Annotated in this window: 126 protein-coding genes and 2 riboswitches (2 of these 128 running past the window's edge); of the genes, 22 read left to right on the top strand and 104 right to left on the bottom strand. The window is 55.0% G+C overall.

Translation table 11 applies throughout. From position 1 onward, the window contains the following. The 13 genes from rpsA to ACTVIM_RS10745 all read right to left on the bottom strand — a co-directional run. Positions 1–823: the 5' portion of a 30S ribosomal protein S1 gene (gene rpsA / locus ACTVIM_RS10685; protein ID WP_033844081.1), read on the bottom strand. Its footprint begins 341 nt before the window's first position; the window shows 823 of its 1,164 coding nt (coding positions 1–823); its start codon is at positions 821–823; the stop codon falls past the left edge of the window. A 135-nt stretch (positions 824–958) separates the two neighbouring features. Next, positions 959–1,546 (bottom strand): lysophospholipid acyltransferase family protein, encoded by a 588-nt coding sequence (locus ACTVIM_RS10690; RefSeq protein WP_144975112.1) that lies wholly within the window; start codon positions 1,544–1,546, stop codon positions 959–961. Beyond that, positions 1,543–2,217, bottom strand: coding sequence for a (d)CMP kinase (cmk, locus tag ACTVIM_RS10695; protein WP_033021177.1), 675 nt, complete (start codon positions 2,215–2,217; stop codon positions 1,543–1,545). Before cmk ends, ACTVIM_RS10690 begins: the two co-directional genes overlap by 4 nt. Positions 2,218–2,308: 91 nt before the next feature. Then, entirely contained in the window at positions 2,309–2,488 is a 180-nt protein-coding gene (locus ACTVIM_RS10700; protein WP_033021250.1) for a YpfB family protein, read from the bottom strand. A gap of 51 nt (positions 2,489–2,539) precedes the next feature. Beyond that, on the bottom strand, positions 2,540–3,196 hold the full coding sequence (locus ACTVIM_RS10705; RefSeq protein WP_445612578.1) for a flagellar brake protein: 657 nt from the start codon (positions 3,194–3,196) through the stop codon (positions 2,540–2,542). A 301-nt stretch (positions 3,197–3,497) separates the two neighbouring features. After that, a complete protein-coding gene (gene ypeB, locus ACTVIM_RS10710) occupies positions 3,498–4,841 on the bottom strand; it encodes a germination protein YpeB (RefSeq protein WP_033021173.1) in 1,344 nt (447 codons plus the stop codon). A gap of 14 nt (positions 4,842–4,855) precedes the next feature. Next, on the bottom strand, positions 4,856–5,650 hold the full coding sequence (sleB, locus tag ACTVIM_RS10715; protein ID WP_033021172.1) for a spore cortex-lytic enzyme: 795 nt from the start codon (positions 5,648–5,650) through the stop codon (positions 4,856–4,858). Between the two features lie 83 nt (positions 5,651–5,733). After that, complete coding sequence (gene prsW / locus ACTVIM_RS10720) at positions 5,734–6,411, bottom strand: glutamic-type intramembrane protease PrsW (RefSeq protein ID WP_033021171.1); 678 nt, start codon at positions 6,409–6,411, stop codon at positions 5,734–5,736. 84 nt (positions 6,412–6,495) lie between these two features. Continuing rightward, positions 6,496–7,464 carry an asparaginase gene (locus tag ACTVIM_RS10725; RefSeq protein ID WP_033021170.1) on the bottom strand — a complete coding sequence of 323 codons (969 nt, stop codon included), beginning with the start codon at positions 7,462–7,464 and terminating at the stop codon, positions 6,496–6,498. Positions 7,465–7,541: 77 nt separating this feature from the next. Further along, complete coding sequence (locus ACTVIM_RS10730; RefSeq protein ID WP_033021169.1) at positions 7,542–8,522, bottom strand: YpdA family putative bacillithiol disulfide reductase; 981 nt, start codon at positions 8,520–8,522, stop codon at positions 7,542–7,544. Between the two features lie 87 nt (positions 8,523–8,609). Continuing rightward, the gene (locus ACTVIM_RS10735) at positions 8,610–9,881 is read right to left on the bottom strand and encodes a Glu/Leu/Phe/Val family dehydrogenase (protein ID WP_445612579.1); all 1,272 of its coding nucleotides are present in this window, start codon (positions 9,879–9,881) and stop codon (positions 8,610–8,612) included. Positions 9,882–10,203: 322 nt separating this feature from the next. Then, complete coding sequence (locus ACTVIM_RS10740; protein WP_033021166.1) at positions 10,204–10,794, bottom strand: genetic competence negative regulator; 591 nt, start codon at positions 10,792–10,794, stop codon at positions 10,204–10,206. 159 nt (positions 10,795–10,953) lie between these two features. Next, a complete protein-coding gene (locus ACTVIM_RS10745; RefSeq protein ID WP_445612580.1) occupies positions 10,954–11,346 on the bottom strand; it encodes a hypothetical protein in 393 nt (130 codons plus the stop codon). Between the two features lie 97 nt (positions 11,347–11,443). On the opposite strand from ACTVIM_RS10745, the gene ACTVIM_RS10750 reads away from it, so the two are divergent. The 3 genes from ACTVIM_RS10750 to ACTVIM_RS10760 are packed head-to-tail and all read left to right on the top strand — an operon-like array spanning position 11,444 to position 12,534. Beyond that, positions 11,444–11,674, top strand: coding sequence for a spore coat associated protein CotJA (locus ACTVIM_RS10750; protein ID WP_144975134.1), 231 nt, complete (start codon positions 11,444–11,446; stop codon positions 11,672–11,674). Then, the gene (locus ACTVIM_RS10755) at positions 11,671–11,931 is read left to right on the top strand and encodes a spore coat protein CotJB (protein ID WP_144975136.1); all 261 of its coding nucleotides are present in this window, start codon (positions 11,671–11,673) and stop codon (positions 11,929–11,931) included. The genes ACTVIM_RS10750 and ACTVIM_RS10755 overlap by 4 nt, the downstream gene beginning before the upstream one ends. A 33-nt stretch (positions 11,932–11,964) precedes the next feature. Next, the gene (locus tag ACTVIM_RS10760; protein WP_445612581.1) at positions 11,965–12,534 is read left to right on the top strand and encodes a manganese catalase family protein; all 570 of its coding nucleotides are present in this window, start codon (positions 11,965–11,967) and stop codon (positions 12,532–12,534) included. A 170-nt stretch (positions 12,535–12,704) separates the two neighbouring features. Here the strand turns inward: ACTVIM_RS10760 and ACTVIM_RS10765 are convergent, their stop codons facing one another. The 5 genes from ACTVIM_RS10765 to ACTVIM_RS10785 form a co-directional block, all read right to left on the bottom strand. Continuing rightward, on the bottom strand, positions 12,705–13,151 hold the full coding sequence (locus ACTVIM_RS10765) for a YpbF family protein (RefSeq protein WP_445612582.1): 447 nt from the start codon (positions 13,149–13,151) through the stop codon (positions 12,705–12,707). 83 nt (positions 13,152–13,234) lie between these two features. Next, positions 13,235–13,774 (bottom strand): LysM peptidoglycan-binding domain-containing protein, encoded by a 540-nt coding sequence (locus tag ACTVIM_RS10770; protein WP_445612583.1) that lies wholly within the window; start codon positions 13,772–13,774, stop codon positions 13,235–13,237. 4 nt (positions 13,775–13,778) lie between these two features. Beyond that, positions 13,779–14,363 (bottom strand): lysostaphin resistance A-like protein, encoded by a 585-nt coding sequence (locus ACTVIM_RS10775; RefSeq protein WP_445612584.1) that lies wholly within the window; start codon positions 14,361–14,363, stop codon positions 13,779–13,781. Beyond that, positions 14,347–15,855, bottom strand: coding sequence for a RecQ family ATP-dependent DNA helicase (locus ACTVIM_RS10780; protein WP_445612585.1), 1,509 nt, complete (start codon positions 15,853–15,855; stop codon positions 14,347–14,349). Before ACTVIM_RS10780 ends, ACTVIM_RS10775 begins: the two co-directional genes overlap by 17 nt. After that, positions 15,840–16,889, bottom strand: a complete 1,050-nt coding sequence (locus tag ACTVIM_RS10785; protein ID WP_445612586.1) for a helix-turn-helix domain-containing protein — start codon at positions 16,887–16,889, stop codon at positions 15,840–15,842. Before ACTVIM_RS10785 ends, ACTVIM_RS10780 begins: the two co-directional genes overlap by 16 nt. A 304-nt stretch (positions 16,890–17,193) precedes the next feature. Here ACTVIM_RS10785 and ACTVIM_RS10790 point away from each other — a divergent pair, with 304 nt between their 5' ends. From ACTVIM_RS10790 to serA, 3 genes are all read left to right on the top strand, one after another. Continuing rightward, the gene (locus ACTVIM_RS10790) at positions 17,194–17,442 is read left to right on the top strand and encodes a ferredoxin (RefSeq protein ID WP_011231729.1); all 249 of its coding nucleotides are present in this window, start codon (positions 17,194–17,196) and stop codon (positions 17,440–17,442) included. Positions 17,443–17,659: 217 nt separating this feature from the next. Then, on the top strand, positions 17,660–18,163 hold the full coding sequence (locus ACTVIM_RS10795) for an inorganic diphosphatase (RefSeq protein ID WP_033021150.1): 504 nt from the start codon (positions 17,660–17,662) through the stop codon (positions 18,161–18,163). Positions 18,164–18,366: 203 nt separating this feature from the next. Beyond that, the gene (gene serA / locus ACTVIM_RS10800; RefSeq protein ID WP_445612587.1) at positions 18,367–19,941 is read left to right on the top strand and encodes a phosphoglycerate dehydrogenase; all 1,575 of its coding nucleotides are present in this window, start codon (positions 18,367–18,369) and stop codon (positions 19,939–19,941) included. Between the two features lie 193 nt (positions 19,942–20,134). Here serA and ACTVIM_RS10805 read toward each other — a convergent pair whose 3' ends face one another. From ACTVIM_RS10805 to ACTVIM_RS10980, 36 genes are all read right to left on the bottom strand, one after another. Next, entirely contained in the window at positions 20,135–20,947 is an 813-nt protein-coding gene (locus ACTVIM_RS10805) for a histidinol-phosphatase (protein WP_033021144.1), read from the bottom strand. 398 nt (positions 20,948–21,345) lie between these two features. Beyond that, positions 21,346–22,458, bottom strand: a complete 1,113-nt coding sequence (locus ACTVIM_RS10810) for a GerMN domain-containing protein (RefSeq protein WP_445612589.1) — start codon at positions 22,456–22,458, stop codon at positions 21,346–21,348. Further along, entirely contained in the window at positions 22,436–22,981 is a 546-nt protein-coding gene (gene sigX / locus ACTVIM_RS10815; protein ID WP_144975153.1) for an RNA polymerase sigma factor SigX, read from the bottom strand. The genes ACTVIM_RS10810 and sigX overlap by 23 nt, the downstream gene beginning before the upstream one ends. Positions 22,982–23,174: 193 nt before the next feature. Continuing rightward, on the bottom strand, positions 23,175–23,891 hold the full coding sequence (locus ACTVIM_RS10820; protein WP_445612590.1) for an ATPase: 717 nt from the start codon (positions 23,889–23,891) through the stop codon (positions 23,175–23,177). After that, the gene (locus ACTVIM_RS10825) at positions 23,884–24,372 is read right to left on the bottom strand and encodes an ECF transporter S component (RefSeq protein ID WP_445612591.1); all 489 of its coding nucleotides are present in this window, start codon (positions 24,370–24,372) and stop codon (positions 23,884–23,886) included. Before ACTVIM_RS10825 ends, ACTVIM_RS10820 begins: the two co-directional genes overlap by 8 nt. Continuing rightward, complete coding sequence (locus tag ACTVIM_RS10830; protein WP_445612592.1) at positions 24,369–24,947, bottom strand: cob(I)yrinic acid a,c-diamide adenosyltransferase; 579 nt, start codon at positions 24,945–24,947, stop codon at positions 24,369–24,371. The genes ACTVIM_RS10825 and ACTVIM_RS10830 overlap by 4 nt, the downstream gene beginning before the upstream one ends. Positions 24,948–24,965: 18 nt before the next feature. Then, positions 24,966–25,382 carry a bifunctional adenosylcobinamide kinase/adenosylcobinamide-phosphate guanylyltransferase gene (locus ACTVIM_RS10835; protein WP_033021126.1) on the bottom strand — a complete coding sequence of 139 codons (417 nt, stop codon included), beginning with the start codon at positions 25,380–25,382 and terminating at the stop codon, positions 24,966–24,968. Beyond that, entirely contained in the window at positions 25,316–25,966 is a 651-nt protein-coding gene (locus tag ACTVIM_RS10840) for a histidine phosphatase family protein (RefSeq protein WP_445612593.1), read from the bottom strand. Before ACTVIM_RS10840 ends, ACTVIM_RS10835 begins: the two co-directional genes overlap by 67 nt. Continuing rightward, positions 25,924–26,712 carry an adenosylcobinamide-GDP ribazoletransferase gene (locus ACTVIM_RS10845; RefSeq protein WP_445612594.1) on the bottom strand — a complete coding sequence of 263 codons (789 nt, stop codon included), beginning with the start codon at positions 26,710–26,712 and terminating at the stop codon, positions 25,924–25,926. The genes ACTVIM_RS10840 and ACTVIM_RS10845 overlap by 43 nt, the downstream gene beginning before the upstream one ends. Then, a complete protein-coding gene (locus ACTVIM_RS10850; RefSeq protein WP_445612595.1) occupies positions 26,709–27,266 on the bottom strand; it encodes a bifunctional adenosylcobinamide kinase/adenosylcobinamide-phosphate guanylyltransferase in 558 nt (185 codons plus the stop codon). Before ACTVIM_RS10850 ends, ACTVIM_RS10845 begins: the two co-directional genes overlap by 4 nt. Continuing rightward, positions 27,263–28,333 carry a threonine-phosphate decarboxylase CobD gene (gene cobD, locus ACTVIM_RS10855; protein WP_445612596.1) on the bottom strand — a complete coding sequence of 357 codons (1,071 nt, stop codon included), beginning with the start codon at positions 28,331–28,333 and terminating at the stop codon, positions 27,263–27,265. The genes ACTVIM_RS10850 and cobD overlap by 4 nt, the downstream gene beginning before the upstream one ends. Beyond that, positions 28,290–29,261, bottom strand: coding sequence for an adenosylcobinamide-phosphate synthase CbiB (cbiB, locus tag ACTVIM_RS10860; protein ID WP_445612598.1), 972 nt, complete (start codon positions 29,259–29,261; stop codon positions 28,290–28,292). The genes cobD and cbiB overlap by 44 nt, the downstream gene beginning before the upstream one ends. Continuing rightward, entirely contained in the window at positions 29,258–30,733 is a 1,476-nt protein-coding gene (locus ACTVIM_RS10865) for an adenosylcobinamide amidohydrolase (RefSeq protein WP_445612600.1), read from the bottom strand. The genes cbiB and ACTVIM_RS10865 overlap by 4 nt, the downstream gene beginning before the upstream one ends. Beyond that, positions 30,730–31,785, bottom strand: a complete 1,056-nt coding sequence (locus ACTVIM_RS10870; RefSeq protein ID WP_445612601.1) for a FecCD family ABC transporter permease — start codon at positions 31,783–31,785, stop codon at positions 30,730–30,732. Before ACTVIM_RS10870 ends, ACTVIM_RS10865 begins: the two co-directional genes overlap by 4 nt. Then, on the bottom strand, positions 31,751–32,710 hold the full coding sequence (locus ACTVIM_RS10875) for an ABC transporter substrate-binding protein (protein WP_445612602.1): 960 nt from the start codon (positions 32,708–32,710) through the stop codon (positions 31,751–31,753). Before ACTVIM_RS10875 ends, ACTVIM_RS10870 begins: the two co-directional genes overlap by 35 nt. A gap of 142 nt (positions 32,711–32,852) precedes the next feature. Continuing rightward, a riboswitch (cobalamin riboswitch) is annotated at positions 32,853–33,051 on the bottom strand. Between the two features lie 305 nt (positions 33,052–33,356). Beyond that, positions 33,357–33,971, bottom strand: coding sequence for a PH domain-containing protein (locus ACTVIM_RS10880; RefSeq protein ID WP_033021246.1), 615 nt, complete (start codon positions 33,969–33,971; stop codon positions 33,357–33,359). 192 nt (positions 33,972–34,163) lie between these two features. Continuing rightward, on the bottom strand, positions 34,164–35,528 hold the full coding sequence (locus ACTVIM_RS10885; protein ID WP_445612603.1) for an APC family permease: 1,365 nt from the start codon (positions 35,526–35,528) through the stop codon (positions 34,164–34,166). Between the two features lie 12 nt (positions 35,529–35,540). Then, positions 35,541–36,446 (bottom strand): acetamidase/formamidase family protein, encoded by a 906-nt coding sequence (locus ACTVIM_RS10890; protein ID WP_445612604.1) that lies wholly within the window; start codon positions 36,444–36,446, stop codon positions 35,541–35,543. An 80-nt stretch (positions 36,447–36,526) separates the two neighbouring features. Then, entirely contained in the window at positions 36,527–37,813 is a 1,287-nt protein-coding gene (locus ACTVIM_RS10895; protein ID WP_445612605.1) for a hypothetical protein, read from the bottom strand. Beyond that, complete coding sequence (locus tag ACTVIM_RS10900) at positions 37,813–38,514, bottom strand: helix-turn-helix domain-containing protein (RefSeq protein WP_445612606.1); 702 nt, start codon at positions 38,512–38,514, stop codon at positions 37,813–37,815. The genes ACTVIM_RS10895 and ACTVIM_RS10900 overlap by 1 nt, the downstream gene beginning before the upstream one ends. Positions 38,515–38,517: 3 nt before the next feature. After that, positions 38,518–39,264 carry a sensor histidine kinase gene (locus tag ACTVIM_RS10905; protein ID WP_255516076.1) on the bottom strand — a complete coding sequence of 249 codons (747 nt, stop codon included), beginning with the start codon at positions 39,262–39,264 and terminating at the stop codon, positions 38,518–38,520. A gap of 272 nt (positions 39,265–39,536) precedes the next feature. Further along, entirely contained in the window at positions 39,537–40,454 is a 918-nt protein-coding gene (locus tag ACTVIM_RS10910; RefSeq protein WP_445612607.1) for a DUF7916 family protein, read from the bottom strand. Between the two features lie 52 nt (positions 40,455–40,506). Next, positions 40,507–41,874 (bottom strand): N-acetylglucosamine-specific PTS transporter subunit IIBC, encoded by a 1,368-nt coding sequence (nagE, locus tag ACTVIM_RS10915; protein WP_445612608.1) that lies wholly within the window; start codon positions 41,872–41,874, stop codon positions 40,507–40,509. After that, entirely contained in the window at positions 41,875–42,606 is a 732-nt protein-coding gene (locus tag ACTVIM_RS10920; protein ID WP_445612609.1) for a GntR family transcriptional regulator, read from the bottom strand. It abuts the gene before it with no gap. After that, entirely contained in the window at positions 42,603–43,364 is a 762-nt protein-coding gene (gene nagB / locus ACTVIM_RS10925) for a glucosamine-6-phosphate deaminase (RefSeq protein ID WP_445612610.1), read from the bottom strand. Before nagB ends, ACTVIM_RS10920 begins: the two co-directional genes overlap by 4 nt. Continuing rightward, the gene (nagA, locus tag ACTVIM_RS10930; RefSeq protein WP_445612611.1) at positions 43,336–44,556 is read right to left on the bottom strand and encodes an N-acetylglucosamine-6-phosphate deacetylase; all 1,221 of its coding nucleotides are present in this window, start codon (positions 44,554–44,556) and stop codon (positions 43,336–43,338) included. Before nagA ends, nagB begins: the two co-directional genes overlap by 29 nt. Positions 44,557–44,795: 239 nt before the next feature. Continuing rightward, entirely contained in the window at positions 44,796–46,589 is a 1,794-nt protein-coding gene (locus ACTVIM_RS10935; RefSeq protein ID WP_445612612.1) for an ATP-binding protein, read from the bottom strand. Then, a complete protein-coding gene (locus ACTVIM_RS10940; RefSeq protein ID WP_033021090.1) occupies positions 46,589–47,314 on the bottom strand; it encodes a response regulator transcription factor in 726 nt (241 codons plus the stop codon). The genes ACTVIM_RS10935 and ACTVIM_RS10940 overlap by 1 nt, the downstream gene beginning before the upstream one ends. Before the next feature lie 94 nt (positions 47,315–47,408). Beyond that, entirely contained in the window at positions 47,409–48,596 is a 1,188-nt protein-coding gene (gene ccsB / locus ACTVIM_RS10945; RefSeq protein ID WP_445612613.1) for a c-type cytochrome biogenesis protein CcsB, read from the bottom strand. Then, positions 48,583–50,241 carry a cytochrome c biogenesis protein ResB gene (locus ACTVIM_RS10950; RefSeq protein ID WP_445612614.1) on the bottom strand — a complete coding sequence of 553 codons (1,659 nt, stop codon included), beginning with the start codon at positions 50,239–50,241 and terminating at the stop codon, positions 48,583–48,585. The genes ccsB and ACTVIM_RS10950 overlap by 14 nt, the downstream gene beginning before the upstream one ends. A gap of 13 nt (positions 50,242–50,254) precedes the next feature. Further along, the gene (gene resA / locus ACTVIM_RS10955) at positions 50,255–50,779 is read right to left on the bottom strand and encodes a thiol-disulfide oxidoreductase ResA (RefSeq protein WP_445612615.1); all 525 of its coding nucleotides are present in this window, start codon (positions 50,777–50,779) and stop codon (positions 50,255–50,257) included. 263 nt (positions 50,780–51,042) lie between these two features. Next, entirely contained in the window at positions 51,043–51,774 is a 732-nt protein-coding gene (locus tag ACTVIM_RS10960) for a pseudouridine synthase (RefSeq protein ID WP_144975199.1), read from the bottom strand. Positions 51,775–51,892: 118 nt separating this feature from the next. Beyond that, the gene (locus tag ACTVIM_RS10965) at positions 51,893–52,426 is read right to left on the bottom strand and encodes a spore maturation protein (RefSeq protein WP_033021081.1); all 534 of its coding nucleotides are present in this window, start codon (positions 52,424–52,426) and stop codon (positions 51,893–51,895) included. Beyond that, positions 52,426–53,022, bottom strand: a complete 597-nt coding sequence (locus ACTVIM_RS10970) for a nucleoside recognition domain-containing protein (protein WP_033021080.1) — start codon at positions 53,020–53,022, stop codon at positions 52,426–52,428. The genes ACTVIM_RS10965 and ACTVIM_RS10970 overlap by 1 nt, the downstream gene beginning before the upstream one ends. Next, on the bottom strand, positions 53,015–54,160 hold the full coding sequence (locus tag ACTVIM_RS10975) for a D-alanyl-D-alanine carboxypeptidase family protein (protein WP_445612616.1): 1,146 nt from the start codon (positions 54,158–54,160) through the stop codon (positions 53,015–53,017). Before ACTVIM_RS10975 ends, ACTVIM_RS10970 begins: the two co-directional genes overlap by 8 nt. A gap of 285 nt (positions 54,161–54,445) precedes the next feature. Continuing rightward, entirely contained in the window at positions 54,446–55,708 is a 1,263-nt protein-coding gene (locus tag ACTVIM_RS10980) for a superoxide dismutase (RefSeq protein ID WP_445612617.1), read from the bottom strand. 178 nt (positions 55,709–55,886) lie between these two features. On the opposite strand from ACTVIM_RS10980, the gene ACTVIM_RS10985 reads away from it, so the two are divergent. Beyond that, positions 55,887–56,696, top strand: a complete 810-nt coding sequence (locus ACTVIM_RS10985) for a DUF2935 domain-containing protein (protein ID WP_445612618.1) — start codon at positions 55,887–55,889, stop codon at positions 56,694–56,696. A gap of 130 nt (positions 56,697–56,826) precedes the next feature. Here the strand turns inward: ACTVIM_RS10985 and ACTVIM_RS10990 are convergent, their stop codons facing one another. From ACTVIM_RS10990 to ACTVIM_RS11000, 3 genes are all read right to left on the bottom strand, one after another. Next, on the bottom strand, positions 56,827–57,219 hold the full coding sequence (locus tag ACTVIM_RS10990; RefSeq protein ID WP_033844102.1) for a hypothetical protein: 393 nt from the start codon (positions 57,217–57,219) through the stop codon (positions 56,827–56,829). A 49-nt stretch (positions 57,220–57,268) separates the two neighbouring features. Beyond that, a complete protein-coding gene (gene scpB / locus ACTVIM_RS10995; RefSeq protein WP_033023497.1) occupies positions 57,269–57,895 on the bottom strand; it encodes an SMC-Scp complex subunit ScpB in 627 nt (208 codons plus the stop codon). 142 nt (positions 57,896–58,037) lie between these two features. Next, positions 58,038–58,793: a segregation/condensation protein A gene (locus ACTVIM_RS11000; protein ID WP_033023498.1), complete on the bottom strand. Its 756-nt coding sequence runs from the start codon at positions 58,791–58,793 to the stop codon at positions 58,038–58,040. 209 nt (positions 58,794–59,002) lie between these two features. Here ACTVIM_RS11000 and ACTVIM_RS11005 point away from each other — a divergent pair, with 209 nt between their 5' ends. Then, on the top strand, positions 59,003–59,515 hold the full coding sequence (locus tag ACTVIM_RS11005; RefSeq protein ID WP_445612619.1) for a DUF309 domain-containing protein: 513 nt from the start codon (positions 59,003–59,005) through the stop codon (positions 59,513–59,515). Between the two features lie 40 nt (positions 59,516–59,555). Here the strand turns inward: ACTVIM_RS11005 and ACTVIM_RS11010 are convergent, their stop codons facing one another. The 7 genes from ACTVIM_RS11010 to ACTVIM_RS11040 form a co-directional block, all read right to left on the bottom strand. Next, entirely contained in the window at positions 59,556–59,912 is a 357-nt protein-coding gene (locus ACTVIM_RS11010) for a GNAT family N-acetyltransferase (protein ID WP_033023503.1), read from the bottom strand. 111 nt (positions 59,913–60,023) lie between these two features. Beyond that, positions 60,024–60,488, bottom strand: coding sequence for a 6,7-dimethyl-8-ribityllumazine synthase (gene ribH, locus ACTVIM_RS11015; protein WP_033023504.1), 465 nt, complete (start codon positions 60,486–60,488; stop codon positions 60,024–60,026). 18 nt (positions 60,489–60,506) lie between these two features. Next, complete coding sequence (locus tag ACTVIM_RS11020) at positions 60,507–61,700, bottom strand: bifunctional 3,4-dihydroxy-2-butanone-4-phosphate synthase/GTP cyclohydrolase II (RefSeq protein WP_033023505.1); 1,194 nt, start codon at positions 61,698–61,700, stop codon at positions 60,507–60,509. A 27-nt stretch (positions 61,701–61,727) separates the two neighbouring features. Continuing rightward, a complete protein-coding gene (gene ribE, locus ACTVIM_RS11025) occupies positions 61,728–62,375 on the bottom strand; it encodes a riboflavin synthase (protein ID WP_445612620.1) in 648 nt (215 codons plus the stop codon). Further along, positions 62,375–63,475: a bifunctional diaminohydroxyphosphoribosylaminopyrimidine deaminase/5-amino-6-(5-phosphoribosylamino)uracil reductase RibD gene (gene ribD / locus ACTVIM_RS11030; protein WP_081917083.1), complete on the bottom strand. Its 1,101-nt coding sequence runs from the start codon at positions 63,473–63,475 to the stop codon at positions 62,375–62,377. Before ribD ends, ribE begins: the two co-directional genes overlap by 1 nt. 211 nt (positions 63,476–63,686) lie before the next feature. Next, positions 63,687–63,820, bottom strand: a riboswitch (FMN riboswitch). A 44-nt stretch (positions 63,821–63,864) separates the two neighbouring features. Further along, positions 63,865–63,993: a hypothetical protein gene (locus ACTVIM_RS11035; protein WP_255358730.1), complete on the bottom strand. Its 129-nt coding sequence runs from the start codon at positions 63,991–63,993 to the stop codon at positions 63,865–63,867. Next, positions 63,980–64,420 (bottom strand): peptidylprolyl isomerase, encoded by a 441-nt coding sequence (locus ACTVIM_RS11040; protein ID WP_445612621.1) that lies wholly within the window; start codon positions 64,418–64,420, stop codon positions 63,980–63,982. The genes ACTVIM_RS11035 and ACTVIM_RS11040 overlap by 14 nt, the downstream gene beginning before the upstream one ends. 137 nt (positions 64,421–64,557) lie before the next feature. Between ACTVIM_RS11040 and ACTVIM_RS11045 the strand changes: the two genes are divergently transcribed. Further along, positions 64,558–65,448 carry a DUF1002 domain-containing protein gene (locus ACTVIM_RS11045; protein WP_445612622.1) on the top strand — a complete coding sequence of 297 codons (891 nt, stop codon included), beginning with the start codon at positions 64,558–64,560 and terminating at the stop codon, positions 65,446–65,448. A 67-nt stretch (positions 65,449–65,515) separates the two neighbouring features. Here ACTVIM_RS11045 and lysA read toward each other — a convergent pair whose 3' ends face one another. The 21 genes from lysA to ACTVIM_RS11150 form a co-directional block, all read right to left on the bottom strand. Continuing rightward, positions 65,516–66,835 (bottom strand): diaminopimelate decarboxylase, encoded by a 1,320-nt coding sequence (gene lysA / locus ACTVIM_RS11050; protein ID WP_445614349.1) that lies wholly within the window; start codon positions 66,833–66,835, stop codon positions 65,516–65,518. Positions 66,836–67,137: 302 nt separating this feature from the next. Then, complete coding sequence (locus ACTVIM_RS11055) at positions 67,138–68,613, bottom strand: spore germination protein (RefSeq protein WP_445612623.1); 1,476 nt, start codon at positions 68,611–68,613, stop codon at positions 67,138–67,140. Further along, positions 68,564–69,172, bottom strand: coding sequence for a stage V sporulation protein AE (locus tag ACTVIM_RS11060; RefSeq protein WP_445612624.1), 609 nt, complete (start codon positions 69,170–69,172; stop codon positions 68,564–68,566). Before ACTVIM_RS11060 ends, ACTVIM_RS11055 begins: the two co-directional genes overlap by 50 nt. 5 nt (positions 69,173–69,177) lie before the next feature. Further along, complete coding sequence (locus ACTVIM_RS11065; RefSeq protein ID WP_445612625.1) at positions 69,178–69,528, bottom strand: SpoVA/SpoVAEb family sporulation membrane protein; 351 nt, start codon at positions 69,526–69,528, stop codon at positions 69,178–69,180. A gap of 1 nt (position 69,529) precedes the next feature. Next, positions 69,530–70,570, bottom strand: coding sequence for a stage V sporulation protein AD (spoVAD, locus tag ACTVIM_RS11070; protein WP_033023514.1), 1,041 nt, complete (start codon positions 70,568–70,570; stop codon positions 69,530–69,532). A 16-nt stretch (positions 70,571–70,586) separates the two neighbouring features. Then, positions 70,587–71,015: a SpoVA/SpoVAEb family sporulation membrane protein gene (locus ACTVIM_RS11075; protein WP_445612626.1), complete on the bottom strand. Its 429-nt coding sequence runs from the start codon at positions 71,013–71,015 to the stop codon at positions 70,587–70,589. Positions 71,016–71,032: 17 nt separating this feature from the next. Beyond that, positions 71,033–71,458, bottom strand: a complete 426-nt coding sequence (locus ACTVIM_RS11080) for a stage V sporulation protein AB (protein WP_445614350.1) — start codon at positions 71,456–71,458, stop codon at positions 71,033–71,035. Further along, the gene (locus ACTVIM_RS11085) at positions 71,451–72,074 is read right to left on the bottom strand and encodes a stage V sporulation protein AA (RefSeq protein WP_445612627.1); all 624 of its coding nucleotides are present in this window, start codon (positions 72,072–72,074) and stop codon (positions 71,451–71,453) included. The genes ACTVIM_RS11080 and ACTVIM_RS11085 overlap by 8 nt, the downstream gene beginning before the upstream one ends. A 139-nt stretch (positions 72,075–72,213) precedes the next feature. Next, positions 72,214–72,966, bottom strand: a complete 753-nt coding sequence (sigF, locus tag ACTVIM_RS11090; RefSeq protein ID WP_445612628.1) for an RNA polymerase sporulation sigma factor SigF — start codon at positions 72,964–72,966, stop codon at positions 72,214–72,216. 13 nt (positions 72,967–72,979) lie between these two features. After that, positions 72,980–73,420: an anti-sigma F factor gene (spoIIAB, locus tag ACTVIM_RS11095; protein ID WP_033023524.1), complete on the bottom strand. Its 441-nt coding sequence runs from the start codon at positions 73,418–73,420 to the stop codon at positions 72,980–72,982. Then, positions 73,421–73,771, bottom strand: a complete 351-nt coding sequence (spoIIAA, locus tag ACTVIM_RS11100) for an anti-sigma F factor antagonist (RefSeq protein WP_033023525.1) — start codon at positions 73,769–73,771, stop codon at positions 73,421–73,423. A gap of 125 nt (positions 73,772–73,896) precedes the next feature. Further along, positions 73,897–75,072, bottom strand: a complete 1,176-nt coding sequence (locus tag ACTVIM_RS11105) for a D-alanyl-D-alanine carboxypeptidase family protein (protein WP_445612629.1) — start codon at positions 75,070–75,072, stop codon at positions 73,897–73,899. Between the two features lie 122 nt (positions 75,073–75,194). Then, positions 75,195–76,496: a pyrimidine-nucleoside phosphorylase gene (locus ACTVIM_RS11110; RefSeq protein ID WP_144975241.1), complete on the bottom strand. Its 1,302-nt coding sequence runs from the start codon at positions 76,494–76,496 to the stop codon at positions 75,195–75,197. A gap of 15 nt (positions 76,497–76,511) precedes the next feature. Next, the gene (locus ACTVIM_RS11115; protein ID WP_445612630.1) at positions 76,512–77,333 is read right to left on the bottom strand and encodes a purine-nucleoside phosphorylase; all 822 of its coding nucleotides are present in this window, start codon (positions 77,331–77,333) and stop codon (positions 76,512–76,514) included. 45 nt (positions 77,334–77,378) lie between these two features. Then, entirely contained in the window at positions 77,379–78,572 is a 1,194-nt protein-coding gene (gene deoB, locus ACTVIM_RS11120) for a phosphopentomutase (RefSeq protein ID WP_445612631.1), read from the bottom strand. Positions 78,573–78,702: 130 nt separating this feature from the next. Further along, positions 78,703–79,599: a site-specific tyrosine recombinase XerD gene (gene xerD / locus ACTVIM_RS11125; RefSeq protein WP_445612632.1), complete on the bottom strand. Its 897-nt coding sequence runs from the start codon at positions 79,597–79,599 to the stop codon at positions 78,703–78,705. A 6-nt stretch (positions 79,600–79,605) separates the two neighbouring features. Beyond that, entirely contained in the window at positions 79,606–79,818 is a 213-nt protein-coding gene (locus tag ACTVIM_RS11130) for a YqzK family protein (RefSeq protein ID WP_144975247.1), read from the bottom strand. Between the two features lie 101 nt (positions 79,819–79,919). Beyond that, on the bottom strand, positions 79,920–80,378 hold the full coding sequence (gene fur, locus ACTVIM_RS11135) for a ferric iron uptake transcriptional regulator (protein WP_445612633.1): 459 nt from the start codon (positions 80,376–80,378) through the stop codon (positions 79,920–79,922). A gap of 97 nt (positions 80,379–80,475) precedes the next feature. Beyond that, positions 80,476–81,138 carry a stage II sporulation protein M gene (gene spoIIM, locus ACTVIM_RS11140; RefSeq protein WP_445612634.1) on the bottom strand — a complete coding sequence of 221 codons (663 nt, stop codon included), beginning with the start codon at positions 81,136–81,138 and terminating at the stop codon, positions 80,476–80,478. A 187-nt stretch (positions 81,139–81,325) separates the two neighbouring features. Further along, a complete protein-coding gene (locus ACTVIM_RS11145; protein ID WP_445612635.1) occupies positions 81,326–82,516 on the bottom strand; it encodes an endonuclease Q family protein in 1,191 nt (396 codons plus the stop codon). Next, positions 82,506–83,069, bottom strand: coding sequence for an NUDIX domain-containing protein (locus ACTVIM_RS11150; RefSeq protein WP_445612636.1), 564 nt, complete (start codon positions 83,067–83,069; stop codon positions 82,506–82,508). Before ACTVIM_RS11150 ends, ACTVIM_RS11145 begins: the two co-directional genes overlap by 11 nt. Before the next feature lie 116 nt (positions 83,070–83,185). Here ACTVIM_RS11150 and ACTVIM_RS11155 point away from each other — a divergent pair, with 116 nt between their 5' ends. Then, entirely contained in the window at positions 83,186–84,106 is a 921-nt protein-coding gene (locus ACTVIM_RS11155) for an aldo/keto reductase (protein WP_445612637.1), read from the top strand. Between the two features lie 66 nt (positions 84,107–84,172). Here the strand turns inward: ACTVIM_RS11155 and ACTVIM_RS11160 are convergent, their stop codons facing one another. From ACTVIM_RS11160 to ACTVIM_RS11185, 6 genes are all read right to left on the bottom strand, one after another. Continuing rightward, positions 84,173–84,406 (bottom strand): hypothetical protein, encoded by a 234-nt coding sequence (locus tag ACTVIM_RS11160; protein WP_445612638.1) that lies wholly within the window; start codon positions 84,404–84,406, stop codon positions 84,173–84,175. Positions 84,407–84,423: 17 nt separating this feature from the next. Further along, entirely contained in the window at positions 84,424–84,621 is a 198-nt protein-coding gene (locus ACTVIM_RS11165) for a YqkE family protein (RefSeq protein ID WP_061912603.1), read from the bottom strand. A 284-nt stretch (positions 84,622–84,905) separates the two neighbouring features. After that, positions 84,906–85,145, bottom strand: coding sequence for a YqkC family protein (locus tag ACTVIM_RS11170; protein WP_033023546.1), 240 nt, complete (start codon positions 85,143–85,145; stop codon positions 84,906–84,908). Next, entirely contained in the window at positions 85,135–85,479 is a 345-nt protein-coding gene (locus ACTVIM_RS11175; RefSeq protein ID WP_033023547.1) for an iron-sulfur cluster biosynthesis family protein, read from the bottom strand. The genes ACTVIM_RS11170 and ACTVIM_RS11175 overlap by 11 nt, the downstream gene beginning before the upstream one ends. Before the next feature lie 144 nt (positions 85,480–85,623). Next, complete coding sequence (locus ACTVIM_RS11180) at positions 85,624–86,412, bottom strand: SDR family NAD(P)-dependent oxidoreductase (protein WP_033023548.1); 789 nt, start codon at positions 86,410–86,412, stop codon at positions 85,624–85,626. Then, positions 86,403–87,374: an MBL fold metallo-hydrolase gene (locus ACTVIM_RS11185; protein ID WP_033023549.1), complete on the bottom strand. Its 972-nt coding sequence runs from the start codon at positions 87,372–87,374 to the stop codon at positions 86,403–86,405. Before ACTVIM_RS11185 ends, ACTVIM_RS11180 begins: the two co-directional genes overlap by 10 nt. A 510-nt stretch (positions 87,375–87,884) precedes the next feature. On the opposite strand from ACTVIM_RS11185, the gene proI reads away from it, so the two are divergent. Both proI and namA read left to right on the top strand, forming a co-directional pair. After that, the gene (proI, locus tag ACTVIM_RS11190) at positions 87,885–88,724 is read left to right on the top strand and encodes a pyrroline-5-carboxylate reductase ProI (RefSeq protein ID WP_445612639.1); all 840 of its coding nucleotides are present in this window, start codon (positions 87,885–87,887) and stop codon (positions 88,722–88,724) included. A 135-nt stretch (positions 88,725–88,859) separates the two neighbouring features. Beyond that, positions 88,860–89,882 (top strand): NADPH dehydrogenase NamA, encoded by a 1,023-nt coding sequence (gene namA, locus ACTVIM_RS11195; protein ID WP_445612640.1) that lies wholly within the window; start codon positions 88,860–88,862, stop codon positions 89,880–89,882. On the opposite strand, the gene rnz is transcribed toward namA, so the two are convergent. Further along, on the bottom strand, positions 89,879–90,802 hold the full coding sequence (gene rnz / locus ACTVIM_RS11200; RefSeq protein ID WP_445612641.1) for a ribonuclease Z: 924 nt from the start codon (positions 90,800–90,802) through the stop codon (positions 89,879–89,881). The two genes, namA and rnz, sit on opposite strands and share 4 nt — an antisense overlap. Before the next feature lie 413 nt (positions 90,803–91,215). Between rnz and zwf the strand changes: the two genes are divergently transcribed. The 4 genes from zwf to ACTVIM_RS11220 all read left to right on the top strand — a co-directional run bounded on the left by zwf (position 91,216) and on the right by ACTVIM_RS11220 (position 94,583). Then, positions 91,216–92,727, top strand: a complete 1,512-nt coding sequence (gene zwf / locus ACTVIM_RS11205) for a glucose-6-phosphate dehydrogenase (RefSeq protein WP_445612642.1) — start codon at positions 91,216–91,218, stop codon at positions 92,725–92,727. Between the two features lie 295 nt (positions 92,728–93,022). After that, a complete protein-coding gene (locus tag ACTVIM_RS11210) occupies positions 93,023–93,640 on the top strand; it encodes a cyclase family protein (protein ID WP_033023555.1) in 618 nt (205 codons plus the stop codon). A 214-nt stretch (positions 93,641–93,854) separates the two neighbouring features. Beyond that, on the top strand, positions 93,855–94,166 hold the full coding sequence (locus ACTVIM_RS11215) for an AbrB/MazE/SpoVT family DNA-binding domain-containing protein (protein WP_445612643.1): 312 nt from the start codon (positions 93,855–93,857) through the stop codon (positions 94,164–94,166). After that, entirely contained in the window at positions 94,167–94,583 is a 417-nt protein-coding gene (locus ACTVIM_RS11220; RefSeq protein ID WP_445612644.1) for a PIN domain-containing protein, read from the top strand. It abuts the gene before it with no gap. 326 nt (positions 94,584–94,909) lie between these two features. On the opposite strand, the gene ACTVIM_RS11225 is transcribed toward ACTVIM_RS11220, so the two are convergent. The 4 genes from ACTVIM_RS11225 to ACTVIM_RS11240 all read right to left on the bottom strand — a co-directional run bounded on the left by ACTVIM_RS11225 (position 94,910) and on the right by ACTVIM_RS11240 (position 99,143). Then, complete coding sequence (locus ACTVIM_RS11225) at positions 94,910–96,094, bottom strand: RNA-guided endonuclease InsQ/TnpB family protein (RefSeq protein ID WP_445612645.1); 1,185 nt, start codon at positions 96,092–96,094, stop codon at positions 94,910–94,912. A 129-nt stretch (positions 96,095–96,223) separates the two neighbouring features. Further along, a complete protein-coding gene (locus ACTVIM_RS11230; protein WP_445612646.1) occupies positions 96,224–97,597 on the bottom strand; it encodes a glycoside hydrolase family 1 protein in 1,374 nt (457 codons plus the stop codon). Between the two features lie 435 nt (positions 97,598–98,032). Next, positions 98,033–98,422 (bottom strand): hypothetical protein, encoded by a 390-nt coding sequence (locus ACTVIM_RS11235; RefSeq protein WP_033023559.1) that lies wholly within the window; start codon positions 98,420–98,422, stop codon positions 98,033–98,035. A 58-nt stretch (positions 98,423–98,480) separates the two neighbouring features. After that, complete coding sequence (locus ACTVIM_RS11240; protein ID WP_445612647.1) at positions 98,481–99,143, bottom strand: DUF6036 family nucleotidyltransferase; 663 nt, start codon at positions 99,141–99,143, stop codon at positions 98,481–98,483. Between the two features lie 93 nt (positions 99,144–99,236). Between ACTVIM_RS11240 and ACTVIM_RS11245 the strand changes: the two genes are divergently transcribed. From ACTVIM_RS11245 to ACTVIM_RS11265, 5 genes are all read left to right on the top strand, one after another. Next, positions 99,237–99,926 (top strand): response regulator transcription factor, encoded by a 690-nt coding sequence (locus ACTVIM_RS11245; RefSeq protein ID WP_445612648.1) that lies wholly within the window; start codon positions 99,237–99,239, stop codon positions 99,924–99,926. Then, the gene (locus ACTVIM_RS11250) at positions 99,923–100,927 is read left to right on the top strand and encodes a sensor histidine kinase (protein ID WP_445612649.1); all 1,005 of its coding nucleotides are present in this window, start codon (positions 99,923–99,925) and stop codon (positions 100,925–100,927) included. Before ACTVIM_RS11245 ends, ACTVIM_RS11250 begins: the two co-directional genes overlap by 4 nt. 93 nt (positions 100,928–101,020) lie before the next feature. After that, a complete protein-coding gene (locus tag ACTVIM_RS11255; protein WP_445612650.1) occupies positions 101,021–101,776 on the top strand; it encodes an ABC transporter ATP-binding protein in 756 nt (251 codons plus the stop codon). Further along, positions 101,773–103,698 (top strand): FtsX-like permease family protein, encoded by a 1,926-nt coding sequence (locus tag ACTVIM_RS11260; protein ID WP_445612651.1) that lies wholly within the window; start codon positions 101,773–101,775, stop codon positions 103,696–103,698. The genes ACTVIM_RS11255 and ACTVIM_RS11260 overlap by 4 nt, the downstream gene beginning before the upstream one ends. A gap of 108 nt (positions 103,699–103,806) precedes the next feature. After that, complete coding sequence (locus ACTVIM_RS11265; RefSeq protein WP_168157872.1) at positions 103,807–103,983, top strand: hypothetical protein; 177 nt, start codon at positions 103,807–103,809, stop codon at positions 103,981–103,983. Positions 103,984–104,120: 137 nt separating this feature from the next. On the opposite strand, the gene gndA is transcribed toward ACTVIM_RS11265, so the two are convergent. From gndA to mce, 6 genes are all read right to left on the bottom strand, one after another. Then, positions 104,121–105,530 carry an NADP-dependent phosphogluconate dehydrogenase gene (gene gndA, locus ACTVIM_RS11270; RefSeq protein ID WP_445612652.1) on the bottom strand — a complete coding sequence of 470 codons (1,410 nt, stop codon included), beginning with the start codon at positions 105,528–105,530 and terminating at the stop codon, positions 104,121–104,123. A gap of 391 nt (positions 105,531–105,921) precedes the next feature. Beyond that, positions 105,922–106,116: a hypothetical protein gene (locus tag ACTVIM_RS11275; RefSeq protein WP_033023570.1), complete on the bottom strand. Its 195-nt coding sequence runs from the start codon at positions 106,114–106,116 to the stop codon at positions 105,922–105,924. Positions 106,117–106,320: 204 nt separating this feature from the next. Further along, positions 106,321–106,794, bottom strand: a complete 474-nt coding sequence (locus tag ACTVIM_RS11280; protein ID WP_033023571.1) for a chemotaxis protein CheW — start codon at positions 106,792–106,794, stop codon at positions 106,321–106,323. A gap of 120 nt (positions 106,795–106,914) precedes the next feature. Then, positions 106,915–108,039: a tripeptidase T gene (locus ACTVIM_RS11285; protein ID WP_033023573.1), complete on the bottom strand. Its 1,125-nt coding sequence runs from the start codon at positions 108,037–108,039 to the stop codon at positions 106,915–106,917. Positions 108,040–108,269: 230 nt separating this feature from the next. Beyond that, positions 108,270–109,820, bottom strand: a complete 1,551-nt coding sequence (locus tag ACTVIM_RS11290) for an acyl-CoA carboxylase subunit beta (RefSeq protein WP_445612653.1) — start codon at positions 109,818–109,820, stop codon at positions 108,270–108,272. Then, positions 109,817–110,242: a methylmalonyl-CoA epimerase gene (gene mce, locus ACTVIM_RS11295; RefSeq protein WP_445612654.1), complete on the bottom strand. Its 426-nt coding sequence runs from the start codon at positions 110,240–110,242 to the stop codon at positions 109,817–109,819. Before mce ends, ACTVIM_RS11290 begins: the two co-directional genes overlap by 4 nt. Positions 110,243–110,392: 150 nt before the next feature. Between mce and prli42 the strand changes: the two genes are divergently transcribed. Next, positions 110,393–110,485, top strand: a complete 93-nt coding sequence (prli42, locus tag ACTVIM_RS11300) for a stressosome-associated protein Prli42 (RefSeq protein ID WP_153017164.1) — start codon at positions 110,393–110,395, stop codon at positions 110,483–110,485. A 171-nt stretch (positions 110,486–110,656) separates the two neighbouring features. Here the strand turns inward: prli42 and ACTVIM_RS11305 are convergent, their stop codons facing one another. Together ACTVIM_RS11305 and ACTVIM_RS11310 are read right to left on the bottom strand one after the other, a co-directional pair. Further along, positions 110,657–111,163, bottom strand: a complete 507-nt coding sequence (locus ACTVIM_RS11305) for a L,D-transpeptidase (protein WP_061912598.1) — start codon at positions 111,161–111,163, stop codon at positions 110,657–110,659. Between the two features lie 70 nt (positions 111,164–111,233). After that, positions 111,234–111,508: the 3' portion of an aromatic acid exporter family protein gene (locus tag ACTVIM_RS11310; protein ID WP_445614351.1), read on the bottom strand. Its footprint extends 706 nt past the window's final position; 275 of the gene's 981 nt are visible here — the last part of the coding sequence; its start codon lies beyond the right edge, outside the window; the stop codon is at positions 111,234–111,236.

Genomic DNA, 111,508 nt, shown 5'->3' on the forward strand with positions numbered 1-111,508 from the left:
CTTTGGCGCTCACGCCTTCCCACGGGCCAGGCAGCGCTTCTTTGATCGACAGCGACAGGCGTCCGTTTTCCGGATCGACAGCCAACACTTTGACTTTGACGGCATCGCCTTCTTTCACCACATCGGCCGGATGGGCGACACGCGTGTGGGAAAGCTGGGAAATATGTACGAGCCCATCAAACCCACCAACATCGACAAAGACGCCGAAATCGGCAATGCGGCGGACGACGCCATCGAGCACTTGCCCCGGCTCGAGACGGGAAAGCAACTCTTTTTGCTGCCGCTCTTGCTCTTCCTCTACGACCGCCCGGTGCGACAAAATGACGCGATTTTTCTCGCGGTCCAGCTCCACGACTTTGACGGCCAACGTTTTTCCCTTGTAGTCCGAAAAGTCTTCAACATAGTGGGGCTCAACGAGCGACGCCGGAATGAAGCCGCGCACTCCGACATCGGCGACAAGCCCGCCTTTGACGATGTCCTTGACGACCGTTTCAAACGTTTCGCCGCTTGCGAATTTGCCTTCCAGCTCCTCCCACGCCCGCTCGGCGTCGACCGCTTTTTTGGACAAAATGAGCAGCCCTTCTTCCCCCTCTTGACCTTCTTCGACCTTCTTGACTTTGGCCGTCACCTCATCGCCAACAGCGACGGCATCGCTCGGTTTCTCAATATGCAAGTTCGACAGCTCGCTGATCGGGATGATCCCGCTTTGTTTGCTGTTTTCCACCTCAACAAGCACTTGCTTATCCTCGAGCTTGACCACTTTGCCGCGGACGATGTCGCCCACCTCATACACGTTCACTTGCACATTCATCTCTTCCGTCATCGCAAAACCCTCCTTCATCGACTAGCAACTGTCAAAAGCGCGCCTCGCACCGTGGCCGCGGCCGGCTGTCGGCAAACGAAGGACGCTTTTCTAATTAGTATACCATATTTTCTCAATCAACATGTACTAGAATGCTTAACGATGTTGTTCAAGCAGCTGGCGAATATGATCCATAATGTAATCGGCCGCTTCCTCCGGGCTCGCCTTCCGCTCTCGCAGCGGCGTCATGTCGACCGGCGCCCCGTATACGACTTTGAGCGGCCGAAGCGGTCGGTACGGGCCGATGATGGCGCACGGAACGACGGCGGCATCGGTGCGCAGGGCGAAAAAACCGACTCCCGGCAACGGCTTTTGCAACCGACCGTCTTTGCTGCGCGTCCCTTCTGGAAAAATGCCGAGCACTTCTCCTTGTTTCAGCACCTCAAGCCCCATGCGCAGCGCCTGACGGTCATTCATGCCGCGTTTGACCGGAAACGCGCGCAAATGATGAACGAGCGTTTTGACAAGCGGCGTGCGGAACAGTTCCTCCTTCGCCATAAACCGAACCGGCCGCGGCGCCGTGATGCCGACCACTGGTGGATCGAGGTTGCTGATATGGTTGGCGCACAGAAGCACAGGCCCCTCGTTTGGAAATTGTTCCAACCCGATCGTTTGGATGCGGTAAAAAGGGGTGAGCACCCCGTTAACGACCACCTTGGCGAACGAATAAAAATCCACCCTCATCCAATCCTTTCGTTAACAATGTCCATGATTCGCTCCGCCACCTCTTCCACCGACAGCGACGTCGTATCGATTTCGACCGCATCGGGAGCCTTGCGAAGCGGCGCTGTTTCCCGCTCCGAATCGAGACGGTCACGGCGAGCGATTTCTTCTTTGAGCGTTTCCAGATCGGACGGAAAGCCGCGGGCGATGTTTTCCTCGTGCCGACGCCGCGCCCGCTCTTCCACCGAAGCTTTCAAGAAAATTTTCACTTCGGCATCTGGCAACACATGCGTTCCGATATCGCGCCCGTCCATGACGACACCTCCGCCCTTCGCCAACGCGCGCTGGCGGGCGACCATCTCTTCGCGCACAAGCGGGTGCTTGGCCACCCATGATACCGCCTTCGTCACCGCCTCGCCGCGGATGACATCGGTGACATCTTCACCGTTTACCAACACCTGCTGTCCATGGCGCGATGGCTTCAATTCAATATATGTATCGCGAAGCAGCGACAAGAGCGCCTGTTCATCATCGATATCGATGCCGCACGTCAACGCGCGGTACGTCAGCGCGCGGTACATGGCGCCTGTATCGATGTACACGTAGGAAAGGCGATGGGCAATGAGTTTGGCAACGGTACTTTTCCCCGCCGCCGCAGGTCCGTCGATCGCAATGCTAATTCGTCGTTTCATAATTCCTCCTGCTTGGTCCAAAGTGATGAGTGCATAAAGAAAATGCAGGAAACTCCTGCATGTGTCTACGTTCATTGTATCATATTTGCCGTCAACGGTCGACGGCCGTTTCGACCGATTTCATTTTTTCCTGTTTTGCGACCCCTTCATATTCGTACACCTTATTGATGTAAAGCTCGATCGGGGTGTAGAGGGCAAGCCATTGGGCGACAAGCAAACAGATTGCCTGGATAAGAACGAGCTTCCATAACAGCGTTTCCATTCGTTTCATCGCGTTCACCCGCCTCCCTTTTTCTAGCAGTATTCCACCTCCCTTGCCGCTTTATTCCTTTTTCCGTTCTTCGAGCTGCCGCTCAAAGCTGTAACGAATAAGGCGAAGACGGTCCTGCGGGTCAAGTTCAGTGAATTCGACCGACGTTTTCGCCGTATGTTGCCCGTTCGTCACTGTGCGCACGACGGCGGCTTTCGTCTGAACATAATGATACTCCCCCGAGCGCATGGGCAGCACAAGCCAAAGTTCAACCGGCATTCTAGGATGCAAAAGCGGTGCAACAGCCGGCGGAACAACGAGCGCCGCGCCGCCGGCGCTAAGATCCACGGTCATCGTCGCAAAAGGGGCGAACTCGCCGTTGAGCGGATGGACAGCGGCATCGACGTTCGTTTTCACCCGCACGTAACGGCGGCGTTGAACGCGCAGAAGCGCTTCCTCCCCCGGATAAGATAAAACAATCATCGGCAGCGGAACGCGCACTTTCCCTTTCACTTCTGTGTCAAACAAGTATAAGCCCCCATCCTGCCCGACCACGCTCGCCTTGAATTGCATGCCGTTTAACAAATACACCGTTTTTCCGTTTGTTTGATCGACCGGATAACCGATGTGAACCGCCCCGTCGCCGATGTCGAGCACCTTGCTCTGATATTGCCGCGCCGAGCCGTCCAGCGGTTCGAGGCGGATCGAATCCCCGATTTTGATCGTCATCGTTCTCTTTTCCCCTTTTCAGCCAGCTTCGCTGAGACATTCGCCTCTGTCTTTGAATGGTTGTTCAAGACAATTATACCATATCGTCCTTCAGACTTGTTACCCATTCCGGCATGAAAATCATCGCGCGCCGCACGGGATGGTGGTGGAAACGTTCCATGGACAGCGTTTGGCCCGCTGTCCAAGGGTGAGAATAACCCCATGGACAACGTTTGGCCCGCCGTCCGGGAATGAACCGAAGGGCGGTGCGTGTTCAAAAAAACAAGAAAAGACGCCCGTGCTTTCAGGCGCCTTTCCTCCTTTATCCGTAAGCGGGTTCAACGCTTTCTAATTTTTCCACTTTTTCCTCTAGTCCTGTTGAGGCGTTGATGAACAGCTGGTACGTATCGTCGCCCATCGTTCCTAAAAATTCATAGCAAAGCACCGGCTTTTGCAAATCGTTCATAATAACCGCTTGGCGCTGTTCCATCACCTTTAAATGCGGGTTCAACTTTTTCTTCGCCGCCTCGACGGTGAGTTTCGGCTTCGGCAGCGGACGCGGAATGGACGATGATAAATAGTCGCGCGCGGTAAAACCGACTACACGGCCATTATCGAGCGCCACTTTCATTTGCACCGCTTCCGGGTAGATGCGAACGCCGTTTTCGCTTTTGACGAACGTAAGCACCGCCACATTGTCGTATTGCGTGCTGTCATACAGCTCAAATCCGGTAAAGCGATGCCGTTTCAAAAACGCCAGTCCGCGGTTAGCCGCTTCATGCAAACCGATGTTTGGTTTGCCGATCGGACGGCTGTTCAGCACCCAAATCGGGTAGCCGCCGTTTTTGGTGATATCCATGTAAATATCGCCCTTTGTTTTCGGATCATGAATCGTTACGCTGTAAAAGCGGTCGTCCGCCCCTTTGCCGCTTTCCGTCACCTTGATGTCTTCCGTTCCCTTTAACCCGAGGAAATCGCGAGCGATCCGCCGCGCTTCCGCCTTCGAAATCGGGCCGCCCTTCGCGCGCACGAACCCTCTTTCTTCATTGGCAAGACCGATAAACGACGGGCCAAACTCCGAAGAACTGGAGAACGTATCCACGTTTTTCTCGACCGCTCGAAACCCATCGATGATGATGTTGTCCCCTTTTTGGTCGCTCGTCGCCAACGCCAGTTCGACATCCATCCAACGCAAATTGTTTTCAAGCACCAAATGTTGGACGTTGCGCAATTCTTGGCGAATCTTGCCAGCGTTTTGATACAACGCTTGCAGCGTATGGTATTCTTCCTTTGTCAACGGTTCTTTTTCCAAATCGCGCACCGCTGTCCGGTAGCTGAACTCGCCGATGCGCGACAAAAACTCCTGCGTTTTATTGAAGGGCAGAAGCGACAGCGGCAGCTGGCCGACATCGGAATGGGCTTCCGAGGCGATTTTCCACACCTCGGCGAGCGCCGGCGACAACGATGCGTGCGAATTCATCGCCAACGTTGCTCCTAGTTTGTCATGAAGCAAGTCGATTTGGTAAGCCAAATCGTGAAACGCGCGTTGATAGTTGTTTTCCGCGTGAATCAAAATCGCGTTTTTTTCTTGGTGCTCGCGATACCCCCAATAGCCGGTGCCGATGACAGCAAGCGCAAGCACCGCCAGCAAAACGGTTCGAATCATCCGTCTCCCTCCTTTTATTTGCAGAAAATATGGTTCCCGATCCGCTTAATTTGCGGCCGACTCCAAATCCACGCGTTCGTCGCCGTCGCCGGGTTAAAGTAGTAAATCGCTCCGCCGGTCGGATCCCAGCCGTTAATGGCGTCCAACACCGCCTTTTTCGCTGTTTCGTTCGGCGTCAGCCAAATTTGCCCATCGGCGACCGCCGTAAACGCCCCGGGCTGGAAAATCACCCCAGCTACCGTATCGGGAAACGATGGGTGTTCGAGGCGGTTTAAAATGACCGCGGCGATGGCCACTTGTCCGATGTACGGTTCGCCGCGCGCTTCTCCGTAAACGGCGTTTGCCATCAATTGGATATCGTTTTGCGAAAATCCTTTAGGGACGTTGGACGCCGTCGCTTTCACCGTCCGCCCCCCTCCGCCGCTCCGCTTTTTCACTTGCTGGCTGAGCGGAATGCCTCCGTAGTGGGTGAAGTCGTTTCCTTGACGGATTTGTTCTTTGACAAACGACTCGTCATATTTCGAAGCTCTCACCAGCTTTTGTTTTGTCTCTGCACCGGCCAATCCATCGACCGGCAGGCCGTACTCATACTGAAAATGGCGAAGCGCCCAATACGTGCGCCAGCCAAATACCCCATCAATTTTGCCGTTGTAAAAACCGAGATACTGGAGCCGTGCCTGCAACTCGATGACATCATCGCCAACCGCCCCGCGCTGGATCACTTGCGGCGAAAAGGCCGCGGCGTGACCCATCGGATACAGCGCCGCCCATACACCGAGCCAAAGCAACAGCAACGTTTTCCTTGCCATCTGCAAACCTCCCGTCAGCACTTGCCGTTTTTATCCCTATTTTCCTTCGTTTTGCTCGTTTTATACAAAAAAAAGCCAAGCGATCACGCTTGGCTGTTGACGGACGGCAGCGCTGCAGTTCGAACCGCCCCTTTCGCCTGTTTCACTTTGCGCAGCGCCACCCACCATAAAGCGAGCAGAAACGGCGCCATGTAGTAGCTCCATCGCTCTTTCGCGAGCAGCAGCCAATCATAGACGCCGTGGAGGAAAAACGGCAGCAAAAACGACAGCCATAAATAATAGCTGCGCTTTTGGCGGGCGAATTTCGCCTTGCCAAAGTAAAACCCCATGATGACGGAAAAGAGCGCATGGCTGGACACCGGCAGCAGCGCCCGGACGAACGCTGTCTCCACGCCGTTGGCCAACAAATACAGCAAATTCTCCAACGTCGCAAATCCGAGCGAGACGCTGGCGCTGTAGACGATGCCATCATACGGCTCGTCAAATTCATCATCATCATACACAAAAAAATAGACGACAAACCATTTCACAAATTCCTCCAACAACGCGGCGGAAAGAAACGCTTCGGCCATCGGCGACGAAACGATTCGCTCTTCGGCAAGCACGTACTGGATGAACATGATCGGAAAGACGAGCAAAGCGCCGAACAAAAACATGCGCAACACAAATGAGAGCGGCTCCGCCTCGTATTCATCGCGCAAGTAAAAATAGCTGAGCAGCGCCACTCCGGGAGCGACGCCGGCGGAAATCAGCGAAAACATATCGATCCCCGTTTCTCTGTATTTTTATCTCTATCGTATCATGAAAACCGAGGCAAAAAAAGAGAAATCGCGCCGGCCGTCCGCCTAAAAGGCGAACAAACCATCGAGCGGGGCATCGGAGGCGAGGGCGACGGCCAGCTTGATGCGCGCCTTTTTCGCGTCGTAATCGCTGCCGAGAATGACGCCTTTTTTATGCAAATCATAGGCGCTGCCGAGATAGTCGTACGTCGTGTACACCGCTCCTTCTTCGGCGCTCGTCGTCACCACGACTTTGATCCCCATTTCAATAGCTTTGACGATTTCATCGACCATTTTGGGCGCCACTTGGCCGCGGCCGACTCCTTCGAGCACCAAACCGGCGACCCCGCTCTCGCGCGCGGCCCGGATGAACTTCCCATCCGCTTCCAAATAACATTTCACAATGTCGACGGGCGGAAGCGGGCGGATGAGTTGGTAATGTTCGCGGCGAACCGGCTTTTGATACACATGCACTTCATCATTATCAATAATCCCCAAATAACCGAAACCAAACGCGTTAAATCCTTGAATGTTCGAAGCATGCTCTTTTTTTACGTATTTGGCGGCAAAAATGCGTTCATTGAACACGACGACCGTGCCCGTCCCGCGCAGCGGCTCGGCGCAGGCGGCGTAAACGGCGTGGCGGATGTTGATGTACACGTCGCTGCCCAAATCGGACGGAGCGCGCTGCGAACCGGTGACGACAATCGTCCGCGGGTCATCGATCGTCAAGTCAAGAAAGTACGCCGTTTCCTCAAGCGCATCCGTCCCATGGGTGACAACGATGCCGTCGACCGTCGGATCGGCGAAATGCGCTTCGATCCGCTGTTTGAGTTCGAGCCAATGGGAAAACGTCAAATGCATGCTCGGCAATTGAAATACGCTTTCGACGATGATTTCTATATCATTTGGCAAATGGCACATCGCCGCCAACTCCTCGCCGCTTAACGCTCCTGCCCGGAGACGGCCGGAGCGCTCGCTCCGCTTGCTGGCGATCGTGCCCCCCGTCGTCAACAAAACGACTTTTCGTTTCATCCTATCGTTCACCTGCGCTTTCTATTTCCACTAAAGCCCCCGCCTCCCCGCCGCGACAAGGCGGCAAGGTCGTCGCGTTAAGAAGACGCGCCCCGCTCACGACGGGCGAGGCAGGCAGCGATCGCCTCCCCATGAAACCGTCCGTTTTCAATAAAAATCTCATTGGCATTATTGCCCGCCGCGATCACGCCGGCGATAAACAGTCCGGGAACGTTCGTTTCCATCGTCTCGGGATCGTAATGCGGGCGGCCGCTTTCCGGATCGACGTGGACGCCGATGCTCGTTAAAAAGCGATGGTCGGGATGATAGCCGGTCATGGCGAACACAAAATCGTTTTTGATCGTTTTCGTTTCTCCGTCGACTTCATACACGACCGCGTCCTCGGTAATTTCTTTCACATGGGCGCGAAACTCCATGCGAATGACGCCTTTTTTGACGAGCGCATCAAATTCGGGCAAAATCCACGGCTTAATGCTTGGCGAATAGTCGCTGCCGCGATACAGCACGGTCACGCGCGCTCCCGCTTTCACCAGCTCCATCGCCGCATCGACGCTCGAGTTTTTCCCGCCGATGACGACGCAGTCGGTGTTGAAGTACGGATGCGCTTCTTTAAAGTAATGCATCACTTTCGGCAGCTCTTCCCCCGGCACGTTCATATAGTTCGGATGGTCGTAATACCCGGTGGCGATCACGACGTACGAGGCGCGATACTCGGCTTTCGACGTTTCCAGTGAAAACGTTCCGTCTTGTTGGCGACGAACTGCTTTCACTTCCTCAAATGTGTTGACGCGCACGCGCTTGCGAACAACGACTTCCCGATAATAAGCGAGCGCTTGATTCCGCGTCGGCTTCCGGTTTTCGGTGACAAACGGCACCCCACCGATTTCGAGCCGATCGCTCGTGCTGAAAAACGTTTGATGCGTCGGAAACCGGTAAATCGAATGGACGATGTTGCCTTTTTCGATCACAAGCGGCGAAAACCCGGCGTCCTGCAAAGCGATCGCCGCCGCCAACCCGCATGGGCCGCCGCCGACGATGATGATCGTTTCTTCTCTCATGTTTTTGTCACCTCGCACGAAGCAAAAAATCCCCTACCTTATGATAGGGGATTTCGCGAAAGCTTGCAAACGTCAACGCTCGCCGCGTCATACCCAACCGCGGAATCGGCACGCTTCCGCCATTTTGCGGACGCCGACCATGTAAGCGGCAAGGCGCATATCGACGCGGCGCGTTTGCGCCATTTCGTATACGTTGTTGAACGCTTTGACCATCACTTTTTCCAGCCGCTGCTCGACTTCCTCTTCCGTCCAATAATAGCCTTGGTTGTTTTGCACCCACTCGAAATAGGACACCGTCACGCCGCCAGCGCTAGCGAGCACATCCGGGACAAGCAAAATGCCGCGCTGCGTTAAAATTTCCGTCGCTTCGAGCGTCGTCGGCCCGTTCGCCGCTTCGACAACGATGCTCGCCTTGATGCGCGGAGCATTTTCCGCCGTGATTTGGTTTTCGATGGCCGCCGGCACTAAAATGTCGCAATCGAGTTCAAGCAGCTCTTTATTCGAAATCGTATTTTTAAACAGCTTCGTCACCGTGCCAAAACTGTCGCGCCGCTCGAGCAAATAGTCGATATCAAGCCCGTTCGGGTCGTACAGCGCGCCGTACACATCAGAAATGCCGACCACTTTCGCTCCGGCGTCGTGCATAAATTTCGCCAAATAGCTGCCGGCGTTGCCGAACCCTTGAACGACGACGCGCGCTCCTTCAAGCGATAAGCCGCGTTTTTTCGCCGCCTCGCGGATGCAAATCGTCACCCCTTTGGCCGTCGCCGTTTCCCGGCCGTGCGAACCGCCCAAGACAAGCGGTTTTCCGGTAATAAAGCCCGGGGAATCAAACTCGCGGATGCGGCTGTACTCATCCATCATCCACGCCATAATTTGCGAGTTCGTAAACACGTCCGGCGCCGGGATGTCTTTCGTCGGGCCAACGATTTGGCTGATGGCGCGCACGTAGCCGCGGCTTAACCGCTCCAGCTCGCGGAACGACATCGTGCGCGGATCGCAGACAATGCCGCCTTTGCCGCCGCCATACGGCAAATCGACGATGCCGCATTTTAAGCTCATCCAGATCGATAGCGCTTTCACTTCGCGCTCCGTGACATCCGGGTGAAAACGCACGCCGCCTTTCGTCGGGCCGACCGCATCGTTATGCTGGGCGCGGTAGCCGGTGAAAATTTTCACTGTTCCGTCATCCATGCGCACCGGAATACGAACCGTCAACACGCGAATCGGCTCTTTTAACAGCTCGTATACTTCCTCTGGATAGCCGAGCTTCTCTAACGCTCTATGTATAACAATCTGTGTCGACGCCAGCACGTCGTATTGTTGTTCCTTTTCTTCCGTATGCTTATCGGCTGCCATACGTAAACCTCCTATAAGCTCGCTAGAATAGTTTGTCGCCTTCCATGTCATAGTATACACCTTCTGTGAGCGGATGCAAAGGAAAAATCATAAGAAAACGGCAAGCGTTCCGCGCGACATCATTTACGGCTGAAAACCTTCCAAGGCGCCCCCATCGGCTTTCATCAAGCGGCAGGCCAACGATGACGCGCTCCCTTGGCCCATTTTCGAATTCGGGTGTTTTTCGGCCGGCGCAACATATCGCGCGACAGAAACGGTGAGCACGTATAATCGTCACGAAAAAAGGGCGTCCCGATCCTTTTGGGACACCCTCTTGCCCGCCTCAGTGGGCGCGAAAATAACGGACGAGCTGCTCGATGGCGCGGTGTTCGATCAGCCGTTTTCCATACTCTTGCACACGGTGTATCGTAATCGTGGCCGGATTGCCGAACTCGGCCAGCAAGGCGACAAAGTTATCGAGCGGAATGGGAGGCTCTTGTGGAACATGCAAGTAAAAGCGGTCTTGATACGAATAAAGCGCGCCGTCAAGGCAGCCGACCGCATGCAGGCGATGAGCGAGCTGGATGACATCTTCGAACGATTGAAATTCGTAAAATATGTCATCGCTCTCATCGAGCGTTACTTGCATTTCGATATAATCGTCGGCGAACTCTTCTTCCATGTCATCGTAGTCGCCTTCGTTCGTAACGATAACGACCATGCCCTGCGCCGGTAAAGAGTACACTTCGACCGCGATCGATCCGTTCACTTCAAAGCCGAGCTCTTCGCTTGCTTCCTCGATCATATCGCGGAACAGCTGATGGACTTTCAACGTGTCTTTCCATAAATCGTCTTTGGTCAGCCCGCGGTCCAACAAATCGTCGAATGTCAGGAAAATTTTTATCTTGTTGTGGGTCAAGCGCTCCAGACGCATCGGCAACCCCTCCTTACCTACAGAGCCATCTCTTACCGTTATTGTATGTCGCAACTGGCAATTGGTTCGTTTGTTGTTATTAATGAGTTTACATCGTTTCCCGGGTTTTAGACAAGCATTTTTTCTCGGTTGCTCCCCCGATAACCATACTTCCTCCTGCTAAAGCCGGCCGTCTTCAAGCAGCCGGCGTCCTCGTAACGTCATCATACCATAAAAGAAGGAAAAAGCGAAAAAAAGCGCCGCCAGCCGCCAATGAAACTGAAACACCCAGTAAAAATGGCTAAGCGCCGCCATGCTTATCAACCACTCACCAATGCGAACCCGCCGTCCGACCCACCAACTCACCGCCCCGATCATCGCCCGGCGAAGCAGCGCGCCGTTCGCAGCGACCCCGAGAAAAAAACAGCCGAAAGCAAGCCATGATCTTAACGGGGAAAACAACAGCTGCGTCCAAAACAAAGTGGGAGAAAACGGCTCTAGCGGCGGGAGCCAATGCAAAAATAAGTAACTGGACAAGACCGCGACCATCGACGTCATCCATAACCGGCGCATAACGTTCCTCCGCGATTTTCTTGCACGGCAGACAGGCATGAGCCGCGGCGCGCTCACATACATATAGACTGTACTTTGCCTAAAAGGAGGAATTTCTTTGTTTACCACGCGCAAACAATACGAGCCGTACATCAGCCCGTTTGACCCCTGCCCGCCCATCCGCGTCAAAACGTACGTCACCGCTCCGAACTTGTACGTCGGATTTCAACCGCCAAACTTGCCGCAATTCCCGCTTCGTGAAGCATTGAAGAAAGGAACGCTCTGGCAAGTGTTTTACGATCCGTATTACAGCCCTTACGAAATGAAAACCAAAGGTGATGGCTCATGAAACAAATGCCAAAAGAGTATTACGAGCAGCTTGAGGAGCTGCAAGCCGTCGACTTCGCCCTCGTTGAGCTGACGCTCTATTTAGACACGCATCCGACCGACTACCAGGCGATTCAACAATTTAACCAACTCGCCCAAAAGCGGAAGCAGCTGAAAAAACAGTTTGAAGCCGCCTACGGACCGCTCGAGCAGTTTGGCCATAGCTATTCCAGCTACCCATGGAACTGGGACGACACGCCGTGGCCTTGGCAAGTATAATCGGCGCACCATGAACACAAGGGGGAACGAATGATGTGGATTTATGAAAAAAAACTGCAATATCCGGTCCGCGTCAGCACGTGCAACCCGCGGCTCGCCAAGTACTTAATCGAACAGTACGGCGGAGCGGACGGAGAGCTCGCTGCGGCGCTCCGCTATTTAAATCAGCGCTACACGCTGCCGCCGAAAGTGATCGGATTGCTGAACGACATCGGCACCGAAGAACTCGCCCATCTCGAAATGATCGCCACCATGGTATATAAACTGACGAAAGACGCGACGCCGGAACAGCTGAAAGAAGCCGGGCTCGAGCCGCATTACGTCGACCATGAGCGCGCCCTCTTTTACCACAACGCCGCCGGCGCCCCGTTTACGGCGACGTACATTCAAGCGAAAGGCGACCCGATCACCGACTTGTATGAAGACATCGCCGCTGAAGAGAAGGCGCGCGCCACGTACCAATGGATCATCAACATGAGCGACGATCCGGACTTAAACGACGGGCTCCGCTTTTTGCGCGAGCGAGAAATCATTCACGCGCAGCGGTTCCGCGAAGCGGTCGAAATCTTAAAAGATGAGCGCAACCATAAAAAGCTCTTTTGACCGTCCGTCCCCATAATCCCCGCTTTCCGCAGCAAGCAGGAAAGCGGGGATCCCTATCATCGGCGAGCGGCCTCCGCCGCAGCGCAAGAAAGCCTCCAGTTTCCCGCGCTCGGCCGCAGTTCCGGCCGCCACGCGCCGACAGCGGGGCCCAAGCGGACAGCAGGAGAAGGTCAGCGATGTTCGTAATAGAGATTGATGTCATATTCGCGCTTCATCCATGCAAACACCTGATGGCGCTTGTTCCATTGTTCCTCCTCTTTCCATAAATCAATGCTTTTTTGGATAATTTCACAGCGAAGCGCGTGAAACTCCTCTTCCGCCTTTTCACTTTTTCCTTTATAATAAACAGCCGCCCAATACACGGTACATAGAAAAAGAAGGAACGATACGTGAACGGGCGCGGCAAAAAACCATGTGAACCGCTCGCTCCATGTGCCAAACGTCGCCCCGTTGAGCACTATATAAAGAGAGAAGACAGCCAAGCCGGCCAAAGCCGCCACCTGCAAGAGCAATGTTCTTTTTTCTAAATATTCCCACTTTCTTTTCCGCTCGATGACCGCGAGCAACATTTCTTTCGTCACTTCGTCAAGGGAAAATTCAGCGGGAAAATGGGCCATGGCGCTCCCCCCTTCCTTGTCCTCTCTATTGTCCATCCTATGCAGCAGCAAATGAGGGTAGAACCGAAAGGGGGACGCCGGCCCTAGTTTTCTGACGGCTGCTCCTCCTGTTTTTCGGCGAGCGGAATGCGCAACGTCTGTCCCGGCTGCAGCCGGTTTGAGGACAACCCGTTTTCCTTTTTGATCATGTCCATGCCGCTTGGCGTCCCGTAATATTTCATGGCGATGCTGTAGAGAGTTTCATTGGCCGCCACGACGTGGGTGATCGTCTTGCGGCTGCCGGTTGAGCCGCCCCGCTGCTCGCCCGCCGGCCGTTCATCCTGCCTTGCCGTTGACGGAGACAGGGTGTCTTCGTTGTCCGTTTCGCGGATGATGCGCACCGTCTCCCGGCTGCTGTTTTCGTCATAGCGGACGATCGCCACCGTCCCCGACTCGGATTGGACGTGATGAAGCGCGAGCACCGCCGCCGGCAGCGCCAAAAACAGAAACGTCAGCAGGCGAGCAGGGATGTATTTTCGTTTTTGTTCTTCTTTTTGCCGCCGCCGTCTCAGGCGGGAAGACGGCGCATGTTCCTCCGATTCCGACCGCCGTGTTCGGGCGGAGCGCTCCGGTGTCCGTTCCATCGCTTCACTCCCTTTCCTCCATCCCCCGGTGTAAGCGAATTTCGAGGGCAAGCACAACGTCAATCAAAAAATGGGCCGTGACGGTAACCCACAGGCTGCCGGTTTGCTCGTAAAGCACGCCAAGGAACAAACTGAGCAGAACGACCAGCAAAAACAAAAACCATTTTTCTAAGTAGCGAACATGCAGCAGCGCAAAAATGGCGCTCGCCGCCCAAAGCCCCCCATGCGTCTGCACAACACCGCGAAACAGCCACTCCTCCGCCAGCGCGATGAGCGCACATAAAAAAACGATGTGCGGAACCGACCGCCGGCGGAAAATTTTTTCGTTCACCCCGCCATCGTCATACCAGTCATTAGGCAAACAGCGCATGGCCCAAAACTCGACAGCGAGCACCGCCGCCGCTCCGCCCACTCCGTAGATCAGGACATCGTCGGCAGCAAACCGCCAAAGCCGGCGCCACTCCGCCCCGTCAAACAACAACAGCGAAGCGATGCCGGCAGCCGCCAGAAGCAGCGCTTGCGTCAAGTAAAGATGAAACAGCACTTCGCGGTCGGTCATATGACGAATTTGTTCACTTTGCCGCTTCATGGGGAGGCCTCCCGCCAAAAAATAGATTCCACAGCTCCTCGCGCCAATCGCGAACAAAAACGGCCGTCTGACGGCTCTCGCGGCCTACATAGTCGTCGAGCGACAAGCCGCAGCGGTCGCAACAGCGGTCCGGGCGGACGGCCAACTCTTCGCCGAACGCATGAACAAGGCGGGAGCGGCGGCACGAAAGCTCGTGCACCCATCCTTCCATCTCCCGGACTTTTTTCCGTTTCCACCGGCGCCGCTCTTCCACGGCGGCCGCCACCCGTTCGCCAAGCAGCGCCGGCGCCCCAAAGACGAGCGACTGCTCCCGTTCTAAAACGTACGATAAAAGCCGTTTTTGTATGTCAGTAAACCGACTCGTTTCTACCCATACACGAAAACGATCCAATCCCGCCCCTTCCGGCAGCCGGCGAAACCACTCACGCAGCTCGTGCGGATGGGGAAGCTCCGCTTCGGCCACCGCTTGGGCCATCGCTCCATCGCCATCGGCGTAAAACAGCACGGCCAAACTTGGCGCGCCGTCACGACCGGCCCGCCCGATCTCCTGCACGTACGCTTCCAGCTGCGCCGGCATATGAAAATGCAGGACAAAGCGGACATTCTCTTTATTGATGCCCATGCCAAATGCGCTCGTGCAGCAGACGAGATCCAACTGGCCGTGCAAAAATTGCTGCTGCACGAGCAGCCGCTGCTCCCCATCCATGCCGGCGTGATAGTAAGCGACCCGCCCGGCCCCGCTCCGTTCGAGCCGCCGCGCGATCTCTTCCGCCCCTTGCCGGCTCGAGAAGTAGATGATGCCCGGGCCTTTGAGCCGCTGCGCGTATTCGATGATCCGCTCCGCCTTTTCTTCCGGCGAACGGCAATGCTCAACCTTTAAGGCGATGTTCGGCCGATCGACAGAATAAATGTGGCGTCTAGCCTCCCTCATCCCGAGCGTGCGGATGATGTCGTCGCGCACTTGCGGCGGCGCTGTCGCGGTCAGCGCCAGACACGGAGGGTTCCCAAGCGCGCGCCGAACGTCCCCGAGCTTTAAAAAGTCGGGACGGAAATCATAGCCCCATTGCGAAATGCAGTGCGCTTCATCGACGACAAAGAGCGAGACAGGCGCGCGTCGCAGCGCGGCCAAAAACGAAGCCGACTGGAGCATCTCCGGGGAAGCGTAAATAAAGCGAAAATCGGCCAGCGAAGCAAGCGCCTGCCCCTTTTCCTCCTCGTCGAGCAGGCTGTGAAAGGCGATGACTCGCTTTTCCCCGCGCCGGCGCAGCTGTTCGACCTGATCTTCCATGAGCGACACAAGCGGGGAAACGATGAGCACCCGGCCGGGCCGCACGTAAGCCGGCAGCTGATAACAAAGCGACTTGCCGCTCCCGGTCGGCAGCATTGCCAACACATCGCGCCCGGCCAGCACATCGTCGATCACTTCCCGCTGCCCCGGGCGAAACGAATGATGTCCAAACTGCTTGCGCAGCGTGTTCACGATTTCATCCAACGTCCCACTTCCTTTGCCAATACAAGACGAATTTCAAAATAGCTGACCGCTCCGCCAAGCGCCTCGCGAATTTGCTTTAGCTTGCGCGTTCCGAGCGTCTTGGCCGCCGCCTGAACCGCCGCGGCTTTCTCGGCGGCAACAAACGGGGCAATCGAAAAAGCGGGCACATTGGCGGCGATTTCGACAAGATGGTCTTCAATCGTGCTCCGCTTCAAACGGCGAATGGCGGCGATTTCCTCGATCGTTTTTCCTTTTTGCAGCCATTCGTACGTTTTTTGCGCCGATTGGGTCAACGCCACCGGCGCCAAGCCGTCCATCAGTTCGGCCAGCGCTGGGGAGCGCCCCGCTTCCGCCTCTGCCATGATGTAATGAAGCGCATCGCGAAATAGAAATTCGACATACAGCGCCTCTTTTTGCAGATGGGCGGCGATTTGCTCGGCCGTCCAGCCGATGCGGTCCGCGCTCGTCAACCGCAGCGTAAACACGAGCGCTGCTTCTTCTGAAACGGCAGCAAGCAGCCGGAGAAGCTCCTCGTACAACTCTCTCGTCAGCGCGGCGCGGCCGCCTTTATCCATCAAGTAGCGCTTCACCCAGCGAAGCGTCCGTTCATCGCGGCAAATCGGCGCAAACCGCCGGCCGGCGTTCAAGTTCGACAACGTCTGTCCAATGAGGGAAAGCCGCTGCCAAAACGGCAGCTCCACCTCGTGGTAGCGCCAGCCGTTCATATGACGGGGAAAAAGCGCCTCCCGCTCGGAAAGCCACTCCTCCCCCGCTTCGGTCAGCCGGTACGCCCGATCCCCGACCACCATGGCGAGCCGCTGTTCAGCCAGCCAGCCCGCCGCCGCTTCAAGCGAAGACATCGTCACGTTTTTCCACGCGCCAAAAAACGGTTCAAGCTGAAACCATTTGCTGTCTTGGAGCGTCTGCGCCGATTTTTTTCCCGAAAATAAATGATACGCCGCCGCCAGCGTCCGCTCACCGCGAAACTGGCGAAGACACCAGGCGAGCAAAAACGACGCATAACTGTGCTGCATGGCCCTTCCTCCCTGCCTTTATTGTAGCAAAAAAAGCGGGCCGATCGGCAAAAAATCGCGTCGTTGACATTTCCACCACATGATCACAAAAATGAACCTCTCCCACCTACCTTCCATTTCGAGGTGGGAGACTTCTCGGTGAATGTGTTAAAGAAGATGCATATGTGTAAAAATACAAGCGAGCAATTTTTTTATTGAAAAGCCGGCGGGACGGTCTTATTATAAAAGTGAAACGTTCATTTCCGAGCAGGCAACACGGAGATGGCCCGTCCGTTTCCAATAAACTTGGGGAGGTTCGATGTTTATGCCAAAATATACGATTGTGGATAAAGAGACGTGCATCGCCTGCGGAGCGTGCGGCGCCGCCGCCCCGGACATTTACGATTACGACGAGGACGGCATTGCCTACGTCACCCTTGACGACAACCAAGGGATCGTCGAAGTGCCGGAGATTTTGATTGACGATATGATGGATGCCTTTGAAGGCTGTCCGACCGAATCGATTAAAGTCGCGGATGAACCGTTTGATGGTGATCCGAACAAATTCGATTGACATTTAGGGTGGGCGGAATCGCGTCTTTCTTGCAAAGGCCTGTGGATCGCTCCCTCTTGCCGTGGCGGCAGGAGGGGTTTTTTGATGCCAGCGTGAAAAAATGGTTCATCACAAGTGGCGCATCTTGGGCGAACGTGCTACAATAAAATTGGCTTGTCCGCCGCCGACCGGCGGACAAGCTTTCATGTATACATAACGAACAAGGGAGGAACGGGTCATGGCATTCGAAAATAAAATTGTCGAAGCGTTTATCGAAATTCCAACCGGCAGCCAAAACAAATACGAATTCGACAAAGAGCGCGGCATTTTCAAGCTCGACCGCGTTCTATACTCACCGATGTTTTATCCGGCCGACTATGGCTACTTGCAAAATACGCTGGCGCTCGACGGCGATCCGCTTGACATTTTGGTCATCACGACAAACCCAACGTTCCCGGGCTGCGTCATCGACACGCGCGTCATCGGCTATTTGAACATGGTCGACAGCGGCGAAGAGGACGCGAAATTGATCGGCGTTCCGGTCGAAGATCCGCGCTTTGACGAGGTGCGCTCCATCGAAGATCTTCCGCAGCACAAACTGAAAGAAATCGCCCACTTCTTTGAGCGCTACAAAGACTTGCAAGGCAAGCGGACGGAAATCGGCACATGGGAAGGCCCGGAAGCCGCGGCCAAACTCATTGATGAATGCATCGCCCGCTACAATGAACAGAAAAACCGATAATCGACCTGCGAATATTTGTTATTTCCGAACAATTTTGCCCATATCGTTTGATATGGGCGCTTTTTTTTGTGAAACCCGAACATTTCTTTTGTAAAAAAACGCTTTCATTGGTATGACTTCTTTTTTCCCCATTGACAGAAACCTCTTTCCCGTGTTAAATTATCAGAAATTTAACATCCTTGAAACAGAAAGGGGCACCGACTGTGTTTCGCGTACTCGTTTCCGACGCCATCAGCGAAGAGGGGCTGGCGCCGCTCCGCGCATCGGCGCACATTGACATCGTGCAAAAGAACGTGAGCGAAGCGGAAGAGGAATTGCACACATTTGACGCTTTGCTCGTGCGCAGCGCCACCAAAGTGACCGAAGAACTATTGGAAAAAATGCCGAACTTACAAATTATCGGCCGCGCTGGTGTGGGCGTCGACAACATTGATGTCGATGCCGCGACGAAACGCGGCATCGTCGTCATCAATGCGCCAAACGGCAATACGATTTCGGCCGCCGAGCATACTTTTGCCATGATGGCCGCGCTGGTCCGCCGCATCCCGCAGGCGCACATTTCCGTCAAATCGCGGGAGTGGAACCGCTCGGCGTTTGTCGGCAATGAGCTGTTTGGCAAGAAATTGGGCATCATCGGCTTCGGCCGCATCGGTTCGGAAGTCGCCAAACGGGCGCGCGCCTTTGGCATGAGCGTGCACGTGTACGACCCGTTTTTAACAAAAGATCGGGCCGAAAAACTCGGCGTTTCGATTCACTCGCTTGACGAAGTGCTGGCTTCCGCCGACATCATCACCGTCCATACACCGCTGACAAAAGAAACGCGGGGGCTCCTTGGCACGGACAACTTGGCGAAAACGAAAAAAGGAGTCTATCTAGTCAACTGCGCCCGCGGCGGCATCATCGACGAGCAAGCGCTCATTCCGTTTTTGGAAAACGGCCATGTCGCCGGCGTCGCCCTCGACGTTTTTGAACAAGAACCGCCGGGCGATCATCCGCTGCTTTCGTTTGACAATGTGATCGTCACGCCGCATTTAGGGGCGTCAACGGTCGAAGCGCAGCTGAACGTCGCCACCCAAGTCGCCGAAGAGCTGCTCCACTTTTTTGAAGGACGGCCGGTCACCTCGTCGATCAACTTGCCGGCGTTGTCGAAAGACGTCTATGAAAAAATTCAAGCATTCTATCATTTAGGCCGGAAGCTCGGCTTGATCGCCTCGCAGTTTATGAACATCCCGGTGCAAGAGCTGTCGGTCACCTACGCCGGCACGGTCGCCGATCTCGAGACGACGTACATCACCCGCAGCCTGCTTGCCGGCTTCCTGCGGCCGCGCGTCGCCTCCACGGTCAACGAGGTGAACGCCGCCATGATCGCCAAAGAACGCGGCATCACATACGGGGAAAAATTTTCCGATGAAACGCACGGCTATGCGAACTGCATTTCCCTCACCGTCCACGGTGAAAACAGAACGTTCACCATCAAAGGGACGCACGTGCCGAACTATGGCGACCGCATCGTCCACTTTGACGGCGTCGCCATCGACTTCGCCCCGGAAGGCCATCTGTTGTACATTCAGCACCAAGACCGGCCGGGAATGATCGGCAAAGTCGGGAACGTGCTCGGGGCGCACGATGTCAACATCGCCACCATGCAAGTCGGGCGGCAAGAGGCCGGCGGAAAAGCGATGATGATCCTCTCGCTCGACAAACCGGTGGATGAGGCGGTGTTACACGCACTGGCGCAAATTGATGATATTGAGACCGTCAAACGGCTTGAGGCGTAGCCATAAAAAACGCAGGCTTCCAAATTTGGAAGCCTGCGTTTTTTTGTTCGTTTGCAACGCCAAACGGTGAGAAGACGTCCACCGCCCCCAGTTGAGATTTCCCTTGCAAGCCGCCGCAACCCCGGCCGGCCGTCCATGAAAAACGCAGGCGCCAAGAGATCAGAAGCCTGCGTTTTTCGCCATATCGTTTCACTTAACCGAGCGGCACCGCCTTCCGCTCGCCTTTCGAGAACGTCATGAGCTCGGTATAGCCGATGCTGCGGGCGAGTTCCACCGCTTTGTCAAAATCGGCGCCGACATGTTCCGGCACGTGCGCATCGGACGATAATACGATCGGAATGCCTTTGTCATAGCACATTTTCAACAAGCGCGGATCGGGATACAGTTCGCCGACCGGTTTGCGCAACCCCGCGGTGCTGATTTCCACACACGTTTTCGAATTGGCGAGCGCGGTGGTCGCTCGGTCATATTGTTCAAGCAAAAACTCTTCGTCCTCTGGGACGTACTTGAAAATTTTTACCAAATCCAAGTGGCCGATAATATCAAACAAATTTGACTCGGCGAGCGTCACGACTTGATCGAAATATTTGCGATATGTATCGTACAAATCACGCCGCTCCCACTCGTGGCGGTACTCGACTAAATCGATGCCGAAATCGTCGACCCAATGGATCGAACCGATGACATAGTCAAACTCGTACGAACGGATGAAGGCAGCCATTTCCTCATGTTTGCCCGGCGTATAGTCCATCTCGATCGACATCTTGACATCGATGCCCGCATCCCATGCTTCGTGAAACAGGCGGACATAATCGGCCATATCGTAGCAGCGGCGCGCTTCGACCCACGGGTTCGACAAAATGTTTTTTGTCTGATAAAAGTGATACGCGTGCTCAGAGATGCCGAAGTGCTGAATCCCTTTCCTGGCTGCCTCATCGGTGAACTGGCGCAAATAATCGAGCGTCAACGTCCCCCGCTCCAAATGGTTGTGATAATCCGTCAACATTTCCGTTTCCCCTCTCTTGCTGTTTTTCTCATTATAACGCAGCAACGCAAGAAAGGACAACCATTGGTTGAATATTCAGGCTTCAGCCGTTGGCGCCGATGAGAAAAAGCAGGCCGACGCATGCCGCTACACCGGCGACCGCTAAAATTCGTCTTGTCACATCCCCCATGGTCATCCCTCCTTTTTCATCCCCTGCTCCGCGTGCTGGCGCGGACCGAAGCTCCCCGCAACGGCTGAGCTGCCTCCTGCGCTCGAAAAGAGGCTTGGCAAATCGAAAAGAAAGCCGCGCGGTGACGACCTCTTCCTCTCACACCATATAAGTCTTATGTCAAAACGATCGGCGCTAGAACAGAACCGCGCCGCCATTTACAAAACGATAACAAAACAGCGCCACCCCGCTACCGCCCTGCTGCCGCCACTACTTCCGAGTTCGGCCCCGGCGGCACGGCGATTCGCTCTCCAAGCCGATACGAACCAAGGGAGGAACGGCCAGCGGCGGCCAGCGTCACGTCATGTATTCCAAACTCTTTCGCCGTCAGCAACATCGCTTCCACCATGCGCGCTGCGTCTTGGGTGTCAAGCGAAACGGACACGCGGAGGCGGATCGTCGCGTGGCGTTCATCCACCTTCACTCCGGTGATCTCTACCCCTTGCGGAACAGCCGGTTCCAGCCCGCTTCCCCCCGGCTTGGTCATCCGCTGCAGCGCCTCAAGAAGCGTCGAGGCTCCGCTCGGGGCTGGAATGAGCACGACGGCTGGAAACGAAGACGTACGGCTAATATAATACATTCGTTTTTGCCCGCCGATTTTTGACAGGTGCAACCGCCCCACCGCCGGCAAATTCAATCCTTCTTTCCCGGCGGTGAAAAAGTGGAGGCGCCGTCCGCCCATTTGCCGCACCGTCTCCGTCACCGCCGCCAAAAAAAGTTGCTGTTCTTTGTCGCTGGCCGCAAACACACGATGCCCGGCCGGAACGTCCACCGCCCATGTGCGCCCGTCCTCCGCTTCCGGCACCACGGTAACGCCATCGAACCAGCGGGCCGCATCGCGAAGCCGAGTGCGGCTCAATTCATCGATGGCAGCCGCCACCCGCTCCGCCGGGGCAAGCCGGTCATCGAGCGGCACCGCGACCGGCACCACAAAACCGCCGCGCCGGTCGGGCAAGGCGATCACCGCCACGGTTTCGTTTTGTTCCGCCGCCTTTGAAGCCGCATCCGCCGTCATCATCATTTCCGCCGGCGCCGAAGCGCTATTGGTCGGCGTCATTTCCGCCGGCGATGCGGCCTTCTGTTTCTCCTCCTGCTCCGGCGCGATCCACCGATGGCCACCGAGCGCAACGGCGATCAGCACCGTCGCTACCGCCGCTGCCGCGCGCCACCGACGTTTCCAGCGCGCCTGCTGAGCGCGCCGCCATTGCTGATAAATGTCTTCTTTGGAACGGCGGTCTTTCACGGTCGGCATCTGCTTTAACCCATGTTCAATGCACTGCTCACTCCACTGAAACTTTTTCACATGCCCCACCTTCCCGTTCCGCCTCTTCCTCCATATAGTGCTTCAGCGCCTTCAAGGCGCGGTGCTGTGTTGTTTTCACCTTGCTTTCCGTCCAGCCGAGCGCTTCCGCCGTTTCGGCGATCGACAACGACTGGATGAAACGAAGCACTAGCACGAGCTGCTGATCGAGCGTACAGCGGGCCAAACAACGGTACAGCTGCTGAATTTCCTCGTTTTGAATGGCGAGTTCCTCAGGCAGCGGACCATCCGCGCTGATTTGTTCCTCGCTCCAATCCGCTGCCCCCACCCACTGACGGCGGCGTTTTTGCTTGCGGAAAAAATCGATCGCCACATGGCGCGCAATGGACAGCAGCCACGTTTTTTCGCTGCATTGCCCTTGAAACCGCTTATATGAGCGAAGCACTTTGACGTAGACTTCTTGGACTAAATCTTCGGCCTGCTCTCGATTCCGCACCATGTAAAACAAAAAATTAAACAAGTCATCGTGATATTTTTCATACAACTGCTCAAAGACGGGGTCCATCGTTTCTCTCCCCCTATCTTCCCCATGGACCACGGCCATTCGTCTGCTTTTGACCATCGGGCTGCTCCCGTACGAAAGCGGCGGCATCGCCTTGTTCCGCTTGACAGCCGAACCAAAAAAAATCCCATTATCTTCATGATAACGGGTGACGATGAAAAAGAAAACCACTTTTTGCACAGAAATGAGGGCATGGCTACCGTTCGGCAAACAACGGGAAAAAGAGCCGCCCAGCTTGCTGCTTCAGCTTCGGTTCGCCAGCTGGGTCATAGCTGATCAGCACGGCGGTAGCCGGTCCCCCGGATGAAAAAAGCGACAGCGGACACGAACAACTGCGGAAGCGGAGGCGATTGGCGGCCAACAGCCCTGTCCATTCGTAAAAAACGCCTTTCGATCCGATCGGCACAAGCTCATACACATAGGGCGAAACAAGCAGCTCGGCGAAAAGGGAAAGCGGCAGCACCCATTCGGGTTGGGCCAACACCGCAGCCCCGACGAGCGGGCGGCCGATCACGGCAAACCGCGCCGTCTCCGGCGTCATCCCGATCCGCTTTCGCTGGCTGGCCACCGTCCCGAGCGCCGCCACGCCAAGCGCCGACTGCACGGTTGGAAAGTTGGATTCCGTACTGCCGGTGATCGGGAGGGAAAGAGCGAGCTCTCGTCCTGCTCGCTCAACGCCGCGGCAAAGCGCCTCCCAACGGTCGTCGGCGATGAAATTTTGCAGCACGACCGCCCTCGCTTCGGCCCCGACGCTCAACAGCTCCAGCAAAGCGACGCGGGCGGCGAAATAGGCGACGACATCAACCGAAGCAGACACGACATCGCCCGGCTTGTCTCCAACCGCCGCTGAACCATCGGCGGCAACAGCCAACTCCACGCCGTCCGCCAGCGGTAGAAACAGCACGTCACGCATGCGGCACTTTCCCCCTTGCTTTTCCCGCGACACGCTCGACAGACGGGATGACCGCCGTCGCGATCAAGACATTGATGAGCGCCGCTATCGACAGTGGCGGAATGACCGCCAACACGAACGACCAACCGAACGAAGCGGCCAGCGGCAACGGGGCGAAACAAGCGTTGCCAATGATAAAGACCGCAGCGCTTCCTATTTTCCAGCCCCGCTGATAGAGCAAGGCAAACAGGGCGCCAAGTGCGGCCATTTCCAACGCAATCAGCCAATGAAACGGTCCGAGCGGCCAACCGCCGAGCCACGCGGAAATCAAATGCCCGATTCCCGCCACCGCCGCCCCGGCACGCGGACCGAGGATGGCTGCGGCGACAAGAGCCGGAGCGCTGTCTAAGGCGATGCTGCCGACAAACGTTGGCAGCTTGATGAACGACCCGACGGCGGACAACGCCAAACAAACGGCCAGCCATGCCAAGCGACGGCTCATGGTGTCTCCTCCTTGTCGCGAAACACGATGGCGCTTCGTTCGTACTCGACATCGTTCACCCCTAACCGCGCATTCACAACCCGCGCGGCGGCGAACAAATAGTCGGATAGGCGGTTCATATATTTGAGAACCACATCGTTGATCGGCTCAGCTTTTTGCAAAGAAACGATGCAGCGCTCCGCTCTTCTCGTCACGGTGCGCGCCATATGAAGCGCCGCCGCCCCCTTCGACCCGCCCGGCAAAATGAATTTTTGCAACGGCGGCGCTTCCTGGACATACGCGTCAATGCGCGCCTCCAAACGGGCGACCATCTCATCGTTCACTTTATACGGCAGCTTGCCGTTGACAATGGCTAAGTCGCCGCCGCAGTCAAACAGCTCATGCTGGATCATTTGCAGCTCGGCGCAAAGGTCGCGAAGCCGTTCATCATCCACAAGCAAAGCCAACGCCCAACCGATCACCGAATTGGCCTCATCGATCGTCCCGTACGCCTCAACGCGCAAATGGTCTTTGTCGACGCGCCCGCCAACTAGACTCGTTTTTCCTTGATCTCCTGTCCGTGTATACAGCCTCATTCGCCCTCTCCCCTTTCCTTATTTCAATCGTTCAGCCAGCCCGCACCAAAGTCGGTCAACGCGGCTGCACATAGCGGCCAGCCGTTGGTAACAGAGGCCGACCGCATCACGCCAACGCCGCTCTTCCCTATCGACAGGGACGATGCCTTGCGTCACATCGGTGCCGATCCAAACGACGGTGCGGCCGGGTGCCGCCGCCTCCCAGCGCCGCCAGTCGCCAAAGCGCTTCTCCCATTCGTCCACATCCGAAACGCGACGAATGGCGGCTTCGAGCCCGTCAAGGACGACCGTTTTCGCCCCGTGGACATCATCGGGCGCTTGGTATGGTGCTTGATAGCCGTCCTGCCATACGATGTGGCTGCCATCGCCTACTCCGTACCGTTCCCGCACCCATTTTCGCTTTCCTTGAAACGCACCGCCGACAACGAAATGCATCGTTTCCCCTCCTTCCAACGCTGAAGCGTTGATTCCAACGTATAGCCCCCGGCAAACGGCGCCTCCCATTCCCAAAACGGACGAAGATCCGGCGCATATCGCTCCAGCAAAAGGCGGATCGGACCGCCGTGAGTGACAACAACGACATGGCAAGCCCCTGATCGTTCGGCCAAGGCAAGCGTCTTTGCGAGCGCCCGCATGATGCGCCTCTGAAACTCGGCATACGATTCACCGCCGGGCGGGGCCGCTGCGGTGGGAGACTCCAGCCAGCGCCGATACGCACGGTCGTCTTTCAAGTCCGCAAACGTCCGCCCTTCCCAAGCCCCGAAGGACAGCTCACGCCATTCCGCGGCGCACCAATCCGCCTCCCGTCCCGGAAACAAGCAAGCGGCCGTCTCGCGGCAGCGGCGAAGATCGCTGCCCACTAACAGATCGAGCGGAGCGAACCGTTCTGTGCGCAGCCGACGAAGCCGCTCGCGCTCCTCGGCCGCCAGCGGAACATCAAGCCAGCCGATGTAAGCGCGGCGCCGGTTTTCCTCCGTCATGCCATGCCGGATGAGTGTAAGAGCCAAATGACGCCCCACAGCACCGTTTCCCCCCCTTCAATGAACGCGCCAAGCACATCGCCGGTAATGCCGCCAAACTGGGTTTCCGCCCAACGCCGAGCCGCCGCCACCAACAAACCGGTCGCCGCCAATAACGCCAAGCCGGTTGGGAGCGGGACGGCGCCGATCGCCGCCAATAACGCGAGCACGAACAAAGCAGCCATCAGCGCGCCCACCGCATCGCGCCATGAACTGTATTCGCGGAGCGAAGCCGCCATTCCTGTCGGCTTTGCCAGCTTTGCGGAGACAAGAAGCGAGGCGGCGCCAGCCCGCGATAAACAAGGAACCGCCACCAACAGCGCCCATGGGACACCGGTTTGCAGCGATTCGTACAAAAACAGCCAACGGAACGACAGCACGGTGAAAAGCACGAGCACCGCAAATGCGCCGACGCGCGAATCGGACATAATTTCTTGCCGCCGCTTCACATCGCGGTAGGAAAAAAACGCATCGCCGACATCCATCAGCCCATCGGCGTGCAGCCCTCCGGCCAGCCAAACGCCGAGCCAAAGAAGGAGAAACGACCAAAAAAGCGGCGAACCGAAGGAAAGCGACAGATAAAGCGCATACAGCGCAGCCGAACATGCGCCGATCAGCCCCCCGACCAACGGCATGCACCGCACGAGCCAACGGACGTGCCACTCATTCCATTCGACGGCGCGCCGGATCGGAAAGACGGTCAGCAGCTGGAGCGCCAGCCGCCAACCGCTCCACGCCCTCTTCATTGCGGCCACCGTCCTTTTTTCACGCGCAGAAGGCCGCATTCGACTACAGCGGCCGCCCCGGCAGCGGCAACCAACTGCTGATGAAGCCACCCAAGCGTTTTCATGTAGCGAAACGTGCCCTCATCATCCGGCACCCCGCCGGAAAACAGCTCATTGGATACGACCACCACTGCCCGGCACCGTCCGGCCCACGCCCGCACCTCATCAAGCAGGTGACGGGCGGCTTCGTCAGCCGTTTTCATCGTTTGCCAATCATCTCCTACAAACAGTTCTGCCGCCCACCAAGTCGTCAAACAATCTAGCAGGACAACATCGTCCGCCCGCAAAGAAGCGGTCAGCCCCCGCGATGAAAACGGGACTTCCCACACGACCCACCGCGCCGCGGTGGCCGCCCGCCGCTCTTGATGACGGCGGATGCGCCCAGCCATTTCTTCATCGTCCGCCGGCGCAGCGGCGATATAATGAATCCTTCCGACAGAAGCGAGCCGGATGGCGCATGCTTCCGCAATCTCGCTCTTCCCGCTCCGCACCGCGCCGCTCACAAAAACGATCAACCGTCCCACCCCGCCAACGCTTCAAGCAGCTGATCGTTTTCCACCTGCGTTTTGACAGCGAAGCGCAAGTAGCGCCCATCCAAGCCGGGAAAATTCATCGTATGGCGCGGAACGATCCCGCGCTCCAACAGATGCCAAAACAGCTCCATTGTCCGGCCGGACAGCGGCCGCAGCAAATAAAAGTTGACGGCCGACGGCAACACGCGATACCGATTCAGCGGCAGCGAGCGAAACACCCGCTCCCGCTCGGCGGCGATCCGCTCTTTCGTCCAAACGGCAAACGACTCCATCTCCATAAAGCGAAGCCCGAGCTGCTGGGCGACGCGGCTTACGCTCCATGGCGGCTGCCGTTTCCGCAGCGAGGCAATGACCGCTTCATCGGCCGCCACATAGCCGAGGCGCGCCCCGGCCAAGTGGTAGATTTTCGTCAGCGAGCGAAGCACGATCAAGCGAGGGTAGCGGTCCAGCCAACGCACCGCTGTAAATCCGCCGCACCAAAACGGGTAAAACGCCTCATCCACGATGATGTACGTTCCAGCCCGATGGGCGGCGGCAATGAGGGCGTGAAGATCCCCCTTTGAGAGCACCGTTCCCGTCGGGTTGTTCGGATGGCAAAGAAACACCGCTTCACGCTCAGCCACCCACGCAGCCGCTTCGTCAAGATCAGGCAAAAATCCGCGGCTTTCCTCCGCCATCAATGACGTCACTTCGCAACCGTAAGCAAGAGAGGCGCGCCGATATTCAGAAAACGCCGGCTCCAAGACGCCGACGCGGCGGCCGGCAAACATGGCTGCCAACAAATACACCGCCTCCACCGCCCCGTTGGTGACAAGCACTTGCTCAGGGCGAATGCGCTCTCGCTCAGCCACTTTCTCTTTGAGCGCTTTGGCTTCCGGATCGGGATATTCGCTCGCCCAACGCGCCCAATCTTCTCCGGTCGGCCAGGCGGACGGCGGCAACGCGTACGGGTTCGTATTGACGCTGAAATCGATATACTGATCGGGGGGCTTCAGTCCGCATTGCTCATAAAGCGCGCGCGGATTCGCCCCATGCGCTGGCCATGGCAACGATCATCCCTCCTATCCATAATAAAAACGCAAACACGAGCACGGTCCCGATCATGATCGCGACCGCCCGGCGAATGTGAGCGGGACAAAGCGGCACCACCGCATCGCCGAGCGTCGGCCGGACGGAAACAAGGCCGCCGTATGTATTCGTTCCACCAAGCTGCACGCCAAGCAGACCGGCCATCGCCGCTTCCAGCCACCCGCTGTTCGGGCTCGGATGGCGGCGGGCGTCGCGAAACAAAATCGCCAGCGCCGCACGGAGGCGGCGCCCGCCGAAAACAAGCACCATCACGAGCGCCGTCAGCCGCGCCGGAACATAGTTCAACACATCATCGAACCGGGCAGCCGCCCAGCCAAATTCGCGATACCTCTCGTTTTTGTAACCGATCATGGAATCGCACGTGTTTACCGCCCGATACAACAAAGCGAGCGGGGCGCCGCCAATGGCGGCGTAAAAGAGCGGGGCCGTGATGCCGTCGCTCGTATTTTCCGCCACCGTCTCGATGCAGGCGCGAGTGATGCCGGCTTCATCGAGCCGCTCGGTGTCGCGGCCGACGATCATCGACAGCGCCTGGCGCGCCTTGGAAAGATCGCCCGCTTCAAGCGGCCGACGCACCTCTTCCGCCGCAACAGCCAAGCTTTTCGTGGCAATGGCGGTGAAAATGAGCACCGACTCGACCGCCACCCCTACGTACAGAGACACCGCATACCCTGCCGCCACCGCGAGCGCCGACAGCCCGTAAACAACAGCCAACACGACGACCAAAGCCGCTACCCCTTTCGCTTTTCTCTTTGTTCCGTTATTCCAGCGGCGATCGAGCGAAGCGATCAGTTTTCCCATGCCTCGCACCGGATGCGGAAGCCAGCGCGGGTCGCCCACCAGCGCATCCAAAAACAAGGCTAACGCCAATGCCGTCAAATGGGTCATCGCTTTCCCCTCCGCCGCTCGCAGCGATCGAGCGCCTCGATGGTCGCTTCATACACAAGCCGGCCAAGCGTGCGGCCAAGCTCGGTCGCCGTTCCAGCGTAGGGAAACGACCGCCCTGTTTGCGTCGCCGCCACCGCCAGCGAGTCGGTCGATGTGCCGGTAGCCAGCGTTCGCGTTTCCGGATCGCAAACCGACCGCTCGGCAAGCGCCTTCGCCTTCGCCTCCGTCGCCGTCATCACCGCTTGCACGAACGCCGCTTCCGTTAGCGTCCCATCGACGACAATGACCATATTGATCGTTCCCGGCTTCGCGGCGGCCGGCTGATGCCGCCACGCTCGGGCCGCGTCGACCGCATTGCCGACGCCGGCGGTGACTAACACCGCGGCCGAACACCCTTTCCTTTCCTCTTGAAGCCAAACGGCGTCACGGACATCGACGGCAGTCATCATGCCGATCGTCCGCTCCGGGGAAAAGCCGTGCCGTTTCAAATAGCGGCGCATCTCCTCTTCCGCGTCGCCGCAGTCGTAATCCAGCCCGACCTGGCGGTTGACGAAATGGGTCGCCCATTGAAATCCGGCGCCAACCAAAGCGGACGACAAGACGCGCAGCGGCCTTGGTGAAGCAAGAACGACCGCATCGGCCAAAAAAACCGGGCGCAGCCCACCGAGGAGCGGCGTTTTCTCCTCGCGATGTTGCGGCACAAACGAAAACATCAGCTTGGCCGCCGCTGGATGCGCTTGGCGCACGACCGGAGCGGCAAACACGTCATTCAGCAGCGCTGGCGTCATGACGTCCGCCGGCGCGCCGAGCGCGGCTGTTTTCCCGTCCTTTAAAACGAGCACCCGATCGCAATACAGACTGGCGACGTTCATCTCATGAAAGACCGCGACCACCGTCAAACCGCGGGCACGAGCCGCTGCAGTAAGCCGGTCCAAAAGCCGGACTTGCCCGCTTAAATCCATATGGTTGGTCGGCTCATCCAACAAGAGCAGCTGCGGCTCTTGAGCGAGCGCCCGCGCCAAATAAGCCCGCTGCCGCTCGCCGCCGCTTAACCGCTCCAGCGGCGCATCCATTTTGTGGGCGAGACCGACAACGGCGAGCGCCTCTTGAACGGCGGCTTCATCTTCCGCCGTCCACGCTGGAAGCAAGCCGCGCTGATGGGCGTAGCGGCCGAGCGCCACCGTTTCTTTCACCGTATAGCCGTGCGCCGTTTCCAACGTTTGCGGCAGGACGGCGGCCAAGCGCGCCCACTGTTTTGTCGACAATTCGGAAAGTGGCCGACCGCTGATGGCAATCTCGCCGCTTGCCAGCGGCAGCTCTTTGCTGATGAGCTTGAGCAATGTCGTCTTGCCGCTGCCGTTCGGCCCAATGATGCCAAACAGCTCCCCTTTCTCCACGGAAAACGTCACCCGGTCAAGCACTTGAGTCGTCCCGTATCGGTGCGACACCTCTCGCACTTGCAGCATCGTCATCCCAACTTTCGCTTCGTTTTTCGGAAAAACAAAACGGCAAACAACGGAGCGCCGACGAGCGAAGTGATGACGCCAATCGGCAGTTCGCGCGGCTCGATGATCGTCCGCGCCGCCAGATCGGCGAACACAAGAAACGCCCCGCCGTACAAGAGCGATAGCGGCAAAAGCACCCGGTAGTCCGGCCCGCATAAAAGCCGCACGATGTGGGGAACGACAAGCCCGACAAAGCCGATCGTCCCCGACACCGACACCGCCGCTCCGGTGAGAAAGGCGGCCGCCGTCAAAATAACGATTTTCCGGCGCGCAACGTCAACGCCGACATGAAGCGCCACCGCTTCGCCGAACGCGAACGCGTTCAACTCGCGGCCGTTGGCGATCAACACCACGGCACCGATGAGGAAAAACGGAAACAGCAATCCACTGTATTTCCATCCGCGCATCGCCACGCTTCCCATCAGCCAAGAGATGATTTGCCGCAATTCGTCGCCGGTCAAAGCGATCATGAGCGAAATGAAGGCGCTAAAAAAGGCCCCGAAAATAATGCCGGCTAAAATGATCGTCTCCACCGACATCCGCCGATCGACGGCGCGGGTGAACGCCAAGACGGCGGCAAGCGTCGCCATGCCGCATAAGATGCTGACGATCGGCAGTGTAAACGTGCCGAACAACGGCCATTGCCAGCCAAGGAAGATCACGAGCACCGCGCCGACTGACGCGCCGGATGAAACGCCGAGCGTGTACGGGTCGGCGAGCGCGTTTTTCAAAAGCCCCTGAAACGCCGCCCCAGCCAGCGCCAACGAAGCGCCAACCAAAAAGGCGAGCACGACGCGCGGCAGGCGGATCGCCATCACAATCGGCACCCAGTCGGAAGGCACGTCCGATGAGAGCGGCATTCCGAGCCATTGCGACGCGAGAATCTCGATAATAGAAGAAAAGGGAATCGACAGCGACCCTGTCGATACCCCTGCGAGCAGCGAAAATACAGCCGCCGTAACGGCCATGATATACATCGGTAGTTTACTGAAACACTTCCGGGTAAATGGCTTTGGCAAGTTCCTCGACCCCTTCGGCGAGGCGCGGACCCGGCCGGCTGACCAAATCGGTGTTGACATCATACACCCGCTTGTTTTTCACCGCCGGCACATCTTTCCAAGCCGCGCGCTCGAGCACTTGTTTCGCCCCGCCGTATGTCGTGATGATCACATCCGGCTTATAGGCCACCGCTTTTTCCTCGGTCACCATCGGCCAGCCTTCCAAATCGCCGGCAACGTTTTTCGCTGAAATCACTTGAAGCATCTCATCCATGAACGTTCCTTTGCCGGCCGTATACAGCTGCGGCGGCGGCGACACTTCCACCCACACATTCGCCCGCTTGTCCGCCGGAATTTGTTTCGCTTTTTCTTCGATTTGCGAAAGCTTTTCTTTCATCCCTTCAATCACTTGCTTCGCTTTGTCCACCGTTCCTGTCGCTTTGCCGATGAGCTCGATCGAGGCGTACACGTCCGCAAACGATTTCGCATCATTGACGACAAGCACAGTGATGCCGGCGTCTTTCAATTGCTGCAAGCCATCGCGCGAGTTATGGGCGCTTGACGCATGAGCTAAGACGAGATCCGGTTTGAGCGAAATGATTTTCTCGACATTAAACTCCATCCCGCCGATTTTCGTTTTCGTCTTGACGTCTTCAGGGTAATTGTCAAAATCGCTGACGCCAACGATTTTTTCACCGAGCCCTAACGCGTAGGCGATTTCCGTATTGCTCGGGATGAGCGAAACGATCGTTTTCGGTTCCGCTTTGATGGTGACCTCTTCCCCCAAGCCGTCTTTCACCGTCACCGGAAACGCCGATTGTTCCGCTTTCGGCTCCTCTTTTTTTGTCGGCTGGGCGCTGCTGCCCGCTCCGCTGCTGCAACCAACAAGCATAGCGGCCAAAAGGAGGAGAGCAGCGAGCGCCGCAGACCATTTCCAACGCTTCATCCGTACGTCCCCCCTTCAATGATGTATGGACAATAAAAAAACGCCCATTCCGTCCGGTCGGGGAATGAGCGGGAAACAGACCACCAATGGGCACAACTATGCCCTATGCGACTGTTTCCGCGTCTCACCCCCCGAAGATTCGGAAACCGCAGCAAGCAAGGCAGGTCTACTGGCTCATGCGTCATCCTACTCTGAAGCCTTCCCGTACGGAAAACAGCACAAGCCATCCGTCCGTACAGTGGCGATTTCATTTCGTCCGCATTGACAGTTGCGGGGACAGCTCCGGATTCCCACCGGATTCCCTATTAAGCCTTTTCGGCACCTTGCTGCGAGTTGATTGAGTTATCGGATATGGACATTTTTATATTAAAGCAAGGCTTGGCATTTGACAACTATGAATTTACAGCAGGCTGGCGGCCGGCGGTCATCGATCCATTTTTGCGGTCAGGCAGCTCGGCTCCAGTGTCCGTGTTTTGTACGGAACGCCGCAGGCACCGTTGCATCGAACGCCGCGATGTCCAATGCCGCCACGTTGCCTACCTCCACTTTCTCCCCTTCACCGTTTGGCAACGACGCGTTCCTTTGAAAAACAGGAAAGACGCCTCCCTCTGGCCCGGCGTCTTTCCCGAATGCAAGATTCATCTCCTCACTGCTCGATGTATTTTTCAAACACAAAGCCGAAATCTTTTACCGTATAGTTCTTTTTCGCTTCCGTCAGCCATCGAAACGCGTATTCATTCACGGCCTGAAAATCAGCCGACACATTGGCGCCGTCGCCGCGCATATTGGCAAACACCTTGGTCGCCAGCTCGAGGCTCCGCTCGGCATAGTCGAGCTTCATTTCATTTTCGCGGCAAATGTCGGCGATCGCAAGCAGCGATTTATACAAATCTTTCAGTTCCTCGATATGTTTTTTATGCACATCAATCGAGTAGGCGTGCGACCCGATTTTGAATTTGATTTCCGCGTCCAAATCGACTGTTCCGGCCGTCTCGAGCGACACGTCGGAAATCGGATGCTTGTAGTAATCGTAGCGGCGCAGCGTCCGTTTTTTGCTTGTTGCGCTCGTGCCGTCCAGATGAATGAGCGCACGGTTGGTGAAGCAATACTCATCGGATTTCGATTTAATAAGGAAGTAGATTTTTTCTCCATCCTCGTGCATCACATAATCATCGGCATCGACTTTGTCGTAGTCTTTCGGCTGAATGACCGAACCGATGTCGCTCAATCCAAGCACATCGGCCGCGACTTTTCCAAACATGCTCATTTCTCGCCCCGACCCCTTCCATTTTTCATTGGCTCGCGCCGCTCCGCAACGGGCAGCAACGCACGTTGTTTTGGCAGAGCACCGCATCCTCTATAGTCATACGTGGAGGGCAAAAAAAAGTTTCATGTTTGCCAACCATTGAACGGCCCAACGCCTTGTTCAGACGGCGTCAGGCCGTACACGCCACTACAGTTCCCCGCTCAGTCGCGAGCCTTTGTTCGTAAGGCGCAGGGCGATCAAATACACGAGCCCAATGGCGATCCAAATCAATCCGAGCTTTTTGCTGAGCGGATCGAGATTGATCCATACGTAGCCGATGACGACAAACCCGATGAGCGGAAACAAAAGATGGTTGATATAGTCATGGCTCTTTTGTTTGCGCAAAAAGTAGTTCATCACCGATACATGCAAAAAGAGAAATGCGGTCAGGGCGCCGAAGTTGACAAGCGAAGCGAGCTTATCGATTTGCGAAGCGAACACCGTCGTGACAATGAGCGAAATGACAGCGACAAGCAAGGTGCTTACGTATGGCGTTTGAAACTTCGGGTGCACTTTGGCCAGCACGCCGGGCAATTGACGGTCGCGACCCATGCTATACAAGATGCGGGAAATAGCCGCCTGCGCCACAAGGGCGTTGGCGATTCCCCAAGAAAACGCCGTGGCAACGATCGTCGTCCATTTGAGCCACGGTCCGCCTGCCAGCTCCGCAATCTGATAAAACGCCGCGTCTGCGTTTTTAAACGTCGTATAATCAGGCCAAATCAAAGCCGCCACCCATGTTTGAATGATAAACAGCGCCCCGACCACCAGCAGAGCGCCGATGATCGCCTTGCCGATGGACGACCTTCCGTCTTTCGTTTCCTCAGCGAGCGTTGACACCGCGTCAAAACCGAGAAAGCTCAGAACGGCGACCGACACCGCTCCCATGACCGTTCCCATGCTGAAATGATCGGGGTCATACAACGGCTTAAACGTAAATTCCGCTCCGTTCACCCCTTTGAAAATCGCCACAACGCCCGTTATTACAAAAATTACCAAAACGATGAGCTCTAGGATAACGATCACTTTATTGGCTCTCGCTGTCATTTCGATACCGAGAATGTTAATGACCGTATTGATGCCAATAAACAGCACGAGCCACACATATATTGGCACTCCCGGCACAATGTCGGCTAGAGCGGCGGCGCTGACCAAGTAAAGAAGCGCCGGGACAAAGATGTAATCAAGCAAAATGACCCAACCCGCCATAAAGCCGACGTATTCATTCATCCCCCTCTGCGCATAGGAATACACGGAACCAGCGATGGGAAACGCCTCAGCCATTCTCGCGTAGCTTAATGCGGTGAAAATCATTCCCACCATTCCGATCAAGTATGCTAAAGCGACCATCCCTTTTGCCCCTTCGGCTACATACCCGTAAATACCGAAAGGAGCGATCGGCACCATGAACACCATCCCATAAATCAACAAGTCCACCCATGTGAGCGACCGCTTTAGTTCCTGCTTATAACCGAGCGACTCAACCGATTTGTTCGTTTCCAATTGCGCCATCGCCATTCCCCCTTATTCCTCAAACAAACGAACGCCATACGCCTCAAGCACGAAGCGCGGCACAAAAAAGCGCGCGGTGACAAGCGGATCCACCACTTGGCTGATTTGCGTCTGACCGGCGGCGCTAAGCACCATCGTCAAATGGTTCAACGTCAACGAAGTGTGCGGCCGTAACAACTCAACCATTTCCTCAACCGATCGTTTGACCGCCTCATCTAGCGTTTTGGCCGACACGATGGTCGCAATCCCTTCGTCATTTTGCAGCAGTGGATGGTTGAGGGAATGTCCTTTGATCACGCGGACGGTGACGGTCACTTCCCCCGGAATTTCAATGCCGGACACGCCGATCTCGCCATCACCCATCGCCGCGTGCAAATCGCCTAAGGCAAAGAGCGCTCCTTTGACAAAAACAGGGAAGTATACCGTCGCGCCTGTTGTAATGAGCTTCGTATCCATATTGCCGCCGTGCGGTCCCGGCGTTCCGCATGATACATCCTCGCCGTTTGGCGCCACCCCAATAACGCCAATCATCGGATTGAGCGGGATGGAAAGATGTTCGTCAAATACGGCTCGGTTTTCTTCCACCGGAACGATTTTCGCCTCAAACCGCGAAATTCGGTCGCCGAGCACCCCGAGGCCTGGCCCAACAGCCATCACTCCTTGCCCTTTAAGGCGAATGTGTTCAATTTTGACCGCTAAAATGTCACCGGGTTCCGCCCCTTCAATATAGACGGGGCCCGTTGCCGGATTGATATGGTTCCAATCAATGGAATCAAACGGTGTTTCGCTAGATGTAATTTGATTTTGGAAACAATCGTACGTTTCGATGACAAACGTTTCCCCGGACCGAACTGTCCGAACCGGCTGATGGTGTTGGCTAAACGCGTAAATGGCTGTTGTACACGGAACAAATGACATCTTGCCTTTCCCCCTTTCATGTTTGTCTCATTATACCAAGCCGAAACCCGTCCGATTTGCATTTTTTTAATCATTTTTTGTTACTTCTTTATTTTTTGAATAAATCGATAAGTGCGGACGAACAAAAAGCTTCCTATCCCATTCCAGGCGATGGCCTCCAGCTCATCATGGCGACTCCCCCAGCGCCAAGCGAACACGAGCAAACATGACCAGCCGATCATGATCATCACCCCGAGGCGCTTTTCCTTCGGCCGCCAAGCAGCCAAACCAAAGCACACAGAGGCAAGCAGAGCGGTCGAAAACAGAACTAGACGCAGCGGAAGAAAAAGAACTATCGATAAAAGAGCGAGCCCAAACAAAAAAGAAAGGGCGTATGTCCGCGGGAATTGGCCGCCCCACTTGGTTTCCAAGAGCTGCACAACCGAACGAAGGGAAAGGGACAAGCTGCACGAGAGCGCCGCCAACAGCGCCATGGCAAGCGGCCAAGACATCCAAGCGGAGGAGGAAAGCAGCCATCCTTTCCATATCGCTTCGGGCGAAGCAGCCGCCGCGTACGGAATGCATAAAGCGGCCATGGCCAAGGGGAGAGGGACGAGACAACAACCAGCAAGTAAAAACGCCATCGCAACCCGCTCTTTTTTTATTCGGGGGGCGACTTCCCATACATACGGATCGGCGAACCACTGTCCGGCGGCCGCAGCCAACACGGAAAAAAAGAGCACCAACAGCGAAGTTGCACGGAGATCAAGGAGAGACGGAGCGGTACGGGCCACCGTCTCGTAATATCGCATGACACCCCCCGTCAGATAATAGGCAAACGGAATGATGCCGGCAACGAGATAAACGATGTACAACAGAACGGTTCCGATTCTCCGCATTCCCGCCCAGCCAGCAAGAACCGTAAAAACGTACACATAGCTAAACCAAACCAATAAAAACAGCAAGGAAACGTGAAAAAGATGCCGCAGCAAATAGGCGCATAACCCAAGAACGACGAGCAGCCGCCCGATCGAAAGAAGGCAGACTAAAAAGCGGAACAAAACCAAAGCCCGCGCCGTAAAACAACGATCCGGCCACCGCTCCCCTTCGCTTGCCAACGGTTGAGGGCGCGCCGTTATCGAACGCCAAAGGACAAAAACAGCCACTCCCATCGCCATGGCCAGCGTGATCCCTGCAGCCACCCCGCCATACATAAACGCATAGCAGCTAAACAACAGCAACTCCCCGGACGCTAAACGCAGCAGCAACGCATTGACCCCTTTGCTTAATCCAAACGTTTCCGCTCCTAAAGAATGGGAGCGCCCGACATCCGGCACGACGACAAGCAGCAACACGCATGCCATAACCAACAGCGTATACCAATCCATTATCCGTTCGTCTCCTTATACGTTGTCGGCGGGATGCCAACATATTTTCGAAACAAATGGCTAAAATGATGCTGGCTAGAAAACCCAGTCTCTTCGGCAATGCGAGCCATGGACCAGTCCGGTTTCTTGATGAGCAGCTCTTTCGCTTTTTCAATCCGATATCGGTTCACATAATCTTTAAAATGAATGCCGATCTCCTCAACAAACAGCTTGCTCAAATAGGCGGGATGAGTATGCACGGCCGCCGCCACCGCGGCAAGGCTGATTTTGTGCGCGTAATGCCGATGGACATAGTCGAGCGCCGACCGGATGAGCGGCGATGAGGCCGATGCTTCGGGATGCTTTTGTTCAAACTTTGACAGCGCCTGATCGAACTCACTCTCAATGAGCGGCTTGACCAAATAATCGAGCACTTCGAGCTGAATCGCTCGTTTGGCGTAAGCAAAATCTTGGTAGGCGGTAATAATGATCACTGAGAGATTAGGCTGTTTCTGCCTCAGCTCACCGGCTAAATCCAATCCCGATTGTCCGGGCAAGTGAATATCGATCAAGGCCAACCGAAAGCGATGGGCCGCCGCCAGCCGTTTTGCTTCTGAGGCGTCCTCCGCTGTCCACACTTCCCAGTGCGGATGTTTCCGCTTCACCAAATAGCTCAATTGCTCCAATTCCAAATACTCGTCATCGACGATCAACACTTTCATCGTTCACACCTCATCACTGGGGACATACGGCCAAACGACGGCCGCTTCCGTCCACCCGTGTTCATTTTTTTGCAACACAAGCTGCGTAGGCAAATCAAACAACAGAGCGAACCGCTTCCGCAAATTGTCCAACCCGACTCCTCCCTCGGTGACGGATAGCTCCTTGCCCTCATGGCCATTATCGCAAACGCGCAAATATACCCAATTGCCTTGGCGCCGGCAATCAATCGTCAACCGCTTTTCACCCGTTTTTTTCTCAAGACCGTGCTTAAAGGCGTTTTCCACCAATGTTTGCAACGTATAGGAAGGAATGAGTGCGCGCAGTCCGTCTCGATCGATTTGCACCGCTACCGACAACCGTGAACCGAAGCGAAGCTGTTGCACGGCTAGATAGTTGTGAGTATGTTCCCATTCTTGTTTGAACGGAATAAGCGGCTGTTTCGTCTCATAGCTGTCGCGCAAAAACAACGCAAAATGCTCTATCCCCCGGATCATCTCTTCATTTTTTCCTAGGCGCGCCAAAGATAGAAAAGCATTGAGCGCATTAAAAAAGAAATGCGGGCGGATTTGTTGATGAAGCTGCATATACTTGCTTTCCTGCAATTCTTTTTCCAAGCGGAGGCGCGCATGTTCCAACTGCCAATAATCAACTTCCTTCTCCACCGCCCCCAACAGCGTTAAAACCGTCAGCGCTACGAGCGGCAGCAACACACTGAAAATAAGAATGATATGAAATACAGGCTCGGCCATCATCACATTCTCCCCACCATTCACCCTAGTTTCTCATTCCTTCTTTCATTTTATCATAGCCTTGTTTTTCATCTGGTCACCAAATCAACAACAGCGGCGATGCAAAGCGGCTATGTTCCGCCGCCGTAAATCGGCTCCTTCGCTTGATCTATTCCTCACTTTTTACCAAAAACAGGGTTGCCCCACAGGATCGTCTGTTTTCAAGATAACATCGATGATGAAAAAAGGTGTCCCAACAGGATCGGGACACCTCCGACTGATCATATTCCATGTTATCTCAACGGCGACCTTGCCATGCGGATATACGTATGGCGTTTGCCGCGGATGGCGATCGAATACGCCATAATGTTCTCTGGAACGGCGATGCCATGGTAGCCAGCGTCGCCGATATGGTGCATGTCCGCTCCTGCCATTTTGCCTGCAAGCGCGATCTGGCGAATCGTATGCGCATCCGCTCCTTCCTGACTTGTGCCAATCGTCAGCATCACAAGCGCCCCATGTTCATGCGCTACCTGAACAAGCTTTTCTGTCTTGTCTAATGTCACCCCTGGCACGGTTCCTGGAGCCGGCATCAAAACAACGTCAGCACCAGCGTGAATGAAACGCACCACCACTTCTTCCGATACAATCCCGCTTCCCGTTTCGCCGACAACGCCTGCCGCATGCATTTTCCCGGCAATAATTAGGGCGTCATCGCCTAAAATGGATCGCGCCGTTTCGATGGCTTTCACAATCTCATCATTCGTCACGCCTGTTTTTGGGTTTCCGGTTAGGCAAATAAAGTCAAATCCTAGCCGTTTTGCTTGTTGCAGTGACTCAGCCATTGCCATTCTCCCTTTTGGCAGCGGGGCAAGCTCCTCGAGCTGCTTTGCATTCGGGTCAACAGGCTCCAAGTTGACCCCAACCGGACGCCCTGTCAACTGCTTTAACCGTTCCACCATTTGATTCGGTTCGTTCGTGTCCAAACCGTTCACAACCGGCCGGAATACATCGAACCAATTCAACAGCAGCAAATCCGCCCCAAACGCCGCGGCCAGTTCAGCGTTAGTGACCGCCGGATAAAGCGGCGCGAATTCCCCGATGACTTCCGCGACGATGACTCTTCCTTCTGACGCCTGAATCGCCCGCTTCAGCTGTTTCCCCGTCATCTTGCGGAAATCGGAAGCACTGCAATCCAACAATCGTTTCATAAGAAGTCCTTCCTCACACTCCCATACAAGAACAATCTGTCCATTTCGCTTTTTACCGTTTTCTCATCGCATTGGCTAAAAATTCGACATCCGTGCCAACAATCACTTGCAAATCCGTTTGATTGAGGCGAAGCACTCCTTTTGCCCCTAAGCGCTTCAATTCCGCTTCATTGACTTTTGACATATCGTTGACTTTTAAGCGCAAGCGCGTCACGCAATTGTCAATTTGTATGAGATTGTCTTTTCCTCCCAACGCCTCGATATAGTTTGCAGCAAGGTCCTCATATTTGACGCCCGACTGCGCCGCCCCGCTGTCGGTAAACTCGCCTTCTACGTCGTCTTCACGCCCCGGCGTTTTTAAATCCAGCTTCGTAATCAAGAAATAGAAGACAACGAAATAGATCACGGCATAGATGAGTCCTTGAACAATCAACAAATACGGTTTTTTCGCAATGCCGTAGTTTAAGAAAAAGTCAATCGCCCCAGCCGAGAACGTAAACCCGTGGTGGATGTCAAGCGCCGTCGCCACTGCGAGCGACAAGCCGGTCAACACGGCATGAACGACGTACAAGAGCGGCGATAAAAACATAAACAAAAATTCGATCGGTTCCGTAATCCCAGTTAAAAACGATGTTAACGCCACGCCAAGGAGCGCGCCCGCGACCGCTTTGCGCCGCTCTTTTTTCGCCGCGGCGATCATCGCCAGTGCTGCCGCCGGGAGACCGAACATCATCACCGGGAAGAAGCCGGCCATAAAAATGCCCGCATCCGGGTCACCGGCGAAAAAGCGGCTTAAATCGCCGGTTTTGCCGTTATATTCGCCAAAGACAAACCAGACAAAACTGTTTAACACATGGTGCAATCCGACCGGAATCAGCAGCCGGTTTAAGAACCCGAAAATGCCGACGCCAACAGCCCCAGCGCCAACGATCCAATGGCCAACCGCGTTGATGCCGTCTTGAATCGGCGGCCAAATGTAGCCGAAAACAAGAGCAAGCACGAGCATCACAAGCGATGTCACGATCGGCACAAACCGCCGGCCGCCGAAAAAGCCGAGCCAGTCGGGCAGCTTGATATCATGATAGCGGTTGTATAAAAGTCCGGCGATCACCCCGGAGATGATGCCACCTAATACAGACATATTGATGTCTTTATCAATCGCGGCAGCGCCCTTCGTTAGCACAAAGTAGCCGATCGCGCCGGCCAGAGCGGCGGCGCCGTTGCCGTCTTTGGCAAAACCGATCGCCACGCCGATGGCGAAAATCAACGCCAAGTTGGAAAACACCGCATCACCTGCAGCAGCGATAAATGGAATATCTAATAAATCCGGCTTGCCGAGTCGAAGCAACAATCCAGCCGCCGGCAAAACGGCAATCGGCAGCATTAACGCTTTTCCAAGCCGCTGCAAAAAGCCTAACATTCATACTCCTCCCCTTTCCATTTCAATCATAAATTTGTACCGGTCGCCGCGGTACACCGATTTGACGACTTCGAACGGCCGGCCGTCATCAAGGCAGGTGCGGCGCTCAAGCAGCAGCACCGGCGCCCCTTCTTTCACTTGCAAATGCTCAGCCTCCAGCTTGCGGGCGACGGACGCTTCCAATGTTTGAACAGCAGAACCGATGATCAATCCTGTTTCCTTTTCGATAAATTCATAGACGGAACCGCTTACAACATCACGCGTCAGCCCGGGAACAAGATGGACGGGAATGTAGAGCGTCTCCAGCGCCATCGGCAAGCCATCGGCCAACCGGAGGCGGCGGACTTCATAAAGGTCATCGCCTTCGGTGACGCCAAGTCCTTCAGCCAGCTTCTCGGAAGCTGGAACGGTCTCAAAGCGGAGGACGATCGTGCCGGGCTCCATGCCGCGCGCCCGCATATCTTCGGAAAAGCTCGTCAGCCCTTTCAGCGGCTGCTCGATTTTTTTGGCGGCGACAAACGTTCCTTTCCCGCGCCGGCGGATGAGATAGCCATCGTTCACTAAATTGTTGACCGCCTGCCGAACGGTCATCCGGCTGATGTCATACGTTTCTGCCCACTCCCGCTCCGACGGGATCATCTCGCCCGGCCGCCACTCTCCTTTTTCGATTTTTTCTTTTATATATTGCTCGAGCTGATAGTAAATCGGAATCGGCGACTGTTTATCGATCATGGCGCATCCCCTTTCCGCTTTTCCTTTGGGATGAGCGAGAGCGCCGCGCAGTCGGCGATGATCGTCACGTCCGGATGAAGGTGAAGCGCCGAAGCCGGCCAATCCGGTGTGACAACGCCTTCGAGAAGCCGGGCAATGGCCTCCGCTTTTTCCTCCCCTGACGCCAACAGCACGATGCGGCGGCTCCGCAAAATGGTCGCAATTCCCATCGTTATGGCATAGCGCGGCACATCATCCAACGACGGGAAAAAGCGGGCGTTCGCTTCGCGCGTCAACGGGGCGAGCTTGACGACATGAGTCGGCGATGAAAACGGCGTTCCCGGCTCGTTAAAGCCGATATGGCCGTTGCGGCCGATGCCTAAGAGCTGCAAATCGATGCCGCCCAATTCATCGATGAGCCGCTCGTAGCGGCGGCATTCTTCGTCAAGATCAGCAGCCAAGCCATCCGGCACATGCGTCTCGTGAAGCGGGATGTCCAAGTGGGCAAACAAATGCTGATTCATATAATAGCGATAGCTGTTCGGATGATCCGGACCGAGCCCGACATACTCATCCAAATTGACCGTGCGCACGAGCCGATACGATGTCCCATGTTGCCGATGATCGGCGGCCAATTGGCGGTACACACCGAGCACGGTCGAGCCGGTCGCCAAGCCGAGAACGGCATTCGGCTTTTCCTTGACTTGTTTGATGATGATGTCCGCTGCCTGGCGGCTCATCTCGGTATAGTCAGCGGTTTCCAAAAGCTGCAACGCCATCGCTCTTCCCCCTTTCACCCCGCTGGCGATAAGCAAGAGCGCCGCGGCAAAACGTCATCATGACCTCATATCGTTCATTCAACACGACGACATCGGCGTCTTTGCCGGGTCGCAAGCTGCCCTTTCGATCAAGGATGTCAAGCTGTTTTGCCGGATTCCAGCTCGCCATGCGGATCACCTCTTCAATCGTGCAGCCGGTGTAATCAAGCACACGGCGGATGGCGTCGGCAAGCTTGAGTACACTTCCCGCCAGCGTACCGTCGGCAAGCCGCGCCTCTTGACCGCGGACGGTCACCTCTTGGCCGCCAAGTTCATACCGCCCATCACCTAGACATTTGGCCCGCATGGCATCGGTGATTAAGATGAGCCCATCGCTTCCTTTATTCCGATACGCAAAGCGGACCATCGGCGGCGCGACATGCAGCCCATCGGCGATCAGTTCGCACATCACTTCTTCAAACATCAGCACAGCACCGGCAACCCCCGGTTCGCGGTGATGGATGCCGCGCATCCCGTTAAACAAATGGGTGGCGTGCGTCACTCCTGCTTGAATCGCCGCTTTCACTTCGTCGTAAACGGCATCGGAATGGCCGATCGAAGCGATGACCCCCGTTCGCTTTAAATAAGCGGCCAACTCAAGCCCCCCCTCGCGCTCCGGGGCAAGGGTGACAAGGCGGATGTGGCCGCCGGCCGCCTCTTGCCAGCGCTGAAACAGCGAGACATTGGGGTCGATGAGGTGGCGCGGGTGTTGCGCCCCGGTGCGCTTCGGCGACAAAAACGGCCCTTCCAGATGAACACCGAGCACTTCGGCGGCTCCCGGCCGGTTCGCCTCCGCCATATAGCGAGCGACGTTGCGAAGCGCGGCTCCGATTTGTTCGCTTGGCGCCGTCATCGTCGTCGCCAAAAAGCTCGTCGTCCCTTCCGCCGGCAGCGCCTCAGCCATCGCGTGAAGCACCTTTGGGGTCGCATCCATGACATCCGCCCCAGCTGCCCCATGAATATGGACATCGATGAATCCCGGTACGATGGAAAACCGCGAGGAAAGCTCGATCACTTCCGCCCCTGCATCAGTTGGGCATGACGACATTGGCCCGATCGCGGCCACTTTTTCCCCTTCGATCAGCACATACCCTTGTTCAATGGTTCCTGTTTCTGCATACACCGCGGCATTTTTCAATATCCACCGCTTCATCGCACTTCCCCACTTTCTGTCTCTTATTATAACATTATATATTCTAGTTGTCTATACCATTAAAATGAATCCACCGTTCGCTGTAGCGCGAACGAAGGCAAGGAGTGTCCCAAACGGGCTGGGACACCCTCTTTCATCGCTATATAATAAGCGCCATCCGCTTCCTTGACACACTATTATGTTGCGTCTTTCTTGAGGGGAGACCGCCTTTTCGGTCAGCCCCTTTCGTTCCAACGACCCTACGTCCGTTTCGACCCGTGATTCGGCAAATAAAAAGAAAACGTCGTTCCTTCGTTCAGCTTGCTGCGGACGGTAATGAGCCCCTTATGCGCTTCGACGATATTTTTGGCGATGGCCAAACCGAGTCCGGTGCCCGCGCGTCCGCGCGTCCGCGCTTTGTCCGCTTTGTAAAAGCGCTCAAACACAAACGGCAAGTCTTCCTCCGGAATGCCAGAACCGGAGTCTTGAACGTGAATCGTCACGCCATCGCCGCTCGGTTCGACGATGAGGCGAACGGTGCCGCCTGATTCCGTGTGGCGGATCGCGTTGTCGATCAAGTTCGTCAACACCTGTTCGATCCGATCCGGATCGAGAGAGATTTCGATGTCCCGATCACGAAACTCGGCTGTCAGCTCAATCTGCTTTTCTTTCGCCAGCCCGTAAAACTTGCGGATCACCCGCTCGATGTAAGGAACAAGCTGGACTTGTTCGTACTCTAGCTCGATATGGCCCGCTTCCATGCGCGCCAAGTCAAGCAACTCGTTAACAAGGCGGCCCATGCGCAACGACTCGTCGTAAATAACTTTCGCCATCTCTTTCTTCTCTTCTTCACTCGCCGCGATATCATCGATGATCGCCTCGCTGTAGCCTTGGAGCATAGCGATCGGCGTGCGCAATTCGTGCGAAACGTTGGCGATAAAGTCTTTGCGCAGCTTGTCAAGCCGCCGCTCTTCGGTCATGTCACGCAAAACGGCGACCGCGCCGCGCACCATCGTTTTGCCGTACAGCGGCGTCATTAAAATCACCCACGTCCGCCCTTGCAGCGTCACTTCTGTCGATTGCTCCTTCTCCTCGCGGACGACGCGGGCAAACAGCTCTTTCACTTGCGGCGGCAGCGGCGCCATCGCTTCCGCACCGTTCCCTTGCTCGAAATACCACGCCTGCAAAAACCGCTCGGCCGGCGGATTCGTAATCAACATTTCCCCGTCGCGGTTAAACGTAATGACGCCATCGGCCATGCTGCTTAAAATGCTGGCGAGCTGCTCTTTTTCTTGATTGAGCGCGTTAATGTTAAACTGCAGCCGCCGCCCCATTTGGTTGAACGCCATCGCCAGCCCGCCGATTTCGTCATTCGTTAAAATCGGCACTTTCATATCGAAGTGGCCGCGCGCCATTTCGAACGCGGCTTGCCGCATTTTCCGGAGCGGAGCGGTGATGCGCGTCGACAAGAAAAAGGCAAAAAATGTCGTCATGATAATGGCGATAAAGGCGGCAAGGAAAATGAGTTCCTTTGTCTGCTTTGTCGCGTCGGCGATCGCTTCGAGCGATTGATAAATAAACACGGCCCCGCGGCTGCCGTCCGGCATCGTCATCGGCACGCCAACTATAATCACATCACGGGGCAGCTTTTCTTTTGGCTGCCACTTTGGCATATACAAACGCTTTTTCACCGTTTTCCCGTCTGTCAGCACCCGCCGCAAGTCCCGATCGCGGCGGATGAACGACAGCGGCACATCATCGGAGTCTGCCCCGCCGGGCGAATACCAATAATGCGCCTCATCGGCGACGATGATCGCTTTCGTGCGATTGTCGACCAGCGTCCAAGCGATCGAGCGGGCGAGCTCTTCATCGCGGTGATCGTGCATCACCTCGGCCACTTTTGTCGCTAGGCGGGTGAGGTCGTTTTCCGCTTCCTGCACATAATAGTCTTCCAAAAATTTAATGAGCAAAATGCTTAAAATAAACAGCACGCACGAGACGAGCAGCAAAATCGTGAACCACAGTTTGCCGACGACACTGCGAAACAGCCACATCAGTCGCTCACTGCCTCAAACTTGTAGCCGACACCCCAGACGGTGACGATCATTTTTCCCGCTTGCGGCGACGCTTTGTTCAGCTTTTCACGCAGCCGTTTAATATGGGTGTCGACCGTGCGCAAGTCACCGAAAAACTCGTAATGCCAGACTTCTTTCAGCAGCTGCTCGCGATCAAACACTTTATCGGGCGAACGAGCCAAAAAAAGGAGTAGCTCGTATTCTTTCGGCGTCAAGCTCACCTCTTTCCCATCGACCGTCACCCGGTGGGCATCGTTATCAATCGTCAAGTGCGGAAACACGAGCACGTCTTTCGCCGTCGTTTCCACCGGCGCGTAGGCGGCGTTCGCGGCGCGGCGCAACAACGCTTTCACCCGCAACACGACTTCGCGCGGGCTGAACGGTTTCACAATGTAATCATCGGTGCCGACTTCAAACCCTTGCACGCGGTTCGCTTCTTCGCCTTTTGCCGTCAGCATAATAATCGGCGTCGTTTTTTGCTCGCGAATTTCTTTGCACACTTCAATGCCGTCTTTGCCCGGCAGCATCAGATCGAGCAAAATGACGTCATAGTCGTTCGCCAGCGCCTTTTCCAGCGCTTCGTTGCCGTCGCCCGCTTCGTCAATCACGTAATTTTCCCGCTCCAAATACATTTTCAAGAGCCGGCGGATGCGCTCTTCATCGTCAACCACTAATATCCGGATGGTTTTTTCTTGTTTTTCCAATGCTTTGCACCCCCATCATCAATGGAAACATCCCTATTTTCTAGTTTACCGAAAAACCGGATGCTCGCCAACAGAGCATCCGGTTGTTGTTCCATTATGTTCCGGCGTACGAATGCAGCCCGGCGATGACGAGGTTGACCGCCACCAAATTAAACATAATAATGGCAAATCCGATGACGGCGAGCCATGCCGACTTTTCGCCGTGCCAGCCTTTTGACAAACGAAGATGCAAAAAGGCAGCGTAAAATAGCCAGGTGATCAGCGCCCACACTTCTTTCGGATCCCAGCCCCAAAAGCGAGTCCAAGCGATTTGCGCCCAAATCATGGCGAAAATGAGCGCTCCGAGCGTAAAGACTGGAAACCCGATCGCCACCGCCCGATAGCTGATCTCATCCGTTAAATCGAGGTTGACGTTTTTTACCCACGGTTGGAGCGCCGCGGCGATGCGTTTGCGCAAAAGAAGCCGAAGCGCGATGTACAACACCGTCCCTGCCATCAATGACCAAAGAACCGTGTTCAGCTTTTTGGCGTTGATGATGGCCGGCATTTCCAAAAACGGCTCCATGCGGTCGGCGCTGTCTTTGGTGAGCTTGCCTTCATGCGGGCCGACAAGCGCCGGCAGCTCGTAAATCATCTCATCCTTCTGTTTGTTTTTATCCACCCATGTAAACTTCGCTTCATAGCCGGAAAGACCAAACGCGGTCGAAACGACGACAAAGCCGAGCGTAGTAATTAAGCAAAACATGACGACTTCGAGCCAAAACGTACGCTTTGACGGTTTTGACTGATCGACGACGCGGATCAAATAAATGAGCCCGGCGACAAAGCTGATGGCCAAAATCGCTTCGCCGGCCGCCGCCGTCGTAACGTGAATGTGCAGCCAGTCGCTTTGCAAAGCGGGAATGAGCGGCGAAATTTCGCGCGGAAACATGCTCGCATAGGCGATGATGAGCAAAGCGACAGGAAGGGCAAACAGCCCGAGCACGCTCAGCCGGTAAATAAAATAAATAATAATGAACGCAGCGACCAGCATCATGCCAAAAAAGGTCGTAAACTCGAACAAGTTGCTGACCGGCGCGTGCCCGGCGGCGATCCAGCGCGTGATGAAATAGCCAAGCTGGGCAAGAAAACCAATGATCGTCACCGCGATGCCAAGCTGCGACCAGCGGTCTTTCCCTTCCCGCTCTTTCCGTCTGTCGCGAATCGAACCGCCGAAGAAAAAGGTGCCGATTAAATACAAAATGAACGCCGTATAGAGCAATGTGCTGCTAAGCTGTACCATGCGCTTGTCCCCCTTGTCCGGCTTTCTTTCCTTCCTCGAGCCGATCGGCCGGCATTGTCAAGCCGGTGCCGTCAAGCAGGCGGCGCAGCTCGTTTTTTAAGCCAAACCAGTTTTTGTTCGTATGCGCGGCGATCCATAGTTCGCCGTTGACCCGCTGCACCCAAACGCGGCGGTGGTTCCAGTACATGCCTTGGATCAGCCCAATCATGAAAATCGCCCCACCTATCCCTAAAATCCACAGCGTGAAATCGCGGCGGACGGTCAAACCGGAAACGTTGCGCGTCTCCAGCCCCGCAAACGCCATTTTGTACTTGTTGTCGCCAAACGGCTCGATCGTCTGCTGGATGGCGACAAAGCTCGTCTCCCCTTTTGGACGATCCGGAGCATACATTTTGAACACGAACGCCGGGTTGTTCGGCACGCGCGATTTTGTCGACGGGTTGCCGTCTTCGTCAAACTCGAAGTCAGGGAAATAGCTTAATAGCTTCACGCGATATCCTCGCCCTAGATCATATTCTTCTTTCGGGTTGTACAAATCGATATGGACCGTGCCGAACGACGCGCCCGATCGCTTATCGGTGAGCTGAAACGACATCGCCTTCGGTTCGCCAAGGCGGAAGTCGACCTGATAAAGCGCATAACCGTCGAATTTCAACGGCTCGTTGACGCGAATCGCGTATTCTTTGACTTTTTTCAGCTTCGGTTCAGCGCCGGCGATCACCGGACCGACGCGCTTATACAGCACGACGTTCGTTTGGTAGTTTTTCGCGATCATTCCGTTGCCGACGCGGTCAATAGCGGCGTTGAACGCTTCGTTCTCTTTCCCTTTTTGATACGTTTCAAAAATAAATTGTTCGCTTTTTAAAAAATAGCGGCCGTTTGTCCCCGGAATTTCCTTCGTTTCGCCTTCCGGAATCCACATGGCGCGGTCGATGTACATCCCCGGAACGGAACGGAGCATCGCCCCGATCAAGAAGATGATGAGGCCGATATGGTTGACGTACGGACCCCAGCGCGAAAACCGCCCTTTTTCGGCGAGCAAATGGCCGTCTTCTTCGCGGACGTGGTAGCGCTGTTTCACAAGCCGCTCTTTCAACGTCGCGATCGCGTCGTCAGGATCGTTCACCCGCGAAACGCCAAACAGCCGCTGGCGCTCGAGAAAGTGCGGATGGCGCTTCACCCCTTGCCGCTTCAAGGCGCGATACAGCGGCACGACACGGTCGAGACTGCAGATGACGAGCGAGACGCCGATCAAGGCGATGAGCAAAATGTACCACCATGAACCGTATAAATTGTTGAATCCAAGCTCGTAATACAGCTTCCCCGCCAAGCCGTACTGCTTTTCATAGTATTCGGCCGGATCGGCGTTTGGCGGAATGTACATTTGCTGCGGAAAAATCGTCCCGATCGCCGACGCGATGAGCGTGATGACAATGAGCGCGACGCCGACTTTGACCGATGAAAAAAACGCCCAAATTTGATCGATGATCGTCCGTTTGTACGTTTGCGACCGGCGCGCGCTCCCTTCGTAGCGCATGTCTAAAAGCGGCTTTTCGCCCACATCTTGAAGCGGCTTGCCGCACGATTCACAAAACGCCGTGCCGTGCGGATTCACGTGGCCGCATTCGCATTTCACCTGTTCCATGACGCAAAACTCCTTACGGTTTGATGCTTTCCAGATGCCGTCTGATGTCTTCTTTCGTCATCGTTCCGGTAATGATTTGTTTCACTTTGCCGTTTTTGTCAATTAAAAACGTCGTCGGCAACGGCCCGACATTGTACGCGTTCAACACTTGGTCTTCTTGGTCGATGACGATCGGAAACGTCAACCCAAAGCGCTCAGCAAACTTTTTGACGCTCAGCTTCGGTTCGCCGACGTTGACCGCCAACATTTCCACTCCTTGCTGCTTGTACACCGGATACCAATCGTTCATATACGGCATTTCCCGCTTACACGGCTTGCACCACGTCCCCCAAAAGTTCAAAAACACGCCTTTGCCGCGGTAATCGGAGAGGCGGTGCTTCTGTCCGTTCAAATCGGTCAACACAAAATCCGGCGCTGTCGAACCGACAGCCACCGCCGTTTTTTCGGTGAAAAAGTTGGCGTAAATCGTGTAGCCAACCGCGGCAAGCAACACGAGCAAAATCGCCGTCCTCACCACTAAGCGCTGCTGCTTTTTCATCGTTCAAACCCCTTTAATTTCTCATCCCCCACGGCATCGGCCGCAAGGATTCGACATGGAAGTTCACAATCTCCCATTTTTCATTATAGCAAAACTCGTCTCGTTTCTATGCGCGGAGATATGAACGTTATGTGACAACGTTTGTCATTTTCCTTAGCGACAGTTAGGTCCATGCGGTATCGGAACTAGCTGTGATGCGACAATTTTTATAATTTTCTTCCATGAAAGTAAGGCCCATCTAGCTGTGATGTAACAAATACTTGTCATTTTCTTCCCCCGGAAAGCGCTATCGCGCGCAACAGCTTCACCTCGTGCGGCGTCAGCTCGCGGTATTCGCCGGGGCGCAGCCCTTTTAAATCGAGAAACCCGTACCGCTCTCGCTTCAGCTTCAGCACGTCGCAGCCGATTGCCGCAAACATGCGGCGCACTTGCCGGTTCCGGCCTTCGTGAATTCGGATTTCCACGATGGCGGTGTTTTTCCTCCGGTCGGTGGAAAGCAGCTTCACTTTCGCCGGCGCCGTCATGCCGTCTTCGAGCTTCACTCCGCGCTCAAGCTGCCTGAGCTGTTCGCCTGTCGGGATGCCTTTCACCTTAGCGACGTATACTTTCTCGATCTCATAGCGCGGATGCATGAGCAAATGGGCGAAATCGCCGTCATTCGTCAACAAAAGCAAGCCGGACGTATCGTAATCGAGCCGTCCGATCGGATAAATCCGTTTGTCTAGGTCTTTAAAAAAATCGGTCACCACTTTGCGCCCCTTGTCATCTTTGACGCTCGAGATCACCCCGCGCGGCTTGTACAACAAATAGTAAACGGGCTCCTCACGCTCGACGGGAATGCCGTCGACTTCGACATCATCGCGCGGCCCGACTTTGGCGCCGAGTTCGGTGACGACGCGGCCGTTGACTTTCACCCGCCCTTGCAAGATGAGTTCTTCCGCTTTGCGCCTTGATGCGATGCCGGCGCGGGCGATCACTTTTTGCAACCGTTCCATTGTTCCTCACCTCTTTCATCATCTTACCCTTTCCGCGACATAGATACAAGCGCAGCGCTTCTCTTTTTCTTCATCACAAACGAAAAAACCCGCCGGTTTGGCGGGAAAGCGGACGCTGTCAGCGCCCGAAAACGAGCAAGACGATGAAAAAGGAAACGATCAAGCTAAGAATGTCCGCTAAAACGCCGACTTTTAACGCGTCTCCCATTTTTTTGACGCCGACGGCGCCGAAATACACCGTAAGCACGTACAGCGTCGTCTCCGTGCTTCCTTGAATCGTAGCAGCGAGGCGACCGATAAACGAATCGGGGCCGTAGGTGGCGATCAAATCGGTCGTCATGCCGAGCGCCGCCGTGCCGGAAATCGTGCGCAGAGCCGCCAGCGGAACGATTTCCGCCGGCATCCCGACCGCCTCGGCGAACGGTTCGATGGCTGCCATCAACGCATCAAGCGCCCCCGATGCCCGAAAGATCGCCACCGACACCAGCATGCCGACCAAATACGGAATAAGCGAAAACGCGATTTCGATTCCTTCTTTGCCGCCTTCGACAAACGTTTCGTAGGTCGGCACTTTCTTTGCTGTACCGTAAAGCAAAATAAAAGCGATCAGCGCCGGGATCAACCATGTGGAAAGAAGCTGGACGATGGCCATCACCGTTTCCCGCCTTTCCGCGTCCGTTTCCAGTAATAATACCGGTCGATCAATACTGCCCCGATCGTCGAAATCGTCGAGGCGACGACGGTCGTGCCGATAATTTCGCCCGGCGCCGCCGAACCGTACGTCATGCGAATCGAAATGACGGTCGCCGGAATGAGCGTAATGCTTGACGTGTTAATGGCCAAAAACGTCACCATCGACCGGCTGGCCTCATCACGGCCGCCGTTAAGCTGTTTCAGCTGTTCCATCGCCTTGATGCCCATCGGCGTCGCCGCATTGCCAAGGCCGAACATGTTCGCGACCATATTCGAAACGATGTAGCCGAGCGCCGGATGGCCGGGCGGCACCTCTGGAAATAGCCGGCGCACAATGGGCATGAACAGGCGCGCGACTTTATGAAGCAGGCCGGCCCGCTCGGCGATGGCCATCAATCCAAGCCAAAATACTAACACACTGATCATGCCGATGCTGATCGTCACCGCTTCCTTGGCGCTTTCAAACACCGCCTTGTTCACTTCTTCCATCGTGCCGTTGATCGCTGCAAAGACGATGCCGACGACCGCCATCATGACCCAAATGAGGTTAACCATCGCTTCTCACACCTAAAAAGGAAAATAAATCCCAAAACGAGTTTTCGCCGCTTTCCTCCTTCTTATGTTCGTACAGCAGCGGCGTCTCATCCACCGCTTTATCGTGCAAATAAAGCACCGCCTTTCCGACCGCCGCTGGAACGCGATCCGGATCTTCTTTCCACTCGGCGCGCGGCTTCAGCAAATACACGTTCACCCGCAATTCGTTCTCTTCCTCGCTGGTCACGGGATATTGCAAATCGCGGGCCGCGCGCAGCCGTCCTTCATAAAACGGATCGGTGATTTTGCCGATGATTCGCTTTCCGCTCACGTTCGCGATATGATAATGGGAAAACCCGTATTCGTACATCGCGATGTGGTCGTTCCAATCGTCTGGAGCGTCCAACGTGACGGCAATCAAATTGACCCCATCTTTGGACGCCGTCGTCACCAGCGTGCGATGCGCCCGCTTCGTATAGCCGGTTTTTCCGCCGGTGCAATATTCGTAAAGGCTGGTGAGCAGCTTGTTTTTATTCCGCCACACCCTTGCACCTTCCTCTCCCGGAGGGGCGGGCGCGCGATACACTTTCGTCCCGGAGATGCGGCGAAATTCGCTGTTTTTCATCGCGTATTGCATCAAGAGCGCCATGTCGTAAGCGGTCGAATAATGGTTTTCCGCGTCATCCAAGCCGTGCGGATTGGCAAACTCCGTATCGCGCATCCCGATTTCAGCCGCTTTTTTGTTCATTAAAAACACAAACCCTTCAACGCTGCCGCCGACATGTTCGGCGATCGCCACCGCCGCGTCGTTGCCGGAGCGAAGCATCAATCCGTACACTAAATCGCGCAGCTTGATTTTTTCCCCTTGACGCAAGTAAATCGACGACCCTTCCGTTCGAACGGCGCGGGCGCTGACCGTGACGAGGTCATCCATTTTTCCTGACTCAATCGCTAAAACGGCGGTCATAATTTTCGTAATGCTGGCAATGCGCCGCTTTGTATAGGCGTCTTTGGCAAACAAAACCCGTCCGGAATGCTGCTCCATTAAAATCGCGCTTTTCGCGCTCACCCCGTTCATCGCATCCATCCGCCCCGGGATCAATGCGATGATCCCCGCAGCGAGGGCCATCAAAGCTATGAGCCGCTTCCATTTGTCCACGCGTATCGGCGAGGCTCCCCCTTCGGCGAGCGAGGGAAACCGCCTGTCCCCCTTTCCAAGTTGGGCTGACATGAGCGCGAGCGAGGAAAACCGTTGAAACGTCCAAGCCGTGCTTGGTACAAGTGTATGCGGGGCGCGGACAAATATGATGAAAAAATAGCGGCAGACCAAAAAGGGTGTCTACCGTGCAGATCGGGACCACCTATCGCGTGACAGAAGCGGTCAGTACGATATGAAAGAGGGTGTCCCATCCTTTTGGAACACCCTCCCTGTTTGGACATCCGGTTAAAACGGCGGCCAGCGCAGCTTCTGAGCCTCAGCAAAGCGCGCTTCGACATTGCGCCAATTCACCACATTCCACCAATTGGCAATATACGCCGCCCGGTCGTTTTTATATTGCAAATAATACGCATGTTCCCAAACGTCGAGCACAAGAAGCGGAATCACATCCCATTGCGCCATCAGCTGGTGTTTTTCCGCCTGCAAAATTTCAAGCCGATGCGCTCGCGGCGCCCAAACGAGCAGCGCCCAGCCAACCCCTTCCGCGCTTTTGGCCGCTTCGGTGAAATGGCGGCGAAAGGCAGCGAAACTGCCGAAATCGCGCTCGATTTGCGCCCGCAGTTCCCCGCGCGGCTCGCCGCCGCCGTTCGGATCCATATTATACCAAAAAATAGTATGCAAATAGTGGCCGGAACCGTGGAACGCCGCCTCCCGCTCCCAATGCTTGAGCAGCTCAAATCGGTTCGTGCGGCGCGCCTCGGCCATCATCCGCTCCGCTTGATTCAGGCCGTCGATGTAGCTTTGATGGTGTTTCGTATGGTGCAGGCGCATGATTTCTTCGGAAATATGAGGTTCAAGCGCATCATACTTGTACGGCAGCGGCGGCAAAACATGTTTGCCGGGAGGAACGGCCGGCTGTCGTTCGCGCCCGAGAGAGTCCAATGATGAATCGAGACATCCGGTCTGCTGTTCCCCGGCAGCCGCCGCCCGCGCGTTCGCTTCTTCCCTCTCATCGACAAGCGTTGATCGCTGTTCATCCTCCCGTTCGCCGTCCACCTCCGTCCGCGCTTCGGCCACGGTCACCCCCGCTGTCTGGGCAGCGGCTAGCCCCACCGCTTGCCCTTGTTCGCCGGACGGCGCACCAATGAGACGGACGGCCCGCTCGTACACCTCATCGACAAGCTGCTGCAGCGCAGCGATCGTTTCTTCGGTCCATGCATCATCGTGTTGGTCAATGTAAGCAGACAAGGCGGAAAGCCCGATATCCTCGGCAGCCCCGCGCAACGCCAGCGCCTGCTCCACCTGTTTTCCCCACTCGGCCGCCTCGAAGGCGTAATGGCGGAGCGCCGCCGCATACACCGCATCGGCGCGGCGCTGGAGCTCGCGAACCTCCTCTTTTGTCCACGCCCCGTCATGTTCGGCGATTACGGACAGCAGCGCCGCGACTCCCTCCGTGCTTGCCCCGCGCAACGCCAGCGCCTGCCTGACTTGTTCTCCCCATTCGCTCAACTCGGCCACATACTGGGCCAAAAACGTTTGATCGTCCATTTGGAAAAAACCTCCCCCTCTTTTTTCGCCATATCGTATGCCGGCTCATTGAAATCGTTCTTGTCCGCATTCACCCAAATTCCCGGCCACACATACCTATAGGAGCGAGGCAACAAACAAAGACACCGCAAGCAAAGGAGGGAGAAACAGAACCGCCGCCCAGCGGTTCTGTGAACGAATGAACAAACCACTTGAACAAGAGGCGCTTTTTGAACTCCGTTTTTGGATGCAAATTCTCGGCGACCATTGCCGGTTCATTCTTGAGGCGCTCGCGGAAAGCGAACAACCTGAAATCAATGAGGCGAAACAGCTGCAGCGCTTATTCGACGAACTGCTTGACGCCGCTCGTCAGCCGGAAGCGGTTGCCGCGTGGCCGACGCTCGTCGCTCGCGGAAAAGAGGCGGGCGAGCGGCTGCGGGCTTTCAAGCTTCATTTGCTGCGGCGCCATTTGACCGGTTCATTCCGCTTTTCCTTGCCGCCGACCTTTGTCAACCATATGGTAAACGAGCTCGATGAATGGCTGCGGCTAGCCAACAGTTACGTCCAACAAACGCGGCCGCCACGCGTCCACCCGCTTCATCACGATTTGCTTTGGTTGCTTGACGCCGCCGGCCATGCCGGAGCGATCCATGACCGGCTCGACCATACGGAAAAACAGTGGAAACAACAAAGCCATATGTTTACGAAAGAATGGGAGGCATTTTACTTAAAAGCCATTGAAATGGCCGGCTACTTGCGGGCTAACATTCACCAATTCCCGGCGCTCTCCCGCTTCCACCATCAAATCGAACTCGAGATGGCCATCTTCCAACGCTTTTTGCATGAGCTCGAAGAAATGGAATTGCAAGGGGAAGTGCTTGGCGTGCTGTCGCCGCTCATGGCCGACCATATGGCCCGTGAAGAGTGCTACTACTTACAAAAACTTGCGGAAACGACCGGTGAAGTGAAACCGCCAACGTGCGATCCGACCAAACCGCGAACCGAATAACTGGCGGCAACCGTTTCTCCAGCGGCTCGGTTAGACAGAAAAAAAGAGCGGTTCGCAAACGAAAACGAAAGCGCACGCTCTCACGTCAAACGGAACGTTTCTCTCCGGTCAAACCAAAAAGCCGCGCTGCTCACTCCGGCAGGCGGCTGCGGCCGGTGGCCGCCCATTCACTCACGAGCGCCTGCAGCGCTTCGTTAGGAACCGCGGCGAAATAGCGGCACAGTTCAGCTTCATCATGGATGTACACCCGTTTGCGCCGCCGATACGCCGGGTTTTGCCACAGGCAGACGAGGGCGACAAGATCGCGCAAATAGATGTCGCGTCCATTCGCGACAAACAGCGGATCGCCTTCATACGGCAACAGCTCGAGCAGCGCCGTCTCGAAATGGCGCAAATACAAAACCGACAGCGTTCGCTCTTCGCCACCGTCCGAATAAGTGACTTCCGAGCGATTGAAGTAGTCTTCAAACGTATTCGCCTGTGATTTTTCCAGCTCTTCACCGTGCAGGCGGCAAACGTCCATGAGCGCTCCCCTTCCTCGATCAGATGTTTTTCTTTATTTTACCATACGGCTATGGTTCATCGCTCCATTGTTCTGTCAATTTTTCAAAAAACAAATCCGCCTCCCGCTCCGGCTCGTGATCGTCCGCCCATTCCGGCAGCGGCGGCAGCTCCTCGAGCGTTTTCAACCCGAAATAATCGAGAAATTCGGCCGTTGTTCCATACAAAATCGGGCGCCCTGTTCCTTCCGCGCGCCCGACTTCTTTAATGAGCGCCCGCGCCATCAGCGTCTGCAGCGGCTTGTCGCTTTTCACCCCGCGAATCTCCTCAATTTCAGCGCGCGTAATCGGCTGGCGGTAGGCGATAATGGCCAGCGTTTCGAGCGCGGCCTGCGACAGCGGCGATGCACCCGGAGCTTCGACAAGCCTCTTTAAATAAGGGGCGTGCTCTTTTTTTGTCGCCAGCAAGAATACGCCCCCCAGTTCGATGAGTTGGATGCCGCGCTCTTCGCGCTCGCAGTCTTCTTGCAGCTTCGCGAGCACCGCTTTCGCCTCCGCCTCGTCGATTTCGAGCACGGCGGCGATTTGGGCGAGCGACAACCCTTCATCGCCGGCGGCGAACAAGAGCGCCTCCACAATCGCTTGCGCCGCTGGCTGTGAGCCAGCCGTCCCCGTTTTTCCTGCTTCTTTTTCTTCCATCACTCGTCCGTCGCGTCCGGCCGTCGAGCCGGCGCAACCTCCTCCTTTCCCGTTGTTTGCGCTCCGTCATCACCTAGCGGCGTTGCCCCCATCCGGTGCGGTCTCGCCTGCAGCCGTAAACAGAAAGCGACGGATGGGCGTCTCAGCCGCTCGGCCTAGCCGCGAGAAACAAATCGCTGAAATTTCGCTCTTGTTCCACAATGATTTCGTTTTGCTTAATCAGCTCCAAAACGGCTAGAAACGTCACCACGATATAAGCGCGGTCATAGACGGGAAATAAATCATAAAAGTTTTTCCGCCCGTTCGTCTCTCGCAGCTCCTGCAAAATCTCTGCCATTCGCTTTTCAACAGAAAGATCTTGGCGGGCGATTTTGGCCCGCAGCGGTTTTTGCAGCTTCTTGCGGCGCAGCAGTTTTGACAGGGCGCCAAGCATATCATACACGTTCACATCGAGCGGCGCCGCCTTTTTTTCATCGGCATAAGCGCTCAAGTCGCTCGGCGGTTTCGTAAACAAGAGCGCCCGCTCTTCTTCGCGCTGTTTCAGCGCACGCGCCGCTTCTTTAAACTTTTTATATTCGAGCAGCCGCTGCATCAGTTCTTCGCGCGGATCCACGTCGTCGGTAAACTCCAGTTCGCCGTCGCCAGCCTCCTCTTCCGGCGCCGGCAGCAACATTTTGCTTTTTAGGGCGAGCAGTGTGGCCGCCATGACCAGATATTCGCTAGCCATGTCCAACTCCAGCTCTTGCATGGCGTGAATGTACGCCATATACTGCTCGGTGATTTGCGCCACAGGGATGTTATAAATATCAATTTCATAACGATGAATCAAATGCAAAAGCAAATCGAGCGGCCCTTCAAAAGCTTCAATTTTCACATTGTATGACAATTGCACATCCATCCCACCATTTTTTTCGGCGCGCCGCCTCAGCGGCTTCCGTACGTACAGCCCATTTTATTGTATCATAATCAGGCGGCGGGGCGAGCAGAAATCGGTTGCTTTTTTGCCCTCGGCAGCGATGCGGCGTATAATGAAAGAAAAACGGCGCCCGCGCTCCCCGGCTGAACGAGGGAAGGCGAAGGCGGCGATGGGGAAAGGAACGGTGAGGCGTGTACCCGAAAGCGTATATCGACTATTTGGTCCATTTTCACGGCGACCGCGATTATTTTGAATGTCATGAAGTACTAGAAGAACAATGGAAGCGAGACGGACGGCCAAACGGATGGCTCGTGCTCATTCAAATCGCCGTCGCCTTCTACCATTATCGGCGCGGCAACATGTCGGGGGCGCTCCGCCTCATTCGACGAGCGCAGGCGTTGCTTGAGGAGGCCCGCGGAATGATGCGCCAACTCGGCCTCGATGATCAGGCGCTCGAAGCGCTCCTTGGCGACACCGCCGCGCGAATCGTCCGCGGCGAACCATACCGAAGCGTCGAGCTTCCGATTCGCGACCGCTCGCTTTACGAGCAATGCCTCGCCGCCTGCGCCAAACAGCAGCTCGCTTGGGGGCAGCCAAGCGACCTTGGCAACGTCGATGTGGTCAACAAACATCAGCGTCGTGACCGTTCGGGCATTCTCGCTGAGCGCGAACGAAAAAAACGGGCGAAAGCGGAGGGGAAATAGATGCCCCTCCGCTGCCCGCAGCCGCGCCGCACTCGTTCCCTTATTCATGGCAGGCGTTGCATTTATCCAAAAACGAAGCCGTCCACTCGTTCGCACACAGTCGACGGTCAGGATACGTCTCTTTCAACGCTTTGACCATCTGCTTTCCAATCCCTTGGTGGCGGTGCGATGGGTTGACGCTAATGTGCTGAATTTCCACCACATCGGGAGCGCGCAACAGAACGCCAATCAGGCCGACGATATCCTCGTCCTCTTTCCATAAAAACAGCTGCCAGTCATCGTTCGTCTCATACTGTTTGATCGTCTGCTGGAGCCGTTTCAAGTCCTTTTCCGTCGGCATAAACGACAGCAACCCCATGGCGATTTTCTCGTAGTTTTTTCGATAGCGGATGAACATAAAAATCCCTCATTATCGACAAACGTGCTTCCGAACAGGAAACGTTTTTGTCATTTTCTCTATACGTATTATAAACATTCTCACCGATATTGTGAACCGTTTCCTGCTTTTTTACGCAAATGCCCGCAACACGTTTGCCATTTCGATGGCCGACACGGCCGCTTCCCAGCCTTTATTGCCTGCCTTGGTGCCGGCCCGCTCGATCGCCTGCTCGATCGTGTCGGTCGTCAAAACGCCGAAAATGACCGGGACGCCGCTCGCAAGCGCGGCCTGAGAAACGCCTTTGGCCGCTTCACTGCAGACGTAGTCAAAATGGCTCGTGGCGCCGCGGATGACGGCGCCAAGCGTAATGACGGCGTCGAACTGCTTCGATTCGGCCAGTTTTTTCGCCACAAGCGGAATCTCAAACGCGCCCGGCACCCAGGCGACGGTGATGTCATGATCGCTGACGCCGTGTCGCGTCAAACCGTCAATCGCCCCGGACAACAGCTTGCCGGTGATGAATTCGTTAAAGCGTGCAACGACGATGGCGATTTTCAATCCTGTACCAACGAGATGGCCTTCAATGACGTTCATCATTCGTTCCCCTTTCATCTAAAAATGAAGCATATGTCCTAATTTTTCGTATTTCGTGCGCAAATACTGTTCGTTTTCCTTTTTCGGTGGCATCTCGAGCGGCACACGTTCGACGACCTCGAGCCCGTGCCCTTTTAAGCCCGCGATTTTGCGCGGGTTATTCGTGAGCAGACGCATTTTCGTCACGCCGAGGTCTTTCAACATTTGCGCCCCGATGCCGTAATCGCGCAAATCGGCCGGGAAGCCGAGCTTTTCGTTCGCTTCGACCGTGTCATAGCCTTGCTCCTGCAGCTTGTAGGCGCGCAGCTTGTTCATGAGGCCGATGCCGCGCCCCTCTTGGCGCATGTACAGCAACACTCCGCGCCCTTCCGCCTCGATTTGCCGAAGCGCCGCGTGCAGCTGCGGTCCGCAATCGCACCGGTAAGAGCCGAACACATCGCCCGTTAAGCATTCGGAATGGACGCGCACGAGAATCGGCTCGTCCGGGGTGATCTCTCCTTTGACAAGCGCCACATGCTCTTTTCCGTCGAGCACATTCGTATAACCGATGGCGCGGAATTCGCCAAATTCGGTCGGCAGCCAGATGTCCACTTCGCGCTTGACAAGCTTTTCCCGCTCGCTCCGATAGGCGATCAAGTCTTTGATCGTGATCATCTTCAAGCCAAACTGGTCAGCCATCTGCCGCAAATCGGGAACGCGCGCCATCGTTCCGTCTTCTTTAATGATTTCGCAGATGACGCCGGCCGGCGCCGCCCCGCACAGCCGGGCCAAGTCAACAGCCGCTTCCGTATGGCCGGCGCGCCGCAGCACGCCGCCTTTTTTCGCAATGAGCGGAAAAATATGGCCTGGCCGCTTGAAATCGCTCGCTTTGACATTCGGGTCAAGCAGCGCCTGAATCGTCGCCGCCCGCTCATGAGCGCTAATGCCGGTCGTTGTCGTTTTGTAGTCGATGCTCACCGTAAACGCCGTGCCGTGCGCATCGGTGTTATGGGCAACCATCGGCTCTAAGCCGAGGCGTTCCGCCAACTCTTCCGTGATCGGCACGCAGACGAGCCCGCGACCGTGCGTAATCATAAAATTAATGATATCCGGCGTCACCTTTTCGGCCAGCGCGACAAAATCCCCTTCGTTTTCCCGGTCTTCATCGTCGCAGACGATGATCACTTCTCCGTTGGCAAGCGCGGTCAGTGCCGCTGCGATGGAATCAAACATCAGCCCAGTGCCCCCCCTTTTTCCGGCTTATTTGTACCCGTGCTGCTCTAAAAAGTCAACCGTCAACCCGCGCGCTGGCGGCGCTGCTTTGGCGGCAAGAAAAGCGGCGACATATTTGCCAATCATGTCGCACTCAATATTGACGAGGTCGCCGGGCCGCTTTTCACCTAAAATGGTGGCCGCCCGTGTATGAGGGATCAGCGAAACGGTGAACGTGCGCTCGCTCAACCCGAAAATGGTCAAACTTGTGCCATCGACCGCCACCGATCCTTTCTCCATCATATACGCGCGCAGTGGAGCCGGCACTTCGATTTCATAATAAACCGCGTTCGCTTTCGGCCACTGGCGAATGATGCGTCCGACGCCGTCCACGTGCCCGCTGACGAAATGGCCGCCAAACCGCCCGTTGGCCGCCATCGCTCGCTCCAAGTTCACCTTCGATCCGGGCTTTAGCGTCTTCAGCGCCGTCGCTTTCACCGTCTCCGGCATGATGTCAACCGTAAACCGGCGATCGTCAAACGATGTGACGGTGAGACAGACGCCATTGACAGCGATGCTGTCGCCAAGTTGCACATCTTCAAGCACCCGCTTGGCGCTGATGGCCATGACGATGGCGTCCCCGGTTGCGTTCATCCGATCGATCGTGCCGATCTCTTCGATGATGCCGGTAAACATCACGCTTCCTCCTTTCGCTTCGGAACAGCGGCGATTTTCACGTCCGGACCGATCCTTTCGACCCGCCGGATGTCAAGCTCGAGCGCTTCGGCGAGACGCGGGAAGCCGAGGCCGCCGATCGGCGTAGGGGCATCCTGCCCGCCGATCAGCTTCGGGGCTATGTAGGCCACCACTTCATTGACCGCTCCCGCGCGGAGAAAGCTGTCATGGACGCGCGAACCGCCTTCCACAAACAGCGACATCACCTTCTGTTCGCCGAGCAAGCGAAGCACATCGCCGACCTCCACTCGATCGGTCGGCAGCGACACGACGCGCACGCCCCGACGCTCGTATGCCGCCGCTTTTTCCCGACTGGCGCCTCGGCCGGCGATGATCCACGTCTCCGCCTCACGGTCGGTGACGACGTGGGCGTCAAGCGGCGTGCGCAAGCGGGTGTCCAAAATAATGCGCAGCGGGTTTTTCCGCTGTTCCCCGATGCGAACGGTGAGCTTTGGGTTGTCCGCGATCACGGTGTTGACGCCGACCAAAATGGCGTCATGCTGGGCGCGGAGACGATGGACATCCTCACGGGCCGCGCTCGATGTGATCCATTGGCTTTCCCCTGTCGCCGTCGCGATTTTGCCGTCGAGGCTGCACGCGTATTTCAGCGTCACAAACGGCGTCTTTGTCGCAATGGAATGGAAAAACATCCGGTTGAGTTCATCCGCTTCTTCTTTTAAGATGCCAACGTCGACGTGAATGCCCGCTTGGCGCAGCTTGTCAATTCCTTTTCCCGCCACAAGCGGATTCGGATCGGTCGTGGCGACGACGACGCGCCGGACGCCGGCTTCGATAAGCAAATCGGCGCACGGCGGCGTTTTGCCGTAATGGCTGCACGGCTCCAGCGTCACATACACCGTGGCGCCGCGCGCTTTGTCGCCGGCCATACGAATCGCATGCACTTCGGCGTGCGGCTGTCCGGCTTTCAAATGGGCGCCAAGCCCGACCACTTCCCCGCCGTTGACGACAACCGCGCCGACAAGCGGGTTCGGCGATGTTTGTCCGCTGCCGGCTTTCGCGACATTCAACGCCAAGCGCATGTAATCTTCGTCTCGATACACGGCTTTCACCTTTTTCTTTCGCAAAAATAAAAATCCCCGGAACGACTCCGGGGCTTTGGGATGCGAGAGAATGAGTCATGATGCGCATAACAGCGAACAAAACATTCGTTCGCCTCCTATGGCTGCACGTGCCGTCTAGACACCGTTGCCCTGTTGGCCGCCGAGGGCTGCCCGCTTTCGGCACAGCGCCATCAGCCACCATGCGCACATCGCCATCCTTCTCCCATCCAGACTATACTGTCGGCTCCGGAATCGCACCGGATCGTGCCAATCAGGCTCGCGGGCTGAGAGGCGCATCGCCTCATCACCGCCGGTCGGGAATTTCACCCTGCCCCGAAGGATGCATCACCATGCTGTTTTTATTATACCATGTCAGCTTCCAAGCGTCATCATTTGACAATCCAAATCCAATACGCCGCCCCCCATAACAGGCTGGCCGCTACCAATAGGAAAAACAGCCGCCAGTTGTTGCGCCTTGTCCGCTCATCGTCCCCCGCCGGCCGCTTATTGTTCGTCAAACACTTTCACTTCCTTCATCACATCGCCGTTTTTCATCGCCTTGACAACGTCCAGCCCAGACGTTACTTGGCCGAAGACGGTATGCATCCCATCGAGGTGCGGCTGCGACTCATGAACGATGAAAAACTGGCAGCTCCCGGTGTCGCGGCCGCGGTGCGCCATCGAAATCGCCCCGGCGACATGGCGGTGCGGATTGTTGTCCGTCTCGCACGGAATCGTATAGCCGGCATCGCCCGTCCCGTTGCCGCGCGGGCAGCCCCCTTGGCTGACGAACCCGGGGATGACGCGGTGGAAGGTTAATCCGTCATAAAATCCTTCATTCGCTAATTTTTCAAAATTGGCCACCGTCACCGGCGCCTCATTCGGAAACAGTTCGAATTCAATTTTCCCGCCGTTTTCCATCAAAATATACCCTTTTTTCGCCATGATGCTTTCGCTCCTTTGCTTGTGCCTCAATCGCTTCTATCATACCATGGATGATTGGGAGAAAGAAAGTCAAAGACAAAAACGGCGGGGATGCGATATAATGATGGTGCATGTTCCATGAACAGGAGGCGAGCTAGGTGAAACGAATGATCGCTTCATCGCTGCTGGCGGTTATCATGCTGATGTTGCCGGCGATCGCCGCGGCCGATGCGGCACCGGGCGACGTCATTGTGACGCTCGGCGAAAATTTAACAAGCGACCAAAAGCAAAAAGTGCTTGAAGAAATGAAAGCGCCGGATGGGGCGCAAACGATCACTGTCTCGAACGCCGAAGAGCATAAATATTTGGGCGGGCTCATCCCGAAAGCCCAAATCGGGACGCGCGCCATTTCTTCGTCCATGATCACGATTCGCGAACCCGGCTCAGGGCTGCGTGTTGAAACCCACAACATCACATGGGTGACGAAAGAGATGTATACGAACGCCTTGATTACCGCCGGGGTGAAAGACGCCGACATTTACATCACCGCTCCGTTTCCCGTTTCCGGCACCGCGGCGCTGACCGGATTGATGAAGGCGTATGAAATTTCCTCGGACCAAGCCATCCCTGATGATGTCAAAAAAGTGGCGAACGAGGAAATGGTGCAAACGGCGAAGCTGGCTGATTCGATCGGTCCGGACAAGGCGGTCGCTTTGCTGGCAAAAATCAAAGAAGAAATGGCCGCCAATCCGCCGCAAACGGACGCCGATTTGCGGGCTCTGATCGAAAAAATCGCCGCTGACCTCGGCATTACGCTGAGCGAGAATGAAATCAACAGCCTTATGTCTCTCCTTCATAAAATGCAAAACGCCAATATCAACTGGGATCAAGTCAATGACCAGCTGAGCAAAGCGAAAGAACAGCTGTCGGCGTTTTTGCAGTCGAAAGAAGGAAAAACGTTCATTCAAAACGTGATCGACATCTTGAAAGAGATTTGGAACGCGATTAAATCAGCATTTTCCTCGAGCTCCAGCCAAGATCAGCAATGAAAATCGGCGCCCGCAAGGACAACGGGCGCCGATCGGTTGTCAAGGCCGCTTCCCAAACCGGCGGCCTTCACTTTTTCACTTTCGTTTTCCAAGGCAAATCATACTGAATCAAATCGTCATACGTCTCCCGCTTCACAACGAGCTGGGCATCGCCGTTTTCAACAAAGACGACAGCCGGGCGCGGCAGGCGATTGTAGTTGTTCGCCATCGAATAGCCGTACGCTCCCGTGCAAAAAACGGCTAAATAATCGCCCGGTTTCGCTTCCGGGAGCGCCAAATCCCAAATGAGCATATCGCCTGACTCGCAGCACTTTCCGGCAATGGATACGACTTCCGTCCGCTCTCCCCACATCCGGTTGGCGAGCATCGCTTCGTATTTCGCCCCATACAGCGCCGGGCGAATGTTGTCGCTCATGCCACCATCAACGGCCACGTACGTTCGGACGTTCGGCACGTCTTTGCGCGAGCCGATCGTATAAATCGTTGTGCCGGCATCGCCGACAAGCGAGCGCCCCGGCTCAATCCAAATTTCCGGAAGCGGCAGCCCGTATTCGCGGGCTTGTTTTTTCGCTTCCTCAACGATGCAATCGACGTACATCGCCACGGGAATCGGATCATCCTCTTCGGTATAGCGAATGCCGAATCCCCCGCCTAGGTTGACCACTTCGGGGACGAAACGGTGCTCGCGATTCCACTCGGCCAGCTTGGCAAACACTTTTTGCGTCGCGAGCACAAATCCGGCGGTTTCAAAAATTTGCGAGCCGATATGGCAATGGACGCCCAACAGCCGAAACGCCTTCGCCGACATCACGCGCCGAAACGCCTGATCAGCTTGTCCATTGTGCAAATCAAAACCAAACTTCGAGTCCTCTTGTCCTGTTAAAATATAGTCATGGGTATGCGCTTCAACTCCCGGCGTGACGCGCAGCAAAATCGGCACCGTTCGACCGGAGGCCTCTGCCAGCTCTTCGATCAACTCCAACTCGTAAAAATTGTCGACGACGATGCAGCCGATGCCGGATTCGAGCGCCATCGCCAGCTCCTCCCGGCTTTTGTTATTGCCGTGAAAATGGATGCGCTCCGGCGGAAATCCGGCGACAAGCGCTGTATGCAATTCCCCGCCCGACACGACGTCAAGCGACAGCCCTTCCTCGGCGGCGAGCTGCACCATGGCGATGGAAGAAAACGCCTTGCTGGCGTAAGCGACCTGCGCCCGCACGCCATGGCGGCGGAACGCTTCCTGAAACGCGCGCGCCCGGGCGCGGATCAAAGCAACATCATAAATGTAAAGCGGCGTGCCGTACGTCTCAGCTAGTTCGACGACATCGACGCCGCCGATTTCCAAATGTCCTTTTTCATTGACGCGGCTTGTTCCATGCAAAAACACGACCATCCCTCATTCCTCATCAAAATGGCGCACGAAAAGCCAAAAGCCGTTGGCCGCCGACAGCGGCCCTGAAAAAACAAAACCGCAGAGCAACCGGCTCTGCCGCGCACTAGGCTGCGATTCGAACATGCCCGTTGGCGCGTTCGCGCCAAAACGAACGTCCGCTTCACCGCTCGGAAAAGGCGGTAAATATCAAATATTACGTTATCATAATGACAAAAAAGTTGCAATAGCGCCAACAGCGAAAAAGCGGCCGCCCATCTATGCCATCGGGAGCGGCCGCCGGATAAAGGGGCGCGGGATCACGTCGGTTGTTTTTGCCGGTCCTGCGGATGGACGATGCTCGGACGCACTTTCGCCCCGGCGGCGGAACGGCGGACGATAATTTGCATAAACGCTGCCGGATCGAACGGAATGAACGGCCATAAATACGGGGTATTGAGCGAGCGAATGCTGACGAGCCAAAGCAAATAAACGGTCGTGCCGATGACGAGCCCCGGCACGTGAAACAGCGCGACAAAAATAACGAGAACAAGCCGGGAAATTTTATTGGCGACACTCAATTCGTAGCTCGGCGTCGCAAAGGAGCCGATCGCGGCCACCGCGACGTACAAAATGACTTCGGGCACAAACAAGCCGACATCGATAGCAATTTGCCCGATGAGGACGGCGGCGATTAAGCCCATAGCCGTTGAGAGCGGCGTCGGCGTGTGGATGGCGGCCATGCGCAGAAATTCGATCCCAAAATCGGCCAACAAAATTTGCACGACAATCGGGATGTTCGTTTGTTTGTTCGGGCCGATAAACGCCCACGATTTCGGCAACAGCGACGGATCTAAAACGAACAGCACCCACAGCGGCAGCAGAAACAGCGACGACAAAATACCTAAAAACCGCACCCAGCGGACAAACGTTCCGACCCCCGGCGACTGCCGATACTCTTCGGCGTGCTGGACATGGTGGAAAAACGTCGTCGGCGTAATGATGACGCTTGGCGATGTATCGACCATAATGAGCACATGCCCTTCAAGCAAATGCGTCGCCGCCACATCAGGACGCTCCGTGTACCGGACGAGCGGATAGGGGTTGTAGCCTTGCTTGACTAAAAACTCTTCAACCGTTTTGTCGCCCATGGTCAAGCCATCAACATGGATTTGTTGAAGCTCTTTTTTGATCAGCTCAACCAGCCCGGGATCGGCGATATCTTGAATATAGGCGATGCATACGTCTGTTTTCGATCGCTCACCGACTTGCAACATTTCAAAGCGCAGCCGCTCGTCGCGGATGCGTCGGCGGGTGAGCGCCGTATTGACGATAATGTTCTCGACATAGCCGTCGCGGGCGCCGCGCACCACTTTTTCCGTGTCCGGCTCCTGCGGCTGCCGGCCCGGATAGCTGCGGACGTCGACGGCAAACCCGGTTGATTCCCCTTCGACAAGGACGATGATCAGCCCGGAAAGCAGCTTATCGACGGCCTCATCGAGGCTCATCACCGGGCTCACTTGCTGATGGACAAGCCGATTTTCAATGATTTTCCACGCTTGCGATTCTTGCCGTTCATCATCGTTGACGCGCACGATTTGCTTCAATAATTCGATGATGTATTGCGTGTCACATAAACCGTTGCAGTAATAAATATGTACTTCCCGGTTTAAGACACGAATTTTTCGCACGCCTAAATCAAAGCTTGTGCCGACGCCGATTCGCGCCTGCAAAAACTTGGCATTGTCAATGAGATTGCCCGCTATCGGCGTCTTCTTTTTTTCTTTTTCCGTCATGGCCACCACTCCTTTCAAGAATCAACTCAACCGCTTTGCGCGTAATGGGTGCCCCATGTTCGGCACGGTCGCGGCGCCCCATTTTTCCGATGTCGCCGATGCCGACAATCAGCGGGATGTTCAGCTGGTCAAGACAGTAGACGGTATCGCCGTTGATGCGGCCCACATCCAAATCGCGGATCCCTTCTTTATCGACCCCGTATTCGGTCATCACGCCGTCGCGGTCGATGCTCACATGCACCTTTGTCCATTCGTGCTGATGCGTGTTGGACGCAACCGCCAGCGCGCCAAGCACCTCGATTTGCTCGTGCGTCGCCACATAGCGAAGCGCCTCTTCGCCCGCTCCCTGGCCGATGGCGCCACAGTCGTCAAACATCACAAACACCGGATCGTGCGGCGTCTGCAAAATCAGCTTGACGAGCTCCTCGCCGCTCAACTTGGTCGGATTGCCTCGCGAGCAAGAGATGCAGCGGCCGCCGACGTCGGCGGCGACCCGTTCGATCGCCCGGCAGGCGAATTCGTCTCCGTCCGTCACTAAAATGACCCGTCGTTTTTCCATCGTCTCTACCCTTTCGGTTTGCAAATAAGCGCAGCGGCAAACGAACCCGCCACCATAAAAGCGAGCAACGCGCCAGCGAAGCGGAAGACGGCTCCCCCGGTCGCGACAAGTCCGCTTGGCGGCGGCCCGGCCATGACGCCTTTCGCGAAAACGTAGCCCAACCCGCTTAACGGCAACATCGCCCCCGCGCCGACCGAAGCGACCCATCGATCGTATACGCCGCCAAACCCGAGGATGACGCCGAGGACGACCAACAGGCTGGCCACCCCGGCCGGCGTCCATCGGCCGCGGTCGATCATAAGCTGGGCGATGACGCATACAAGCCCGCCGGCCAGAAACGCGCGGACATATTCCATCTCACATTCCCCCCGATCGTGGCCCATCCGGCTCTTGCCCGGCCGCTTCGATGACGACGCCGTGAGCGATAGCCGGGATCGACTGTTTTTGCTGCACCATCGTTTGGCTCAACAGCGCCCCGGTCGCGACGACAAACAGACGGCGAAACGCGCCGCGGGCAAGTTCATGAAGCAAATAGCCGTACGTGACAACGGCCGAGCACGCACAGCCGCTGCCGCCGGCGAACACCTTTTGATCCGGCCGGTAGATCATCAGCCCGCAATCGTTGTACATCTCGCTGACGTCATAGCCCGCTTCGGCAAGCAGCTCCCGAACGATGACGCTGCCAACGCGCGACAAGTCGCCGGTGACAATCAAGTCGTAATCGCTTGGCGATGCGCCTAAGTCGCGGAAATGCTGCTCGATCGTATCGGCCGCAGCCGGAGCCATCGCCGCTCCCATATCGAGCGGATTGGTCAGCCCGGCATCGATCACTTTGCCGATCGTCGCCGCCCGGATGCGCCAGCGCCCCGGGGTGCGCCCGATGAGCGCCGCGCCGGCACCGGTGACCGTAAACGTCGCCGTTTTCGGCTTTTGCACTCCGAGTTCGGTCGGATAGCGAAACTGCCGTTCAGCCGTGGCGTTATGACTGCTTGTCGCCGTGAGCGCCCGATCGGCCAATCCGCCGGCAACCAACGCGGCGGCGGCGGCCAACGTCTGCATCGAAGTGGAGCAGGCGCCAAACAAACATAAAAACGGAATCGGCAGCTCGCGAGCGACATAGTTGGATGTAGCCTGTTGGTTCAACAAATCGCCGGCCAAAAACAGATCGACCTCTTCAGCGGAAACGCCCGCCTTTTGCAAGCAGCGGCCGACCGCCTCCCGCATCAGCCGCCGTTCGGCCAGCTCCCACGTCTTTTCCCCGCAATATAGGTCGCGATAACAAATATCAAAATACTTTCCGAGCGGCCCATCCGCTTCCAACGGCCCGACCGCCGCCGCGGCCGCTTGAATGTAGACTCCTTCATCAAACAACCACGTCTGTTTTCCGACGCGCTTCATGGCGATCCCCTCTTTCCTACGGCCAGAACAGACCGAGCACATAGGCGGCAATCACTCCATAAATGATCGCCGCGCCGCCAGCTTTCAACATCTGCCCGCCCACCCCGGCCATCCACCCTTCGCTCCGGTGCTCGATGGCGGCGCTAGCCAGCGCATTGGCGAGCCCGGTAAGAAGCATCGTCGCCCCCGCGCCGGCGAATTGGCTAATGTCATCATATTTTCCGACAGCGGTCAGTCCGATCGCCAATCCAGCCATGACGATCGACGCCCATAAATGGGCCTCGAGCGCTGAAGCGGCAAACGTACCGCTGTACCAATCAGCCAGCCATTGCGCCAGCGCGCAAAGCGTCCCGCCGACAAGAAACGCTTTTCCCGCATTGGCCGCGTACGGGGGAGAAGGTTGGAACGCTTTGACTTCACGGAGATAATCGGTTCTCAATCCCACGTTTTCGTCCCCCTTTGTCAGCGAAAATGATCGACAAAATATAGCCAGTGAAACAAAGAGCCCGCCACCTTGCCAAAGGCGATGGCCATCAATAAAGCGACGATTCTCTCATCGACCCCGATTCGTTTCGCTAAAATCGGCCAAACGTTCAGCACTTCGGTGAGCGCGGCGGCGAGCATTCCGACAAATATGCCGTGCAGAAGCCCAATCGGCGCCAGCCAATAGTTGGACAAATGGAAAACCGAATGGCGAAGGCTCACCCAACCGCCGACGAGGGCGCCAAACACCGCGCCCCATTCATAAGCGTGAATGCGCTTCATCGTTTTCGTCAGCTGCGTCAGGCGCGGGATGACGCCAAGCACGACCAAAAAGGCGACAAAGCCGGTTCCGACCGCCAACCCTCCAGCGAAGCCGACGAACACTACCAGCAGCACGTCAAGCATCGTCAAGCGGCTTCAAACTTTCCTTGTTTTCATGCAAAATGACATACTGGTCAATGGCCTGCTGGTAGTTGAACATTTCGACTTCCAGAGGGCTGGGCTCCTCGTTGATGCGTTTGCGGAACCAATGGTTAAAAAACAAAATCATCCCGATGCCAAGCCCTAGCGAATATGGAATTTGCAAAAGAAGCGGCTTATCCACCGTCTGACCGGTGATCATTTCATACAAATGGCGATGCACCCGTTGCATGCTCACATCTTCGTGGAAATTCATAATCGCCATCGCCGAACCGACGAACAGAAGAAGCCAAACGAGCAGGAACACGACGAACGGAACTTTTCGCTTTTCATACACGACTTCGACGATCGTCTGCGATGGGCCAACCATCTGCACGTCGAGTGATTCATCGACATCGAGCACGGCCTTGACCATTTGCATCATGTCGATAATGACGATCGTTTTATCGCTTGGCTGCACCCGGTAGAGCGGGACCGCCCGCAGCCGCTCGACGAGTTCGCCATCCGCCGCAGCGATTTGTGCCGCTTGTCCGAGCGTGACCGCCGCCCCCGGCTCGACTTGCACGCGATGGCGCGGCTTAATGAATACGGTGTTGGCCATTTGCTTCACACCTTTGTCTTTTTTTCATTAGTTTGGTGGACAGTCAAGCCGATCATGCGGTTCGGCCGCATTCACCATCGATTTCATAAAAATAGAAAAGAATGGGCAGCGAAGGCCCATTCTTTCATCAAGCACGCTTCTAGCCATCCATTTTCTCTTTGATGTGCTGTAAGATTTTTTTCTCCAGCCGGGATACTTGCACTTGAGAGATGCCGAGTCTTGCTGCCACTTCGGACTGGGTTTGATCTTTGTAGTAGCGCAAATAGACGATGAGCCGCTCGCGCTCATCAAGCTCTTCGATCGCTTTTTTCAAAGCGATTTTGTCAAACCATGACGCCTCGTCATCGTTGGCGATTTGATCGAGCAGCGTGATCGGGTCGCCGTCGTTTTCGTACACCGTTTCATGAATCGACGTCGGCGAGCGGACGGCCTCTTGAGCGAGGACAACCTCTTCTTTGGCAATGCCCAAATGATCGGCGATTTCGGTGACCGTCGGCGCCCGTCCGCGCGCTTTTGACAGCTCGTCTTTGGCCTTGCGGATTTTATTGCCCATCTCTTTCAGCGAGCGGCTCACTTTGACGGTGCCGTCATCGCGAAGAAAACGCTGAATCTCCCCGATGATCATCGGCACGGCGTACGTCGAAAACTTGACGTCATACGACAAATCAAATTTGTCGACCGATTTTAACAAGCCGATGCAGCCGATTTGGAACAAGTCGTCGGCCTCATAGCCGCGATTTAAAAAACGTTGGACGACCGACCAGACGAGGCGCATGTTTTTCTCAATAATTTCATCGCGCGCTTCTTGATCGCCTGCTTGGCTGCGGCGGATCAGCTCCTTCATCTCCTGGTCTTTGATTGGCGACTGATCTTGCTTGACATCGACATCCATAGGCATGTCTCCCTCAGTTACATAGCGCTTGGCTTTTGGCAATATGCTTTTTCAAATACACGGTCGTCCCTTTGTTCACTTCCGATTCAATGATGACTTCGTCCATAAAGTTCTCCATAATGGTAAATCCCATTCCGGAACGCTCTAGTTCCGGTTTGGTCGTAAACAGCGGCTGGCGCGCCTCATCAATATTGGCGATGCCGACCCCTTCGTCCCTCACGGTCAAATGGACGATGCCGTCTTCAATAATGACGGAAATAGAGACAATGCCGTTCGGGTCGTTGTTATAGCCATGGATAATGGCGTTGGTGACCGCCTCTGAGACGACCGTTTTGATTTCCGTCAACTCGTCCATCGTTGGATCGAGCTGGGCGACGAACGCCGCCACCGTCACCCGGGCAAACGATTCGTTTTCGCTGCGCGCGGAAAATTGGAGGTGCATTTCGTTGCGCATTTACGCCACCCCCAATGCCTGCAAAGCAAATTGCTCATCCGCTTCCAAGCGAATAATTTTAAATAGTCCCGACATATCAAACAGGCGCTTGACGGCCGGCGACACCGCGCAGACGACCATCTGACCGCCCATGTTTTTGATCTGTTTGTAGCGTCCTAAAATGACGCCAAGACCTGAGCTGTCCATAAATGTCAACTGACCTAAATTGAGCACGATATGGCGGATGCCCTGGTTTTCGAGCACATCCGTCACTTGTTCGCGCAACGCTTCGGCCGTATGATGGTCAAGCTCCCCGGACAGGCGAACGATCAGCACGTCTTGTTTCACTTCTAAGTCAATCGCGAGACTCACAGCGTCTTCCTCCTTGTCCATTTCAGGATACGGAGAAGTTTCGCTGCCCGCGCTCGGAAATCCTGCCGCCCGACAAAACTAGTACCCGTTCGCCAAAGAGAGTGAAAAGGCGGCAAAACTTGACATCATCCCGCCTGCACGAAACGACTAAACACCCGCTTAAACAAATCCCAAAAGCTCGCTTCTTCGACCGTTTGCTTGGCGACAAGCGGGCTGCGCACGATCTCTTTTCCATCCTCTTTCAAAATCAAAACGCCAAGCTCATCGCCTTTGCGAATTGGGGCTTGTACCCGTTCTTTCACCTTGACGATTTTCTCAATCTGCTCGACCGACTGCCCCTTTTTCGTCAGCACCGATACCGGCTCCGATGTCACCGCTTCAACGGATGGCCGTTTGCCTTTGCTTATGTTGACACGGGCAACTGTTTCATTCCGTTTGTACACCGGATGAGTCCGATATTGGGAAAACGCGTAATCGAGCATCTTCGTCATTTGAGCATTGCGCGATTTCGGCGTCGGCGCCCCAAAAATGACGGCAATGACGCGCATGCCATTCTTTTTCGCTGTCGCGGTCAAACAATACCCCGCCTCGCTCGTAAAGCCGGTTTTCAGCCCGTCAACACCAGGATAAAACTTGACAAGCCGGTTGGTGTTCACAAGCCAAAACTTTTTATCCGTCTGTGCGCGCAAATAGTCTTCGTATTTGCTCGTATATTTCGTAATATCTTCATACTTCAACAATTCGCGCGCCATCATGGCCATATCATAAGCGCTGCTGTAGTGATGTTCCGCCGGCAGGCCGGTCGCATTGGCGAAATGGGTGTTTTTTAAACCAAGTTGTTTTGCTTTTTCGTTCATCATTTCGACAAACGCCTCTTCTGACCCGGCAATCCGTTCGGCCAGGGCGACCGAAGCATCGTTCGCCGAACCGATGGCGATGCCGCGCAGCAGCTCGTCAACCGTCATTTCCTCACCCGGCTCAAGGAAAATTTGCGAGCCGCCCATGGAAGCGGCGTATTCGCTCGCCCGTACTTTCTCATCGTAGGAGAGCTTTCCTTCATCGATCGCCTCCATGATCAGCAACATCGTCATAATTTTCGTCATGCTCGCCGGCGGCAGTTTTTCATGAGCATTTTTCTCGTACAACACTTTTCCTGTGTCGCGTTCGATCAAAATTGCTGATTTCGCCTCAGCGGCTAGTTCGGCCTTCGCTCCCTTCGCCTCTTTTTCCTCGGCGTGCACGGAAAAGGGAAGGAACAGAAGAAGCGGCAAGAAAAGCAGACGAATGACTGTCGTTTTCATCTCCCAAACCTCCATTCTTTATACATGCCATTTTTTCCAACAGAGATATTTTTATACAAACGAAACCAAAATAAAAAAACGCCCGAAACCCACTGTTTCGAGCGTTTTCTAACAGCTTCGCCTCAGCCGATCGTCTCGTAAATGAGCGGCGGCGGGGCGGCCGGCTGCGGCGAAATCCGAATGGCCGCGGCCAGTTTTTCTTCCACGTCGCGCACATCGGCGCGGTTGCTGTGAATCGTGGCGAGCGCTTCCCCTTTTTGCACACGGTCGCCGACCTTTTTATGAAGCACGATGCCGACCGCCAAATCGATGGCGTCTTCCTTTGTCGCTCGCCCGGCGCCAAGCCACATGGCGGCCGTGCCGACTTCATCGGCAACGATCTCGGCCACATAACCGTCCTCGCCAGCGGCAACGGGGATCGTATGCGCGGCGCGCGGCAATTTGTCCGGGTCGTCAACAACCGACGGATCGCCGCCTTGGGCCGCCAAAAACGTTTTCATTTTTGCGGCTGCCTTTCCGCTGCAAAGCGCTTCCTCCAGCAGGCGGCGCGCTTCGGCAAGCGACGGCGCTTTTTCGGCCAAGTACACCATATGGCTGCCAAGCGTCAAACAAAGTTCCGTTAAATCGCGCGGCCCGTTTCCTTGCAAAGTAGCGATCGCCTCTTTCACTTCCAAGGCGTTACCGACCGCGTAACCGAGCGGCTGGCTCATATCGGAAATGACCGCCATCGTCCGGCGGCCGACGCGCTTGCCGATCTCGACCATCGCCCGAGCAAGCTGGCGGGCGCCATCGAGATCCTTCATAAACGCTCCGGCCCCCGTTTTGACGTCTAAGACGATCGCGTCAGCCCCGGCGGCGATTTTTTTGCTCATGATCGAGGAAGCGATCAGCGGAATGCTGTTGACGGTGGCGGTCACGTCGCGGAGCGCGTACAATTTTTTATCCGCCGGCGTCAAGTCGCCCGTTTGGCCGATAATGGCGATCTGATTCTCATTGACGAGCCGGAGAAATTCGTCTTTGCTGATTTCGACATGAAATCCGGGCACGGACTCGAGCTTGTCGATCGTGCCGCCCGTATGGCCGAGACCGCGCCCGGACATTTTCGCCACCGGCACGCCGACGGACGCGACAAGCGGGCCTAACACGAGCGTTGTCGTATCGCCAACGCCGCCTGTGGAATGCTTATCGACTTTCACGCCGCGAATGCCTGACAGATCGATGACCTCGCCGGAGTGCACGATCGCCATCGTCAACGCCGCTGTCTCTTCGGCGGTCATGCCGCGAAAATAAATGGCCATCGCCAACGCGCTCATTTGATAATCGGGAATGTCCCCGTTCGTATAACCGCGGATGATCCACTCCAGCTCTTCCGTCGTCAGCGCCTTTCCATCGCGCTTTTTGGCAATCAAATCGACCATTCTCATCCCGATCACCTCTCGTTATTTCGCCAGTTCGGCGACAATCGCTTTCACGAGCCGCAAAAAGTCGGCTTTCACCCGCTCGGCTGTTTCGACGACTTCGTCATGATGAAGAGGAGCATCATTCATGCCAGCCGCTAAGTTGGAAATGCATGAAATGCCGAGCACCTCCATGCCGGCATGGCGGGCGACGATCACTTCCGGAACGGTTGACATGCCGACCGCATCACCGCCAAGCGCCCGGATCATGCGAATTTCCGCCGGCGTTTCGTACGATGGACCGGTGTTGGCGACATACACCCCTTCGTGCAGGCGAATGCCGAGCCTTGCCGCCGCGTCTTTGGCGAGTTGGCGCAGGCGCCGGCTGTATGCTTCGGTCATGTCTGGAAAGCGCGGACCAAGCTCCGGGTCGTTCGGGCCGATGAGCGGATTCGTGCCAAGCAAATTGATATGGTCGGAGATCACCATCAAATCGCCGGGGTGGAATCGTTCATTGACGCCGCCGGCGGCGTTTGTCACGATCAATTCCCGGACGCCGAGCGCCTTCATCACTCGGATGGGAAACGTCACTTCCTGAAGCGAATACCCTTCATAATAATGAAACCGCCCCTGCATGGCGACAACGGTCGCCCCTTCAAGCCGGCCGTACACGAGCCGGCCGGCGTGCCCCTCAACCGTCGATACCGGAAAGCCGGGAATCTCCTCATACGGAATGCGAACCGCCTCTTCGATTTCATCGGCGAGCACGCCGAGCCCCGAACCGAGAATCAAACCGATCGCCGGCGGTACCGGCATGCGCTGCCGCAACACATCCGCTGCTTTTTCAATCGCTTGTCGATCCATCTGTCTTTCCCCCTTGCCTTCTATTCTAATCCGGAACATGGCCGGCTACGCTGGCGAAAGTTCCGACAAAAAGCTTGTTCCATAAGGCGGCATAGCGACGTGGAAGTTAGCGGCGATCGTCGCCCCGACATCGGCGAACGTCTCCCGGATCGGGAGCCGCTTTCCGCCTTGAAAACGCGGACTGTACACCAACAGCGGCACGTATTCGCGCGTATGGTCCGTTCCGTGGTGCACCGGATCGTTGCCGTGATCGGCCGTGATGATCAGCAAGTCGTCTTCTTTCAAACGCGGCAGCACATCGTTAAGCCGGGCGTCGAACTCTTCGAGCGCATCGCCGTATCCTTTTGGATCGCGGCGATGGCCGTATTTGGCGTCAAAATCGACGAGATTGACGAAACTCAACCCGGTAAAATCGATGCCGAGCGTGTCCACAAGCTTATCCATGCCGTCCATATTCGATGCGGTCCGCAACGACTGCGTCACTCCTTCATTGTCGTAAATATCGGCGATCTTCCCGATGGCAATGACATCATACCCCGCGTCTTTCAGCTCATTCATCACCGTGCGGCCGAACGGTTTGAGCGCATAGTCGTGTCGATTGGCCGTTCGCTCAAAACGGCCGGGTGCACCGATGAACGGCCGGGCGATGACGCGCCCGACCATGTACGGCTCATCGCGCGTCAGCTCGCGGGCGATTTCGCAAATGCGGTACAGTTCGTCAAGCGGCACGACTTGTTCGTGGGCGGCGATTTGCAAAACGGAGTCGGCGGATGTATAGACGATGATGGCCCCCGTTTTCATATGCTCCTCACCGAGTTCTTCGATGATCGCCGTCCCGCTCGCCGGCTTGTTGCCGATCACCTTCCGCCCGGTGCGCCGCTCAAGCTCGGCGATCAATTCATCCGGAAATCCGTTCGGAAACACGCGAAACGGCTTGTCGATGCGAAGCCCCATCAGCTCCCAATGGCCGGTCATCGTATCTTTGCCGGCCGACGCTTCTTTCATTTTCGTATAGTAAGCCAGCGGCTGATCGACTTTCGGCACCCCTTTGATCTCACGAATATGGCTTAAGCCGAGCTTCGCCATATTCGGTAAATGAAGACCGCCGCGATGCTCGGCGATATGGCCGAGCGTGTCCGCCCCTTTGTCGTTGTATTTTTCGGCATCCGGCGCCTCGCCGATGCCGACCGAATCCATGACAATCAAAAAGACGCGCCGGTACATTGCTTTCATATGCATCCCTCCCGCCTACGATGAAAATTCGGTCTCTTCCTATCGTTCCCATCTTTTCAGCAAAACACGCCTTTGTTACATTGGTCAGAAGTCTGACAACTGCATCGACGAGCAAGCGCCCAGCCGGCTGCATCCGCTAGGCGCGCGGGTGATACTGCTTGTATACGTCTTTCAAACGCGTTTTCGTCACGTGCGTATACATTTGCGTTGTCGAAATATCAGCATGGCCGAGCAGCTCTTGGACAGCGCGCAAATCGGCCCCGTTTTCAAGCAGATGCGTCGCAAACGAATGGCGAAGCGTATGCGGCGTTAATGGTTTTTCAATGCCGGCTTCTTTCGCGAGGCGCTTTAAAATTTTCCAAAAACCTTGCCTTGTCAAACGTTGGCCGTAATGATTCAAAAACAGCGCCTCCGTCGCTCGCTTGCGCGCATTCACCAGCTGCGGACGTCCGTGCTCCACGTAGCGAGCAAGCGCGTCAATGGCCATCCGCCCGATCGGCACGATCCGCTCCTTCCGCCCTTTTCCGTAGCAGCGGACAAACCCCATCGTCAAATGGACGTCGCCGAGGTTGAGCTGCACCAACTCGCTGACGCGCATGCCGGTCGCATACAACAGCTCGAGCATCGCCTTGTCGCGCAGCCCAAACGGCGTATCGGTTTGCGGCGCGGCCAGCAGAGCTTCCACTTCCTCGACCGACAGCACTTTCGGCAGCGTCCGTTCAAACTGCGGCGTTTCAATATGGACGGTCGGGTCTTGCGCCGCGATTTTCTCCCTTAGCAAAAACTGATGGAACGAACGGATCGACGCCAGATGGCGGGCGATCGTCCTTGCCGATTGCCCTTGTTCGCTTAAAAACTTTAAAAAATGGAGAATATGAAGGCGCTCGACTTCGCCCCACGCCTGAAGCTGCTCCACCTGCCGCAAATAACGCGCGTATTTTTTCAAATCCCTCTCGTATGAAACGATCGTATTGTGCGCCAAATTCCGCTCCACCATCAAATAGTGCAAAAAATCGCTCAGTTCGTGTTCCAACGCTCTCTACTCCCCATCGCGGTAAAAAAATAACAGCCGGTCAAGCCAAGTCGGGGGCGCCTGTTCGACCGCCGACACCTTGACCGCCGACCCCTCCGGCTCATCGTACCGGTGATAGTATTCATATTCACGGTGAAACCATACAAGACTATAATAAAATAAAATGGTGCATCCCGTAAACAAAAGAAACACTTTCACCATTTGCCAAACGGTTTTCATGGCATCCTCCTTACTGGCAGCTTGGCCATTTGCTAGTATGAGGATATGCCATTGACTTCCTTGTTTATACGCAAAAAACCTTTCCCATCGGAAAAGGTTTTTTATTTTTCTTCTTCCTGATGTTTTTGTTGGCAGCGGTGGCAAATGCCATGAAACGTCAAGCGGTGATCTTTGATTTTGAACTTCCACTCCCTCTCGACGATGGCTTCGACGTCCTCAAGCAAATCTTCCTGAATTTCCGCCACCGACCCGCACTCAAGGCAAATGAGATGGTGATGGAAATGGGCCGCTCCTTCTTTGCGGAGGTCGTAGCGCGACACCCCATCCCCGAAGTTGATTTTGTCGACAATTCTCAGCTCGGTCAACAGCTCCAGTGTCCGATAAACCGTCGCCAGTCCGATTTCCGGGGATTTTTCTTTTACGAGGAGGTAGACGTCTTCAGCGCTTAAATGGTCTTCTTCATGTTCGAGCAGGACTCTTACCGTCGCTTCCCGCTGCGGTGTCAGCTTATAGCCAGCCGAATGCAGCTGCTTTTTAATTCGTTCCACGCGTTCTTCCATCATTTCATTCCTCCCTCGCCATTCACCCTCCATTATAGCAGAGATGCGAGGAAAGGGGCAAAGTAAAATCACTATTACAAGAGAATAATAACGATTATTATATAATAATTAATATTATATTTACCACCCATTTGACCGTCTGCTTCATCAGCGAAGGTGAAACATACGCCTCGATCGCCGAAGAAACGAGCAGCCCGACAGCGGTCAGCGCCATCACCGCCGCGTAGCGCATCACAAGCGGAAAGACCGGTCCATGCGGACGTTTCATAAACTGATGGCGCACCATTTGCAAAGAAAAGGAGATCGAAACTACCCCCATGACGATCATCAGCGGAATGACGACAACATTTTGCGGCATGATGGAAACAAACGACAACAAAAAGCCTTTCCAGCTCATTTGGCTCACTAAAAACCCGACGGTAAAGCCAACGACGACTCCTTTTAAAAACAGCAGGACGAAAATAATAGGCAAGCCAATGACGGAAATGCCGAGCACCCACATCAAGGCGATGTATTTGACGTTATGCATATAGCTTTGGCGGAACATGTCGTGAGCGCTCGCCAAATTGTCTTTCGATACTTGTCCAAAAAATTGCGTCAAATAATAGTACAAGTCTTGTTTTTGGCTGAAACTGAGGCTGTTGACGACAATGGCGCCAAAAATGACGCCCATTAAAAATAGGACGATCACAAATACGTACAGCGAAGCGTGTTCGCGCAAATGAACAGCGGCAGCCGATTTCAGCGGATGGGTTCTCATCGTGCTTCGTCCTCCTACTTTGTCTCTTAGTAGATTGTATGTCCATCCGCCTTGGATATGACTGTTTTTCGAAAAAGCGGGACCGCCGCCGCGCCGGACATCCCGCTTTCCATCCCCATCGCTCCGCCTGCGCTCGGCAAACGGCCGCACGTTTGCCTACCTTTCGCCGCCAACGCTTTCTTCGCGCTCAGCTCTCCTGCACTTTTCCATATTTTCCGCCGCCACCCGCTTCGATGGCGAGCGCCCCGCTGCGGGCGAGCACGATCAGCCGGGCGAGCTTTTCCCCGACCGTCTCGGCCAGCGCTTCTTCCGCCGCCTCATGCAGCACGCTCATTTCGGTGCCAAAGCGGGCGAGCAGCTTTTCATACGCCTTCGGGCCAAGACCGGGGATGAATTCAAGCGGCACTTGATAAATATACGGCGGCCGCTTCGGTCCGTGCTCCGCCGTTTTCAACTCCGCCAGCCGGTCGAATACCCCCTTAACAAAGCGGTGGTGGCCGCACGCCGGACAGCGTTCAGCCTCAGGCGAGACCGGCGCAAGGCAGCGTTCGCACACCGTCCGGTGATATTTGCCAAGCTTTGGATTCAAGCCGTAATTGGCGATGATCGTACGCCCGTCTTCACCGCGGAGCGCTTTTTGCAGCTCCGCAAACGTCGGGGCGGCGAGCCGCACTTGCTCATATTCGCGGGCGATTTTTCGCAACGAATGGGCATCAGAGTTCGTCAAATACGGATAACGGTGCAATTCGGCGATTTGGTCCGCCATCGCCGTATCGGCGCTTAACCCAAGCTCAATGGCATCGATCCGATCCGGGTCAAACACTTCTGTCAAGCTGTGTTGGACCCCTTTTCCGTACAAGCTTTTAAACGGGGTGAACGCGTGCGCGGGAATGAACCAGCCGCCGTGCTCTTTCGCGGCAGCTTGCAGCTCGCGGCCGGAGGCGTAAACGCGCTGCGAACTGAGCGATATGTTCTTCACCCGTTGGCCAAGCCAGCGGGAAAACGTGCGCATCGCCTGAACGGTCGGCAAAAAAACGAGAACGTGGATCGGTCCATAGCAATGGCCGTCATATACTTCGATTTCGCTGCCCAACAAAAGCGTCACCTTTCCGGCGCTGACGCCGCCTTCCTCATGTTCGCGCCACCCGTGCTTCTCCATCGCCTGCTCCAGCTCGTCCAGCACGTCGGGCACATGGCTGTCAATGACGCCGATGATATCGATCCCTTTCACCTCAGCCGCCTCATGCAAGATGTTGGCCAACGTCAACGTCCGCGCCCCAGTAATTTTCACCGGGCGGCCGGAAGCGGTGCGGCCGATGTGGATATGTAAATCGGCGTAATAACGGCCGAGGCCGCCCTCGTTTTTGTTATTCGCCATTTTGCTCCCCTAGCGCGCGGCGCAGCTGCAAATATTGCAAGGCGTACGCCGTTTTCGCATCGTAAATGTCGCGTCGTTCAAGCATCGCAAGCGCCTCCTCCAATGTCACTTCCAACAGTTCGACGAACTCATCTTCATCCAACCCGGCGCCATCTTCGACTTTTTCGAGCCCTTCCGCGACGTACAAATGGATGAGCTCATCGGCAAAACCGGGCGACGTATAAAACGAAATGAGATGGCGCAGCGAACGGGCCCGGTAGCCGGTTTCTTCTTCAAGCTCGCGGCGTGCGGAAGCGAGCGGCTCTTCCCCATGTTCTAGCTTGCCCGCCGGAATCTCGATCAATGCGCGCTCGAGCGCTTTTCGGTACTGGTGGACAAGAACGATGTTCCCGTTCGGCAACAGCGGCAGCACCGCCACCGCCCCCGGGTGTTTGATCACCTCGCGCCGGCTCATTTTCCCGTTTGGCAGCTCGACTTCCTCGATATACAAGTCAATGATGCGGCCGCTGAACAGTTTCTCTTTGCGGACCGTTTTTTCATACAACTTTTCCATCTCTTCTTCTCCCCTATCGATTGGTGGACTCTTTTCCATTGTACTACAAAGTTGGCCATTTTTTCGCCTCCGTTGTACAATGAACGTATCATCCATGGACAAAGGAGGCTGGCAAAGTGAAAAAGCGCCGCATCGGCACATCCGACTTATACGTCAGCGAAATCGGACTCGGCTGCATGTCGCTCGGCACGGATGAACACCATGCCATCTATCTCATTCATGAAGCATTGGAGCGCGGCATCAACTACTTGGATACAGCCGATTTATACGACCGCGGCTTAAACGAGGAATTTGTCGGCAAAGCGGTGAAAGGAAAACGCGATCAAGTGATCATCGCCACCAAGGTCGGCAACCGTTGGCGCGCGGACGGGAGCGGCTGGAATTGGGATCCGTCAAAAGCCTATATCAAACAAGCGGTCAAAGACAGCCTGCGCCGCCTGCAAACGGACTACATTGATTTATACCAGCTCCATGGCGGCACGATCGACGACCCGATCGACGAAACGATCGAAGCGTTCGAAGAGCTGAAGCGAGAAGGCGTCATCCGCTGGTACGGCATCTCCTCGATCCGCCCGAACGTCATCCGCGAATACGTGAAGCGCTCGAACATCGTCAGCGTCATGATGCAATACAGCTTGCTCGACCGCCGCCCGGAAGAGTGGTTTCCGCTCTTGCGCGAACATAACATCAGCGTCATCGCCCGCGGTCCGGTCGCTAAAGGCTTGCTTACCAACCGCCCGCTCGAACAAGCGAGCCGCGCCGTGAAAGAACACGGCTACCTCGATTATTCATACGAAGACTTGCAGGCGCTCATCCCGAAGCTGAAAGAAAAAACGGCCGGCCGCCGTTCCTTGACCGCGACCGCGCTGCAATTTTGCCTGCATGACTCGGTCGTTGCCGCCGTCATTCCGGGGGCGAGCCGGCTCGAGCAGCTCGAGGAAAACATCGCCGCCGCTTCCGCCCCGCCGCTTGACGCTGACGAATACGAATGGTTAAAACAAGTAACGAAGCGCTCGATCTATGACATGCACCGGTGAAGAAAGGAGCCCACAGCGCCAACATGGCCGCTTGCGGGCTCTTTTTTCATCCTGTTTCCCTTTTCATCAGGCAACCTCATCATCTACATACTTGTCCCTTGCTGCCCCCAAGCCAAACACGATCATGGCCGCGCAAACGGCTAGCAATAAAACGAGGGGTGGGAGAAAATGACCGGCTGCATCATACAGCGCCCCAAACAGCGGCGGGCCGGCCGCCGACAGCAAATAGCCGACCGATTGGGCCATAGCCGAGAGCTGGGCGGCTTCCAGCGGACGGCGCGTCCGCAACGTAAACAGCATCCATCGTGCCCTCCTTATTATTTAAACTTGCGCCAGTCAAGCTCGCTTTCTTCAAGCAGCTCAGCAAACGACTTTCGCTCGTCGCGCCGGCGCGCTTCCTCGCGGCGCCGCGCTTCTTCCGCCGCCCGCTGCCGCTGTTGTTCCTCAGCAAGCGCCCTCTTTTTCGCAAGCAGCTTCGCTTCGATGTCGGCGCCAAGCCGGTCAGCGAGCGTCATCGTCGACTGCTCTCGCTCTTTTCTCCGCCCCGCCTCTGTTTTCACGATGCTCACCCCCTTGCATAACAGCCGCTTGTTTGTCAAACAATACAACGAAACGACATGGAAAAGGAGAGATGATCAATGACGAAAAACCGCGCTCAAAAAGGAAAACCGTCCGCCGATACGGTCAAACCGGTCATCGGCAAAGAAGAGCTGGAAAAAGCGATCCACCCAACAAAGCGGCAAAACAGCCCGCAATAAGAAAGATCATAGAAAAACCGTAACCGGCCCGGTTACGGTTTTTACAACACCTCGGTAATGTGCGGCATATGCTCGCCGAGCCAAGCGATCGCGTCATCAAGCGTCGCAAACTCTCTCGTTTCAAACGTCATCTCATTTTGCAAAAGCCACACGTCCTTTTTGTCTTGGTACGGACCGGCGACCGACCAATGAAGCAGGCTGTACGGGTCGTTTTCATGGGTGAACGACACCCATGTTTTTTGCTTCGCCACCTTTGCGAGCTGCTCGAGCTTACCGTTCATGGCCGGCTGTCACCTCGACAAGCGGCATATGGCCGTTCAAGATTTGCCTTGGGCTTTTGAGCTGAAAAACGGTCGTCCCTGGCTTGATGTCAATCGTCATCTCCTCATCAAAAAAGATGAGGCGCGGCCGTTCCACGAGCACCGGCACGAAATTCGTCTCGACGACGACATCGTCTTCATCCGCCTTGTCAACGAGCCATAGCGCCGGCACGCCATCGACCAAACAGCCGCAGCCGTCGGTGTCATAGTTGAGCTTTAACTGCCGCCCCGATTTGGCTACAATAGGGGTAAGCGTTTGTTTTGCTGCATCAGTAAACGTGATGTTCACGCTCATCGTTGCTCCTTTTTCCGTTTGTTTCTTTACTATTCTACCCGTTGGCATGCAAGACTGTCAAAACGAAAAGGAGGAAAATCCAATGGCAAAAGGGCAAAGCAAAGTCACAGAAATGAAACGGCTGGCCCACACGAGGCCAGCCGTTTACTTTTGGAAAAACGCCCGCTTCGCTACCGTTTCGACAAGCCCCGGAGCGAGCCGGTACAACCGGCTGCCGAAGTCCATCCAACGCGGCATATTCACCTCGCGCGTCGGCGTCATCATCGCGGCAACGACGCGCTTCGCCACCGCCTCCGGCCGTAACATCCAACGCGAGACGTTGCGCACATACTCTCCCGATTCATCGGCCGCGGAAAAAAAGTTCGTCTCCACCGGCCCGGGGTTGACGGCGGTGACAAAAATGCCGAAGCGCGCCGCCTCGAGGCGGAGGCTGTCCGTAAAACCGAGAACCGCGTGTTTCGTCGCAGAGTAGACGCTTGATTTGGGCGTGGCGATTTTTCCCGCCTGCGAGGCGATGTTGATAATATGGCCGCTCTTGCGCTCTTTCATGTGCGGATACACCGCCTTCGTGCAGGCGATGAGGCCGAAGACGTTGACGGCAAACATTCGCTCCATTTCCGCCAAGTCGATGTCCTCGACATAGCGAAAGACGCCAAACCCCGCGTTATTGACCAACACATCAACCGTTTCCAACTCCGCCATCAACCGGGAAAAAACGGCCTCAACCATTTCCCGGTCGCCGACATCCAGCCGCGCATAGCGCGGACGAATGCCGGTCTGTGCCTCAATCCGCGCGCTGATTTCTTTCAGCTTTCCTTCACTGCGCGCCAACAGCACCGGAAGCGCCCCTTGGCGCGCCGCTTCATCAGCAATGTGCTCGCCGATTCCTCCCGACGCTCCAGTAATGACGACATGACGACCCTTCAACCGCATACCGACACCCCCGCCGCTTCATAGACGTAACGGCCGGCTTCCTGTTTTTTCGTCACGTATCCGTTCGCCTCGAGATAATCAAGCTGGCCGATCGTCTCCGACATCGTCAGCATCAACTGCCGTTCGTAAACCGATGGGAACAGCTTTTGGCACACGTCAAACACCGTTTGCGGGCGTTCCTTCACCATGTCGAGCACTCGCTCGGCGCGCTGGCGCTGCTTCGTCAACCGCTCGCGAACAAGGCTTCGGATGTCGGTCGCATCATCGCCATGGCCGTTTAACGAACGAACGATGTCGTAATTCAGCATTTTCTCAAGCGACTCGTTGTATTGCAGCAACGGCTTCGGCCGCTCCGTCTCCCCTTCCGCCGGCGGCTCCATCATCGGATTCGGGGAAATATGGACGAGCAAATGGTCGCCACCGATCAACAAACCATCCTCCTCGCGATAGAGAACGATATGGCTTTGCGCATGGCCCGGCGTTTCGATCACGCGCCACCGCGGCAAACCGGGAACCGCATCCCCGTCGGTCACGGCGATATCAACAGCCCGCCGGCTCGCGTAGCGAAGCGATCCGCCTTCTTTGGACAGCCGACTAAACAAGCGACGATCGACGCCGCATTCGGTGAAAAAGCCTTCAAAAAAGCGGACGTACCGCTCCATAAACGCCCGCTCCCGGCGCAAAAACGGGTCGGCTTTCGGATGGCCGATAATCGGGGCGTGCGGAAAGTAATCCAGCAGCCCGACATGGTCTGGATGGTGATGGGTGATCACGATTTGCTCGATCTCTTCCGGTCGGTAGCCGATCTCAGCGAGACGATGGACAAATCGCTGCCACGCTTCTTCCGTTTTCACTCCGGCATCCACTAACGTCAGCCGATCGCCAGCGATCACGTACATATGCACATCGCCGACCGGAAACGGCGTCGGCACCGTGATCCGATGCACTCGTTCCTCGTTCATCGCATTCCCTTCTTTCCTTTCAGTTCAGTAGCGATCCGTTCAGACATTGAACCAAACTGAATGATGATTCACAAATCTTGTTATTTTACAGTTTACAACGATTTCATACGTTTGTCATTCCTTTTTCTGCCGCGCATCGAAAATGGCCAAAAAATTCACGCTTCTCTCTTGACAACCAGCCTTGTCCCGCGGCATAATGACAAATAACATCACCGATACGGCCAAACTGGCGATGAACAGGGCCAGTAAACCGCAAACGGCACCAGAGAGCGAAGCCCGCGGCTGGAAGGCTTTGCTGCCCTCTTTGCGGTTGAACCTACCCTAGGAGCTGTTAGGCCAACCTAAACGCATTCCCAGCGTTATCGGGACAGAGTCGGGCCTGTTTGGCGTTTGGACCAAGCTAGGCCAAAAAAGGTGGTACCGCGGAAACGAAGGTTTTCCGTCCTTTTGCAAGGACGGAAAACCTTTTTCTTTTGCCCCGACACCCGCAAGCGAAGGAGGAGTGAAAAGATGAACAACGGACAGACGATTGCGCTGATCGGCGCCGGCTCGATGGCGGAAGCGCTCATCGCCGGCATGACGAAAGCTTTTTGCCGCCCAACCGACGTCATCGTTGCCAATCGGCAAAACCGCGCCCGTCTCGAGGAACTGGCGCGCCGCTACGGAGTGCGGGTGGCCCCAAACGCCCGTGAAGCTGCCGAACAGGCGGACATCATCGTGTTGGCAATGAAACCAAAAGACGTCGTCGAAGCGATGCACACCATCACCCCTGCCCTTTGTGCCAACCCGCTCATCCTTTCGCTGCTGGCCGGCGTCACGACTGAAACGATCGAACGGCTCGCCGGACGCGACATCCCTGTCGTCCGCGCGATGCCGAACACATCGGCCGCTGTCGGCTTATCGGCGACCGCGATCGCCGGCGGCCGCTTCGCCGCGAAAGAACATCTTGAGGTGGCCAAACAACTGTTTGAAACGGTCGGCATCGTCGCTGTAGTGCCGGAGCGCGACTTGCACGCGGTCACCGGCCTGTCCGGAAGCGGCCCGGCGTATGTGTACTACTTGGTCGAAGCGATGGAAAAAGCGGCATCCGACATCGGCCTTGAGCCTGAAGTGGCGAAACCGTTCATTTTGCAAACGATCATCGGCGCGGCTGAAATGCTCAAAGCGTCCGACAAACATCCGTCCGTCCTGCGCCGCGAAGTGACGAGCCCGGGCGGCACGACTGAAGCCGGCATTGGCGTGCTTGAGCAGTACCGATTTCAGGAGGCGGTCATCGCTTGCATCCGCCGGGCGACGGCCCGCTCCGAAGAGCTCGGCAGCGCTCTGCTCGCCGCCATCGCCGAAGCGTAAACACGATAGCCCCAGGGCACCGCTCTTTTCCGCCTAATTCGAACAGGGCGGCAATCCGTTTCATTTTGTTTTTGGCAAGCGGCATGCTATCATCAGTCATGAACCATTCAGTGGCATAGAAAGGAGCTGCTTGTCATGAACACGATGCTGTTTTCGCCGTATACGATTAGCGGGCTGACACTGAAAAACCGAATCGTCATGTCGCCGATGTGCATGTATTCATGCGAGACAAAAGACGGCACGGTGCGCACATGGCATAAAATCCATTACCCGGCGCGCGCCGTCGGCCAAGTCGGCCTCATCATCGTCGAAGCGACCGGCGTGACGCCGCAAGGCCGCATTTCTGAACGCGACTTAGGCATTTGGAGCGATGACCATATCGCCGGACTTCGCGAACTCGTCGGGCTTGTGAAAGAGCACGGAGCCGCCATCGGCATCCAGCTTGCCCACGCCGGCCGAAAAGCGGAAGTACCGGGAGAGATCATCGCCCCGTCCGCCATTCCGTTCCAAGAATCGTCGCGCACACCGAAAGAAATGACCAAAACGGACATCGAAGAGACGGTGCAAGCGTTCCAAAACGGCGCGCGGCGGGCGAAGGAAGCCGGCTTTGACGTTATCGAAATCCATGCCGCCCACGGCTACCTCATTAACGAATTTTTATCGCCGCTCGCCAATCGCCGCCAAGACGAATACGGCGGTTCGCCGGAAAACCGCTACCGTTTCTTGGGCGAAGTGGTCGAGGCGGTCCGCGAAGTGTGGGACGGCCCGCTGTTTGTGCGCATCTCAGCGTCCGACTACCATCCGGACGGGCTGACAGCCAGCGACTACGTTCCGTACGCCAAACGCATGAAAGAACAAGGCGTCGACCTCATCGATGTCAGCTCCGGCGCCGTCGTGCCGGCGCGCATCGACGTTTATCCCGGCTACCAAGTGCCGTTTGCCGAACTGATCCGCCGCGAAGCAAACATCCCGACCGGCGCCGTCGGCTTGATCACCTCCGGCTGGCAGGCGGAAGAAGTGCTGCGCAACGGCCGCGCCGATCTCGTCTTTTTAGGGCGCGAGCTGCTGCGCAACCCGTATTGGCCGTACGCCGCGGCGAGGGAGCTCGGAGTGAGCATCGAAGCGCCGGTGCAATACGAGCGCGGCTGGCGGTTTTAACCGCGCGGGATCGAAAACGAAGCGAAATCAGCCGCAAGCTCCGTGTTCGGAAATACGCGGCGCGCCTCGGCGACGAGCTGCAGCGCCGCCGCACCTTGGTAGCGGGAGCTGATATGGGTTAAAATGAGCCGTTTCGCCCGCGCCCGCCTCGCCACCTCGGCCGCATCGATGGTCGTAGAATGAAAATAGTCATGGGCTAGCTGCTGCTCCGCCGCGGCAAACGTCGCCTCGTGGACGACGACATCGGCATCGCGGGCGAGCTCAATCGCCGCTTCGCAAAAGCGGGTGTCGCCTAGCACGGTGACGATTCGCCCTTTTTGCGGCGGGCCGACAAACTCGCGCCCGTCAAGCACGGTACCGTCCTCGAGCACGACCGTTTTTCCTTGCTTAATCTGTTGATAAATCGGGCCGGGGCGGACGCCGAGCGCTCGCAGCCGGTCAACCAAGAGCGGGCCGGGCAAGTCTTTTTCGACAACGCGGAAGCCATAAGACGGCATGCCGTGATCGAGCCGTTTGGCGATCACTTGAAACGTTTCATCATCAAAAATAACGCCTTCCTCGATCTCGGCAATGTTCAGTTCATAACGAAGCTTCGTTCCGCTGACAGCGAGCGCCGTTTCGACAAACGCGCGCAGACCGCGCGGACCAAACACAGTGAGCGGCGTCTCACCGCTTTGAAACGAACGGCTGCCAAGCAGCCCCGGCAAGCCGAATAGATGGTCGCCATGCAAGTGCGTAATCAAAATATGCTCGATGCGGCGCGGACGAATGGCGGTATGCAAAATTTGATGCTGCGTCGCCTCGCCACAATCAAACAGCCATGTCGCCCCCCGTTCGTCGAGCAGCTGCAAGGCGACGGATGAGACGTTGCGCTCTTTCGCCGGCACGCCGGCACCGGTGCCTAAAAACAACAGTTCCAACAGGCGTCCCTCCTTGTTCTCGCTCAACGTTGCCTGTTGTTAGCGTACCAATGTCGGAACGGCTTTTCAACTTCCTTTTGCGCTCTACCACCGCCGGCTTAGCACCGCGCGGCTTTATGAATGGGCGCGCCTAGCTCAAATTTTAGCGTTTCGTCCGGCCAACGTCTCCGCCCGCCGGAGCGCAATTAAATCCTTGCGCCCTATCCGGCAAAAGTCTCTGTCGCCGGAACACAACCAAACCTTAGCGTTTCGTCCGGCCAACGTCTCCGCCGTCGGAACGCAATCAAATCCTTGCGCCCTATCCGGCAAAGGTCTCTGCCCTCGGAACGCAACAAAGTATTTGCGTTCTGTCCGGCAAACCTCTACAATGGTTTCATTGAAGACGTCAATTTGGCAAAAGCGAGGTACATACGGTGGACAATATGAACCCGAAATCGATCATCGTCATTTTCGGAGCGACGGGAGATTTGGCGAAACGGAAACTGTTTCCGTCTCTTTACCGCCTGTATGAAAAAGGGCATTTGAACGAGCGATTCGCTGTCGTTGGCGTCGCGCGCCGCCCGTTGTCGGTCGATGAGTTCCGAAACGATGTGCGCGACTCGGTTGAAACAGCGTTTCAGCAACCGCTCGCGGACGAGCGATTCATCTCCCATTTCTATTACCACCCGTTCGATGTGACGGAAGCCGAGTCGTACCAACGCTTAAAGTCGCTCCTCGAACAGCTCGATGACACATATGCGACCGAAGGCAACCGCATTTTTTACTTGGCGATGGCGCCGGAATTTTTCGGCACCGTCACTTCCCGCTTGCAGTCGGAAGGATTGACGGAAACGCGCGGCTTTAAACGGCTCGTCATCGAAAAACCGTTCGGGCATGACTTGGCGAGCGCCGAAAAGCTGAATGATGAGATTCGCCGCGTCTTTTCCGAACGGGAAATTTACCGGATCGACCATTACCTCGGCAAAGAAATGGTGCAAAACATCGAGGTCATCCGCTTCTCGAACGCCATTTTCGAGCCGCTCTGGAACAACCGGTTCATCGCCAACATTCAAATTACATCGAGCGAAACGCTCGGCGTGGAAGATCGCGGCCGCTACTACGACCATTCCGGGGCGCTGCGCGACATGGTGCAAAACCATATGCTGCAAATGGTCGCGCTTTTGGCGATGGAGCCGCCGATCAAATTAACGACCGATGACATCCGCCACGAAAAAGTGAAAGTGTTGCGCGCCTTGCGCCCGATTTCCCACGATGACGTCGACCGCTATTTCGTGCGCGGCCAATACGGGCGGGGGATGATCCACGGCAAGGCCGTGCCGGCGTACCGCGAAGAGCCGAACGTCGATCCGGACTCAAACACGGAAACGTTTGTCGCCGGGAAGCTCTTGATCGACAACTTCCGCTGGGCCGGGGTGCCGTTTTACATCCGCACCGGCAAGCGAATGGCGGAAAAGTCAACGAAAATCGTCGTCCAATTCAAAGATGTACCGATGAACTTATACTACCGGACAAACGAAACGATCGCCCCGAACTTGCTCGTTATTCACATCCAGCCGGATGAAGGGATCACCCTTCACTTAAACGGCAAAAAAACCGGGGAGTCAACGACGACGACCGCCCCGTTTCAACTCGATTACTGCAACAACTGCATCGACGGCATCAACACGCCGGAAGCGTACGAAAAGCTGCTGTACGACTGCATGCGCGGCGATGCGACGAACTTCACCCACTGGGATGAAGTGGCGGCGTCATGGCAATTTATCGACCCGATTTCTGACGTGTGGGCCAACACAAAAGCCGCCGATTTCCCGAACTATGAAGCCGGTTCGATGGGGCCGAAAGCGGCCGATGAACTATTGCAAAAAGACGGCTTCCATTGGTGGCCGATCAGCCACCCGCGTTCCGAAAAGGCGGGGGCAAACTAGCGCTCGCCCCTCCGCTCACACCTTCTGGCGCGCAAACCGAGCCGCAAAAATGGGAAACAACGAAATGAAGCGGCACGCACCGTGGATCGCTGGCTTTCTAGAAGGCCGGCGATCCACAGCCGTTTCCCTTCGGCGAGACGTTGTCAGGCGATCCGTTTTCATCACCGTTCGTCTGGACGATCACGGGCAAAACAAAGAGCGGGCTCAGCCGTCGCCGAACAACGCCAGTCCCTGACAGGCATGCTGGTTTTCGACCGCTGGCCCGCCGTCGTTGAAGCAAAGGAGTGAAGGAACGATGAAGATGTATGATGTCACCGCCCCGATTTACGAAGGCATGCCGGTTTACAAAAACAAACCGGAAAAACAGCCGAAGCGCACGACAGTCACCAATGGCTATGTGACCGAATCGCGCATTGATATGGACGTGCACACCGGCACGCACATTGACGCACCCCTTCATATGGTCGAAGGCGGCGCGACATTTGAAACGATTCCGCTTGACCGCCTCGTCGGCCCGTGCAAACTGTTTGATTTGACGCATGTCAACGACCGGATTACGAAAGATGACATCGCTCATCTCGACATTCAGGAAGGCGACTTCGTTCTGTTTAAAACGAAAAATTCGTTTGAGGATGCGTTCAATTTCGAGTTTATTTTCGTCGCCGAAGACGCGGCCCGCTATTTGGCCGCCAAATCAATCCGCGGTGTCGGCATCGACGCGCTCGGCATCGAGCGGGCGCAAGAAGGCCATCCGACCCATAAAACACTGTTTTCGGCCGGCGTCATCGTCATCGAAGGGCTGCGGCTAAAAGAGGTCCCCGAAGGCCGCTATTTCATGGTCGCCGCCCCGCTCAAACTCGTCGGCACCGACGCCGCCCCGGCGCGCGTCTTGCTGTTTGACCGTGAGCTGTAAAAACAGCCGGTCCCTTGATGGGACCGGCTGTTTTATCATTCCAAACGGAGAAGCCCCCCTCTTCCACGCATGAACATACATTCTTATCATTGTTGTTGTCCCTCACACAACTTCTTACTACACCGAAAATAATATGATTTTCAATGATTGATCAAACATGCAAATAAGACATATAATAAAAGTAAGTATTGAAAAGAAGGAGCGAAACGCACCAATGGAGAAAATGAATGTTTCGGATCAACCATCGCCGGTCGTCATGAAAGCGACAAGCAAGCTGTCCAGCCGAGGGCAAGTGGTCATTCCTGCTGAAATCCGGAAAACATTAGGCCTCACCGAAGGCGATGATCTGACGTTTATCGTCAACCAAGATGGAGAAATAAAAGTGGAAGTCACGAAGAAATATCGCTTGTCACAATTAATCGGCATTCTCAAAACCAATCAGCCGTTCCGCCCCGTTGAGGAAATCCGAGATGAAGTATATCGTACGATAGGAGCAAAAGAATTGAAAGACGGGGAGGAAAACTAAGTGGCTCGCAAGCTGTGGATCGACACAAATGTCGTGATTCGAATCATGACCGGCCATCCCCAAGAGCTTGCGGAAGAAGTTGAGGACATGTTGCAGAAAGTAGAAGCAGGAGAATTGATTTTGCGCCTTAATCCGCTCGTCGTCGCAGAATGTTGCTGGGTGCTGGCCTCCGTCTATCAAGCATCGCCGTCCGACATTTCCGCCGCCTTATTAAAGTTTACCAACGGGATCGGGATCGAAACAGAGGAAAAAGATGTTGTGCAACAGGCGCTTCGAAATTACGGTGAGAAAAAGGTCGATTTCATTGACGCGTATATCGCCGCTCATGCAAAAGCGAATCCCCCAGAAGATGTCGTTACTTGGGACAAACATGTTAAACGATTGAACATTCGCCACGGTCGCCCTAAGGACTGGTAAAAAGAGGGTGTCCCAAAAGGACCGGGACGCCCTCTTTCATCGCTATATACGTACCGACTGCTTCTGCCGCACTGTATGTTGTGCCTATCTTGAAGGCAGGCGACCTTTTGGGTCAGCCCCTCTTTTGAAACTCGTTCTTGCTTTACAGCTCCGTTACAGAAAACTTATAAGGCTTTATAAGATAGTTAAAAATCTTATAAAGACCTATGTTTCTTTCCTTGTTCATCGCACCCGATTTCGCCAAAGCTACTCTCGTTGGATGTGGTGCTCCGAAGGCTTCAATTCCCCACTAACGAATGGGTACATATCAATAGCCGCTTTTCGTGCTAGGCTATTGACTCACCATATTTTTTTAAGTTTCTACTTGCGTTCACATCCCTGTCTATTTGATTTCCGCATTCATCACATATAAACGTTCTTTCTGACAAAGAAAGTTTCTCTTTTACAGCCCCGCAATGGCTGCACGTTTTAGACGAAGGGAAGAATCGGTCTGCAAGTATAAACTTAATTCCATTCCAAGCACACTTATATTCCATTTGCCTTTTAAACTCATGGAATGTTTGTTCTTGGACGGCTTTCGATAGCTTTCTGTTCTTTAGCATTCCATGAGTATGTAAGCTCTCCATGACTACATACTCTGGCTTGGTTTTCACCAAAGATGCAGTGATTTGATGAATATAATTGTGCCTAATGTGTTTCAGCCTTCGGTACGTCTTTCGAACAAGGAATTCCAACTTCTTTATATTGTTTGTTTTTCTGTAACGGTATTCACCTCCTTCTGTTTTTATTTTATTTTTCTCATATTTCCTTGATAGCTCACGTTGCAACCGTTTCAGCCTTTTCTCCAACTTCTTCACTTTGTTTGATTTGTTTATATTGCGAAACCTCTGCCCGTTGCTAACGACAGCTAAATCTTTCACCCCTAAATCGATGCCTATGCCATCAGTATCATTTGGACTTTTGTTTTCGACTTGTTCTACTCCTACAGTGAGCCACCAGTTTATTCCGTCAAACGTAATTCTTGGGTTGAGATAGTTTATATTACTCCCTGTTGGGATTCTGTCTTTTTCAGCTAACTTAACATCGTTAAATTTCTGCCTATTCTTTTTCTTTGATGTGGTTAACTTTTCCAATTTTACATGCGTTTTTGTGATTTTGATTTTTGCTGTATCTTGATAAAAACTTGGTTTGCTTCTCTTTTTTGACTTAAATTTTGGAAACTTTGCCCTGCCTTCAAAGAAGTTTTTGTACGCTTGACAGGCATCTTTGATCGCTTGTTTTGTTATATTATTTGAGTAATGGTTAAGCCAAGCATATTCTTTTTGCTTTTTTAATTGTGTCAGCGTTTTCCTTAACTCATTATCGTTTAAAAACGTTCCGCCATTTTTGTCGTTTTCTTGTTGTGTAGCCAATGCCCAATTGTATGCCCAGCGGGATACGCCTGCGCACTCAAATAACTTTGTTCTTTGCTTATTGTTTGGCAAAAGCATGACTTTATAAGTCTTGATCATCTTTTACTAACTCCTGAATCATTTTCTTGGCTTTACCTATGTCAGTTATAATTTCAAACCGATTTATCACCTATATACATAGTTTTTATAAATTGTATATAGAGTTTTACGAAATTTTATAAATTTATTTCAACTGTGTGTCACCTCCCCATTCGTGCGAATGACGCGCTGGAACCAGTAGAAGCTTTTTTTCTTATAACGCTTCAAATCGCGCAAGTTTTGATCATCGCGGTTGACGAAAATGACGCCGTAGCGCTTGCGCATCTCGCCTTGCGAGCTTAACAAGTCGGTTGCCCCCCACATCAAATAGCCGATCACCTCGACCCCTTCTTCGATCGCCAGCTTCATTTGTTCGATATGGCGGCGCATATAGTCGATCCGCTCGTCATCGTCGACCGTGCCGTTCTCGTTTAGCTCCTCCTCAAGCCCGATGCCGTTTTCGGTGATGAAAATGGGCATCTGGTAGCGGGCGTACACGTCTTTTAAGGCAATCCGCAAGCCGATCGGATCGATCGCCCAGCCCCATTTCGTCTTCGGCAAGTGGGGATTCGGCTCAAGCCCTTTGATGATCCGCTCATCTTGTTCCTGATGGCGGACGATTTGGCTTTGATAGTAGCTAAATGACAAAAAATCGACCGTCTGCGTGCGCAGCAATTCCTCATCGCCTGCCTCAAGCGGCAAGCGGATCCCCTTTTTCTCCAGCCGATTCGTCACATAGCGCGGATAAACGCCGCGGGCGAACACATCAAAGAAGAAATCAATGAACAGCTCTTTCGCTTGCACGTTCGCCAAAGCGTCTTCCGGGCGGCATGTCGCCGGATACGTTGTCAAATACGTCGCCATCCCGCCGATCTTCGCCTCCGGAGCGATCTCGCGCAGCGCCTTCACCGCCTTGGCGTGGGCGAGAAAGACGTGATGGCAGACGCGGTAGGCAAACGCTTCCGGGTCTTCATCATCCGGGCAGATCGCCCCCCATAAATGCGGTTGTTCGAGCACTAAGTTTTGTTCGTTGAACGTCAGCCAATAGTTCACTTTCCCACGGTAGCGCGCAAACACGGTGCGCGCGTACCGCTCAAACAAATCGACGACCTTCCGCGAGGCAAAGCCGTTGTATTTCTTCGCCAACGCCAGCGGCAAATCAAAATGGTACAGCGTAATGACCGGTTCGATGCCGTTCGCCCTCAATTCATCAAACACGGCGTCATAAAACGCCAAGCCCGCTTCATTCGGCTCCCCTTCTCCATCCGGAAAAATGCGCGTCCAAGCGATGCTCGTCCGGTAGGCAGTAAAGCCGAGCTCCTTGAACAAAGCGATGTCTTCTTTGTAGCGATGGTAAAAGTCAACCGCCACTTTCCAATCGGAATGGCCTTCCGGAATCGGGCGCGCATCGACGATCGACAGCCCTTTGCCGCCTTCGTTCCACGCCCCTTCCGTCTGGAACGACGTCACCGCCCCGCCCCATAAAAAGCCGTCGGGGATGATCGATTTTCGTTGTGATGGCATGACAAATCCCTCCACGTGTAAACAAACAATAATCGTGCGCCTTATGCTCAGGCGCCATGATGACATAATGACCTTTTGTCAGAACAAGACAGGAAAAGGGGCAAGATCGGCCAAAACATGGCAGGTGATAAAATAGGGATGCTCCCCTTTAGGACATCCCCTTGCCTGCCCAGCAAAATAAGTAGTACTCCTATAACTATTTGAAATTGTGTTTTACACTTCTCAGTCGCATATTGTATATAATGGTTTTAAATACATAAAAAGGGGATTGGGAAGTAAATTGGCTCTTCACCAAAAGTTGTACTTGATTTTTTCATCACGTACCTTACTTATGCAACCAAGAAAGAACGGGAAACAAATTATTTTTGCAAACACTTGTTCAGAGAAGTGTACCGTCTGTCAAGTACATGTTGTGGTGATGAGCCAGTAAATTCTTTATTGCAACTTAGATTTAAAACCAAGAAAATGCCGTTCTTTTAAGAGAGGCTTGCGATGTTGACGTTTTTGGTGTATATAATCTCTAACTTCATCGGAAAGGGTAGCATTCATATAGAGTTCCCTTGCAATGACATTCAACATCTTAGCAATGTCTTCGATACGAAAAAGATCGAGGTCAGGAAGCAATTGAGAAACTGTCCGCTTGGCACTTTCTCTATTAAAAAACGGATCTATACATCCTGCTTTCTGGGCAACTTGTAATGATAATTGTGCCGTTTGTTTTCGATAACTAGTTCCCCCATTTTGCTGAAAACGTAACTCTCGACGTAGCTCTTCGAGAAATTCCGAAAAAGGCACTGTGGGTTCCTCTCCCGTCCTACTATTCATGGTAGTTGCCCCCTTTCCTTTGCAACTTATTTGTACCTAATATTTTATCACATTCTCTCTATAATATGCCTTTTTCCTTCAAAATGTTATCTAGTTCATACAAATTCAAATCTTGATTTGAGGGATTCAGCAAATATTCTCTATATTCCGCTACCATTCCCAGCAACTTTTCTGTATCACATTTTTCTAATATCTGTGTCTCCTTTAAATCAATTAAATCTTTTTCACGAGTGGAAAAAATTTTGCAACAGGCAAGCAATTCGATGGTTGGAACATAGACACGAATAGCCGAAAAATCCAAATCCAACTCAAAAAGTGACTCCTTATTCCGCAAGTCTTCCGATGGAGGAACTTCCATAATTCCTCCAACCACATCGACATTTATTTTTTCTAACTCCCTTAATAAGGCCTGCATATTGTTGGTGCTGATAAGATGAACATCGATATCCCTCGTAGGACGAAACTGTTCTCCCATTTGCTCCATAAGTAATAAAAGCGCCGCTCCCCCTAAAACAACGATTTCAGCAACAACTCCTTGTTTGCAACAGAGATAGTCCAATGTATAAAATTTATCTAAAATGGCATCCCTAGTTCTCATTTCCTCAGATGAGTAACTCATCGCTAAATTCCACCTCCATTTTCCATTTATTCTTTGAATCCATAATAACTCATTGTCCGATATACTTTCAATTTTGATTCCCACCCATCTCTTCCATCTCATCGTCCCCCTTCTCCCTAAACAACCAAAAAACAGATATAATGGAAAACAGAACAACACGCCATATCGAGCGGAAAAGAGTAGGGGGACACGAGGTTGAACATTTTACTCATTGAAGACGATGCCACGTTGTTTCAAGAAATCAAACAACGTCTCGAACAATGGTCATACAACGTTTGCGGCATCCGCGATTTCAGCCGGGTGATAGAGGAATTTTCGCACTGCCAGCCACACCTTGTCATCATTGACATCCAGCTGCCGAAATTTGATGGATTTCACTGGTGCCGCCAAATCCGCGCGCATTCGAACGTCCCGATCTTGTTTTTATCGTCGCGCGACCATCCGACCGACATGGTCATGTCCATGCAGCTTGGCGCGGATGATTACATCCAAAAGCCGTTTCATTTTGACGTGCTGATCGCGAAAATCCAAGCGCTGCTCCGGCGCGTGTACGATTACAATGCAGGCCCTATCCACCTGCAAACGTGGTGCGGCGCCACTATCGACTATGCCAAAAGCACGGTCACCAATGAACAAGGAACGGTGGAGCTGACGAAAAACGAACTGTTGATTTTAAAACATCTGTTGAACAAGAAAAACACGATTGTAACGCGGACAGAACTGATCGAACAGCTGTGGGAGGACGAACGGTTTATCAGCGACAACACGCTGACCGTCAATGTCAACCGGCTGCGGAAAAAGCTTGACGAACTGGGCTTGGGCCGTTTCATCGAAACGAAAGTGGGACAAGGGTATATGGCAAAGGAAGAGGGGATCGGCTCATGATCAAAGACTACTTGATGGAACGAAAAAGCTGGCTTGCCTTCTTTTTGTTCCTCGAGCTGTTCATTCTGTTTGTCGCTTATCTTGATCCGACGATTCCCTTTTCCTCCGCTCTTTATATCGTCTTTTTAACATCCATCCTCTTTGCCGTCTTTGTCATCATCCGGTGGAAAAAGGAAACGGCATTTTATCAGCGGCTGCAAACGTGCCATCTTGCCTTGGACCCCGCTTCCAGCCTGCAGGCGGCAAGTCCGTTCGAACGCATCGTTGAGCGCGCCATGGCCAGCCAAATGGCCCAATGGAAACAGGAACTGACCGTATGCCGAACAGCGTTGGAACAAGAGAGAGATGAACTGCTGACATGGATTCACGAAATGAAAACGCCGCTGACGGCCATGCGGCTCATGATCGAACGAGTCGAAGAGGAAAACGCCAAATCATCGCTCCTATACGAATGGCTGCGCATTCATTTGCTGCTCGATCAGCAGCTCCATCAGCGGCGGCTCCCTCACATGGAAAACGATTTATACATCGAACACGTCGAACTCAAGCCGCTTCTCATCAATGAAATCAAACCGTTGCAGCCATGGTGCATGCAAAAAAGCATCGGCTTTGATCTGCAATTGAACGTCCGCTCGGTGCTCAGCGATGCCAAATGGCTTTCGTTTATCATCCGGCAAATCGTGACGAACGCGGTGAAATATAGCGAGTCTTGCGACATTATCGTGAAAAGTTTTCTAGAAAACGGCCATATCCACTTGCAGATTCAAGATTTCGGCCGCGGCATTGATCCGAAGGACTTGCCGCGCATTTTTGACAAGGGCTTCACCTCCACCGCTGAACACCAAAACGAAGCGGCGACGGGAATGGGGCTGTACTTGGCGAAAAAAGCCGCCCAACCGCTTCTGCTTGACTTTCACGTCGAATCTTCACCGGGGCGCGGGACGGTCTTTACGATCGTATTTCCCCAAGAAAACGACCTGATCCGAATGCACGGCATGTGACAAAACTGTCACATGCTGTCTTGTTTTGTTCGAGCAAACAAAGGAGAAAAAGAACCGTTTTGTTTATGATAGAAACGAAGGAGGAAAACAGAAATGATGATACTCGAAGCAACCAACATCCGCAAAATTTACGGAACAAAGAAAAATCAACAAGAAGTGCTCAAAGGCATTGATTTGCGCGTGGAGAAAGGAGAGTTTCTCGCGATCATGGGCCCGTCGGGATCAGGGAAGACGACACTGCTCAACGTCCTTTCCTCCATCGATCGGGTGAGCGAGGGCGCGATTTTCATCGAAGGAAACAACATCGTCGCCATGAAAGACCGGGAGCTGGCGGAATTTCGCAAGCGCCATGTCGGATTCATTTTTCAAGAGTATCATTTGCTTGACACGCTGACGGTGAAGGAAAATGTCCTTTTGCCTTTATCGATTACGAAAACGCCCAAGCAAGAAGCGGAAAAGAAATTTGCCGAATTGGCGTCTGAACTTGGCATTATTGACATCCAAAACCACTATCCAAGCGAAATTTCTGGGGGGCAAAAACAGCGCGCGGCCGCGGCGCGGGCGTTCATCCATGAGCCGAGCATCATTTTTGCCGATGAGCCGACCGGCGCACTCGATTCGAAATCAGCTTCCGATTTATTGCACAAGTTGCGAAAACTGAATCAACAACGGAAGACGACAATCATCATGGTCACCCATGATCCGGTCGCGGCCAGCTTCTCAAGCCGTGTCGTTTTTATCAAAGACGGACAATTGTATACGCAACTGTATAAAGGAACCGAAACGCAGCAGCAGTTTTTCCAAGCCATTATGCAAACACAAGGCGTGCTAGGTGGTGTTCGGTCATGAGCATGAAGCAACTCGTTTTCCGCAACTTGAAACAAAACATCCAACATTATTATTTGTACGTGTTTGCTTTGATGTTTGCTTCCGCCTTGTATTTCGCGTTCGTGACATTGCAGTACGACCCATCCCTTGATGCCATCAAAGGGGGAGTGAAAGGGGCGGCGGCCGTCCGCACGGGCGCGGTGCTTCTTATCGTGATTGTCGCCGTCTTTCTTTTGTATGCCAATGCCTTGTTTATCCAACGGCGCGGCCATGAGATCGCTCTTTTGCAGTTGATCGGCATGACGAAACGAAACATCTTTTTGATGCTGGCGGCCGAAAACGCCATCCTTTATTACGGCACGTTGATCATCGGCATATTGATGGGATTTGCCGCTTCCAAGCTGTTGATGATGATTTTGTTTAAAATCATCGATATTCCAGTCAAGGCGTCTCTTTCTTTTTCGGGCCGAGCATTGGTGCAAACGTTGATTGTGTTTAGTGTGATCAATGTGTTCATGATGGGGATGAACCGCTTGTTTCTCAAAAAACAGACGATTGTCTCCTTGTTCCGCACGACATCGACAACCGAAGCAAAACATGTATCCGTATGGAACATGGTCGTGGGAATGGCGGGGATCATCCTCATCGGCAGCGGCTATGGGGTATCGATGAAATTGTTTAGCAGCGACTGGAAGAGCGTTCAAGGCTTATTCATGGCCATGGCATTCATTTTAGGCGCGGTCATCATCGGCACCTACTTGTTTTTTAAAGGAACGATCAGCTTTCTCTTCCACCTATGGCGGAAGCGGAAAGGCGGTTATTTGTCGATCGACGACGTGCTTTCCATGTCATCGCTTATGTTTCGCATCAAATCAAATGCCTTGCTGCTCACCATCATCACGACCGTGTCGGCCATCGCGATCGGGTTGATTTCGTTAAGCTATATTTCCTACTATTCCGCCGAACAGGCCGCGCAAAACTACGTTGCCGCCGACTTTGCGTTCACAGACAAAAAAGATGCCGCCCGTTTTACGGCGGCGCTGCGATCTCATGATATTCGCTATCGAGAAACGATGATCGATGTCATTGAAACACCGACTGATATTTCAATGATTTTAGACATCGCTGATCAAAGCCGGCTCCAGTTTCAGCCGTCCGCCGCAGCGCTATCGGTGATCAGCGACACAAGTACAGGCCGCATCGATGTCAAGCCCGGGGAAGCAGTGCTGACGGGATATCAGGACATCCTCCGTCAATTCTTGCCGTTTAAAGAAACGGGAACGATTCGCTTAAAAGCAAACGGCCGCATGGTCCCGCTTCATTACCTTGGGATGAAAAAAGACTATTACGTCAACTACCATTTTACGCACGGCATGCCCACCGTCGTCGTCGATCAAACGATGTTTGCTCGTTTGCAAAAAGAAACCGATCCACAAATGAAAAAGGTGCATATCGGAATTCACCTGACTGACGAAACAAATATCGAGCGGGCTGATCAGCTGTTTCAACGCATGAAGTTTTCCTCCATCGCCGATTCGCGCCTGATCATGAGCCGCTATCAAAAACAGACATTCGGATTGATCATGTTTGTTGTCACCTTTTTAGGGCTCGCCTTTTTGGTCACCTCCGGCTGTATTCTTTACTTTAAGCAAATGGGCGCCGGCGAAGAAGAGCGGCCGAATTACACCATTTTGCGCAAACTCGGATTCACCGAAAACGACTTTTTCACGGGCATCCGACAGAAACAGCTGTTCTACTTTGGGGTTCCGTTGCTTCTTGGATTGTCTCACAGCTACTTTGCCGTCCGTTCCGGCTGGTTCTTTTTCGGCACCGAACTGTGGACACCGATGTTGACGGTGATGGCGATTTACACAGTCTGCTATTCGCTGTTTGGCATGTTGGCTGTACGTTATGACAAACAGCTGCTTCGTGAGGCGCTATGAGATTTGCCTATCTACAGGTTGAAAAATGGGAATAAAGGCTCTTGTTTTTTGAAAATTTCCCAATGAAAATTAATTGTAAATATGGAGACAGAAGGAGAGCTTCTCTTCATGAATCGAAAAAAACGATTTGCCTTATTTCTCGCCGTGCTGATGGTCATATTCTTTTTCATCTACATGTTTGAAGAACAAGTGCTGCGCTTTTTAGACTACAAAGCGGTCAAATTGACGATGCTGATCTCTTTAATCACGATTATTGTCGGCGATGCCATTTATCGCCGCGCGTAATCAGATGCCCAGCGTGAACAGAAAGGTCCGTCGGGCGATCATGTCGGGCGACTTCCATGCGATGGCAACGGTTGAGACGAAGTTTCACCAAGCGCAAAAAACCCTTAGAGCCGCATAAGGCTCTAAGGGTTTTTTGCTTACTTCAGCCATTCTGTATGGAAAACGCCTTCCTTATCAACGCGTTCGTACGTGTGGGCGCCGAAGTAGTCGCGCTGCGCTTGGATCAAGTTGGCCGGCAGCACCGCCGTGCGGTAGCTGTCATAGTAGGCGAGGGCGCTGGCGAATCCTGGCGCCGGAATGCCGCGCATCGCCGCGGTGGCGACGATTTCGCGGAGCGCGTCTTGATAGCTTTCGACGATGTTTTTGAAGTACGGATCCAAGAGCAAGTTCGGCAGCGCCGGATCGCGGTCGTACGCCTCTTTAATTTTTTGCAAAAATTGCGCGCGGATGATGCAGCCGCCGCGGAAAATCATGGCGATGTCGCCGTAGCGCAAGTTCCAGTTGTATTCCTCAGACGCCGCTTTCATTTGCGCAAACCCTTGGGCGTACGAGCAAATTTTGCTCATATAAAGCGCGCGGCGCACCGCTTCGATGAAGTGGGCGCGGTCGCCTTCAAACGGCTTCACCGCCGGGCCTGCCAGCACTTTGCTTGCTTTCACGCGCTCGTCTTTCATCGCCGAGATGAAGCGGGCGAATACCGACTCGGTGATGATCGGCAGCGGCACGCCTAAATCGAGCGCGTTTTGGCTCGTCCATTTGCCCGTTCCTTTTTGCCCGGCTTTGTCCAAAATGACATCAACAAGCGGCTTCCCTGTTTCTTCATCGATCTTCGTGAAAATATCAGCGGTGATTTCGATTAAGTAGCTGTTCAATTCGCCTTTGTTCCAGTCGGCGAACACTTCGTGCAGCTCAGCGGCGTCCATGCCAAGCACGTGTTTGAGCAGGAAGTACGCTTCGGCGATCAGCTGCATATCGCCGTATTCGATGCCGTTATGCACCATTTTCACGTAATGGCCGGCGCCGTCCGGGCCGATGTACGTCGTGCACGGCTCGCCGTCAACTTTGGCGGCGATGGCTTCAAAAATCGGGCGCACGAGCTCATGCGCTTCTTTTTGTCCCCCTGGCATGATCGACGGGCCTTTCAGCGCCCCTTCCTCACCGCCGGACACACCCGTGCCGATAAAGTGAATGCCGAGTTCAGCGAGCTCTTTGTTGCGGCGCTGCGTATCCTTAAAATACGTGTTGCCGCCGTCAATGACAATATCGCCTTTTTCCAGATGCGGCTTCAGCTGTTCGATCGTCGCGTCCGTCGGCGCTCCCGCTTTCACCATCAGCAAAATTTTCCGCGGTTTTTCCAAGGCGTTGACGAATTCTTCGATGCTGTATGTACCGACAATGTTTTTTCCTTTCGCTTCTTGCAAAAACTCATCCGTTTTTTCGCGCGAACGGTTGTACACCGCCACCGAATAGCCTTTGCTTTCGATGTTGAGCGCCAAGTTTTTCCCCATGACCGCCAGTCCGATGACGCCGATTTGCTGTTTTGCCATCTTTCAACGTCCCTTTCTGTTTTGATTGTTCATCAAAGAACATATCATAGTTTACGGATCGGCTGCAAGTTTTCTAAATCGATTTATGGATGCGCGCGCAAAAAGGCTGATCAGCCGTGAGAATGGGGGCGAAAGCGCGGAAGTTGCTAAAAATCCAATCGCATTGCACCCAGCCAATCAGAAAGAGCAGCCTTGCCCCGCATACAATCGGAGCCGTTCGGGAAACGCCGCCCGCGGACATTGGCAGAGCGGCTCTACACCGTCCTATGGAATCTCAAAAAGACCACCCAACATCAACGGATGAACCGGCCGACCATGGACGTTTGTTTGCTCGCTAATCCGGGCAGCCCCCTTCCCTCTCATCGAGGGAGGGGCTGAATGCCCCTCGTGCTCAATACCCCCCGTAATGCGGGAACCCATACGGCGAAAACGGGTAATGGCCATAAGGCATCCCGTATGGGAAATGGGGGTAGCCGTCATATCCCCCGTGCCAATGATGATGGTGGTAGCCATACGGATAGTGGCCGTAGCCGCCATAGTACGGCGGATAAAAGCCGTCCATATACGGACCGAACGGTCGAACCATGGAATGCGCCTCCTCTTCATCGGGTGAAGTTCATTTCCATGGTTAGGATATGCGTGGAAAACAAAACGGTATAGGCAAACACCTATGAGACCGGTGATTGACTCGTAGATGCGGCGTTGCCATCTCATTTTTCAACGAGAAAAACTTTGTTGCAGCGGTCCTGCCCTCATTGATGAAGGGAATTAGCGGTTTTTCACCAACCTTCTATACCACTTCATCCGATTGAACAGCAGCGATTTGTTCTCGGATCTCTTCCGCTTCTTCCAAATGGTTGAACAACACGCGCGGATCGAGCACCGTCAACAATCGATCCGGCAGCGTTGCCATCCCGACAAGATACGGCGTCCGTTCCGCGGACATCAATTGAAGCGGCTGAATCGCCTCAGGCTCAATATCAGCTATTTCCTTCGCCTCATCGACGATCAGCGCCACTGACAAACCATCAACCGCCGCGACGACAAGGCGCGTCTGGTCCGTTTCTTCGATGGCCCGGCCGTACAGGAGCTTGCGCATATCAAGCACCGGCACGAGCTCGCCGCGGATGCGCACGACACCCGCCATATAGTCCGGCATATGCGGCACCGCGGTCGGCGCCGTCATTTTTTCAATGGAGACGACATACGCGATCGAAACGGCGTACTGTTCCCGCTCGACGCGAAAGACCACATATTTGTCCATTCCCCCGCCACCTCTCTCAATGATTGACATCGTGTCTGCTTTTTTTATCGGCCGATTCCAGCTGAATGTTCAGCGGATTTCGGCACCCAAAGAAAAAAAGGGCATCCGTCTTCGGGATGCTCACTCGGCATTGGCGACTTCTTTGATGATGGCGACGACCATTTCCGTCAGTTTGACCAACTCCTCAATCGGCATCCGCTCGTTCGTCGTATGGATTTCTTCATAGCCGACAGCGAGGTTGACGGTCGGAATGCCGAAGCCGGCAATGACGTTGGCGTCGCTGCCGCCGCCGCTTCGCTGCAGCTCGCACGGCCGGCCGATGTTCGCCGCCGCCCGTTTGGCGACCTCGACGACATGATCGCCGTCGCTGAATTTGAAGCCCGGGTACATCACGTCGACCTCGACCTCGGCGCGGCCGCCCATTTCCGCAGCAACCGTTTCAAACGCCTCTTTCATCTTTGCCACTTGGGCTTCCATTTTTTCTGGGACGAGCGAGCGGGCTTCCGCTAAAATATCGACGCGATCGCAGACGATGTTCGTTTGCGTGCCGCCCTCAAAGCGGCCGATGTTCGCCGTCGTCTCCTCATCGATGCGGCCGAGCGGCATTTTCGCGATCGCTTTGGCTGCGATCGTAATGGCGGACACCCCGCGCTCGGGAGCCACACCGGCATGGGCGGTTTTGCCGTGCACGACGACTTTCAGCTTCGCCTGCGTCGGCGCGGCGACGACGATGTTGCCGACTTTGCCGTCGCTGTCCAACGCATAGCCGTATTTCGCTTTGAGCAGCGATGGATTGAGCGCCTTCGCCCCGACGAGCCCTGACTCTTCCCCGACCGTGATGACGAATTGAATCAAGCCGTGGGGGATATGCTGCTCTTTCAACACCCGAATCGCCTCCAACATCGCCGCCAAGCCGGCTTTGTCATCGGCGCCTAAAATCGTCGTTCCGTCGGTGACGACATAGCCATCGCGAATCGACGGTTTTACCCCTTTGCCGGGCACGACCGTATCCATATGGGAGGTGAAGTAAATCGGGTCGACCCCGTCTTTCGTGGCCGCCAGCGTGCAAATCAAGTTGCCGGCGCCATGCCCTGTTTTCGCGGCCGCATCGTCTTCGATCACCTCGAGGCCGAGCGCTGCAAACTTTTGTTTCAGCACCTGGGCGATCTCACCTTCATGCTTCGTTTCTGAATCGATTTGCACGAGCTCCAAAAACTCGTCGACAAGACGCTGTTCATTGACCATAAACTTTCTTCCTCCTGTTTATGTATTCCACCTCAAGTATATCGAAAGTTTCCACTCAACGCCAACCGGACAGCGGAACGATCGGCAGGCAAGGCGCTGACAGACGCGTCGGAAAAGTTCTAACGCAAGTTTCAACGCTGACAGACAGGCAATGGAAAGAGCTTGATGGACGCGAATCGGTTTGCCAAAATAGAGGCCAACCGACAAAACGGGGCCGTTTGACCCCGTTTTTACAGCGGAATATTGCCATGCTTTTTCTTCGGCCGCTCTTCATGCTTATGGCGAAGCATCTCGAGCGCTTGGATGAGCTTAATTCTCGTGTCGCGCGGGTCGATGACGTCATCGATCATCCCGTATTTGGCGGCGACGTACGGGTTGGCGAATTTCTCGCGGTATTCGGCAATTTTTTGCGCCCGCGTTTCTTCCGGATTCGGGCTGTTTTCAATTTCGCTCGCGAAAATGATGTTCGCCGCCCCTTGCGGCCCCATGACGGCCACTTCGGCGTTCGGCCACGCATAGACGACATCGGCGCCGATCGATTTGCTGTTTAAAGCGACGTAGGCGCCGCCGTACGCTTTCCGCAAAATGACGGTGATTTTCGGCACCGTCGCTTCCGAGTAGGCGTACAAAATTTTCGCCCCATGGCGGATGATGCCGCCGTGCTCCTGCTTGACGCCCGGGAAAAAGCCGGTGACGTCCTCAAACGTAATGATCGGGATGTTGAACGAATCGCAAAAACGGATAAAGCGCGCCGCCTTGTCGGACGAATCGATGTCAAGGCCGCCAGCCATAAATTTCGGCTGGTTGCACACAAGCCCCACCACTTCGCCTTTAATGCGGGCAAAGCCGATCACGATGTTTTTCGCAAAATCTTTTTGCACTTCCATAAAGGAACCGTCATCAACGACGTGGGCGATCACGTGGCGCACATCGTACGGGCGGACGGCGTCAATCGGCACGACGTCGGCCAAATCGGGCCGGTAGTCGTCCCCATCCGGAATCGGGCCAAACGGCGGCTTTTCGTGATTGTTTGACGGCAAATAGCCAAGCAGCCGCCGCACTTCGGCGAGCGCCTCCTCTTCATTCGCCGCCGCAAAGTGGGCGTTGCCGCTGATCGTGTTGTGCACGCGGGCGCCGCCTAAATCTTCGGCGCTGATTTTCTCCCCGGTCACCGCTTCAATCACTTTCGGACCGGTGATGAACATCTGGCTCGTTTTTTCCACCATGAACACAAAATCGGTGATGGCCGGCGAATAGACGGCTCCACCGGCGCACGGCCCCATGATGACGGAAATTTGCGGAATAACCCCGGAGTAAATGGCGTTGCGGTAAAAAATGTGCCCGTACCCGTCCAGCGACAAGACCCCTTCTTGAATGCGGGCGCCGCCCGAATCGTTCAAGCCGATGACCGGCGCCCCGGTTTTTGCCGCCAAATCCATGATGTTGGCAATTTTTTTCGCGTGCATTTCCCCAAGCGCCCCGCCGAAGACGGTGAAATCTTGCGAAAAGACAAACACCGTGCGGCCGTTGATTTTCCCGTAGCCGGTGACGACCCCATCGCCCGGCCCCTTTTTTTCTCCGAGGCCAAAATCAGTGCAACGGTGCTCGATGAACGGATTGAGTTCGACAAACGTTCCTTCGTCCAAAAGCAAGTCAATCCGCTCGCGCGCGGTCAGCTTCCCTTTCGCGTGCTGCTGTTCGATTTTCGCGTCGCCGCCGCCCAGTTCAATCTCGCGGCGGCGGTCATACAGTTCGTTGATTTTGTCATACATGTCGCTCATTGGTGTCCCTCCGTTTGGTTCGTTCGCTCGCAAAGTTCATACAACACACCGCCGGTCGATTTTGGATGCATGAAGGCGACGAGCGCCCCGCCGGCGCCGCGTTTCGGCGTTTCTTGAATCATGCGGATGCCGTGCTCCTTCAGCTCGCGGATGCGCTCGGTGATGTCCTCGACGCCAAGCGCCACGTGATGGATCCCTTCGCCGCGCTTTTCGATAAATTTCGCCACCGCGCTCTCTGGCGACAGCGGCTCAAGCAGCTCCAGTTTCGCCTCTCCGGCCTGCAAAAACGCTACTTTCACCTGCTCCGACTCGACTTCCTCGATACCGAGAAACGGCAGGCCGAGCACCTCCGTATAAAACGGAAGCGCTTTCTCAATCGAACGGACAGCGATGCCGATATGATCGACTTTTTTCACACGCATGGTCGTCATCCCCTTTGCGGCAAAATGATCAGGCCAACGTCTTACTATTCGCCGTTTCGACAAAAAATCCTGCTTTTTGTTTTTCCTTGTCCGCCCTGCCGTTTGCCGTTACAATAAACGTAGAACAGCGGACGGAAGGAGGACGGACCGTTGTCGCGCAAAACGCAAAAATTTATTGTCTATTTGATGCTCGCTTGCATGCTGCTGACGACGCTCCTTGCCGGCATCAGCATGTGGTTTTAGCTTCATTACCACCTGTTGAAACAGCTAGGGCGCAGGTGTTTCGTGGCGCCGACGAAAGCCGCCTTCGGAACGAAAAGAAACGGAAACGCCCTAACCTTTTCCCCGAGGTGGGAGCACTCTTTGCGCCTAGACGTCAAACACCGCAAGCTCCAAAAAGGGAGCTTGCGGTGTTCATCGAACCGCGCCGTATCGTTTCGCAATGGCGGAAAACGGCTCATGGCTGCGGAGAATGAGCACGCGGGCGCCGATCGGCACTCGTTCGTACAAATGCTCGACATCGCGGTTGTGCATGCGCACGCACCCTTGCGAAACGTAGCTGCCAATCGAGGCCGGGTTGTTTGTTCCATGAACGCCGTAAATGCGCCCGTCCGTCCCGCGCGCGTTAAAGCCGATCCATCTCGTGCCGAGCGGATTGTTCGGCGCTCCGCCCGGGATGCCTTTTTTCCGATAATACGGGTTTTCCGCCTTCACCGTGACGGTAAACAGCCCTTCCGGCGTCAGTTCAGCATTCACCCCCGTCGCCACCGGATAAACGGCCTCAATCCGGCCGTCGCGGACGAGCGCAAGTTTGTTGATCGCTTTGTTCACGATCACAAGCGGCTTCGTCTCCGCCCCCGTCCGAAACGGCGTCCCCACCAGCACAGCAAGCAACAAACCTACCAGCAACGATCTACGCATATCAGTCACCCTTTGCGGCGTTTGGCTTTAGTGTGTGCCAACAAAGGCGGGGGTATGCGCCGCCTTTCGGTCAACCAAGCGACGGCCACCGCCGTTTTTCCGGTTCATTTTTCGGACGGAACTCACTTTTAATCAGCAAATATCGCTCCAATTCGCGCACCAAATGAAACAGCGCCGCCCGCTCCTCAAACTGTTCGCGCGTCGTTGGCAGCGGCATTTCCTTAAATTCCTCGCGCATCGCCGAGAGACGCCGCAAAAACCGATCAGCTGTATTTCCCGGGTGAATGGCATCGCTTAGTTCGTCGATAAAATCAGCGATCATCATCCGCTGCTCAACCGTGTACG

It is taken from the genome of Geobacillus sp. YF-1 (genome assembly GCF_052692335.1).

What these genes read in the sequence shown, in the direction of transcription:
- ACTVIM_RS10985 (WP_445612618.1), top strand. Translation starts at nt 55,887, where the DNA reads ATGAACAAACCACTTGAACAAGAGGCGCTTTTTGAACTCCGTTTTTGG.
- namA (WP_445612640.1), top strand. Translation starts at nt 88,860, where the DNA reads ATGAACACGATGCTGTTTTCGCCGTATACGATTAGCGGGCTGACACTG.
- ACTVIM_RS11210 (WP_033023555.1), top strand. Translation starts at nt 93,023, where the DNA reads ATGAAGATGTATGATGTCACCGCCCCGATTTACGAAGGCATGCCGGTT.
- ACTVIM_RS10865 (WP_445612600.1), bottom strand. Translation starts at nt 30,733, where the DNA reads ATGACGATGCTGCAAGTGCGAGAGGTGTCGCACCGATACGGGACGACT.
- ACTVIM_RS10795 (WP_033021150.1), top strand. Translation starts at nt 17,660, where the DNA reads ATGGCATTCGAAAATAAAATTGTCGAAGCGTTTATCGAAATTCCAACC.
- ACTVIM_RS11040 (WP_445612621.1), bottom strand. Translation starts at nt 64,420, where the DNA reads ATGGCGAAAAAAGGGTATATTTTGATGGAAAACGGCGGGAAAATTGAA.
- ACTVIM_RS10825 (WP_445612591.1), bottom strand. Translation starts at nt 24,372, where the DNA reads ATGAGCCGTCGCTTGGCATGGCTGGCCGTTTGTTTGGCGTTGTCCGCC.
- ACTVIM_RS11165 (WP_061912603.1), bottom strand. Translation starts at nt 84,621, where the DNA reads ATGACGCTCGCTGACCGGCTTGGCGCCGACATCGAAGCGAAGCTGCTT.
- ACTVIM_RS11145 (WP_445612635.1), bottom strand. Translation starts at nt 82,516, where the DNA reads ATGGCGAATAACAAAAACGAGGGCGGCCTCGGCCGTTATTACGCCGAT.
- fur (WP_445612633.1), bottom strand. Translation starts at nt 80,378, where the DNA reads ATGGAAGAACGCGTGGAACGAATTAAAAAGCAGCTGCATTCGGCTGGC.
- ACTVIM_RS10730 (WP_033021169.1), bottom strand. Translation starts at nt 8,522, where the DNA reads ATGAGAGAAGAAACGATCATCATCGTCGGCGGCGGCCCATGCGGGTTG.
- mce (WP_445612654.1), bottom strand. Translation starts at nt 110,242, where the DNA reads ATGCGTGTGAAAAAAGTCGATCATATCGGCATCGCTGTCCGTTCGATT.
- ACTVIM_RS11010 (WP_033023503.1), bottom strand. Translation starts at nt 59,912, where the DNA reads ATGTTCATCCGCTATCGAAAAAACTACGAGAAAATCGCCATGGGGTTG.
- ACTVIM_RS11110 (WP_144975241.1), bottom strand. Translation starts at nt 76,496, where the DNA reads ATGAGAATGGTCGATTTGATTGCCAAAAAGCGCGATGGAAAGGCGCTG.
- sigX (WP_144975153.1), bottom strand. Translation starts at nt 22,981, where the DNA reads ATGGACCCCGTCTTTGAGCAGTTGTATGAAAAATATCACGATGACTTG.
- spoVAD (WP_033023514.1), bottom strand. Translation starts at nt 70,570, where the DNA reads ATGAAGCGCGTCGGAAAACAGACGTGGTTGTTTGATGAAGGAGTCTAC.
- cmk (WP_033021177.1), bottom strand. Translation starts at nt 2,217, where the DNA reads ATGAAACGACGAATTAGCATTGCGATCGACGGACCTGCGGCGGCGGGG.
- ACTVIM_RS10690 (WP_144975112.1), bottom strand. Translation starts at nt 1,546, where the DNA reads ATGAGGGTGGATTTTTATTCGTTCGCCAAGGTGGTCGTTAACGGGGTG.
- ACTVIM_RS10845 (WP_445612594.1), bottom strand. Translation starts at nt 26,712, where the DNA reads ATGAAGAGGGCGTGGAGCGGTTGGCGGCTGGCGCTCCAGCTGCTGACC.
- ACTVIM_RS11265 (WP_168157872.1), top strand. Translation starts at nt 103,807, where the DNA reads ATGAATCGAAAAAAACGATTTGCCTTATTTCTCGCCGTGCTGATGGTC.
- ACTVIM_RS11260 (WP_445612651.1), top strand. Translation starts at nt 101,773, where the DNA reads ATGAGCATGAAGCAACTCGTTTTCCGCAACTTGAAACAAAACATCCAA.
- ACTVIM_RS10880 (WP_033021246.1), bottom strand. Translation starts at nt 33,971, where the DNA reads ATGTTTGGAAAAGTCGCGGCCGATGTGCTTGGATTGAGCGACATCGGT.
- spoIIAB (WP_033023524.1), bottom strand. Translation starts at nt 73,420, where the DNA reads ATGCGCAACGAAATGCACCTCCAATTTTCCGCGCGCAGCGAAAACGAA.
- ACTVIM_RS11115 (WP_445612630.1), bottom strand. Translation starts at nt 77,333, where the DNA reads ATGGATCGACAAGCGATTGAAAAAGCAGCGGATGTGTTGCGGCAGCGC.
- ACTVIM_RS10905 (WP_255516076.1), bottom strand. Translation starts at nt 39,264, where the DNA reads ATGGCCGAGCCTGTATTTCATATCATTCTTATTTTCAGTGTGTTGCTG.
- nagA (WP_445612611.1), bottom strand. Translation starts at nt 44,556, where the DNA reads ATGAAGCGGTGGATATTGAAAAATGCCGCGGTGTATGCAGAAACAGGA.
- ACTVIM_RS10725 (WP_033021170.1), bottom strand. Translation starts at nt 7,464, where the DNA reads ATGAAACGAAAAGTCGTTTTGTTGACGACGGGGGGCACGATCGCCAGC.
- sleB (WP_033021172.1), bottom strand. Translation starts at nt 5,650, where the DNA reads ATGGCAAGGAAAACGTTGCTGTTGCTTTGGCTCGGTGTATGGGCGGCG.
- ACTVIM_RS11105 (WP_445612629.1), bottom strand. Translation starts at nt 75,072, where the DNA reads ATGAAAACGACAGTCATTCGTCTGCTTTTCTTGCCGCTTCTTCTGTTC.
- ACTVIM_RS11285 (WP_033023573.1), bottom strand. Translation starts at nt 108,039, where the DNA reads ATGGTCAATGAACAGCGTCTTGTCGACGAGTTTTTGGAGCTCGTGCAA.
- ACTVIM_RS10785 (WP_445612586.1), bottom strand. Translation starts at nt 16,889, where the DNA reads ATGCAGCACAGTTATGCGTCGTTTTTGCTCGCCTGGTGTCTTCGCCAG.
- scpB (WP_033023497.1), bottom strand. Translation starts at nt 57,895, where the DNA reads ATGGAAGAAAAAGAAGCAGGAAAAACGGGGACGGCTGGCTCACAGCCA.
- ACTVIM_RS11150 (WP_445612636.1), bottom strand. Translation starts at nt 83,069, where the DNA reads ATGGAAAAGTTGTATGAAAAAACGGTCCGCAAAGAGAAACTGTTCAGC.
- ACTVIM_RS10760 (WP_445612581.1), top strand. Translation starts at nt 11,965, where the DNA reads ATGTGGATTTATGAAAAAAAACTGCAATATCCGGTCCGCGTCAGCACG.
- ACTVIM_RS11240 (WP_445612647.1), bottom strand. Translation starts at nt 99,143, where the DNA reads ATGAGATGGAAGAGATGGGTGGGAATCAAAATTGAAAGTATATCGGAC.
- ACTVIM_RS10890 (WP_445612604.1), bottom strand. Translation starts at nt 36,446, where the DNA reads ATGTCATTTGTTCCGTGTACAACAGCCATTTACGCGTTTAGCCAACAC.
- ccsB (WP_445612613.1), bottom strand. Translation starts at nt 48,596, where the DNA reads ATGGTACAGCTTAGCAGCACATTGCTCTATACGGCGTTCATTTTGTAT.
- ACTVIM_RS10965 (WP_033021081.1), bottom strand. Translation starts at nt 52,426, where the DNA reads ATGGCCATCGTCCAGCTTCTTTCCACATGGTTGATCCCGGCGCTGATC.
- proI (WP_445612639.1), top strand. Translation starts at nt 87,885, where the DNA reads ATGAACAACGGACAGACGATTGCGCTGATCGGCGCCGGCTCGATGGCG.
- ACTVIM_RS10920 (WP_445612609.1), bottom strand. Translation starts at nt 42,606, where the DNA reads ATGATCGATAAACAGTCGCCGATTCCGATTTACTATCAGCTCGAGCAA.
- ACTVIM_RS10735 (WP_445612579.1), bottom strand. Translation starts at nt 9,881, where the DNA reads ATGGCAGCCGATAAGCATACGGAAGAAAAGGAACAACAATACGACGTG.
- deoB (WP_445612631.1), bottom strand. Translation starts at nt 78,572, where the DNA reads ATGCATATGAAAGCAATGTACCGGCGCGTCTTTTTGATTGTCATGGAT.
- ACTVIM_RS10935 (WP_445612612.1), bottom strand. Translation starts at nt 46,589, where the DNA reads ATGTGGCTGTTTCGCAGTGTCGTCGGCAAACTGTGGTTCACGATTTTG.
- ACTVIM_RS10990 (WP_033844102.1), bottom strand. Translation starts at nt 57,219, where the DNA reads ATGGACGTTTGCCGCCTGCACGGTGAAGAGCTGGAAAAATCACAGGCG.
- ACTVIM_RS10895 (WP_445612605.1), bottom strand. Translation starts at nt 37,813, where the DNA reads ATGGATTGGTATACGCTGTTGGTTATGGCATGCGTGTTGCTGCTTGTC.
- ACTVIM_RS11215 (WP_445612643.1), top strand. Translation starts at nt 93,855, where the DNA reads ATGGAGAAAATGAATGTTTCGGATCAACCATCGCCGGTCGTCATGAAA.
- ACTVIM_RS11000 (WP_033023498.1), bottom strand. Translation starts at nt 58,793, where the DNA reads ATGGATGTGCAATTGTCATACAATGTGAAAATTGAAGCTTTTGAAGGG.
- ypeB (WP_033021173.1), bottom strand. Translation starts at nt 4,841, where the DNA reads ATGATTCGAACCGTTTTGCTGGCGGTGCTTGCGCTTGCTGTCATCGGC.
- ribE (WP_445612620.1), bottom strand. Translation starts at nt 62,375, where the DNA reads ATGTTTACCGGCATCATCGAAGAGATCGGCACGATCGATCGGATGAAC.
- ACTVIM_RS10745 (WP_445612580.1), bottom strand. Translation starts at nt 11,346, where the DNA reads ATGCGCCGGTTATGGATGACGTCGATGGTCGCGGTCTTGTCCAGTTAC.
- ACTVIM_RS11065 (WP_445612625.1), bottom strand. Translation starts at nt 69,528, where the DNA reads ATGGAATATGTCCGCGCGTTTCTGGCCGGCGGGCTTGTATGCGTCATC.
- cbiB (WP_445612598.1), bottom strand. Translation starts at nt 29,261, where the DNA reads ATGACCCATTTGACGGCATTGGCGTTAGCCTTGTTTTTGGATGCGCTG.
- prsW (WP_033021171.1), bottom strand. Translation starts at nt 6,411, where the DNA reads ATGTTTTCGCTGATTTCCGCCGGCGTCGCTCCCGGAGTGGCGCTGCTC.
- gndA (WP_445612652.1), bottom strand. Translation starts at nt 105,530, where the DNA reads ATGGCAAAACAGCAAATCGGCGTCATCGGACTGGCGGTCATGGGGAAA.
- ACTVIM_RS10700 (WP_033021250.1), bottom strand. Translation starts at nt 2,488, where the DNA reads ATGAAACGAATGGAAACGCTGTTATGGAAGCTCGTTCTTATCCAGGCA.
- ACTVIM_RS10820 (WP_445612590.1), bottom strand. Translation starts at nt 23,891, where the DNA reads ATGCGTGACGTGCTGTTTCTACCGCTGGCGGACGGCGTGGAGTTGGCT.
- ACTVIM_RS10740 (WP_033021166.1), bottom strand. Translation starts at nt 10,794, where the DNA reads ATGCGTCTGGAGCGCTTGACCCACAACAAGATAAAAATTTTCCTGACA.
- ACTVIM_RS10805 (WP_033021144.1), bottom strand. Translation starts at nt 20,947, where the DNA reads ATGTTGACGGATTATCACAACCATTTGGAGCGGGGGACGTTGACGCTC.
- sigF (WP_445612628.1), bottom strand. Translation starts at nt 72,966, where the DNA reads ATGGATGTCGATGTCAAGCAAGATCAGTCGCCAATCAAAGACCAGGAG.
- spoIIM (WP_445612634.1), bottom strand. Translation starts at nt 81,138, where the DNA reads ATGAGAACCCATCCGCTGAAATCGGCTGCCGCTGTTCATTTGCGCGAA.
- ACTVIM_RS10770 (WP_445612583.1), bottom strand. Translation starts at nt 13,774, where the DNA reads ATGGAACGGACACCGGAGCGCTCCGCCCGAACACGGCGGTCGGAATCG.
- ACTVIM_RS11255 (WP_445612650.1), top strand. Translation starts at nt 101,021, where the DNA reads ATGATGATACTCGAAGCAACCAACATCCGCAAAATTTACGGAACAAAG.
- ACTVIM_RS10705 (WP_445612578.1), bottom strand. Translation starts at nt 3,196, where the DNA reads ATGACGATCAAAATCGGGGATTCGATCCGCCTCGAACCGCTGGACGGC.
- nagE (WP_445612608.1), bottom strand. Translation starts at nt 41,874, where the DNA reads ATGTTAGGCTTTTTGCAGCGGCTTGGAAAAGCGTTAATGCTGCCGATT.
- ACTVIM_RS11160 (WP_445612638.1), bottom strand. Translation starts at nt 84,406, where the DNA reads ATGCTGTTTACGTTGCGGACGCGCCGTCCGCTGGAAGCCGCCCAGCTC.
- ACTVIM_RS10755 (WP_144975136.1), top strand. Translation starts at nt 11,671, where the DNA reads ATGAAACAAATGCCAAAAGAGTATTACGAGCAGCTTGAGGAGCTGCAA.
- ACTVIM_RS11180 (WP_033023548.1), bottom strand. Translation starts at nt 86,412, where the DNA reads ATGCGGTTGAAGGGTCGTCATGTCGTCATTACTGGAGCGTCGGGAGGA.
- ACTVIM_RS11085 (WP_445612627.1), bottom strand. Translation starts at nt 72,074, where the DNA reads ATGGCCAACACCGTATTCATTAAGCCGCGCCATCGCGTGCAAGTCGAG.
- ACTVIM_RS10775 (WP_445612584.1), bottom strand. Translation starts at nt 14,363, where the DNA reads ATGAAGCGGCAAAGTGAACAAATTCGTCATATGACCGACCGCGAAGTG.
- ACTVIM_RS11230 (WP_445612646.1), bottom strand. Translation starts at nt 97,597, where the DNA reads ATGCCATCACAACGAAAATCGATCATCCCCGACGGCTTTTTATGGGGC.
- ACTVIM_RS11170 (WP_033023546.1), bottom strand. Translation starts at nt 85,145, where the DNA reads ATGAACGGTAAGCTCGAGCAGCTCGCAAAGGTGGCGAAGCAAAAAACA.
- resA (WP_445612615.1), bottom strand. Translation starts at nt 50,779, where the DNA reads ATGAAAAAGCAGCAGCGCTTAGTGGTGAGGACGGCGATTTTGCTCGTG.
- ACTVIM_RS10960 (WP_144975199.1), bottom strand. Translation starts at nt 51,774, where the DNA reads ATGGAACGGTTGCAAAAAGTGATCGCCCGCGCCGGCATCGCATCAAGG.
- ACTVIM_RS10910 (WP_445612607.1), bottom strand. Translation starts at nt 40,454, where the DNA reads ATGAAACGATTGTTGGATTGCAGTGCTTCCGATTTCCGCAAGATGACG.
- ACTVIM_RS10830 (WP_445612592.1), bottom strand. Translation starts at nt 24,947, where the DNA reads ATGAGGCTGTATACACGGACAGGAGATCAAGGAAAAACGAGTCTAGTT.
- ACTVIM_RS11280 (WP_033023571.1), bottom strand. Translation starts at nt 106,794, where the DNA reads ATGGACAAATATGTGGTCTTTCGCGTCGAGCGGGAACAGTACGCCGTT.
- ACTVIM_RS11225 (WP_445612645.1), bottom strand. Translation starts at nt 96,094, where the DNA reads ATGATCAAGACTTATAAAGTCATGCTTTTGCCAAACAATAAGCAAAGA.
- ACTVIM_RS10980 (WP_445612617.1), bottom strand. Translation starts at nt 55,708, where the DNA reads ATGGACGATCAAACGTTTTTGGCCCAGTATGTGGCCGAGTTGAGCGAA.
- ACTVIM_RS11185 (WP_033023549.1), bottom strand. Translation starts at nt 87,374, where the DNA reads ATGAACGAGGAACGAGTGCATCGGATCACGGTGCCGACGCCGTTTCCG.
- ACTVIM_RS11130 (WP_144975247.1), bottom strand. Translation starts at nt 79,818, where the DNA reads ATGAAAACCGTTTGGCAAATGGTGAAAGTGTTTCTTTTGTTTACGGGA.
- ACTVIM_RS11290 (WP_445612653.1), bottom strand. Translation starts at nt 109,820, where the DNA reads ATGAGCGACATGTATGACAAAATCAACGAACTGTATGACCGCCGCCGC.
- ACTVIM_RS10835 (WP_033021126.1), bottom strand. Translation starts at nt 25,382, where the DNA reads ATGCATTTCGTTGTCGGCGGTGCGTTTCAAGGAAAGCGAAAATGGGTG.
- ACTVIM_RS10765 (WP_445612582.1), bottom strand. Translation starts at nt 13,151, where the DNA reads ATGGCCCATTTTCCCGCTGAATTTTCCCTTGACGAAGTGACGAAAGAA.
- ACTVIM_RS10790 (WP_011231729.1), top strand. Translation starts at nt 17,194, where the DNA reads ATGCCAAAATATACGATTGTGGATAAAGAGACGTGCATCGCCTGCGGA.
- ACTVIM_RS11175 (WP_033023547.1), bottom strand. Translation starts at nt 85,479, where the DNA reads ATGAGCGTGAACATCACGTTTACTGATGCAGCAAAACAAACGCTTACC.
- ACTVIM_RS11235 (WP_033023559.1), bottom strand. Translation starts at nt 98,422, where the DNA reads ATGAATAGTAGGACGGGAGAGGAACCCACAGTGCCTTTTTCGGAATTT.
- ACTVIM_RS11275 (WP_033023570.1), bottom strand. Translation starts at nt 106,116, where the DNA reads ATGGTTCGACCGTTCGGTCCGTATATGGACGGCTTTTATCCGCCGTAC.
- ACTVIM_RS11250 (WP_445612649.1), top strand. Translation starts at nt 99,923, where the DNA reads ATGATCAAAGACTACTTGATGGAACGAAAAAGCTGGCTTGCCTTCTTT.
- ACTVIM_RS11060 (WP_445612624.1), bottom strand. Translation starts at nt 69,172, where the DNA reads ATGGAAAAACGACGGGTCATTTTAGTGACGGACGGAGACGAATTCGCC.
- ACTVIM_RS11305 (WP_061912598.1), bottom strand. Translation starts at nt 111,163, where the DNA reads ATGCGTAGATCGTTGCTGGTAGGTTTGTTGCTTGCTGTGCTGGTGGGG.
- ACTVIM_RS11055 (WP_445612623.1), bottom strand. Translation starts at nt 68,613, where the DNA reads ATGACGGAAAAAGAAAAAAAGAAGACGCCGATAGCGGGCAATCTCATT.
- ACTVIM_RS10970 (WP_033021080.1), bottom strand. Translation starts at nt 53,022, where the DNA reads ATGGTTAACCTCATTTGGGTCATGATGGCGGTCGTCGGCATCGTCTTT.
- nagB (WP_445612610.1), bottom strand. Translation starts at nt 43,364, where the DNA reads ATGGCGTTGCAGCTTTTGGAAACCGCTGACTATACCGAGATGAGCCGC.
- ACTVIM_RS10885 (WP_445612603.1), bottom strand. Translation starts at nt 35,528, where the DNA reads ATGGCGCAATTGGAAACGAACAAATCGGTTGAGTCGCTCGGTTATAAG.
- ACTVIM_RS11020 (WP_033023505.1), bottom strand. Translation starts at nt 61,700, where the DNA reads ATGTTTGATTCCATCGCAGCGGCACTGACCGCGCTTGCCAACGGAGAA.
- ribH (WP_033023504.1), bottom strand. Translation starts at nt 60,488, where the DNA reads ATGAACGTCATTGAAGGCCATCTCGTTGGTACAGGATTGAAAATCGCC.
- ACTVIM_RS10875 (WP_445612602.1), bottom strand. Translation starts at nt 32,710, where the DNA reads ATGAAGCGTTGGAAATGGTCTGCGGCGCTCGCTGCTCTCCTCCTTTTG.
- ACTVIM_RS10950 (WP_445612614.1), bottom strand. Translation starts at nt 50,241, where the DNA reads ATGGAACAGGTGAAATGCGAATGCGGCCACGTGAATCCGCACGGCACG.
- ACTVIM_RS11080 (WP_445614350.1), bottom strand. Translation starts at nt 71,458, where the DNA reads ATGCTTGACGTGCTGCTGGTAGTGTTCGTCGGCTTCGCTGGAGGGTTG.
- ACTVIM_RS10900 (WP_445612606.1), bottom strand. Translation starts at nt 38,514, where the DNA reads ATGAAAGTGTTGATCGTCGATGACGAGTATTTGGAATTGGAGCAATTG.